Here is a 90,732-nt window from a genome sequence, read left to right as displayed (position 1 = left end):
GTGTGCGCCGAAGATCCTGCGAAAGCAGTGATCAAGTACAACCTCCCACCAGATGTTGTCGAACTGATTGCTGAGTCAGGCCCGGACTTTTATTTGAAGGTTCAACCGCTGGCGGACAAGTTCATGTTCGATATGTCGCGCAACTCTGACACCCTTCGACGCGCATTGAAGTCGGACAACACACTACAGAGTCGTTTTTTCCAGGTGGCCCGGATGTACTCTGCAGACATCTCTGACCAAGAGACAGGAAACGTGGCATAGGGAGCGCTCGCACATGAATGCACGTCATGCTCTATTACGCCTCTCGGCAAGGCGTATGTTACTGATGGGTTTTCCCAATACTGTTGTTGAGGACTGCGCCAATATCGGCAGTTCGCAGCGGCGCACGCTTCGCCATGAAATTAAGATGCAGGGAGGTTTGCAGCCTCCAGAGATGCGAGGCCCTGTGAGACAGGTTAAAAGTCTCACTGCCAAGGGTGCTGACCATCTCCATGCGTCACTCGTTATGGCGATCTATTGCAGTATCCATTCTAAAGCGAGAAGCCGGGTTGATATCGATGCCGTAATTGAGGCCTTCAAGATCTATAAGAAGGAACTTGGCGCAATCGAAGCGGCTGAACCTCGCGCAAAGCAAATGACACCTTTGGATATGGCTTCAACTCATGCCCTGGCGGTAGCTCTCCGTTCGCATGAAGACAGCAACTCGGCTGAGATGCGCAAGTGTAAAAGCTGTTTTTCGCACTATTATGTGGTGTATGAGCAGGAAGCCAGTCTTAGATGCCCATATTGCGAATGGCGAGTTCGTGGTGTGAAGCCATAATCCAGTATTAGCTCATTGAATGTCACGAAACCGCTTGATTCATGTGAATTTGGCGGTTTTTTTTGTTCCAGATATCTTTGGTGGGTATGGCAGGGAAGGGGTTGCGTTTTTTCAGGTCGCGATACACTGGTTGTAGATATAGGATGAGCGGCATGAAAAGTGTGAATATGACAATCGTAACGATTACGGTGTATGGCCTGAGCGTGTTGTTGGTCTTGGCGTTTTCAGTCGCTGGTCAGCTGGGCTCTTTGAGCCTCTTCAGTGGGAATGGCTGGTTTATCGTTGGTTGGCTTGCCGGGTACCTGACGATAGCGGTGCTTCTTGTTGGGGGTACTGCACACTGGGTGTTTACAGAGGCTATGCCATTGATTCGCAAACAGTTGAAGAGGAGTTTGAGTGATGAAAAAGGTTCTTAAATTCGTAGGTTACACTGCTCTTGTTCTACTTGTGATTCCAGTTGTTATGGTTGTTGTGGGTATTGCTGGCAATCTGCTTGGAGAGAACGACTTCTCGAAAGTGGGCGCGTTTGCGATTGTGGGAATGATGGTCATTTTTGTTTTGATGGTGGTCCGATTGGCGAAGTCTCGACCGAACCCGAGCGGATCAGTAGATGACGACAACCCGCACGCACGGCCAGAGCTTAAATGTTATTTTCAGAAAGGGTTCGAGCCTTCAATTGACGGAACTGGTCTTCGAGTGGACGGGCTTCCTGAATAAATTGATAAGCTTTTCTTGAAATAATCATGGCATAAAAAAGGGGCTAACCGGTTAGCCCCTTTTTTTGTTCACTTAGACACGTTTACCTGCCTTCGCGTTGATCCATTGCATATTCAATATTATCCATCAATTCCTCCATGCTGATACCGCCAGCCTCGTTGAACGCGGTGACGGTGTTGACACTGGCTCCTGAGAACCCGACATTCCCGCCGCCGTTGACCAAAAGGTCGGCCATATTGTTAGCGTTTTGAGCGCCGATTTCCGGGGTATAGGCGTCGATCAAATTTTGACGCGCTGTATCGAAGGAATCCCCAGCAAAATGCTGGCCGAACATAGCAACTTGGGACTCCGCCAGAAGGTTTGCTTGAAGGCTGTTCAGGCCAGCCGTAGACATGGCTTCTTGTGCAATAGCACTTACCATCTCGCCCCGACTCGCGTTAAAGGTCTCGATCCCTGCTTCCAGCCCTCCGGAAAAAGCATCCCCGACACCCTGCATGATGGCTCCTGCGTCAGAACCATAGTTATTGGACATGGACGTGAAAAATTCTCCTAAGCCTTCTGACGCATCCCAACGGTTGGAAACATTGTCTATTTGGTCTCCAAATGTTCCCTTTACTCCATCCCACCAGCTAGAGGCAGCCTCAACAGCGCTATCACCAGCGGCCATCGCATTAGTGCCTGCTCGCACGTCGGCCCCAAACATATCCAAGGCTGTCGGGAGCTCAGAGAGGTGATTGGCGCGCTCCTGCATGCCGTCAAGAGCAAGCTGACCCTGGTCGGAGGCCATTGCCGCCATCCATGCGCCCGATTGGGCATCAACCTCGTTTCTGGCTCCTTTAAAGAAGTCTTCAGGGCTGATGCCACCGGAAAATGTCATCCCACTCTTAACCGCGTCAAGTTGAGCACCGGCGATGGCCGCATCAACGCCACCTGCCGCGTTCCCGGAGGGTGCGCTGATGTCACCGACTCCCATTGGAAGTCCCAATGCACTGGCGGAGGCAGCGGTAGCCGCTGCAATGGCATCTGCGTTACCTGAAGCAGAGGCAGCCATAAGCATTCCAACGGTGTCTGAATGCTCCATATCCAAATTCGCAAGCGTTTCTTGATAGCCGCTTGCGTCCACACCGGCAGCTGCAAGGCCCTGCGAAAGTGCCTTCTTATCAGCATCGGACATCAGACTTGCCAGGTAGCGGTTGTCGACACTACCGCTGGAGCCCAGAGCACTCTGTAAAGTCTGAGCTTGAGTCAACGATTCTTGAGAGGATTGAACTTCCTCAGAGGCGTTGGTCAATTGCTTGGTTTGGGCACTGGTCGCCCCTTCGGAGTAGTTCTTCTCTACCGCTTCACTGAAGCCAGAGTTCACTTGCTGCGAATAATCTGCCCGTTCAGTTTCCGAGAACCTGGAGCCACTGACGTTTCCGAATGCTTCAGCGAATGCGGCTGCGAGCGTGGTCGAATCCGAATTCTCAGCGGTCATCTGTCCGTTAATCCCAGCTTGGGCCAACAGTCCCTTTGGACTGGACACGCCACCGCTTGCTCCTGCCGCCAGCGCACCTTTTATTGCGTCAGCCTGGGTATCCGTGAGATTAAACTGTTTGTCGAGACTTTTAGCTTGTTCTGAGACGGCTGTCGCGACGGTCCCTGATGCACCCGTGGTGCTCTGACCATAGGTTTCCAGTAGCTTCGAGGCCTCACCACTGCTGGATGAGTTCGTCAGTGCCGTGCCGAATGATTCGTTGAACCTGCTATTACTTGCACTCAGCTCCTGTTGTGCAGACTGAACGCTCGCAGCAGCTCCACCTGACAGGTTGAATGAGCCTGCCATGCCCTCCGCGCCGGTTCGTGTCGTGCCGGTCAGGGCGTTAGCTGAACCGCCTGGACTGATCTGCATCAACGAGCCCATATTAAAGGCATCGGGCTGAACCGAGTCAGCAGCTTGCTCCGCACCTTTTGCCGTCGATGCGGAGATTGAGTTGGCTAGACTCGCCGCGCCATACATCGATCCAGAAACCAAGAAAAGAGCGATCATCGGCACTGACGTTGCCATGTAGCTACCGGTACCAATCCACGTTTTAGCAGTATCGTAAGCGGCATTCATGAAATAGATACTGTTCACCGACGCTCCGGACGCGCTACCCGCCATCAAAAGCTCATTCGATGCTCCTTCGGTGATAAACATATCCACAATACTCAGCAACGGAAGCCATAGCTGTATCCAGATCACGAGCATGAAATATTTCAGGCCCAGCTTGATACCAAAGGCACCCATGACCATCAGGAAAGCAATAAATGGGGTAATGGCGAAGCTCATACCTTCGAAGAAGGTGAGCATTGGATACATTGTTTCTTGAAAGAACGATCGTTGAGCTGCCCACGCGATGTTTCGCTTCTCGATTGCATTGGTCATTGCAATCGCAAGATTCTCATCTTGCCAGCTGTCATAAAGCCCTTGTGCGGCTTCGAGCATGATGGGTTCTACCAATGTGGTCAGGGCCATATCCTGTGCAGAGAGGCCGCCTCCGCCGAGGCCCGCCAGGACCTCAGATGAGGAGTTCTGCAGTTTGTCTTCCCAGGTTAGATTTGATTGGCCACGCAGCGCCTTGTTGAGTGTGTCTTTGACACCATCTGCCGTGAAAATCGTATCAAAGGTATCAGAAAGCTCTGTCCAGGCGCTGTTGCATGTAAGATCTTGGGGCCCGGTTGGCCCATAATACTCGGTATAGTAGATTTCGCTCTGGAATTGGATCGCGTCTTTAATTGCAAGCATGGAGAGGTCGGACTGTGGGGCAAATCCGAGCTCATACTTCGGCATCGTGCATTCTTTGATGTAATTGTAGAGACTTTTCCGAAAATCGGATTGGCCACCCAACTTCTGATTGGCCTCATCAAAGAGTTTTTCAGAATAGGCTCTTTCCCTCAGGTCGACTAAAGCCTGAAGTGAGTCGGCATAAGTTCCCCCAGCTGTCATTGAGTTCTGGTTTGTCGTGCTGACGGAGGAATAGACGGTTTCAAAACCCTCCGAAATGTTGAACCCGATGTTCGAAATCAGGTACGTGGGAATAGCGACACCCGCTGGTACATGGTCAACAGTTCGATACGCACCGGTCGTGCGATCTTCCATGTTGACGGTCACTGTGAGTGAGCCAAAAAGCAGGATGTAGGCTCCGATACCTACGAAAATAGAGGCAATGTCAATTTCTCTGCCATTTTTCATGATGCTCTGAATTGCCGTTGCAAATACACCCAATAGGGCTGCAGTGGCCACGGTCACAGCGAAAGAGTCCTGACCTGTATATATCGCAACCGCATTGAGCACTCGCTCAATGAATGCAGAATCGCCGAGAGGGTAAATTGTTAGATCCATGGGTATGCTCCGTTACTTCATTCCGGAAACTTTCAGTACATCTTCGGCGGTGGTGTTTCGCATGATGGTTTCGTAGGTGTTTGCCAATTTCTCGGGGTTGCCAATGTGGTTTTCCCGAAGATCCCAGTATTGATCTGTAATAATCGTCCGGCGTGTCTCAAGTTTCTCAATGGCTTCTTTTACCCGCGCTCCCTTGATCGAATTCAGACCATCGATGGTTGCATCAATCGCTTTCTGAGCAGTTCGAAAGGCCATATCCAGAGCGAGGCCATAGGCCGCTTTCTTTGCGAATCCTTGAGCAGCTCCTGGTGCTTTAACGGCAACATTTCGGAGCCACGTACCTTGAGCCTCTGGTAATGAGATGAAAATCCCCTTTTCTTCAAGCGTGAACGTTCCTTGATTGGTAGTCATTTTGTTGATGATGCCCGGTGATGAGGCGCTACCTACAAGCGCTTTGAGAACCTTTTCCGCAAAGCCTTCAAAATCGGAGGTCTGAACAGTCGGTTCATCGCAATACTTTTCATCGTCAGCACTCGTACCGCATCGGAATACCTGGAGCGGTGCTGGGCTCCCTGTTGAGGATGCGATCGGTCCGGACCTGCCAAAGACAAAAGCTTCCAGGTCGAAGGTTGGGGAGACGTATTGGGAGATGTTTACTTTATCCCCGGTCTTACCTGCGAAGGCCGGGGAACTTTCATAGGTGCCATCCTGCGGCGTGAGAGGGACGATGACGGCACCCAGAAGGCTCATAAGATGCTCAGCCATGTCTTTGTCACCATCCGGAAAGATGCTCACAGCCCCACCTTCAATCATGGCTCGATAGACGAAGTTGCCGCGACTGTCTTCGTAGAACTGAGCTGTTTCAGGATTGGTTTGTGCATTTTGCGGAGTCCAGTTGTCACTCCATGACTGGAAAAAGTCCTCAGTTGCACCGCCGATCGTTGCCTCAGTACGACTCTGAGAGTTCTGTGCCAGGTCGAACGCTCCTGCAGTGTCATTCACGATGCCCTGAGCCAGCTGACATGAGTTGCCAAGGTACTCATTGAGTGACTGCATTTTTTTCTGAAAGGTTTCAATCCAAGCAGCACCTTCTGGATAGACCGCATCCAACGCTAGTTGAAACGCATAACCTTCAGCGTTTGCAGCCACTTTCTGAAGTGTGTTGACGATCTCCTGCCCATCGATGAAGGAAAATGACCCGCCTGACATATCAATGCCTCCACAGCCGCCGCTGGCACTGGGAGGAACCCAAGTAGCTATGTTCTGATCCACAATAGGCGTTCGGATAGATACGCCGCCAAACGTCATACCGCCGCGTGTCTTACTTTTGAACGCTGACGGGTCTGTAGCGTTGGCCATCTGTCCAAACATGCTTTCCATCTGATCTTGCATTCCTGCAGATGACGGTGCGGATACCAGAATCGAAGTGGCCGCAAGGGTTGCTCCGGCTAAAACGTTCAGCTTCGAAATACGCTTATTCACTTGTTAGTCTCCTGTCTGATAATCCGCAGTAATTCAGGGGCTGGTATAAACCCATCCTCATCCGTCTGATCTGGTTTAACGCTGGCATACGCATTAGGTGCGACGGCTCCAATGAGGTCTTCTTCTTTTTTCAACTGCTTCTGGGTGGCCATGTACTCTTCATCGGAGATCGCTCCATTCATTTGTGCAACGAGCAGAATTCGGTTTTCCATTAACGGGCGAGCAAACATGCCGACCCCGATGGGCTTGGTCGTGTTGTCATTGAACGCAACGAAGGTGGCAGGAACTTGCCTGACGCCCATGACCTGCGACTGTCCCTGATCCATTACAACCTTCGCCAGAGCGTCTTCGGGGAGAGTTGAACCATCCGTGGAGACGGCTAATACATCGATGCCGTAGAGCTGCTGTATCGCGTCGAGAGTGCGAGCCTGCTCCATGGAGTATTGCGATCCGTTGAAAAAGAAAATCAGGCCAACCTTGTCTTTCATTTTTGTCAGAAGGTCTTTGCGAGCGCTGTTGGCTTCAGCCTTGAGCCGTAGCGTTCCAGATGTAGTTGTAGGAGCAGTGGAGTTGGCGTCCAGCATGGGGTCGGTAGACACAACTTGCTTCCAGACATCCGCGAAATTCGCAGACCGGTTCATGGCCATCTTTTGGACGTAAAGGAATGCACTTACATTCTCTGGGGTTGGGTTCTCCCAGGCCTGGTCTTTGTATTTTTTGATGTTCTTCCGAAACCATTCAGCACTCATCGCTGCAGGCGGTGCAGGTGGTTGCGCGGTTACTGGCTCTGGTGTCGGCTCTGGCTTCTTTGGTTTAGCCAGGGTTTCCACGGACGGCTCGGGCGGTTTCACCTCGGGTTTCTTTTCCGGTTCTTCTTCCTCTGGTACGGGCTCATACCAGAACCAGCCTTCTTCACCTCGCTCAATAAATTGGCCATTGCGCTCGGGGTAGTCGAGCTGGGATGCAGAAGCGAGCCCTGAGGCCACCAGAAACAGCACGCTGATAAGAGTTTTGTTCATAGCTACACAAACACTTGTCCAATGTGAGATCCATTTTAAAAAGCTGTGAAGAATTCGAGCGGAGAGTGGGTGCGAAAAAACAGCTACTACTCGCTAGAAGCGGTTAAAAAACGCAGAGAGTTGGGGGTTGCGTTTCTGGAAGGCGTATTAGAGTGGGAATAGTTAAATGGGAAAAAGGAGCAGTCTTATGAATATGAAAGTCGCTATTGTCGTATCGGCTCTGTCAATCGGCCTGTTGGGCGGTTGTGCCTCCAACCAGAGTGCGCTGGATCTGGCCGAACAGCAGGCCGAGATTGAGGCTGAGCGTGCAGAAATGCTGGCTGAGCTGATGGAGCTAAAGAACGAGCAACTTGAAGAGAGTCTTTCAAATGTTCCTGACTGGGTGATTGAACCGCCGAAGCCTGATGTTGCCGGCATCTATGGGGTAGGTGTCGCCGAATCCAGCAATGTTGCAGTCGTGATGAAAAAAGCTCGGTTGCAGGCCGAGTATGAGCTGGCGGCCCAGATGAAACAGGAGATCAGTGGGCTCGATCAGCAGTTCATTGAAGATTCGTCTGGAAACGACGCAAACCTTCGCTTTCAGAGTGCTGTTGAGCGTTTTGTGAATTCTGTTGAGATTGCGGGTCAGGAAATCGTGGAGCAGGAGGTTGATGTCTCCAATGGGAAATACGATGGGTATGTACTGATGCGCCTCAGTTTCGACTCTATGGAGCGAATGCTCGAAGAACGCAACAATATGGAAGGTTACGACCGCATGAAAGCGGCGTTCAAGGAGCTTCGGGAGCGTGTTGAGGCCAGTAAGCAGTCCACCAGTGTCCTGGCTGATTCAGTGGAGACTACAGAGGGCGCGTAAGCGCTCTTTGTGGCGGGGGTGTCGAAATGCGTCATAGGGCTTCCAGAAGTGTGTTAACGCTGTGGTTGGTTGCAGCGATGGCTGCCGTAGTCGGCTTCTCATTTGCGACTACAGGGGATGTCTGGAGTCAGCGGATGTCTGTCAGTTTCCAAATGGGTGAGGCGGATTCGAGGATCACGGCCACTGAAGCGGCCAGGGACAAGTTAAGGCAGAAAGCGTTGAGTGAGGCTGGTGCTTATATTGAAACTGAGCAGGTGCTTCGTAACGGGAAGCTCTCGGAGACGCTGACTTTGCTCAAATCAGCGTTGGTTGCAATGGATGATGAGCATGTGAGGGTCGTTACCGACCCTGAAACGCAAGTCCAGATCCTCCACCTTGATGCCAATGTTTCGATTGATAGTCGGGTTCTGCGTGAACGTGTCAATGCGCTGAGCAATGACGCCGAATACCGGGCTAAATTGAATCGCCTAATGCTTGCGGAACAGAAGATCGAAAATACAGCGTCTCGATTACAGAATCAGGTTCGGGGAACGAGCCTGGCGCGTTCACTTGAGACGAGAGTTCGAGAGATCCTTGCCAGTGCAAAGGCCAGAACAATTGCCTTAGCAAGTGCTTTGAAGCCCGGAGTGAACAGTAGTCTGTTGGATCGAGCTCAATACGGATCTGAGCTTCTGGAGCTTGGCAAACTGGTTGCCATGGATAAGTACATTACTGAGATTATCATTCCCTATGGTGAACTGCTGGAAGCCCGTGCTGATGTGGTTGCGGTTACGCCTTCAGATCGAGCCAGTGATGGTGTTCAAGTTAGTGTCGACTTCGAGCTCAAGGCAAAGGTAGATGTCGGGAATATCGTCCATCTGCTCAGTGTTCTGGAAACGAAGTTGGAGGGTATTCGCGCTGGAGAATTCTGGCTGCCCAACCAGCAAAAGCGGATGAGTGATCTTCAGCTTGGGGCATTTGATGTCTGGGTTGATGAAGTCTTGGATAATACGCCGTTGGCTGTCTTGGTGTCCGTGGGTTCCCAAAAAGCCTTCTATCCAGCCCTTGGGATTCGTGAGAGCTTTATGGGCGACCGGGGATTCGATTACGGATTGAGACCAGTCAACGATCACATGGCTTTCTCTGAATTCCCAATGGAATTCACTAAGGATAGTGGCCGTCAGGATGAGCGGACAGTTACCCGCCACTATGTCTTCCATGTTCCAAATGCTGAGGCTGCAAAGCTCAAGGATGTGACGGTGGAGATCAGGCTGGTGCGGGTTGGGGAGCAAGACGAATAATCCCGCTCGAAATATGCGTCAAATAATCAGCAGCGCCCCGGTTACGGAGCGCTGTTTTTCTATCAGCGAAGACTTACGCCCACCACGATTAACACTATTACGAATATGACAAAGTATAGGAGGTGGTTCGGGTCGGTTATTAATTCGTTCTGCGGGACACCCTTTTCCTTTATGGCTTCGATCTCGTCGTTTAGTGCTTGTTGATTTTTTTCAGCCTCAGCTGGGTTCGCAGTGACGCGTTTTTCCTTTACCAAAGCCAGATCTGCCGAGAATCTGTGAATCGTGTACTTATAGTTGCTGTTTGATCCCGTGCCAGTTCGTTGGGACCGCTTAAGGTTTAGAACGGCATTGCAGCCCACACTGAGCGCCTTTTGCTTAAGTATGTCTACCGCCGTATCCGGCTCTTTATGTTCGACTACAACATTTCCGAGCGTGAATACCGGCTCATTGTCACGACCGCATGAATTGGACTTGCTGACAATGACATCACCTGGAAGTGACACGAAGACTGGGTGGCTTTCTGCGACCGCTACATCCCTTGCTGCCATGCCTTTGGGCGTCGGAACAGCATCAAACTGTACAGTTGCCCCTTTGACGACATTCTTGCGATGTTCGGACTTCACATCGTTCTGATGGAAAAAGTAACTTTCGCCGGTATTGTCTTTGAGAAATCCGTAACGCTTTTCAGTTGAATACGAGACGATCTGTCCTGAGTACAAGCTATTGCTCCTAATTTATCCTGGCGATCCACACTGTCGTGTTAGTCGAAGTCGTCGCCGGACGCTGAAAGTTGTTTTTGTGCCTCAAGCCAATGCTCCAGATGACCCGGCAGTATTAGCTCGTAGCGGGCCCTTGAAGCGCCAACGTAGATCATTGATAGAACGTGTGCTTGAAGCCCGGCTTTGTTTATTTTTCCCGGTTCAATCAAAAGGTCCGGTGCGAGCATTACGCAATCAAACTCAGTGTTCCGGGCATCTTCCGCCAGCCCCAGTATGATCTTTGCTTTATCGGGTGTAGTGACGACATCCATGGCTTTTGAGAAATCGTGCTGGCGGTCGGCTCCTCCTGAGAGCATTGCCTCAACGCGTTTGAAGGAGCCGCTTCTGCCTTTGTCCTCCCGCAACGCTTCCCATGTCGGGTATCGGAAAAGAAGAGACGACTGTGCCCGAATCCCTTGGAAATACAAGGAGACCAGGGACGCATTGAATGTGAAGAAGTTGTGGACAGAGCCGGGCAGTAGCGAGAATGATTCGCCTGATTCGCGCAGGCGGTGGAACCACTCGGTCATCTCGAACAGATCCGACACAAGGATAGTGCATTTCTGTTTTGGAACTCGCGAACGATCTGCGTCGTAATAGCTGATCCGAGTCCGCATGTGCCGGCTACCCTGAAGGGCGACATTTGTTTGCGCCGGATGTTTGTCGATCAGGGTGTTGAACAGGTCTTCTACCTGGTTGCTGGCACGAACTGTGAGCCCTATTTCAGAACGGCGAATCCGTTCCGACTGGCGAGGAACGAATCCGCGCAACCGTTGGTAGGGGTCACCCATTGTTTGAACAGACTGGGGGCTTCTATCCAATATCTGTTGTAGAGGCGTAGTTAGATCATGGGCTTCATCAATGATGAAATGGGTATAGCGTTCCGGGGCGTTATATCCTCGCAAAGCGCAATATTTGATGAGATGGTAAGCCCGAACAGGTAGTTGGGAGTCTGTGTCATTGGGCTCTACGGTTTCATTCCAGAGCGCTTGCGCATAGTTCACCAGCGCTGTTCGATCGATCGGGCTAAGGCGGTCGTGAATAGTGGGCAAATGCCATTCGCTAATGTGATCATGGCCGGATCGACAAAATCGTCGAACCGCTTTCATGGCGATATCGGCCACTGTGCCGGGAGCTAGTCGACTGACAGCATTGAACCGGAGCCTTCGAGCCGTCTCATCGGCTGACAGAAAATAGTTGGGATCTCTTCGATTGCCAGGTCGCCAGTGTACCGGCACGTTTTGGGCTGCCAGTATTTCCCCGGCCAACTGTCCAAACGTTCGAGCTTTTGTCTCCGGCGCATCCAGACGTTTCAGGAGTCCGTGAAGCTGCGTTTTTGTCAGTGCCAGAACGACAGGGTTGAACTCTTTGTATTGTTCAATGACACCCAACATCTCTTTGGCCATAAACGTCTTACCGCCACCGAAGAAAGACATCAAGTTCGCTGATTCGTCAGGCTCAGAGAGGAACTTATTGAAGAAGCGGGCCTGTGGATCTGTCATTTTTACAGCTTGGCCACTGGGCAAAGGCACATCACGCTTGAACGGATTGCGGCGGTTATGCTGGCGGTTTGTAAATTCGAAGTCCCAGTTCCCCTGATCATCCAGGAAGTCCGGCCCCGTCGAGGGAAATTGGTCCCTTGAAGTCATAAAACTCAGATCAATACCGCCACCTGAGGGGGAAGGCTCTGCTGTGCCATCCATCTCACTCTGCCGGAGAACATCAACGCCGTTGACTCCCAGTGATCGCGCTCCGTCCGACAGTTTCGCCAGATCCAGTTGCTGAGGCAGCGAATCGCGAAAAGCCTGCTCTTCAGCTTCACCTTTAACGGCTACCACTAACTGAGCCAGGATGTGTTCCAGCTTTGCTGCAACTGGTCGTTTCTGGCTAACAAGAGCGGGCACCTGTTGAATGAGAATTGCGCTAATCAGTTGCTCGATGGGAGCGTGGGCAGCCCAATCTTCGATCCTTTCAATCAGATTGTCGGGGTCGGGGTTCTTACGCCATTTGACCAGCATATTTATCTGGGCATCGGTGATCGGAAGTATCAGCTTTGGCGCGTCAGTCATTGGTGCCTTTTGCCTAATGGATTCATTCGTAGCCCTACTTTACCGCCAAAATTTGAGATGCAAGGTCGTCAAACGGTCAAACTCTGTTAAATCTGAATGCAGGATATGTTTGATTGCGTCCATAACTCGTAGGTTCTTATTTTGTATCTTGTTTTAGGACAGATTCCTGATAATGTCAAAAGGTCACGCAGTAGGTAGCTTGGTGTTCTTTCGATGCTTTTTGGGTGTCATTGAGCTGGATTCAGGTTGCTTTGTGAGAAGGTAATCAATAATAAGGAGCAGTAAATGTTGTACAGAATAAAAGCGGGCGCTCGGATCTCTTCACCATTGCTAATGGGGCTGGTTTTGGCCGCCTGTGGTGGTGGGGGTGGAGGCGGACTCTCATCAGAGACTCCAGACCAGCCGACAATTGAGCTTAAACCGGGTGGGTATGCGACAACCATAGCGTTTGACGATGGCAGCTCGGTTGATGCGGCAACCTTGCTAAGCCCTTCTGGTCGTTTCGTGGTTCTTGTCGACTTCGATGACATCACAAGTGGCATTCTGGAATACGGTTCCGGTGGGACAATTACAGGGATCGGCACAGACTACGTATTTGACGGTCTCTCCTGGCAGACCCAAAGCGGCACGATCTCTGGCGAAGCGGCTTCTTCCAGCAGCGCCACAATTACGGCCACTGCACCGGGATACGAGTCTACTTCGACCCTTGAGAGAGATGATCAGTACAGTGATCTCGGTGTGACACTGGCCACTCTGTCAGGCACGTACACAATGGATGTACCTGGTGTCACCCTGTCGTCTGTGACGATGACTTCAGACGGGATACTCACAGGAAGCGACGAAACTGGTTGTGTTTTCAATGGCAATGTTGCTATTCCAGACCCACGCTACAACGTTTATGAAGTCACTTATAGCGCCAACAATTGCGCTGACTCGCAACGTAATGGCGATTACTTTGGAATAGGGGCTTACGACCCTGATTTCGGTGAAGTTCAGTTTGCCGGCACAGGGAATCAGGTGGCCTCGTTTTTTATTGGTTCGAAGTAAGTAGACCCTCAGCCGGGGCAGGAAGAATGCCCCGGCACATGCCTCCCGCGACTCCTCCATCTCGATCCAGCAATCATTTATACACAATTCATTACATAAAAACATAGGCTTGCGTTTTTGTATGACGCAGTATGCTCCACATATTAGCCCTCACGAAACTTGGAGCAGATATGCGATTTATGAAACCTGGTATGGCGTCCTTCACCCCAGTTCTGGCCATTGGATTGCTCAGCGGCTGCGCATCTTCTGGTATTACAAAAGAGAACCCCGACCACAGCCGCGCATGGAATCTGACACACAGTGTTGCAATGACCGATCTTGACGACTCAACGGTACCGAGCGATCAGATACCCAGCGGCCTGAGATCGACCTTGGACATGGCGATTGATGTTTCCTACTTCGTGAACAGCGCTACGCTGGGAATGTCATTAGGTGACGCGTTTGGACTCGGGTTGGTTGGAGCCCTGCTCAACAGTAAAAAAAGTCACGGTGAGCGGAGTACGATGGTCGCGTGGATACCTGCGGATGACGTGGACAGTCGCGAAAGCGCTCATCTTTGGCTCGGAGACGCGGTGAAAGATGCCACTTTGCAGGCCATGGATACTCTCGGAATTGAGGGTGAGCCTGAATTTCACAACGAACTAACAGAATCTTTCTGGCACGGTACTTTCACGGAGACTCTAATTACAGGCGTGTCGGTCGATGGAACCGAGTGCGGAATGTACATGAAGCTGTACCCAGAAACCGTATCGGAGCTTCGCACGATCCCTGACTTTATTGCTCCGAATATCCAGGGTTACCAAGTTATTGCAGATGATGAATACACCTATCCCGTGCTCGCACCCTGGTGCGCTAGTGAGAAACTGGATCAGTACATCGAATTTGCGGGTGAAATCAGCAAGAATCTCCCGGAAACCGTGTTCTTCTATGTCCCCCAGGTTGAGTCGGATGAACAAACCGTGCCACCCATTGTTTTCGATCACGGCAAAGCTTTGCTGTTCCTTGTTGCTGAAGATTAAACGGTAATACGAAGAAACGCCGGGGTGACTCAACGCCGCCCCGGTCGCCTTCAACGTCACAGCTTCGAATCCCCTCCCTTTCTGCCCCCAAATCTTTTATTTGCCAGGACCGGTACCGGAAATTACAGGATAGATCGGTACCAGAGGGCTAATCGGCTCCTCGGATGTCTTTCGGCCTGCACGTTTAGCGCGTTTGCTTGCAGCATTCGCATCATAGACGCCAAGAGTTCCGATCTTCACGGGTATCGTTGGATTCAGAAGTATCAGCGGCGTGTGTGCTTCTCGCAGTGTGACGGGTTGATCGAATTTCTTTTCTTTTTGCCACTTCTGGCGACGAGCATCCCGCTCAGCAGGGGAGAGGTGTCGGCGAATGTTTACCATGGGCCTGACAAGCAGCTCCCGGCGTTGGCGTAGTTCAGTATGGGCCGGTAGCGACTTCACTCGATTCATCTCCTTTGCGACATTCCATTCCCACTGAGCCTTATCCATCGTATCTGGAGGGCTTTCAGTGAGCCGCTGCTTTATCCGCTCAACGGCTTCGTCAACACTGACTTTGAGGATCTGCGTTTTCACGCCCCAGGTAAAGCTCAGGCTCTGAAGCACCGGTTCCGGAGGCAACACTGTGAATTGCCGGACCAGTTGGAGGGTTACCAGCATCGGGTGGTGTGCGTGAAGCAGTTCGAAGCGGTCGTTGCGGGTGCCGAGTTTGGGAATCCGCTCCTTGATCTGATCTTTCAGGGTGTTTGCTTGTGCGACTCGACGCTGGATCATCGCGGCCAGTTCGTTTTCGCATTGAGCCACGATTGCGCCCGGTGTTCTGGCGACGAACTTTGTTGAGTGTTCACCATCGCCATACCAGTCGGTGAGAGCAAACAGGAGCCGATCAAACGCCTCTGTCCCGGTAAACAGTTCTGGTTCGATACGTTCGGGCAGTTCGGTTTCTTGCCCTTTTTTCGGGCGGGGCAGACAGGAAACCTTCGCTTGGGAAATGTCGCACTGGCGCAGATCGGACTTCAGGTCAGCGCATACACCTTCGAGCGCCTCAATTCGTTCGTTGATGTCGTTGATGGCTGCCAGCTGCGCTGCGTTGTACTGAGACATATCCGGTCTCCGGTCTGTGATGATACAACATAATATACCATCATGCCCTTACCGGAGCCACACCCATAGCAGCCTGAAACTCCCCACTATTCCTGCGATTCCGCGTTATTGAGAATGCAGTGGGAGAGATTTTTTCCGTATCGAGCCCCAGGAAGAAAGAGGAAGAAAAAGAGAGAGAGAAGAAGAAAAAGTAAGAAAGACGCTGGCGCGGCCTTGAAAAGGTGCGGGTATGCTGAGAGTTGGCGGGCCTCCCCTTCGGGGAGGTATGAGCATGATGGTATATTATATATTGATGAAAGGCCCTTCTCTGGTATGATCAGGGCTAATCAATTGAAGGGAAGCTCCTCTGTGCGTCTGGCAACATTGATCTTGGTTGTAATTGGTATGGCCTGCTACTGTGGGGTCGTAAAAAAGTTGGTAACTAAAAGTCGCTGTAGGGCACGTATCTTCGCCTTAACATCGACGTGACGAAAAATAAAGTTGGTAACTTTGAAGTTGATTCGAGTCCAGGATTATCAATCCATCGACGACCCCGACAACGCTCCATGACGCCATTTGGCGTTTCTCATCAGGCCTTCCACTATTCCTCCATGTCCCTTTGCCGCCCTTTGGCGTCGGTGTTATGAGCGCTCTTTAGTCAGGTTCCTGTCCATTTTTCTCACCTTCCCGGCGCTTTCGCCGTCACCGACTCTATAAACTCTCGCATATTCTAACTTTGGCGCGACTGAAAGCGCTTGCACTGGCGAGCGCAGGAGACCCTGTTTATGAAATTTTCGATCCGAAATCGCTTGATGATCATTGCGATTGTCCCTGTGATGCTGATGGCTGTTGTTTTGTTCATCGTCTTCAACGTCGCCAGTAAGCAAATGACCAAATCCCAGCTGGACATCGCTCACCAGGAAGTCACCGCCATCAAAAAAGCGGAACTGAAGCTTCTGATGGAGGCCGCCAGCAGTGCGATTAAACCCCTATATGAACGCGGTGCCCCGCTAGAAGAGGCCCTGCCGATGCTCAAATCTATCCAGTACGGCGAAAACGGGTACCTCTACGGCTATTCAACCGCTGGAAATCGCATGCTTTTAGGAAGCAGCGATCAAGGCCTTGGAGATAACTACTGGCACCTACAGGATAAGAAGGGCAACTACCTTGTACGTGAAATCGTTGATACAGCGGTCAATGGCGACGGCTACTTCACCTACTGGTTCCCAAAGCCAGGCCAATCTGAAGCCGAACCGAAAACGTCTTACAACGTTTACCTGCCTGATTGGGATCTCGTGATCGGTGCCGGGTTCTACTTTGACGAAGCTGAGGAAGTTGTAAGCCGCCTGGATGAGAGTGCCCAAAGAGAGTTGGCCGACGCTGGAATCAAGTTTGTCGCACTCGGGGCGATTACTCTTGCGATCGTGGTTGCAATTGCTCTGGCCATCCGAGCCACCGTCATGAAGCCCTTAACCGCTATTCAAGACTCCGTGCGCAACCTCAATGGTGGCGACGCCGACCTCACAGCCAGAGTCGAAGTAAAAGACAGGCACGAACTCGGGTCACTGGCGGGCGAAATCAATACTTTCATTGAACAACTGGAAACACTGATCGGTGACATGAAGGACCACGCCAAACTTCAGGGCTCAACGAGTAAAGAAATCTATGATCGGATGGGGCAAATGGTTGGCCTGCTTTCCGAGCAGAGCGATGAAACAACCCAGGTGGCAACCGCTGTCACCGAAATGACTGCTGCAGCTGAAGAAATTGCCACCAATGCGGCCAACGCTGCAAGCTACACCAACGAGTCTACCGACTCTATCAACCATGCCCAATCCAGCATTACCCAGGGCGCTGAGGTTCTTCAGGATCTCGCCGATGAAATTGAAGCCACCGCCGAGCAGGTGGAATCATTAGGAGCCGGCGTCTCTAATATCGACACGATCATTACGACTATCAACGGTATCGCCGATCAAACAAACCTGCTCGCTCTGAATGCCGCCATCGAAGCCGCTCGGGCAGGAGAGCAAGGTCGTGGTTTTGCCGTCGTCGCAGAAGAGGTCCGCAGCCTTGCTCAGAAGACTCAATCGAGCACCACAGAAATTTCCGACATGATCGAGGATCTGAAGTCCAAGACTAATTCAACTGTCGAATTTATGCGGTCTTCTCAGATCAAAAGTTCCAAGGCTGTTGAGACCAACAACGAAGCTGTTAACGACATGAACTCAGTCGTTGGATCAATGAAGCTGATCTCTGAACAGAGTGACCAAATCGCATCCGCAGCTGAAGAGCAGTCCAGTGTTTGCAACGACATATCAGAACGCTTAGAAAAAATCTCCGACCAGTCGGCTCGCTGCACGGAGCAGGGTAGAGAAACGTCGGAGGCCGCTGATCGAATGGAGCATGCTTCTGAGGATCTTGGCTCGATGGTGGAGAAACTGAAGACCGCCCCACGCGGAGAAACAACACTCTAATAGCAACCTGAAGTAAGGCTCGTTAATACACACAATAGGGCGCTGAGCAGCTTGAAGTTCTGATCTAACTCGCAGCAAGCTTACTCTTCGCCCAGGTAAACGAATCGTGAACGACTTGTACGACAAACCAGAGCGTAAGCGGCAGCAGGATCAGAGATAGGGGCTCCATGAGCCCCGCGTAAAAAGGATTCCAGTGGATCGGATACAGTGGCTGCATCTCTGCGTGCACTAACATATCCAGAAGGACATGAGTAACGCCCCCCACGTAAGCACCAATGACCCATTTGCGCGAGCGGAACCCAAGCAAGGCCAAAATGCTGGCCAGCACCAAAGCCGCCAGCATGCTGTGGGTCATCGGCCCGTGCACTTCAGGTCGGTCAAGCCCAAATCCATAGTAGAGAATGGCGTTACCATCCATCCAAAGGTTGATGAGCGTGAATGAAACCACGCTGACCTTCCCAGGAAAGAAATGGTTTACGGGTGCGAGGACTCCGAAATGGAGGGGCGTTATCGGCATTCTTACTGGTTCCTCAGTTCATCGATGGCGTCAAAGAACCGAAGACTTTCTGTGCCTTGCTTAAACATGCAGGGTCATTAAAGACGTTTGTCACGCCCGCACAAAACACTTTGTTGTAGGTTGCTCCATCGATCCCGTAAAGCATCAACGCGTAATCTTTGACTGTTCCGGACTGAGTTTTCGAGCGCGTGGTGAATACGCTGGTGCCAACTGTGATCGCGTTACCTCGCTCAATCACAGCGGTTTGATAGCTTATCTGCGGCAGGTGGTTGAGGTTGAAGCCGCCAGCTTTGTATTGCTGGCGATAGCTTTGCATCATGTTGGATTTTTGGTTCTCTGACAGCGCGTCCACGACTTCAAGAGTCATTTCGACACCACGAAACCCTTCGTCCCTCGTACTTGTGTGCATCACATGACCCGCGTCTGGTTCGGCGAGTACCTGCGCTGACATGCCGGCTACCAATGAAGCAAGCGCCACTGCGCCCATGCTGACTTTTTTATGCGAATCATCACGTTGTACTGCCCATACCAAAGTTCTCAGGTGACATCAGGTTAATGCGGCTACATTGGCAGGTGTTGGATCGTATTGCAATTCAATGCCTTCAGATCATGCTGGTGCTTCAGACGCAGACAGGAGATTTCTATATGGAGAGGGAGAGGAAGCGGAAATGGGACGCCGGAAGAAAAAAACGAATGAACGACAAATAGGTCAAGCCTACAATACAACAAGCGCCTGCAAACTGACCGTCACCGTTTGTGCAAAAAGCCGCACAAACGGTACCAGTAGCCTACGGCAGTTGAGGCGGGCTTTGGCGTAAAAAGAAATTCAACAATGGAGCAGTACGAATGATAAATGTAGCCGGTTCACTCACCATCGAAGTTGAGGAAGTTGAGGAAGACATCAAAGTTGAGGAAGAAGGCGGACAAAAAGAAGAGCAAGTCATACAAGGTTCGGAATTTAGCTTAGAAGAAGATGGCTGGCGCAGCCTGGGCGATGGCTACCGCCAGTATGAAGCTCTCTTCATCTATTTTGGCGATGACTTCGAGATATCCTTCCAAGTCACATGTAGAGGCGGTCACGTCACCCGCTCCCCGTACCGCATTGATGGTGCTGTTACAATTATTGAGGATAACATCACCGTCGCATACGCTGGCAGCGGAAATGACGATGATGATTGGAATGCCTTCCATTAATACGCTAACAATACGCAGCAGGTAAATGGACCTGGGTGGGGAGCCGTGCTTCCACGGTCTCCCCGAATAACGGCATACTTGCAGGTGGTGTAACCAAGTATGGCTACGAACGCAGATCCGGAATAAATGGTGTGGTCGGTACAACAGGCGTTGCCCGTGAAAAGCAACAATGGGGTCGGGGACTCGACAGTTTAACCTCTCTGATCTCGACGCGATGCAATCAGCACTTTGCTATAGGAAGATCAGACCACCTTGTCGTGTATGCGGGGGAGAGGTTCGCCCGGCGCATTTGCCAGCTAGTGTCCTTATGCACCTGCCGACCAAACCGGACGGTGTTCTTACCTGCAATGCTGTTGATCTTGTCCAGTGTGCGCATCAGCTCCTGATCGCGCTCATCATCCTCGATTCTGCTGAAGAAATCAGACTGGCACGTACCAGGTACCCGAAAATCGGACAGCACGATTCCCGCTTTGTTGTACCGGTACCCATCACGCCAAAGCACCTGCGCCAGGCTAACGGCATGACGACAGATCTCTCGGGTGTCAGAGGTAGGATAAGGCAGCGCAATACCCTTCTGATTTGCATAGTGATCACCTGAGCGGTACCGGCTTGTCGACATAAACGTAGCCAGATAGCCGCACTCGCGCTTTTCTTTGCGCAGTTTCTCTGCGGCTCGCGTGGCGTGGTGGGATACAGCTGAAAGCATCGCATCGAGATCTGTCACAGGAGAACCGAACGACTTCGAGCACAGGATCTGCTTCTTGGCAGGAGCCACTTCCAATATGTCCTCGTGGCATGGAACGCCGTTCAGCTCCCGCACCGTGCGCTCCACCACAACAGAGAAGTGCTTCCGAATCCACTTTGGGTCCGCGTCGGCCAGCTGGAGACCAGTATTGATCCCCATGGCCGCCAGCCTTTTACTCAGTTTTGAACCAATCCCCCAAATTTCACCTGCCGGTACGAGGTTGAGCAGTCGACGCTGCCGGTCCCGGTCGGTCAGGTCGACCACTCCATGGGTCGCTGGATACTTCTTGGCACCGTGGTTTGCCAGCTTCGATAGCGTGGGGCTGGGCGCAATGCCTACGCAAATCGGCAGTCCGGTCCACTGTTTCACCAGGTCTTTCACCTGATGCCCAAAGTCCTCATACGACACCACCGATTCGATACCGGTCAGATCCAGGAACGCTTCATCTATTGAATAAGGCATGATCCTCGGCGCACACTCCGCCAGCGCTGTCATAAATCTAAAGCTCATATCGCCGTAGAGCGCAAAGTTTGACGAGCAGACAACCAGACCGCTCTTCTCAACATGCTCTCGTAGCTCGAAGATAGGCTGCCCCATTTTGATCCCGAGTGCTTTGGCCTCTTTATTTCGGGCAACCGCACAACCGTCATTATTACTGGCCACGACGACGGGTTTACCCATCAGCGTAGGGTTAAAGACTGCTTCACACGCGGCGTACATCGCGTTGACATCGCACAGAGCAAAAACCTGCCTCATGGTCAGACAGAATGCACCACGGTTGTTACCACGCCGAAAATCTCAAGCTCTGATTCGTCTCTGAGCGTGATATCCGGATAGTCATTACTTTCGGCCCGAAGCACTGGCCTATCCCGGTTGCTAAGGTCCAGTCGCTTACACAGGAATTCCCCGTCCACCGTGGCTATGACCACTTTCCCATGGGTATGAGGAAGGCTGCGATCGACCACCAGCACATCCCCATCGTGGATTCCGGCCTTTTCCATAGAGGTTCCGGATGCCCGGACGAAGAACGTCGCCGCTGGAGTACGGATACACAGCTCATCCAGCGAAAGGGTCTTTTCAGTGTAATCCTGCGCCGGGGAGGGGAACCCTGCTTGCACGGTATCCCCAAATAACGGCATACCAGCTCTTCTGCGGCCTATCGCTGGGGAGAACACTTCTTTGATTTGCATGGTAGTCGGATTCCTTTGCACTGTGTTTATATACAGTATAATTTGGCATTCCGAGACTTTCGATACCTTTCGCATGAAATGCTCCACCAATACAGAGCGGCCTGATGATCCTGAAGCGGAGAGTAAACTGTGTTTTTAAGCCATACCCGCCTTATCGAGACGGCAATCTGGTCGGTGTTGTAACTGGTGCCAGCGAGCCCGACTTGGTGAAGTGGCTGGGTATTGTCGACCGGAAAGCTGCAAGACGGGTACAGGGCGGGAAGGAAGTTGCGCTGGACTTCGTGGCTTTCCAGGCGGACCTGCATTCGAAAACTTACTGGTTTCCCAAAGGCCAATACATGGTGGGCTGCCAGCTTGAAGAGGGGGCTCTGGCCGTGATGGACGGCTCGAAGCCCCTTCTGAAAAGACTCAAATACGAGCCTTCTCACGATCAATCGGCAGATCTTCTGGCTCCAACGTCAGGGGGAGAGCATCATCATAATGCTCGTAGGGGATGAATCCCAGGCGAGTTGCCAGCTGAACAATAGTCATTTCACGGCCAAACTTGCGGGCCACCGCTGCCGCACCGGAACATACTGACACGTCGACCGGACGATAATTGTCATTCTCATCGTGGTTACGCCGATCGGAGCGATACACTGTAGCGTGGCATGGGAACGTTTCGTGTTCTCCGGAGAGCAGTCCTTCCATGATGCCCTCACGGCGACCCGGCTGGAGCGGGATCGCATTGTCATCGTTCCGGAAAGGGCAGTTGGCACATGGCTTTTTCACGGCAAACTGGTTCTTCATCGCGATTATTCTCCGAGCAGCAGGGCTACCGTATCATTCGATAGATCGACGTTCTCGAAAGCAGCTGGATCATCAGCCAGGTTTGCCAGCAAGCGGCTGCCCATCGCATGAGGGACGAATCCAGAGTTCAGCCATCGATTGAGGCGTTGGACGGATTCAGCTCGCGGGTTGAGAGCTGAGCCTAGCATCCGCAGGCGGAGCTTTCTCTCAGAGCCCATCGGAATGTGCCAACCAAACTCTGCCGCCAGCATATCAATCTCACCGGTATGAAAGCGTTCTTCGATTTCACTCAGAAAGAAATGGCCAGGATGCTGATCCATGACCTGCATTTTGAAGGTCGAGGCCGCACTCCAGGCTTCAAATTTGGGCTGGTTCATTGTAAAAATTGCCACCAACGCGACCGAACCACACCCGAAAGCAACGCGCTTGGCCAATTCGATTTTAGGTGCGACGAACGCCGAGATGATCAACAAAATCATTGGCCCGAAAAAAATTGCTGAGTAAACGGCTCTCGAATCCGTCACTTCATAGAGATTGATGAACTGTGAATCTGACAGAACCATATTGGCGATGAAGAGCAATACTCCCACTGCTAGCTGAAGAGCGATCATCCATCGAAATATATGGGCCCTTGGCATCCTTGTTTCCTCCGGAATTGGAATGTTATGTAGGATCGTAATCACATGTTTATTCTAACTTAGCCCGATTCTCGATAACGCAAGCGGATTTCCCAAAGTAAGTGCAGTTATTTCGCATCCACTGATCCAGTTGCATTTTCGTGTGTCAGGATAATATGTGGGTAGTCGTCTAATTATCGACTAGAACCCAAGCTCAAAATGAGTACAGCCAAGAAGGAAGCACATAGCATGGAAAATAATACTGTTGCAGAAAACCAGACTCAGACAACACAAGCCCCAGCTGGTATCAATCAGTCGGAAAAGCAGTTTTCTCTGATCGTCTACATCCTGCAAGCCGTCAGTATTTTCGTCGGAATTACCAGTATCATTGGTGTGATAATGAACCACGTTAAAAGTGGCTCCCTCACCGATCCGGTAATCAAATCGCACAACAGCTGGCAGATTCGCACCTTTTGGTGGATGCTGCTTTGGGGTGTGCTCTGCATGATCCTGACCACCGTAACCATGGGCATTGGAGCCTTCGTATTCCTGGTTCCGCTCATCTGGTACATCTATCGCGTTGTGAAGGGCCTTCTCCGCCTGAATGACGGCAAAGCGATTTAAGATATCACTTGCCTGAAAAACCCGCGTCAGTCTGATGCGGGTTTTTTTTGTCTCAAACACCGGGGCAACGAGAAACGGCAATCGCTTCAGCACCATTGAGCGCCTCGACAGTATTGTGAGTAGGTTGATCGAGATAACCGTCGATCAACCTGCAATGGCAGATTTGAAGCGCTCTAACAAAGAAGGCTTCGCGAGCGTTTGCTCTTTCTCGATACCGTCAAACACGATCTTTCGCCCAGATACTCTGTATAGATCTTCCATGAGGCCTCGCATTTCCATAGGCAACTTATCCCACGCCCAGTCACCCAGGGACGGCGGAATTCCCCAGATATTCTCAGCCATTCCGCCAGCCATACAGGCGATAGTGTCAACATCACCTCCAATCTTCACAGCATTGATCATCGCGTCCTCGAAACACTTTGCTTCCAAGACGGCGGCAATAGCCTTCGGAACCGTGTCATTGCAACGAAGCTCGAACTTCTGATCGGCCTCATAGTCCTTGATGCTCTGATCAAGCCGGTAATAGTCAGTGGTTGCTACAGTGCGCAAAAAGGATAGGTCCGGTTTTACCATAGAGAACCAGGTCAGGACTGCGATCGCTTCGGCTCCATTGAGCGCCTCGGCGGTATTGTGAGTGGGCTTTGTGTATTCACGACAGATCTTAATGACCTGATCTTGACCTGTGCACATAATAGCGATGGGACTGACCCGCATCGCTCCGCCATTGCTCGTTGATTCGTTGGCCCGAGCCTCTGGATTTCGGGCCCACTGGCTGAAACAGGCTCCATACCCACGATTCGGGTATTTTGCCCACCAACGGCGATACGAATCGGATGGCTCATGACCACGCACCAGGCTTTCAGCAACGGCCATGGTGAGCACAGTGTCATCGGTGAAATCACACACTGGATTCTTAAGCTCTATCGGCTCTTGCTGGAAAAGGGAACCCTCGAAGCGCGAGCCAACAATATCGCCAACGATCGCCCCGATCATTCCAGCAGCTCCTTTCGGTTCTGACCGGCCATTTGGGTACGCATGTCGATGTCGACGTTGCCCATGAATCCTTGTTGCGCGTCTTGCATGGCTTGTTAGGCTCCTCTCTATTGTTCAATCAGCAATTAAACGTTTCGATTGCACAAATTGTGAGCCAAGGAATCAAAGAATAGGGCAGGGTAGAAGTGAATTTTGAGGTATTACTCTCGCAATGTTCTCAGTCTTCTTCGTCAGCTAGCTGAACTCAGGATTCATGCCAGAGGGCTCCACGCATATCTGGTACGGAATGGTTCTGCACTTAACCACTTCACTCACGTCCATGGCTATTCGTTAGCCTTAAATCCCCTAGATTCATGTTCATACCTTTCGTGTGAGTCCGCTCCGATACCTGTCTGATGCATCGGCGTGGATGTATATCGACTCAGTAAACGCTACCGAGTCGTGCCCAAGGTCTTCCGATACATGGCGTATCGGGCGACCGGCATCGATATCCATGCCGGCTCCCGTGTGACGAAGGTAGTGCGTATGGTCAGCGATTTGCGTCATTTCCTTCGCATCATCCTCAAGACCCTCAGCTTCCATTCGTTTAGCAGCGAGCAAAAAGGCCTCTTTGACGATCCTCTCAAGCGTTCGCTTTCCGACTTGGCCAGTGCCATTTTGACGGGGAATCATCGGGATCTGCTCACCTTTTTCTGGTAATGGCGGGAGAGCCCTCCAGCGACGAAAGCGCTTTACAAAATATAGATAGCCTGAGGGTAGAGGGATATACCGTTCCTTGGAGCCCTTGCCCAGGATTTTTAAATGCCAATAACGCTGGCCATCAATCACCTTGGGCCGAAAGGCACTCATCGTTGGTGCATAGGTTTCCCCGGTCAATTCATTTCGCTGCGGTGCTAACTCTGACACGCGAAGGTAGAGTGTCTTCATTGTCATCACAACAAAGAGATGGCGCTCGTACTTGTCGTCCTCTTCGCAGGCCGCCAGCAATGATTCCTTGAGGTACCCCCATTGATAGTCAGTGAGCCGTGGGGCCGTGTCTTCGCCATTATCGTCTTCAAAGTTCTTCCGGCTGGTTTTCTGGTCCGCTTTGCGGGCGGATACCATCGGGCTGCGATCCAGATAATTGCGGGTTACCAATGTCCTGAAAAAGACGTGAAGCGTCCGCCTTGCAGCATTGAGCGTTTCCTGGCGAATTGCGTACTCTCCTCTCAACACAAACGCTTCCGACACAAACGGTCGCCAGTTTTCTCTGGAAACACGGACGCCGGAGCCATCTGACTTAAAGCTGTGAATGGGTTCTCCTCCGATCCAACTGGGGTCCGGGTCTTTGAGAAACTGCATGTAGCTATTGATATCGTCAGACGTACATTCCGCCAGCGATCGCTCGGAAATGTTCCAGAGGTACAAAAGGAAACGTTGGATCTCGCCCCGAAACCGGCTGAAGGTGCCCGAGCTGGACGCATACTCAATGAGATAACGAGCCGTTATCTGCCAATCACTAAATGCTGGGACTGGTCGTGACTCAAGATACTGTCTGAGGGAAGGGTAGTCGTCGAGCGCTAATTGCGACTCAATCAGTCGCTTGGCTGTGTCGAACAGTGGGTGAAGATTCACCACGGCATTCTGATCATTCACCGGTCTATAACCCTTTACGCTTTTTGAAAAGAAACCGTTCGCGCCGGGCGGCCCGGTTTTGCGAATGGCTTAGCGTGTATTCCCTCTGACATTTAGCTTTGCGCTTGCCGGAATAAAGCATTCTGATAGGCATGGACTGTCCTATTACAGTGTTACCCTGGAGTTCCACGATCCGGTTTAAGCTCCAGCCTGTCCATTCTGGCCATTGCCGCTTTGGCGGTCAGCTCCGGGGGCAAATCTATACGCATCTGCACCAGTAGGACCACGGTTATTCCATCTTCAAGCAACTGGCGGACCGTCGAAACGATCGTATCTTGATTGGCTAAGCCAGCCTCATCCACAACGAGTGCAGAGGCTTTTCCAAGAATGCAATCAGACAGGTGAGGGCGGCTAGTATCGTCATGAGCTCGACCCACCAGAAGGTCTAGGTACATCACGTCATGTCCGTCCTTCGCCAGCGCTCGGGCGAAAAGCGACTTACCCGAACCAGATGCGCCATAGATCACAAACAACGGTGGCTTGCAGGTTTGAGCACGCTCTGTAAAAAGCTGGTTCATGACAGCAAGATTCTTTGTTTGCTCAGGGAATCCACGGTCCCCACAGGAATCTGAGGTTTTTCGAGCCGTATATTTCGCATTTTGTACCTCTGCATGAGATACGACCCGACCATCGAATGCGGCGGACCATCCCAAAACCTGCAGGATGATCGCAATCGCCAGCAGCAGCCCCGAGAGCATACGACTGCCATTATCGGAATATTCTTCTGGAACGCCGAGCTCAGTCAACGCAAATGCCAAGGTATCATCGCCAACGCCAAACGCGCCCAGCAAACAAAAGACAGCGAGCCCCAGGAAAACGGCTCCAGCCAGAAAGGTTTTATTCATGATCGTTTCCTCCTGTTCATCTTTTTGACACTGGCTGCAGCAGTTGGTCTATACTGATGTCACTGCAAGCCGTCTCCGGCGAATTTTCCTCTCAGTTTTCGACCAAACTCCGTTTTTAATTTTAGAAGGGCGTAACCGCCCCGAACCAAAACTATGTGCCTTAAAGTCATATACTCCCAAGTATACGACTATGAAAAAATTTTGCACGCAGGGCGCGGGCCTGGGCCCTGATTTCTCGGCAAAAACACCAACTGCTGACTTTTCCGACACCAGGCATTGAATTCACAGCACTAAGAAACTGGTTCCTGACCGAAAGGTATTTACCTTCCGTACAAAGCACTTAAAGATTGCCAGTCCCTCCCATAGCGTCCTGAATCTGAACTATCCACGATAAGTGCTAAACTCAGAGCTCTTGTAATACGAATTCAATTTTTTAATTGAAAGGGATTTCTATGACTGCCGATATCGCCAGGCCTAAATATTGGGATGATGACAAGCTTAAGCGCTTTGAACAGGCTCAGTTATTAAAGTCATTTCTTGCCGAACAGTACGAACGAGGCTTTAAATCAGAAGATGGAAATAGATCTTTTGTGCTAAACCTTGATGCTGAATCGGGTTACGGTAAGACATTCTTCCTGGATCGATTTTCAAAGGATCTGGAACAAGAACACTTTGTGCTTAGATATAATGCTTGGGCTAATGATTACGCAAAAGACCCCCTACTCTCTTTTATATCTCAGATCGCTCGCGAACTAAGCAATTATATAAGCGAGCATGGCAGCGATACTAATACGAACAAACTTATTACGCATGAATTATACCAAAACGCCCTTAAAGTGCTTAAAACAGCCGGAAAGGCTGCAGCCCCAAAATTGTTAACGGCAGGAATTAGCACTCTGGTTCTCGGAATGCCAATAATGGCAAATTTTACTTCTGATTCAGAGACTTCTGGCGTGACAGATCCACATTCAGCCATCTCTGACGATAACCAGGTACTCATCAAAGAGAGCATTTCTGCCAGTATCGAAGGCGCTATGGCCAGCACTTCATCCGCACTGTTTGACGAGGAAAACTCGCGGCGAGCTGCTATTGAATCTTTCCGAAAAACGCTTGCTCGCGTTGTGGAGATACTAACGACAAAAACAGCACTTTCATCAAAAAAGGCACCTATTTATATACTTATTGACGAGCTGGATCGGTGCAGACCTGACTTCACAATTGAACTTATAGAATGCATTAAACATCTATTCTCAGTTGATGGCGTATACTTTATTTTCGCTACCGATGGGGCGCAACTACAACACGCACTTAGTGGGCTTTATGGCGAACGCTTTAACGCTGAAATATATTTCAACAGAATTTTCAACAGAGAAATTGGCCTTCATGTTCCTGACTCCAAATCCCTCGCAGAATCGTTAATTGATGAGTATGGGTTATCGGACACCGAGATATTAAATAATGCCTTCGTGTATTCATTTGAGAATGCAGATTGTAAAGCGACGAACATTTATGAGTATTTCACGATTATTTCAGATTATTTTTCATTAGATCTAAGATCTCAGAAACGGGTATTGTCAGCATTCAGCACCCTTCTTTTGGCCAGATCACATCGAGGTGAGATGACCCATACTATTCCTGCACTATTTCTAATTGTTTTATGGCAGCGCAAGAAATCTCTGTTTCGCTTTTTACATAAAGCCCCGGATCAGAAATCTCACAAAAGTCCAACTAGATTGCACGACTTAATGGATAGGTTTTCCTCTGTATCAGAGCATACACGATCGGACATTAACCTTAGCATCGAACTGAACAGTTCAGACAATGGTGGTCGCACAACAACCTCAATTGTCAGTGTGTTGAATGAGTTTTTAAGGATTCTTTCATACTCACCACAGCGTTTTAGAGTTAAATTCGAAAAAAATCATTCAAATCTCAATCATTCCAGTCCCAAAGAGCGCTATATATACGTGTTAGAAAGACAGGTTTATGAAGCCGGAATCAACGGGAAACGAAACCCATTGATTCTGTATTTTGAAGAAATAACTATGGTTTCATAAAACAGTAGCAAAGTTGAATATCAGAATACTTGCAATAATTGCGCACTGCCCTGCTGCTGACCGGGGCCGAACTCGACCTCATCATCGCTACGAGTCGTCATGTAATAGCGTCCTGAATTGCACTCCAATCATTCCCGGTGCATTCAACTTCTTTCTGGCGTGCCTGGGATTCCTCTTTTCCAGCGCTAACGTCCGCCACGAGGGTTACCAACTTTATTGCCACGCAACAAATCAAAGCGGAGTAAGTGGCAATATTTAGCATCCACTCCCCTCCTTTGCCGCCGCCTTGATGGCATGCTGTCTCAGTATCTTTCGGTATTGGGATTTTCGATGTGAATAGCATACCCTTAGACTTCACGAATAGTATCAACGGCTCGCCTCAACGCGAACCGAACCCCATAGGAGCAGGCATGGATTCAGTGGATCTTGCCGAGATCTTCAACCGTCAATTTGAGGAAACGACGAAGATTGATCAAGCTTTTGTAGAGCTCGCGATCGAGGTTTGTTTCTCGGTTCTTGTCCGGGATTTCGACGTATCAATCCCCTCCTCCTACCCAGTCGCCGATCTTGACCATGACTCACTGCTATCCAGGTTTTCTACCGGGAAATTCCGGCTTTTGAAGGACTACATCGAGAATCTTGACGACAAGTCTGCCAGAAATGCCATAGCCAGTGAGGCGCTTGGCCCTCCAGAAAAGAGCAACCTCCTCCCTACCCGCTGCATCGTTGGGGTAGAGGCTCACAAACTGGGTCGCCGGATTGTGCTCGAAGCAGAGCAGTTTTGTCTGGATACGGATGATCTGCCCATTACCCACATCCTGGCAACCGAACTACAATCTATTGCCGCCGAGCTGTGGCACACACCAATTCCGCGCTTCTGCGTTATCGATTCAAAGTACGGAGAGCTTCGCGGGTCCGGTATATTCAGCGCATCCCACGCGCTTGCTCAGCAGGAATTTATCGAGCCGGCCAGAGGCCTCCTCCAAGGTCTCTGGCAAGAAAATCCCCGCCAAATACTCACTATTTGAACTTTAAAGGTCCAGTATAAAGGCAAGGCGTTTACTCTAATTGTGGCTAAATTGCTCAACTAGGCCTTAACCCTTTGTATTGGGCCGAACTCCCCGACTCAGAATCAATACAATGTTATTGGATGTCGCTCTTTTCGAGCTTATGGAAGAGGTAGGCAAGAGGAGCCAGAATCACAACGATCACGGCGAACCACAGCATCTGGCTCTCAATATGCGACATGATCTGGGACGGTTCATCCTGATGGGGCCACCAAACCAGAGTGGAATACCCCAATGCGATGACACTCAAAGCCACCGCCCTCCCAGGGAACCCCTTACGCCAGGCGACCCAAGGGGTTCCAAGTAAGAGCAGTGTTGTAACCGCTTTTATCAGCCCAATCACTATGAAGAATGTGATATCCATACACTTCAAACTTTCCGCGAAGTATTATCTGCTGACTCTATTGCAACCTCACAGCGACTATTCTGGTTCATGCCCACAAGCGGGACATTGATCGTAGAAGTCTCTTGGGTTGTCATTGCTGCCACAGGCCGGGCAGATGTAATCGATCTCAATATGAGGTTCGTCATTCATCAACTCTGATCCGGGTTCTGTAAAGAGTTATCTGTGCGCGGGTATCGTCTCTTAGCCCAGCATCCAAACGCGAATGCAGCGACCGCAACCAATGAGCTACCCGCAAAATGTCGTGCTTCAAGTGGTTCGCCTGAAATGAGCGCTCCGATTAACGGCCCCAAAATGGCTACCATCATCAGACTAACGATGGCTTTTGGCCATGGCCCAGTATAGGTTTCCACTAATTCTGTCATAAAACGACTTTTCATCTTTCCCATTCCCGTGTCGACACAATGATGGATAGCCCTCCAGAACAACTATCCCTCGCTCTGCGCACGATTCTGAGCATTCGCCGCATCAACCAACTGCTGGACAGCATCCATTACACGGTTCGCCGGGACCGCACCTTTCAACTGAAGGACCTGATTTGTCCTGTTGTGAATTACATAGGTGGCCGGTGTACCTGTCACTCCAGCCTCTTGGCCAAAGTTGTAGTCTTCCTGTACAGCCAATTTTGCTTCACGCCCGTTAAGACATTCTTGGTAGGCTTGCTGGTCGAGCGGAAGCATGCCTCCAAGATCAGCCGGCTTGATACCTCTGCTTCCACCTTCATCAAAAATCAGCTGTGTAGCGATCCAGAAAAGTTTGTTATTTTGCCGAGCTACGCATTCTGTTGCTTCGTGAAGAGGACGTGCCGATGCATGCACAGGAAAGTGCTTCCAAACCCAGTTCACGCGGCCACCAGACTGATCAACCACATCCTTGGGCGTTTCGTGGAACCGTTTACAGTAGGGGCAATCAAAATCAGAGAATTCAACAATACTTACCTCAGCGCTTTCTGAACCGTAGATTTCAGATCCAGGCTCTACGTTCTGAAGCTCTTCTTTCGCATTAGCAAATGAACCTGCAATTGCCTTAAACGGACGAAGCATTTCTTCACGCCGTGCCTCTTCCATTTCAGAGCGGATAGTGTCCACCAGTTCTTGTGAGGATGCTGTGCCCTGCATCTGGGCCATCATTTCAGTTTGCTTCTCCAGGGCCGCTGTTACAGCTTTCATTTCGCCCTGATTCTGTTTTGCCGTGTTGAACGAGACAATGGACAACACGATCGCGGCGAAGACCCCTGCAACGATGACCGCCATCAACACCTTGTTCGGACTGCTCGGAGAAGTTGCTTTACTTGGATTCGACATTGTTACCTCTATGGTGGTTTGCGTCACTGGGGATAGCTTACTTGCACCCGACAAAACGCAACTTCCGAGAGGCTGTTAAAAATTACCGACTACTCGCCTTTTTTTGCTGTCAGAAGCGTGTCAGTCCTCACGAACACAGTGACCAGGACATAGGCATCAGCATTGCGAATAAAGCCGAAGTGGATCGGCTCAGTCGGATGTCGGTATAGATCCAGTACCCCGTCTTCCCCGTATTTGCGCATCTTTTGGTCCTGCACCTTCTCTGGAATCGCTACGGGAGACAGATCAGGGGATATGAGTCTGCGGACCAATGAATCAAAAGGCCGATCCTTACTGCGCTCCTCAACTCGCTCTAGCCATCGCTCATAAGCATGATCGGTTATCTGAACCTGCCCCAGCACGGGCGTCTCAATCGTTTCGTGTGGTTCGAGGTTCAGTTCAATCGTTCTAGTGACTGGGGTCTCAGCATCCGGGAGCATTGTCTGTTTCGGGTTCACTTCGAGGTCGATACCTTGCAGACGCCCATTTAGGAAGCGGCTGTATTTGATCATAGACGTAATTTTGCTCTTGCCTTTCATGGCCTTCTTGATCGCGCCCTTTGTTACAACAGCCCGGAACCCGTGACCCGATCTTGGGACTGGGTTGAAGAGGTTGCTATGAAGAATCAATTCGCGCAGTACCGCCAGCTCCGCCAAAGCTTCAACATTTGTTGCATCGAAAGGCATGGTCACCTCGATGGCTCCATTCTTCTCCTTTCCCACGTACCAGAGCACTTTGGCACTTCTCTCTCCAGCTCGAATGGCTTTAACATTAACAATGTTCATATATTCTCCAACGAGGGCTGCGACAAATCTCGCGACTCAAACGCAACGTGTGAAATTTGACAAGGATGATACCTCAAACCGAACTTTCGCAACCCACCTTATGAGTATTTATCTGGCCGCTTGATATCATAGACTAAATGAAATACCAGTCTTATCACTTCCTCCTTGCTTTGCGTGCGCTCACTATATTCATTAATATATTCTGTTCTGAATGGACTCCGAATATCTTAACGTTTAATTAATATTAAGTAAGGATCAATGATGTCCAAGATTAATGAGTATTACCAGAAAAAGAACCTAATTAACCAACTGACAGAAGAGCTAAATGCTCTTGAAAATGACGTTGAGTTAAAATCTGAGCTTGAACTCGAAAATTCAATTCGAGATTTAATGTCTGAATACGATAAAAGCCCAAAGGATATGTTCAAGGTTCTGTGTAGTATCGACCCATCGATCAATAACGCGGATAAATCCTCTGGCACTAATCCCAAGCGCCCAATGAAGACATATAAAAACCCTCATACCGGAGAAATAGTCAAAACCCGTGGCGGAAACCACAAAACGTTGAACGAATGGCGTGCTAAGTACGGAAAGAGCGCTGTTCAGAGTTGGGCATCCTAAGCCTGATTTGGGCGTCGAGCGCACGATCTACAGCGCGGGATGCAAATCCTTTCGACAACCCCCACGAAAAAACCCAACCCCGGAAATCCGGAGTTGGGTTTAATGATTAAGTAGGGCTTGGTCTCACAGTACAGATGCTATACCGAGAGCCGCACCGATGATTCCGAATACCAGGCCGCCAGCCCCCATGTGGGTTGCCAGTCGCAAGCCCCAATCTGGATGCTTCAGGTAATATTCGAGAACCGAGATGTATCCGGCCCGATACACGCCGATCTGAGCCTCTGCTCCAGGTGAGATACCCAGTGCATCGAACGCATCATAATCGGCTGCAATCGCAGTCGGTGAGCGGATGTCCATACTGCCGCTGCCTATGGCAAAACGGAGTGTATGAGCGCCAGTTTCCTCGTTAACGATACGAACTGGCTCCCGCCTTTCTAATTTTCCGCCTTTACGAGAGCTCACAGAGCCGATCCGCGAAGAGTGCACACGCACAATCGAGGATACAACTCCGGCATCTCGCGCCGGCAGTCTCAGAACCGTGTTGGCTACAAAGAGTGCTTTTGCCATTATGTTCTCCTTTGTTGATGATCTACAGCGCTCCTGAGAGCACTGCAGACCTTGGGGTTACCAGTACAGGCCTATATCGTCCTGTTCCCGCCATTGCTGTATCCGTTCCTCGATAGAGGGCTCCACGCACCCCTCAAATTCAGGAGCATGGGATGGATGGAACGACCGGTGCCAGGTGATCAAATCGTTATCTACATCGAGATAACCATGTTTTCCGGTAGACGGCTCAAAGATGTACTGCCAGCGTCTTCCATTAATCACCGAGATAGGCTCTGTACCTCCACATGCAGGTACCACGTCACTCATGCCGCCAGCCTCCGCTCTTCTACGCCGTAGAAGAAAATCATCTTCTCCAGCTTTCGAAGTGAGTATGAGCTCAAGGTTCTGAGCCCAAGCGTGACACTGAACCGTTCGTGAGTCTTGGTAATGACCAAGGCCCCAGGATAGATCAGTAATTCGGTTGGCGAATTTTTGCGGATCTCCGGGAAGGCAGATTCCAGCCCGTGGGTCCGAACAAATATGAGCGATTCCTCGCGTGTAAGATGTTGCGCACTGCTACGAAAGGTTTCGAAGTCCATGATGTTTCTCCAGTCTGGGGAAGCAGCCGGGCCCAGGGCCCGACTCAACTCCCGAGTTGATGATTTGCGCAGATCTGACTGATCCCAGTTCGACCATACGCTTTGTTTGAGTTTGGTTTATGCGGCCTTCGGAAAAGCCGCAGTTTCCTGTTCTGCCATAGCCGCCTTTTGCAGCCCCTCGCCAATAGCAAAGCCCGTGGCCTCAAAGACTGGGAAGACGACACTTTGGCCCAGCACTTCGTGCAGGGTTGTGGTGGCCATCCACTCAACCTCAACGAGGTCTTCGGGAATACCTTTGACGCGCAGGTGCTCTTGCACTGTTAGCAAGCGTGATAGCAATGGATCAGTGGGATGTTGGATGAATGGATCAGTGCTTCTGGCCTTGTTGTATTCACGGGTAACAGTTGCGATATGCCCCTCCTCACCAGTGAACAACTGCCGTCTAAAGCCTTTGCCAGCTTTAATATCTCGCTTTTCCTTCTCACGCAGGTAGTCATAGGGCTTCCAGCGTTCGTCATCAAGCGGGATATCTTCCAGCACATCACTGAGCTTTGCGGGCTTGGTCCGAAGCGGAACCACATTATCAAGGTCGATAAAGTCCTCCAGTCCTTCAGTCACCGCAACCACACAAAGACGGTCGCGATTTTCCAATGCACCAAACGTACATCCATTCATGATTTTTTCCTGCACTACATACCCGAGAGATGTGAGTACCGACCGGATCACAGCCATGCTGGCCGTGGACTGGTATGGCTTCACGTTCTCCAGGATTACCAACGCAGGATTGGTTTGCTCAATCCACCGTAAGGACTGAAAGAACAGCGCACCAGCAGAGTCATGTTCCTCTGGCAAATACGTCCGTTTTTCCCCTTTGGTGTCGCGCATCTTAGCTCGACCCGCAGTGGACGCCCCGGTACACGGGATGCCCATCACACAGATATCTGCCTCAATGGCACGATCAAGACAAATATCCTGAACGGGGGCCTCTATCAGCACCGATTCTTCTTCGAATAGATGCGAATTGCGTTCCAGCGACAGGTCGAGGTACTTACGCTCTTTTTCAACGGCTACCTGGACAAATGTGCCCACGCCAGCTCGTGCCAACCCAGAGTGGATTGCCCGGTCCAGAACCCCTCCACCATGGAAAATGCTATGGACCGCCAGCTTGCGCTTCTCTGCAACTTTTTTGCGGATTCGCTCAAGCCGTTCCTGTGCTGCTGCTTTGAGATAGTGCTTACGAATGACGATTCGACCTTTTCGGATCGTCACACGAAGCTTTTCATCCTCATCAAACCATTTCGCCAGTTTTTGCGCGTTAAGGTCGATCAGAGGCAGAGAACCGCCGTTCCGCTTCTTCATAGAAACGCTGCGTTTACCACCAGTGACTTTGATGAGAGTCAGTCGATCACTGTTTGAAGCATCCACGCTGTAGGTTTCGCCAACTCGGAAACCTTCACGTTCGAGTTTCCGGCCTTCCAACCAAATCCTCGGGGCGTTCTTGTTGGTACCAACTTTGGTAATGATTACTGCAGTCATTGTGTAACTCCTTCATAGGCTGAAGGGGCTCACACACTCCCCCCGACTGGGGAAATGCGAGAACCCCAGTACGGGTATTGAGAAAGGTTTAGAAGTACAGTCCGGGGCCGGTGTCGACTCCAACAAACTGACTCTTAGGTGGGATTTCCTGCCAGAGCTCAACGAGAGACATTGGCTCTGGATCACAGCTGGCATCGAAATCGATGGTATCGGGAAGCCTGGCGTTCATATCGAACGTCCGCGCTAAACGCAGCGCCGGCTCCCAATCCTCTATTCCCCCTTCACTGTTGATCACAAGCAGATCCGGGATGGAATGATTGACCAGAATTAGCATTGCGCATACGAGCAGGTCGTAAGGCATCCGATTCGTCTTACATGTTCTCATCCCAGGAGCGACTTCACGATCTGCCTCGGGGGATAGACAAGTTAAAACGAACGGTTCTGATCCCAAATCTCCCTTGCCGTCAAAGATGATGGCCGGGTGGCCACCCATTGTTTGAACGACATTGGGTTCTTTATGGTTGATATTGATCACCGTGTCCGTGAACTCATTGATCGAGGTTTTTTCACGTTCTACATAGGTTGCGATTGCTCCTCGGAGAGGATCGTTTACACAATACCCTCCGGCAGAGTTACTTCGCATAGGAGTATTCTCTATGAGATACACCGCGATGTTCTTAATGATCCTCCACTCGCTGGTGGAAGGGGCACGGTTTTTCGTGAAGTGATGGGAATAGCCCATAGCATCTTCTCCTTGTTTGTTCCGCTACACCAACCCGGAGGCTCGTGCGGCAGTATGTTGCTTAAGCTGCAAGACCAATCAGCAGATCAATGCGGCAATGGTGTGAGGGCTGACTCTTCAGGCTGCTCACGAAGTGCTGCCCAATCGCCACAACCAACAGACAGTTGGCCGTACACAAGGGGGAAGTGCTCACACAGCTTTTCGACAAGCTGCTCCGGATGATCTTGAATGATCCGGAGTGCTTTGCTGAGCTGGTTTGTCTCTTGGGCGTGGCTATAGACCACGGCCCATTCGGGACAAATGAGCGGGGAATCCCCAACGAAACCGAGTTCCTGATTACTACTCAGATTCCAGGCGGTGATGTTCTTAGACATGATATGTCTCCGGACTAAGCACGGAGCCACCCCATACAGGGAAGGCCCCGTATGGGTTTAGGTGGGATGCTGTGCTTGCAGTTACGCCAGGTCAGCTACCTGATTCGTGCCAGGGGCACAAAATTCGTTTTTGCCGGAACGCTCAGAGAACGCGGCGGCGAAAACAAACTCTCCTTATGCTACCCAGGATAGTGCATAACGCTTTTACCGGGTGCAGAGTGGCTGCGAAAAAAGTGATCATGCAGCTCGCCTGAGACCCACTAGGGCCCCAGACGATCCTGCTATACCAACTTCTTCTTCCGTTTCTAGTAGATGCCGGTTATAGGCCCGAAGGCCCATAACCGGTCACTGGCTGTTTATTGTGATGAGGCTTCCACCATCAACACAGGGCTGATCTCAACCCAGGAGCCGCATCCATCGCAGACCCAGATGTTTCCGGGATAGTACGGATACAGTTTGAAAACCTGCTCCACAGCTTGGTCACTGTTTTGAAGCCTGCCCTCAAAGCGCAACTCAGTTGCAGAATGCTTAGCAATTTCTCCAGCAAACACGTATTCGTTAGCCCGTGAACGCAGGGTCATCACAGCCTCTGATTCAGTGCCTTTCAATGACACTGACTGACTATTGCCAGGCATTAGCTCCAATTGCTCAAAGGCCACCGTTGAATCCGTGCAGCCATGAATCAATCCGGCGCTCAAGGCGACTGCGATTGAGAGTTTTGAGAGTTTTTCCATCATCATTTCCTCTGGTTGGTCCCGCGCAGGAGCCAGGAGGCTCCGAACGCGGTTGGGTTGAAGCGTGAAGAAATTCCCGCTTTTATGCCGCAGCCTCTGCAAACAGATCCAGATTGAACTGGTCGTCTACATTGGCTGCGATTTGACGCTGATGCTCTTCCATCAATTGGAAATGCTCAGCTTTGGAGATGGAGTGATCTCGGGCATAGTCCTGAATGTCCATCACATTCAAGTCCTGCCCCAGACGTATCCAGTGCTGTGCACGCCGGGCGATCTGATCGTAGGTAGCAATCTGCCCCTTCCCTACTTTGACCAGGCCTCGATCCAGCAGATATCGCACGCCGTCGTAGTTCTCCAGTGCCAGTGTTTCGAAGTAGATGTCTTCGAATTCGAGTAAAAACAGGTTCGCCTCTGCACCATCGATGCTCAGCTCATCTCTTTCCTCGAAATAGGCCACCCTTCGGGTTTCTCCGGTTTCCGGATCTCGATACGCGCCAAACGGCGGTCGATCGGGACGGCGAGCCGGGTTTTTCGCTTCGCCATAGGCGTTACGAAGACCATCGATCTTCCACGGGTGCTCGTAAGCGCCGATGTAGAAGTACCGTTTTTCCGGCACAGGAATGCGCAGGTACTCATCCTCCCCAACCTCCGGGATCTCATAGCGACGACCCAGATGGACTACTTCATACCACTCCCTGAGAGCTGGAAAGGCATGACTGAATTGACCGTAAATGCCCCAGGCGAAATCGATCGCCAGCAACATCTTCGGTGTAATCCATTCGAATTGGGGGTGCGCGAGACGCCGATTTACCGGTGTATCTGGTATGTCGCCTCGATGCAAAGCAGCGCTGTGCTCCTCCGCCCGCTCCTGCTCTCGAACATCGAGAGTGAGCATGTAACGAAGCAGATCACGCCGCATTCGGGATGAGTAATTGTCTGGACTGAGAGCAACGTAGCCAACATCAGAAATCCGACGCTGAAACCACTCGCGACGATCGAAATCGTGCTGTGTTCTAACGATGAAGTTCCTTAGTCGATTGATACCGTCCAAATACCCGAAGGTTTCCGGCTCGGACTCAATCATTGCACTCATACTGCGGTCCTTTTTCCCCGCGACGGTGCAAATTCCGCAGCCATGGCGCGAGCCACAAGCTGCCTTATTGCCACCGTCTCCAACTATCACAGCACAGGTACCTTCATTTGATGCTTTATACAGCGCCAGGGTGTGCTCGAAGTTCGGGACGTAGGTGGCGTAAACACCGTTACGTTCGCTGTCGCAAGCCATCAGAAGTTCCCAGATATCCGTCATTTCCCAATCCGCAATGCACGCATTGGAGTAGAGTGCCGTTTGGCCCTCCTCCGGTACCAGAGAGGTTGCTGAGTGACCCGCATTTTCCATTCGCTCGTTTCGCACAGCTGATTCCGCATTCCGGGTGCCCACCAGGACAACCAGATCTCGACCTTCGCCGGCTTGCTTACGAATGCGCTTAAGTGCCCTTTGCTGGGGTTTTACTTTCCAATCAACCGAACACTCACGAGCTTTAGAGTCGACAAATCGCGGCAACTTGCCACGTCCGACTGTCGCATACATGAATGAAGCCGAAAGGCTGGGTTCCGCCAGCACAACCTCCACGTCAAGATTGTGCTGCTCAATGAACCGATCAACAAACGACAACATTTCACCGGTATAGCTATCCATCGCTGGATTTTCGATACCGGTATTTGAATGAGAGATATAGCACCGGGGCAGCGAGATGCCTTGTGCCTTCGCTCGCTTCAACGCCTCAAAGAACAGAACCAGAACCACGGAGCTGTCTTTCCCGAAAGATGAGGCAGTTGAAAGTGCATATCCCCTTCTAAGAAGGTCGATTAGGTGATTGATCACCGGCTCGGCCTTCTGCTGGATACGTTCATATCTTGAGTTATGAATTTGAACGGTCATGACGTTCTCCTGTAGCTCAGGAGAGCACGCCAACCCACTGAGGGTTAGCGCACCCTCATGGGTTGTGAGAGTTGGGACTCTCAGGTTGATGTGTGACTTCGCCGGCTAGCGGTCACGATTATGGTTATGAAGGCCGTTATACTCAGCCGCTTCTGCTTCAAGGTCCAAGCCAAGCTTTACCTTGTGAAAAGCAGTATCGATTGCATTAACTGCATCGACGTGTGGGTAGAAAGGGAAGGAAGACCGAGGCTTCTCCCAATAGTCTCCAAAGTGGCTGAACAGATCTCGTATGGCCAAAGTGCTGCCGTACTTAAACGTCATCACAAACTGGCGAGAAAAATCAGTATCCTCGCTGGTTTTGAGTACCGCTTTCTCCAGCAGGTTTAACCCGTCCGTATGGCCTGTAGCCTTCAGATAGAACCGAAGGCCATTCAGCGTCCCGGTTAGGTTGTAGGGATTGTTGTGCCGAACATCGTCAGGATGGTTCATCATTGGTTTCTCCACGTTGGTTTCTCAACTACAGGTCCGCCAGCGTGGGCATAGGTTGCTCGATCGCAGGTTCAAAAGGTGCGTCACCCCGCTGGAAGCCTTTGCAGGGGTCGGGGGCGTCGCAGGCCGCCCCAAGGTAGTAATCAGTGATTACGCCTTTTGGATTGGCCGGGCCTTTCAGAAGCAGATCGAACAAGAGTCTGACATCCAGGTAAGATTCAACACCATCGATCTCGGGTTCATCCGAGACGTAGTAAATCTGTGCTTGGAAGTCATAGAACGAGGATTCCGGAATCGGGTCTACTTTCAGATCCCAGATCGGAAGCAAATAGCTCCGAGTCAGGACAACTGTCCGCAGGGCGGTTTCGAGCTTTTCCCGGACGTTCTTGGTGAGTTCGTTAGACGATTTCAGGTCTACGAATAGCATCATTGATGACATGGAAGGTCTCCTTGATTAGAGGAGCTCCTCGCCCCAACGGGGCAAAAGAGCCCCGATAGGGTTTGATTTGCTGTATTTGCTCAAAGGCCGGGGGCAGCTCCCCGTTTCGTGCCAGTGGCACAAAATTTATATCAAACAGTGTCGTTTGCACTGATCGCTTTATCCAGCGTGATACCGTCAAGAATTGTGGCGGGATCTTTCCCGCTCAACTCCGCCAGGTATGTCTCGACAGCGCAGGCCTGCAACTTCACATCCTGCTCGCGAAACAGTGCTTTCTGGGGATGAAACTCTAGCCCAATTCTGTATTGGCCTTCCCATTTAATGCGATATCGCACTGTCGCAGGCATTCCGTGGAGTTTCAGCTCTGTTTTATCCGATGCTCGAACGTATAGACAAACCTCATCGCCTTTTTCCCAGATTGGAACGGAGACCTTAAGGCCAGCACCACTTTGGTTGAAGTCGATGCATTCTACGGCCATTTGCTTCTTGGCTTTCCAGCGTGGAGTAATGAAGCCTTCAAGGGCAACTGCACTGTATCTGGGTGTGGCGCTTTTCTGCTGGTACCTTCGTTCGATTAAATCCTTGATCGAGGCGAGGTTAAACTGGAATGGCGGCATTGCGATTTCCTGCAGTCGAATTTGATACTGCCTATCTTACGACTCTGAAAAAACCTTTTTAGAAAGTGGCTGCTGTTTAAGTGACGAAAGCTCTTTTTTCTCGGTACAAAAAAAAATCCCAAGGTCATGAATGACCCTGGGACTTTTCTGGCCGATGTTGCCCAGCGCTGTCCAATAAAGGAACGCTGTACAAATTAATCGGCGGTAAAACCAGATCGGGCCAGTGGACCGAAGTCCCGGACCCTCTCTGTTCTGCTCTTTGCGCTCGATTCGACATAATACCTCCTCATGCGGCGGCGTTGATTGATTCAGCTTTGAGAGCTTCATAGACCTCTTTCGCTGCATCAGCGTAGGGACCAACAAATGCCGCCTTTTTACAGGCGACACCTGATGTTTCCCTATGTATCAACGCTAGCAATTGTTGGTACCGGTCACGTTTCTGCAGAAGCGCGTCCCGAATGCGTTTACGGTACGTGGCCTCGGACCCCTGCCACCCCGGAGGCGGGGCAAAGGGGGCCGGGACCACCCGGCTCCGTGCTAAGCGCATTGTAGTCAACCAAGTGCTGCGAACGTTTCACTGTAGGTTGATCAGCTGACATGCCGGTGACCTCCCTGTGGTTTTCTGCACAGGTTCATTAGGTACTCTTTGCGGGGAAACCCGAAAAGACCTTGGCTAATCAGCACGTCGTTCCAATCAACACCTTTGGCTCGAATCGGAATCGGAACAGCCGGAAGCATGGTCACCACTTTGATGCCCCGTGGTTCCAGCCGCTCCCGCAGAACAGCATCAGCGAGTTCGCCAGCTGCACTGCGATCCTTATCTGCCCAGTGAACAACAACCTTTGTACCGGCTGGAGGCTCAAACCCCTGAAGGATTGAGCACGAAACCAGCGACCAGACCATTTGGCCGGTTGCTCGGTAAACCGACAAAGCGGTCTCCAAGCCTTCTGCTACTCCAACAACACCATCCTGAGGTTCACCGAGGCGAATCGCTCCTCCAACTACGTCTTTCTCGTTGGGAACAGGCATCATTTTCTTAGCAGATGGTACTCGGGCTTTTTTGCCGTTTTTAGTGAGATAAGTACGATGCAGAGTTACCAGCTTTCCGTCCTTATCCCTGATGGCCGCAATAATTGCCGGATGATCACCCAGGTTATTGCCGTCTTCATCGCGGTACACCAGTTTCGGAACAAACCGCAGGGAGTGAGTCAGGTTCAAGCCTCGTATCGAGACTTGACGATTCCTCATGTACGCCCTTGCAGGCTCCGCGCCCGGTGAATCTAGCGTAAGCGCGTGGTCCCAGAGTTTCTCGATTCGCTCTACCAAGTGTGCCTGATAGAGTTCATCGCGCTTCCTCTGCTCCGCCAACTCCTCAGCTGTTGCCGCGAGCCATGGCTTAGCCTTGTAGATATCAGCGATCGTTACCGGAGGAGATTGCTGCTCTTCTACCGGCTGTTGCTGAGATTGCGGCTCTGGTGCCACTGCTGTGCTGACCTGTGCCAACTCCGGGCCTGATTTACTCAACTCCGTTGCCTCATTAACCGTTTCCGGTTGAGACTCTTGAGCCAAGCTACTTAGGTCCTCGTCGGCGAAGATTGCCATTGCTTCTTGCTCAATGGCGTGACCGTATTCAACGGCGCTTTGAGTCGGAGCTGGCTCCGTCTCTTCAGGTGCAGTTTGAGCAGCATGCTGGTTGTGCTTTTGTTCCCTTTCAGCTCGGGGGACAACCTTCTCCATCTGGAGGAATCTACCAATGTGCTCCTTCGTTTCTTCGAAGTCCCAACCGTGGTAGTCCATGAGGACGTTGAAGCCCTCGTTCCAGCTGTTGCATGTGCAGATTGCACCGCCTGTTTCGTTCACGTCCTTAAAGACCCGAAACTTCTTTCCCTTACTTACGTGACCGGGCATCGGGCATGTCACATGGCCACGACCCTGCTTTTGTAGCGCCGGCTCGATCTCAGGGATCATGGCTGCCAAGATGGCAACCCAGTTTCCTCGGGCTTTTTCTCGGACTTCTTTGGTGGGATAAAATCCAGACATAGTGTTTCTCCTGTTAGTTTGGGATTCCAGTCGAGGTATCCCAAAACTCCCCTGGCAGGGAGGCTTAGGGATACCCCGACCAGAGGTTTAACAGGGGAAACTATCCCCAGAAGGGGAATAGAACCCCCTGCTGGGTAGGAAACGTGAAATAGAGTTATCTCTAAGTCACATTAAAAGAGTTAGTGCTTAGGCTTGTTCTTCCTGATATCCAGGTAATAAACGGTTAGCCCTGTTCCGACGATCAGCACGACCAGGCCAGTAACGTGAACCCAATGCATCGTGATCTCCATAAACATAAAATTGCTCACTCTTTATTATGTGCATTCTCCGCCTCCAAGTACAACTTGATGGCGAACGAAATGAATCCGATATAGCCAGATACGATCGCTAACTCGACCGTATACTCAGTCTGAAAAGCACCGACGAATACGGACGCGCAGACGCTGAATACAGTAGGGAATGAGCGAAATGGCTCATCGGACGATTTGGAACGGACTGCAAAGTAGACCATTGCGAATCCGATCATTAGAAGTGGAACGCCAAAGGCGTTTGCAAGAAGCCACAGCTCAGCGCCTTTGATTAAGGCAAGTACGCCGCAGACCTCATTGATTGTGCTAATTGATGTGTGATTTGACTTATTTTCCATATATCTCCTTCTCCAGGTTGTTTTAACCACCTCGAAGGAGACATCTGCCCTGTCGAGGGCTAGAAGCCCTCGGGGCAGTGGTGAATTGCTGTGCTTGATCAAAGATCCAGGTCAGCTGCCTGATCGCTCCGCTGGGGAGTGAATCCGTTCGGGTTTGTCACCACAAACCGGAAGAGACTCGTAACATACATACTAAAAGCAGTCGGCCACTGATGTACCAAGGTTGCAGCGATTTTTTTGCTTAAAACCACGCATTCACCCTTGGAACTGGTGGAAGTTCCCCAGACGACCGAAGTCGTCCGGGGTTAAGGCTATACCACAATGCTCACGCTGGTTTCTGTCAACTTGACCTTGAACACTCGCTTACCCTTCTCCTTGGCCATGAGGTACCACTGATACGGAATCGTGACACTCCCATCGTCGCCTCCGAAAAGGGCCCTCTTATTCTCGTAGAAATCATCATCCTTTTTGGGGTCGCAGCCTTTGGCATACGCCACCGTGCCTCGCGAGACCGGTGATGACTTATCTTCGAACTTGGCATTGGTGATCAGGTAAACGCCCTGATCACCCACCAACTGAAGGCAGGGACCGATAGCCCCTTTACGAATGTTCTTATCAGATGGCCAGAAGAATCCGCCAGCCGTATTCACCTGTTCTTCAGTGCGGCCTTGGGCATCAAGAATCACCCCATCAATATGGTTCTCCGGGTCGAACAGAAGATCCATTGTTGGAGCGTATTCCGCAGCTTTCTCCAGCTCTTCAGCCAAAGGTTTCAGGTCGCGCATGTTGAACGTGATGATAGACATAGTATTTTCCTTTTGTAGGGCGAACTACCCAGCCCAGGGGCTAGATTGAACGCGAGGTTTGTGTAATCAGAACGAACGTCCCGTATGGACGCTCTTGGGTGGGTTATGATCGTTACGGATTTCGCTTTGGGATCATCAGCAGTAAACCGATGGCAAGCGGTGCGAATTGCACGAAGGCCCCAATAGCCTGCAAATCAAAATTCATAGTTCACCTGTAGTTGGCAGACACGAATGCCGGAGCATCGCAGATCTGGTGGGTTGGTAAGCAGTAGATTTACTTTTCCTGAAGCCCGAACGGTTGCCCATCCAGTCCCCAGTCAAAGGTGTATCCATGCTCGTTGGCAGCCGCCAGGAATTCCCGGCAAACCTCGTTGGGATCTCTTTCTTCGATCTCGATGCTGTAATGCTCAATGAGCGATTTCATCTCATCTGGCAGTAGCTCGGGACACTCGAAAAGATCCTCTTTGCGCTGTTGGCACATACCGAATAGCTCCAGTAAATGTTGGGGGGATGACCAGGTGCCGAATGGCACCCGGCAGAGGGGTTAAGTCGGGCCGTTGCTTTCACCAAAGGCTCCCGCTGGCAGTTCCCAGTTCTCCACAATGATGGGTTCCAGGTACTCCGTGCTGAGAGCCTGCTCGATGAGCAATGGATCAAGCGTGTCGTAAGGTTTGGCCTTTTCAACGCGCTGGCGAACCGATTCAGTTCTATGAATGGTTACCCCGAACTCTTCCTCGTAGGCAGCAATGCGCTCAAACCGATCTGGATCGATGGCTTTAACGCTTGCCCATTGGGCTGCAGATCCAAAAATGCAGGTCATACAGCTCAAGCGACCCCAGCCCAACTTGTAGGCCGGATGGGGGTTAATCCCATGCCGTTTGATGATGTCCCACACTTCCTGCTCAGACCACGAATGGACCGGGCGGTATGCATCCACATGCCGTTTGGATCGGCCGTGACGCCGGTCTGCACGGTGGGGTTCGAAGGTTTTATACTTCGAGCGGGCCGCACTTTCCTCGGCACGTTCCCCGGTTACAAACAGCGTTCGCTTATGGGCGAAACGGGTTTGGCTTTTTTTGACAATTTAATGCGTTCGGAAAACCGCTGAACACCATCTTGTATTCAGAGACGCGGCGAGCTGAGGAAACTTCCGCCTTGTCGACGGTTTTCCACTCTCACCACCGGCCTCAAAAGTACCATCAGGTGTTTGAAAGCTGGTTGGGCGAGTAAGAGAGTTCTCACGAAGCATCTCCCCCTCTAGTCCACCTTGCTTCCAGCTGAAGTACAGCGGGATTCCGAGCGCTTCTGCGAGTTTTTCACAGTAACTTTCGGTCACTGGCCAGTCGAAAAGCGGGTTGGCGTCCTCCCCCCGGCCATCGACCGAGTGGTGCCACATCTCAATTTTGGAGAGCGGAACGCCCGCCTCGATGAGATCCAACAAACTCGCCAGAGAATCCTTCCCGCCGCTCATCGCGACAATCACGATGTCATAAGAATCCAGATCCGGTTTCTCGATGACCTCCTCTTCGAAGTCCGTGAGATCGAAGAGCGCGATTTGATTGTTGAGCATAGGTGCCTCCTGAACAGGCAGGCACGACACACCCAGCGGGTGCATCGCACCCGCGTTGGGTTAGTGTTTTAGGCTTGGCAAATGGAGACAAACTCTACTGAGTCGTATCCCCAGTGGCTTTTGAGAAACCGGCTTTCCGCATCAAAGCAGTCACGCCAGTTTTCAAAGTCCTTGCGGACAATCACACGGCGCTCAATGTCCATGTGATACTTCCCGCGCCAGGCCCGGAACATGCACCAGGCATATCCCCAGACCCCGCCAGCATCCTCAATTTTGAGGCGCTGAGGGGTTATTGCAGCTTCATTGTCCATGTCGCTATTTCCTCACATGTTTTGGCCAATTTGGTCAACAGCAGATGTGAGCGCTGAGACAATCTTGGGATCATCCAAGTCGACACCAGCACAACCCATGGCAAGAAGCAGAGCTTCCAGCGCGTCAGCAGTGGCCTCGCCCTTCTCATCGATAAGGCCATCCTCAAGGCTGAACTGCTTAGCCAGCTCAGAGGACATTTGGCCAGCACCATCGCTGGATATTTGGAGATTCACGCCGAACGGCAGTGAATATGTTTTGGCTTCGTTAGTTTGTTCCTTGAATTCCCAGTAGCCGAGATAGGCGCAATGTTCATCGCCAATCACCGTGATACCAAGATCTCCTTCAGTCAAACCGCTAGAAACCATTGAGCTGATCACGTCCATTGAATAGTCAAAGAGCGAACCTTTGTCCGACTCATTGATCTGATCATTGGACTCATCGTTTGCCCACCAACGTATGGTGAGCTTTGTCTCGAATTGAGAGTTATTCATGTTGCGCTCCGTGTTCTTCGGGAGGCAACTTCCCCACCAGGGGAAGTCACCCCTGATGGGTTTTTGAATTGCTGGACTTACCAGTAGTAGGTCGGGTCAGCTACCCGTTTCGTGCCAGGGGCACAAAATCTCTCTTTCTGAAACCCACTTCTAAAATGGACTTGAGAAAGAGAGCGGCCCGAAGGCCAGCTCTCAGATTGCTTTCTGCAGAACGCCAGTTTCCTTTCGCTGACTGGAAATGATGTCTCTAATGGTCGGCTTCGCCCCAAACACTGTCCTTGCCGACATTTGCCGGCGAAAAGACTGTGCCCGAGTATTCGATGCTGTCCGAAAGAGCACCAACTCACCAAGGCCGTCACAGGAGATGACGATTTCGCTATAACGATACATATCGAATCTCCTATGCTGCTGACGATTGCGATTGAATCTGCCCTGCTCCCATGCGGAAGCTTTTTGAGAGATCCTTCGCCATCGGGTGATTCCACTCAATGAATGGATCATGGCTGTAACTCCGAAATTGCTGGCCAAGACGATAGGCGCGAACCTCAAGGGTGGTGCGCTTATCAGCCTCAGTCATCTCGTATCGCCGGAACTTAGACCGTATTCGATCTGAGTCGCGTTCGACCTTGAGAATCGCTGCACGACAGCGAATCCCGATTGTTTGAGTGACCAGATCCATCAGAACACCTCCATCTCAGATAGAGGGCTGGTAGAGTCATGGGCCATCGAGATTGCGATGCCTGCAGCGGCAACCAGGTAGCCTACTGCAAGAAAACCGAGCGCTGTCGCAGCGGCTCCCTGCTGATCAATATCGATTCCCAAAACGGAAAATATGAGCAGCAAACCAATTGCGACTAACACGTTGCTGAGATTTTTCATAAGTACCTCTGAAATCAGTCGAGGTACCTATGCCCCAGCGGGACAAGATACCCCGGTGGGTTAGTGAGAAGCAGCGCGGGTTACCCCACACCTTGAAGGTTAAATCCAGACAACGCCCTTCATGTATGCGGCGAAGGGGATATCATCATCCCAGTCTGGCTGCCCGGCTCCAGCTGCATGCGCTCCCGCGTTCTGAGGAGCTGCACTCTGCCGTTGCTGAGGAGGCTGATTGCTGTAGCCATCATTCCGACCGCCGCTTTGCTGTGCATTACCAGCATTGCTCTGGCCATCACTACGACTGTCCAGCATCTGCATCTGTCCGTTGATATCGACCACAACTTCCGTTGTGTAGACATCCTGACCTTCTTTGTTCTGCCATTTACGTGTCTGCAGCTTGCCTTCAATGTATACCTTCGAACCTTTGTGAAGATATTGGCCGGCAACTTCAGCCACTTTCCCGAAGATCACCACTCTGTGCCATTCGGTTTTGGGAACCATCTGACCAGTTTGACGATCCTTGTAGCTTTCATCAGTAGCCAGGTTGAGATTGACGACTGCGCTGCCACTCGGGGTGTAGCGTGTATCGGGTTCCTGACCGAGATTACCGATCAGAATGACTTTGTTAACGCCGCGAGACATAACGTATCTCCCTTAAATGTGTATGAGCGATCAAAACTTGCGTCCATTATCGCCCTGCTTGATTTGGTTTAAGTGCAAGTGAGTGTGAATTACTGCGCTCCATGAGGGTTTTAATCCCTTCGAGCAGAGTATTTCCGAACTAGGAAGCCGAACCCCATCGGGGAGATTCGGCCCCCAATGGGTTGTGACTTTAAGCGTTTGCGACCTTTTGCAATGCCTCAAGGTCAACCTTGACCGCCAGCTCCCGACGCGAAAGCGTCCGGTATAGCGAAACAAGGGCCTCTCGCATTTTCAGCGGGTCCAAATCTTCAGAATCGCAGCAAACACGAAAAGAGAACGGATGCACGTCATCGGAAAGAATCCAGTCCCAGGCTTGAGTGACCACTCTCTTGGAAGTTCGCCGGTCGGCGATTTCCCTGACAGTGGTCACGAGCAGCTTAGAACGAAGCCTCTCGATATTTGCATCAGTCCAGCAAGGAGGTCGTTTGATCTCCAGCCAATAATCCATCCCGAAGGATAGTTGTGCATTGTTTTCAACAACGCGGGTTTGTGCGCCCATAACGGACCTCCACAAGTAGAGAGGGCGCACTCCCCCTGCGGGGGAATACACCCCCACAGGGTTAAAGCCAGGATCAAGCTGCCAGTTTCTTCCGAAAAATATCGAATAACTGGTGCTTGAGATCGCTGACATTTCTAATGACGCAGTGATCTGAGATGTATTGACTAACGACTTCAGCGTTACTGCCGATGCCAATGCCAATCACCTCATAGCCACTGCGCTGCATGAGAGAAATAACGTGCCGTGTTTGATCCGGCAAAGACGGCAAGCCGTCCGTTATTACCATCACGATTTTCCGCTCCTCTCTGCGGCTGCAAAGATCACGGGCTGCGTGCCAAAGAGCTGGGGCCAACGGTGTGCCACCACCTGCTCCGACCGCAAATCGACCTGCGCATGCGCGAGCCGTTTCATTGTGTTTAAGCATTTCATGGACCCTCTGTTGAGGGGTTCCCTTGAATGCCGTGACTGCGACAGAAACCCGAGGAATTGCTTCCAGGGCTTGCGCAATAGCCAGTGATGCTTCATTGGCAATTTGGATACGGGTACCCTCCGACGGCGAAGCTCCTGCCATCCGATTCATACTTCCCGACGCATCGAGCAGAATATGAACGGCGGTATTCACTTTCGTCTTGCGCTTTTCCTTGCGGAAGACCCGATAGTCCCCCGCAGGCACACCAGACAACCGATTGCTTGCCACCTTTTGCCCTGAGTCCAGATATCGCTTCTGAACCTTGCCGCTTGATTCAACAAGAGCCATTAGCTGCTTTCTCAATGCGACCGTTGTGCGACGAGCCCGAGTTTCGAGTTCGTTCGCCTCAGCTGGCTCCAAGGAGCCAACAGGCACCGCATCCGGTGGCAACATTACATGCTTCTGGGGGTTACCCTTAGCAACGGTTTGAAGATCTTCTTTAATCTCAGCGAAGACATCAGTCGCCGCATGCTTTCCTGATCCTTCTTGAACCAGGGCTACATTTTGCGCCTTCTGATCTCCAGCTCCGGAGCCTCCAGGTCCGCCCGATTTTCCCGGTTGGTTGGAGGGATTCCCCTGACCATTTGATTTCTGGCCATCTTGGGAACCTTGTCCTTGTCCAGCTTCTTGCTGGCCATTCTGGTCGCCAGAGCTACCAGAGGACTTAGAATCGCCAGACTGCTCTCCCTCACCATTCTGATCAGCCCCACCGGAGGAGCCGGACTGATCATTCTCAGATTTGGAATCGCCGCCTGACGACCCGTCTTGGCCATTCTGATCCCCGTTTTCCTCTCCCTTCTGGTCCCCATTTGGACCAGTGGAATCGGATTTGGAGCCGTTCTGACCATCTCCAGAATCGCCGTTGCCGGATTCATCTTTGCTTTCACCCGGTTCACCGTCAGAGCTTGCATCCCCCTTCTCAGGCTTTTTGTCCTGTTCAGAGTTCTGCTCTTCGGGCTTCTGCTCGGGAGTCTCATCCTCAAAGAGCTTGAGAATTCGATCGACCATGCGTTTCACATCGCCGGTACTCCTAAGCATGGGTGCTTCAGCAAGAATGTTGTCTAATTTGCTAACCACATCCGCTGGGAATGTGGCCTGCATGGCGTTGGTGGCAGCAGCGTACTGTCCATCCAGGATGGATTGACCACGCCACTGATTTCGAACCCAATAAAGCACGTAGGCAGACAGGGTTTCTGCGGGATGTTCAGAGCCGTCAGGCTTCTGCATTTTGTCTTGGTGCACGAATAAACGGATCGCTTCGTCAAGCGTTTCTCTTGCACCCGGATATTCTCGGATGAAGTCCAGCTCAATGCGTCCATCTTCCAAACTATTCATCAACGAGTGATGGTAGTCATTTGGAGCATCCACACTGAAATCCGTGAAACGGACGTGTGAAGCTTCGTGTGCCAAAAATCCCCACAAGGCATCCTTGTAGGGGTAGTCTTCAGGAATGGAAGGCAGCTGAATATGTGTGCCGTCCGTGAATGCATCATCCCCACCGATACCAATCTTGATACCAAATTTTCTGGCATAAGCGGCTGCAACGATCGGGATAGTGCGGCTGATCGGATCTGATCCGGCTTTACGCATGACATTTCTCCGAGTGGAGGAGTCACGCGCCCCCAGAAGGGGCACGAGACCCCTTTTAGGGTTGTTTAGAAGAAGTAGTCTTCTTCCTCAGAATCACCATCATTCGCGGTGGTCGCTGGGGCTTCAACAGATTCGCTGGATGCAGAGGATTCCTCCTGCTGCTCCGGCTCTTCCTCTTCTTTCTTGTTACCAGACATCGAGCTCAGCAGGTTTTCCAGGCTGAGATCACCCGATGTATAGCGTTCGAGTTTATTTCGATCACTGAGGATCAGCGTAGCGGCGAGAATCCTATTGAAGTCTTCACCGGTTACGTGCTTTTTCCCCTGATGCTCTGCGTATCCCCGCAGCATCTCATTCAGCAGCTGCTCCATAGGGAGCAAATTGCCGTTCAAGAACGCCATGCCGGACACCTTGTCCCGCATGTTTTTCAGCGTGCGCCGAGTCTGTGTAGACACCTGCTCTGCACCAACAAGATACTTCTCGAAGAACTCATTGGCTCGATGGGCAATCTCATCGACCAGTGCATCACCCACGCCCTGAACCGACTTCTTCAGTCGCACTTGAGCTTCCGGAGAGTCAGTCGGCTGAACATTGATGATTTGAAAACCAAAGTTAAGCCTTTCAGCCACTTCTGCTCGGGTCAAAGCCCCAGCACGGATCGCTTCCGCGTAATCCGGGTTCTCGTTAATCCAGTCTTCAACTGCCTGATCATAGCGATTCAGGAATTGGCGCTTTGCCTCCAGGTACTCTTGCTCAATTAGGATCAACTGACCTTCGAGTTCCTGACTGCGGTCACTTGGATAGGCATAGCCACCCAAAAAAGGACGACCATGATCAGTGACAGCGCGATTGGCCCGAGTTTTGAGCTTTGAGAACACTTTCAGGTGCTCTTTATTACACAAACGCTTGGAACCGAGACTGGCTAGGCTTTCGGGGGGAAGATCTTCAACGGAAATTCGCTTCAGATCGGATGCTTGTAGCTTCGCTTGGCCGCTCCAGATATCGATATCCAGGTTAACCAATACCAGCTTGTCGAGGTTCTTAATCTCAGTTTTCATTGCGTGCTCCTCAAAGAGGAGGCACCAATCCCCATCGGGGGTTAGTGCCCCCAATGGGTTAGTTTTTGAATTGCTGTTCTTGCCGTAGGGCCAGGCCAGCTGCCTGATCGCTCCGCTAGGGAGGGAATCCTCTTTGGTTTGTCACTGCAAACCGAAAAGGACTCTTTAATAGAATGAGTGAATCACGCGCCAATTAATTGCAGGAGGCGGCGTTTTTTTTGCCTGAATTGGGGAAAATACTCAGCGGGGGGAAATCCCCCCGCTTAGTATTACCAGAACATACTTTGCTCGTGATTTTCCTTGAATTCCTCAACCTCTTCCCAGGCTGATTCATCACAGCTCCACGCAGGCAATGTATTGTCCGTTACAGTAATCCGGAAAACCTCTGAGCCTTTTTCCTTATAGGATTCAAGCTTCGAGATATCGGCATCCGGATGGTTATCGTTCAGAAATGCTTGGAGGTTAATTCTTCCCTCGCGGAAGTGACGATTGACGCGAACGCCGTTGTACTCCGCTGTATGGAAGTCACCCAAAAGATTTTTCAAAGTGTCCTCAGCCTCTTTTCGCTTGGCTTTGGCTGCTTCGATCTTCTTCTGGTACTCCTTGATGTCTGCATCGTAGAACTTCACCGTTTCGGACGCTTCCACCCACTTTTCGGCGGCGTCGCCGGTTGGGATAAGAATGTCACGCTCTGGATCTTTCTCAGGTGGCTTGCGACTTCTAACGCGTTCAAAGAACTCTTTCGCTTTCTTGACCAGCCGCTCAATGTAAATTTCATCGCGGCCAATCTGAAAGATCTGGAGATCTCGTTCGTCGTGGTAGAACACCAGGAACCCCTCAGAAGCGCCAGACACGTACATCTGGTGCTGAACCTGATGCCAATACAGCTTGTAAGCTGCGGAATCGGTTCCGTTCATGAGGATATCATCGAACGTCTTTGTTGCAGGGCACTTCAGTTCCACCGGCCTCCTCTGACTGATCACGCCGTCAAAGGAAGCACGCAAAACCGACTCTTCGTCTGATTCAGCGCATATTGGCAATGCCACTTCGCCTGGATAGCGATCTTCAAATGCCTGTCTAGCAACATCCTCATGCTCAATGCCGTATTGAACAAAGGGGTTTTTCGACAAGTCATCTGGTTCCGCCAGCCCGACTTTTTCCGCCCAAAGACGCCAAGGCGTCATATAGGGTGAGTCTTCCATAATGATCGCGGCTTCAGAGGCTGTGACACCTTGTTTTCGCCATAACAACCATTCATCGGTTCTTTGATCGAACGCGACTATTTTCATAGGAACCTCCAGTTAAGGAGACTCAGCCAACCCCAAAAGGGATCAACTGAACCTTGGTTTGGAGAAACGGCTTCCCCAAAGGGACGCAAGCCCCTCGGGATTCGGAGAGATGAGAGCCGCCATACGGCGGCATCTCGTGGTGGGCTTAGCCCATATCAAGTGATCCCTGCGGGCCAGCGTCAGCAGATGATTCTGCGTTGAACTGAGCTTCAGGATCTTCATCTACAGGCGGCTCTTCAGGTTTGTCAGCATGCGCTTCCTGCCCCTTCGTAGCGCCCTTTGCCGGCTTCTTCTTTTCTTCCTTGAAATCGGCTGCATTCAAAGCTTCAAACTCGGCGTCTGAGATCCGTTGTTTCGCTTCTTGCAAACGCGCCGGATTGTGCTGGAATCGTTCTTCCAGGAGTTGGTTAATGGAGGGCCAGCAACCTTCCGCTTTACCACGCTGAATGAGGGTTTCGATGAATCGTTTGTACTTTTCATCATCCATCTCAACAACACGGCGCTGCGTTTTCATCTGGACAACCTGCCCGGTGTCGTTATCGATAGTGTTACCGACTATGTTCTCCGCTTCGTCTTGATCATAGATCCCGACAAAACCAAAGCCGATTCGACCACCCTGAATAAACGCTTTGTGACGCAGAAAGCGCTTCGGATGAGACTGCCATGGGCCACTGCGGTTACTGGCGGCCTTGTAGCACTCATCCAAATATTCACGGACGACTATGGGGCGAGTTCGATCTTTGCGGTACATGACCGCTTCAATCCACTCTGGGGCGGAGCTATACGCACCCTGCATCTGAACCATGTTGTCGCTGTACCGGAACTCAACACCGTCAAATTGAGGATGTTGATTGATAATCCGGCTCCAACCATCAACCCCTACAACAGGCACGATACCGTTGTGTTTGTCAGGAAATGCGTAGATTTCCTTCGTAAAGGGATTTAGGCCGTACTGGTCAGCAACGACCATCAGCGCCATCATCTGTTCGTTGGTGGGCGCAGAGCCATCGCGCTGCTTAAATGCCGTGCTTTTGAGAGTGACCATGAACTTTTCAGCGTCAACGCCAAACTTTCCAGCCATCTTCGCGATAAGGGACTTGCCCTTCTCTTGTGTAGCAACGGTATTGGCAGTTTGTTCTGCAACTTGAGTCATTGTTCCTCCTAAGGAATGTTGGTTCCCGAAGAGGCTCAACCCCAGCAGGGGTTAAGACCCCTGTCGGGTTAGTTAGTTGGGGTTTAACTTAAGGCTATCACTGAGTCCGGAAGCGCAACTTTGCACTCTCGGACCCAACCATTTTGGCTATGTGACAACGCTACTGATCAGGACCAGAGATCACCAAAAACATCCTTACAGATGCGACTGACGGCCTCCCTTTCCTCTTTATCCGCCCTGCGAAGCAGAGCGATATCCAAGGCATAACCTGATGCGTTTTTAGCTCCTTTGAAATCCAGTGTCAGCATCGCCCAACGACGGAGGACCCGTGTGGACATTGTGATGCCGATTTGTGCCTCGGGGTTTTCACCCTTAAACAGCGTCCGGATTTCATTGGCGACCTTAACCATGCCATCGCGAAGCTCTGGATTAAGCTTCGGGGCAACCCGAGCCAAAATGTTCATTTCAACTTCAGGCTCAGGATAATCCACTTCGATCACGCGGTAGCGATCCATGGCAGCGAGGTTTTGTGTCTTCACTGCCTGGTAATGACCCATCTCATCGCCGGAGCCCGCGCTGTTGCCAGTAGCAAACAGTCGGAAATCAGGATGCGGATCGATCACTTCACCACCATTTTGAGCAATCATCAGTGGGCGACCATCGAGCAGATCATTGAGGCCGGCCAGTTCACCCGGCTCCATCAGATCCCACTCGTTAATGATCAATGCATGGCCATAGCGAGCAGCACGAGTCAGTGGACCATCGACCCACGTCATCTGAGGCACCTCGCCAGGGCTTTTAGCTTTCAACACAAACTGACCAAGTAGGTCAGTAAACCGCATATCTTCCATGCAGGTGACTTCCTCCGTGGGATAGTTCAACCGTGCCAGAAGTTGGTTAAAGCCGGAGCTCTTACCTGTGCCGGTGTGACCGAAGGCCAACATGGCATCGTTATGCGGCTTTTGGATGTAAGCCAAAACTTCCCGAACGAATTCCTTACGGAAAACGTAGTGCTCATCGCGCTTGGGAATGTGTAGGTTTTGATCATCTGCAAACTTTTCCGCAGTGACCTTTTTGGGAGCTTCGATGCCAAACAGATCAACTACAGGTGTAGCTTCGGTTTGACGAACGTTTTGGTTGGACATGAAATGTCTCCTGAAGTCGGGGGAGACACCACCCCCTGTAGGGAGATGATGCTCCCGTTTGGGGGGTTAAGATTTGCTGTGCTTGATCAAAGATCCAGGTCAGCTGCCTGATCGCTCCGCTGGGGAGTGAATACTTTTGAGTTTGGTACCCAAACCGAAAAGCACTCGGGCAATAAAAAAGGGGCCTCACGCTAATGAGGCCCCTCGATGATCACGCAGAGAAAGTTACCACTACGTCCTTCTCACCAATCAGGCCCGCTTTACGAGCTTTCTCAGTCAGCGGCTCCAGGAGTTCATCTGCTTGACGGCTAGATTTATCCCGAACCCGGACAACCTTTCCGCTATCAAGAAACAGGCAGGCTTTCTCGTGATCGTATGTGTGCATGGTACCCATGGTGTTTCCTCCGGTGGCTCTCATTTAGAAAAGGAGCACACCCGAGAGAGACGCAAACGGCCATTTCACGCCGATTGCACGCATACACAAAATGGGCTAATCAGCCAATTTTGCGCCTCTCCCGGTGTGCCTCCCGGAGATCCCTCAAAATTTCGCATGCGAAACTTCAGTAACAGGAACCTCGGGGAGACACACCAGGAAAGGCTGTGTCTCATCAATCAAAGGTGGGCAATTACTTGCACATCACCTCGATGTTGTTTTCGTAGCGCTTTTCACAAGCAGTTTCAGCTGCAGTCTCAGCTGCGTTATCGGCAGCGTCATTGAATGCGAACGTCATCTGAATGGTAAAAGCAGCAATAGCAACAATGATGATCTTTTTCATGGTAAGTACCTCATTAGGAAAGAGGAGGCACCTACCCCCTGCGGGAGTAGATACCCCCGTCAGGGTTTTAAAAAAGAATTGGTTTACGCGACCTGCTTCCTAAGGAAGGCAGGCTTCTCAAGATGTGAAACATCAGGAGAGCAAAACCATTGTCCCGCAACAGTGCGGGTTGGAAGTTCTGTAGCACCTGAAGCTGACTTTGCAGCAACAGATGTTCTCATCGTGTTTGACACTGGCTTGGCAGTGCCAAGCTTGTTTCCGAAGCCTTTTGCAAACTTATAGATCCTGACCATAACAGCCAGAAAGAGTGCAAAAAAAATCGCGGGAACACCGACGAAAATCAGAATACCAACAAAATTGGAAATCATATTGAACCTCATCAACGGAGGAGAGGCCCAATAACCCTGAGGTTAGAGAACCTCTCGGGTTTGTGTGATAGATCCAGTTCAGCGAGTGCTGCTGGATTGCCATCTATTTTAAGAGCAAGGCTAGCTCTATCATGCTCCTGCAAAGCATCTCCAGTCCGAAGACTGAATAGCTGTTCGCGCAGGGAGCGATGTCCTTAATTGAGTTCAATTTACCGAATTCTAAGGCGCGTTATCCAGAGGTGGCTGCGTTTTTTTTGACGTTTTAGCCACTTTTAAGCTGGGAAGGTCATGATAGGCTCATCACGAGCTTTTCGCTCCAAATCGCCTTCTTGCCAACCCAGCATCCAACTCTCCGCCAGCCAAAATCCCTCCGGATATGGATTATCCCCGGCATCAGCGCCCTTCACACCTGCGGCATACCCTTCCTGGAAGGTCACCGCACCTTCGATATACTCAGTCTCTGAAACACCCATGACTCAACTTCTCCAGCAAAAACACATTGAGGGCAAGTGTACTGGGGCAGTTCAGACCTTATAGCTAAGTGAATGCTATTTTTTTGACAGAGATGGCTACGAGGGTTCGAGACTGTTAAGCACTGGATACTCATTCTCCACCAGCTCAACCAGTCAGGTACTGGAAGGTACCCAGCCCGGCAAATAACATGCCGAATGCACTCAAATAGCCAGTCGGGAAAGCTCGGAATATGCTGAGTGGAATCGATAGCGTAACGATAAAAAGTGCGAACAGGACCGCGAGCAAAGGTTCTAAAATGGAAGCCACTATATTAGAAAGCATACTGAAGAAAGTGCAGCAGAAGGCGATGGTAAAGATACCGGACACGATAAACGCATTGACCCTTTCCATGTCCAAGGCTTCCAGAGCGAACCATAATGGCGAGCAGATCGCTACGCCCAGCCCAAGAGTCATGGCCATCTGTGATAACACCAATATTGAAACAAGGATTCGATCGAGCTGTTTACGAACAACGATGTTCCCGTGACCGCTTCTACGGAGCGACTTATTCGAGGTTAGCCGGCGTTTGATTGCGGGTTGCGCTGCTAATGAGGCCGGCAGCTTCATTACCCCTTGTTCATGGGCCACCATGATTGCTTGTATCGTTAACCAAGAGTCGTAAGCATTCATCCAAGCTCGTAATGGAGACTTCCGTTTTTTAATGGCTGTCGCTGTGATGGTAACGATCCTATCAATAAGCTCGTTGATCTCATTGCCATAGCCTGTAGAGTCCAGGATAGCAATGGTCAAACCGCCCCACACTAGCAGTGCCTCCAAAGTCATAAGTGACTCCTCCTTGAGAACTTAGGTCTGAGCCTACGGTGTTATATCTGAAAGCAAATTGAAGCTGATCAATATACATTCACTGCTACTGATCTTGAGGCCGAGGGTGTCGCAGCCGTTACGGTCGCATGCTTTGGTGCCCATAATGATTCACCTTTATGAACTTGTTCCGAATCCCAATGTTATTCAGAGTTGTTTTGCGAATCTCTCTCGATGAATCCTTTCGCCTTCATCTTCTCGATGGCCTTGGTATCACTTTCTCCAAATGACCATGTTTTCGTGTCTGAGTGGAAAATTCCCCCAGCCTCTTTCGCTACGTTTTTGTTTTCAAATCCAACATCGAAGTGGATTCTGGCCTCAGGTAGAGATAGATACCCGCGCTCGGCTGCTTTCGCCAATAGTTTTTCGTCAGCTTCAGGTATCCACCAGGCCTGAAGCAATTCCGACCACCTTGCCCCCATGGAGGAGGCTCTTTTGTTTTCTCCAAATGGGATGTAAAGCAGAACGCGCCCGTTGCTGGGATCAAAATCAGTTTCACCACTCCATTCCGGGGGCTGAACCCAGCGCCACGTTTTGTATGTGCCAGCTGTATCGATTATGAAATGCTCGTCTTTAACTTCGCCTGTGTTTATGTCGTAGACGATGGCAATAACCTCTGGATTTCCGTAATAAGGGGCTCTACCTGACAATTCACCTACGGAGATAATTTTTGCAATCGTGTTGCCCCAGGTCGTTCTGCGCACCCAGAACCCAGGTTGTCTCCAGTGTTCAACATACATCTGATAAATGTTCAAAGCTCAGACCTTTTAATTTTCCCGGTATGCTCGAATACCAATGCTATTTTTTACTGTCTCGTCGGTGTGATTTGAGCCAAGTGTTAATAAAGTGAAAACCAATTGAAACTGCCACCATAATCGGCGCACCCATAACTCCCAACATTATGTGATTATCGGGAGCATCTTGATGCTCATATATTTTGGTACTGGAATAGTCGCATGCAAAAGTGGGTTTGCAACCCGACCGGTCTCCAATCTGGATTTGAATTAGGCTTACCATTTCACGAACTTCAAAATACCTCACTAAACCTGCTGGGAAAGCGCATCAACTTCTGCAGCTAGCAAGCACCTGTGTTTGGCAATCAATTTATAGACTGATTTGTGAGAGCCATAAAAAAGCCGCCCGCAGGTTTTCCTGCAAGGCGGCTTAGTTGGCTCAGTCGTCCCGAGCTTCGATTTCTTGCTTTAGGCTGTCATAGGCGTCATCGTCGCCATAGAAGCCCCATACGGCGTCATCGTCCTGAAGTTCCGGCTCGCCTTCATCGTTCACCTCGAAGGTGGCGACGACAATACCGAATACCCGTCCATTGAGGTAGTCGTTGTAGAGCTCAACACAGTTCTGGGCGATTTCTTTTACTGCCCTTTCCCTGCCTCGAACTTGCAACGCAGCCCTCTCAGCCTTCTTCCTGGGCAGGCGCAATTTGTTGTGTGCGATGTGACTCTGTAGAGCCTCATAGGCTTCATACCAGGTCTCAAACCGCAGTGACTCCACTCCTCCATACTCTTCATCGAGCTTGAAAAAGAATGGTTTGCGGTTCCCACCAATCAGGCCAGAAACCTCAACAACTTGGCCAAAGGCGTACACCTCATCACCACGTCGATGAATCTCTTCACGGGCACTTTCATCTGGAACCCAGACGCCAGCTCCATTGGCCGTATCCCAGCGGCATTGCATCCCTCCGCCAGAAAGCGACCAGGCAACACCTGAATGCTCGTAGCAATCAAGGACAGCACGATCGGGATCGCCGATTTTGCCGGCCTCAAGAAGCTCTTTATAAGCAGCTTTTTCAGCAGTTCCCATCACGGCTTCGAAGTCCCAGACATCATCTGCGTTATACAGATAATTATCTGAACCACCTGTATCCCGCCAAAATCGGCGGGCTTTGTTCAGGTAGTACGAGGGGAGTTTCTCCGAATCTTCAGGAGGCCGTCCGTTCTCGTGACACCACTGCTGGAAATCGCTGTCCTCGGCAGCTGCTTTGACCCAATGGGTCTTCAGCACGTCCGGGAAGTCATGAGACAACTCATAATCTGGCTCCCAGTCGCTATCGAGCGCCAGCGCTTCCTGCATTTCGCCATGGGTTTGGCCAAAGCGATGTGCTGTGTAAACGCGACCTACTCCATCCCACTCTTCCAGCGGATTTTCAGCATCCTGATCGTCTGCCAGATACCCATACAGGTATTTCGTAGCGGAGATCTTTTTAACGATGCCGTCATGGTAGTTCATGATGGGAGAAGCGGAGATGTCCAGGCGCTCTTCCATCATGTCTTTCAGGTCACTGTCGTTGCTCTGTACAATTTGATTTTGCATTGCTCATTTCCTCTACTGTTTTGAGGAGGAACGAGCCACCCCCAGGACGGGGATAACTCGATCCCCCGTGGGGTTAATGCTTTTGAACTGGGCAGCCTATGAGACGTGTCCAATCAGGGTTTGTTTTGATTGAGCGAACCTCACAGCTTTGGCCATGAATTTCGCCATTACTTCGTTTTCCTTCGAGTCGAAGTACGCCTGCCATTTCTGCCAGGTGCCATACGCATCAATAGATTCAGGTGATTCGAACATCCCCCAAAGTCTCCGTTCACACCCCTGCGTCAAAACGGAATGCACTGCATCCACAAGTTCTTCGCTAGACATAGATGAGTGAAGGTTCCTTGGGGGCTGCCCAATCAGTTTTTCCGCCTCGGAATAAGTTGTCTGCGTGACCATCCCCTTTCGGGAATCAACCACGAAGCAAACGACTTTTTGGCCATGATTCGAATGCAGCCAATAGTTCACATACGTCGGGTGTACGCCAACTTGAAGCGGAACCAGAACGGTACCGGACGTTCGTAGCAACCAGAGCCATTTACCTTCCGTCGAATCAGACAAGGATTGGAGATCCTGCGTCATATCCTCGGGATAGTGCTCGGGCAAGCCCAGAGACTGGGAAATGCTCAGCATTGCCGCCTTAGTACGTTCAATGTTGTTCGTCATGGGATCTCTCCATTTAGTGAATGGAGCAAGCCCAGCCTTAAGTGGCGAGGACTCGCCCCTTAGGGTTTGTGGTTTCAGAGCAAAGCTACACGAGGAAGAGGACTTCCCCGTGAAGGTGTTTAGCCAATCTCTTGCAGCCGCATGTGCAATTCCTGAGTGCGACGACTCGGGATTTGGCCGATAACTGAGAGTTTGTTGGCGGATTCATTTTTGCAAAGATACTCAGCGCTAACCGGAATCCAGTATGTGGTTCCCAGGCAGAACTTAGTGTCTTTGGTAAGACCGTCAATTTCGTCGCTAGCAAAGGTGATTTCTCCTCGACCGTTGCGATCCGTTTTTTGGCTGGTGCCATACGCCAAACAGATTTGTCTGGCGTCCGGATCAACATCCACAACAAGTGTGGGACGGAATTTCGGGCCAGGCCGATGAGGATTTTCAGCCTCAGGCAGCCATGCATACAGAAAAGCCCCAAGAAGGGCTTTAAGGTCGCTCATAGTGACCTCCAGCCCTTTCAGGGGGATTGATTGGATTTTTTACTACTTCGGCTTCAGGACTCTGTTTTGCACAAAGAAGTCATCAAGTGACTCCCCCGGCAAGGCTGGGCCATCTTCCGTTTCGTAATCTTGCATACCTGTGCAGATAAAACGCTTTACCAATTGCTCAATAGTGATGTCGAGTTCCTTGGCGCGTTTCTCCAGCATGTCAGGCATAGTTTCCCGCTCATGAAAGCGGATTTTGATTTCTTTCATGTCGCTGTCCCGGTATTGCTCTACTGGGTAGCGTACCATGAAGGACTGATTTGCAAGCCGAAGCTCACTCATCCTCACCCTCCCCCGGAAAGAAGAACCCTTGGTATGGGCATTCTTCAGATGCAGGTACATCTTCATACACTGCACCCCGGCTGAAAGAAAACTTGAGGGGAAATCTAAGCCCAAGTTCCTCTCGTATTGCACGCGGCAACAAAACACCGCGCTCAATGAGGTTATTTGGGGTGTCCCCAAGTTCTGGTATCACTTCAGCAAAATTACCTTTGAAGTATTTGGCATCGAGGACGTGCCGGTAATCATGGAAAATGTGCCAGCGCTCACCAGTGTCGGCATGCACGTACACATTCCCTACTTCCAGAGCTATGCCCGCCAGCCGGCGCTCTTCGCAAGACAAGCTGTAGAAATCTATACCGAGATCTTCGGCATTCATTTCCAGCAAATACTCATGGGCGTCCTTATTGGCAAATCGTCCATAGCCCTCATAAGCAGGCTCCGCATACGGGGGATTCCCATTGGGAGACAGCATATAGACCGTTGGTGCCGGTCTGGCAGAATCGATATTGCCAATGGATTCGTTGGTGTCTGCGGTTTTCCAGGAAAAGTATCCCATTGCATTGCTCCTTCATCAGTCATGGAGGAGAGACACCTCCCCTACGGAGAGATGACTCCCCGCTGGGGTTTGCAGATATCTGGTGTCAGACTATTTCGTCGTTGGCCAGCTTATCCAGGTAGGTTTGTCGTAGGTGAGCTACATCCTCGTCCGTACCGGCAACAACCATAAGGTTATCGTCGTCTGGAGCATTGAGGCGCTGATCTACGTAGTTCCAGTCAATGGTTGAGATGCTGTGAGAACAAACGCATTCATCCTCAGTGTTTCGCAACTCTCCTGTGAACCAGAATTGTCCGGATGTAACGACCATCTCTGGGAGAACCAGAGTGTCGCCATCAATCATTTCAGTCTTCAGATCCACTTCACAACGAACCTCGGTGAGGTCGTAGTAATCAGGAAGATCGCGAAGCTCTTTCAAACGACTGATGAATTCCGGGGTGATCTGCACGGCCACGAAGCTTGGCGCTTGGACCTGCAACTTCCCTGCGTTGGTTTCAACAACTAGGGTCTTTGGCATGAAATGATTCCTTCTCAGTGGAGGCGGAACCATCCCCTAACGGAGAAAGCCCCGCCAGGGTTACGTGTCCTAATTAGGACTTTTGATGTGCTGTTCTCACCATTAAGGTCGGGTCAGCTGCCCGTTTCGTGCCTGAGGCACAAAAATCATCATGGGAATAGATGTCCATTCCGATGATGACTATAAAGGCCCAACCCCAGCGACCGAAGTCAACTGGGGTTAAGGCAAAGAGAGGTGGGGTGCTTTCACACCCCGATGAATTGCATTTAACCGCAAGAACCGATGTGGCCACAAGAAGTGCAGAAGTCACAGCCATCTTTTTTGATCATGGCGTGGTTCCCGCAATCGGGACACTCTTTCCCCGGTGTCACTGTCACAGCAGTTTTTGCCGCGTCTGCGACACCTTCGGCTTTAGCGGTGCTCATAACACCCATCTCCTCTTCCGGATATCCCTCATCGTTCAGGATTCCGAGGAGCTTGTATCGGTGGAGAATCAGCTTCGCCACATACGCGACGGTTGATGGCTGATTCAGCTGCTTTTCACTGCCAGGCTCGCGAGCGAGGAAGTCTTCCTGCGTCTCTTTGAACTTGGTCAGGGAGCGAAGTTTCTTGGCAATCCACGCTGGATCAATGATCCGCATATCAATGCTCAAGGACTTGCACAGCCCATCGAACGCCTCCGGGTACTTACCAGCCATCCAGACTGAGTAAGGACGGTGTGAGCCATCCGGCATTACCAGCTCTTTCATGAACAACACGAAATCATCGCCAGTTGCCGGGTTTTTCACGTCCACTGTCCAGGACAGTGTGCCGTCGGTACCGGATTTCGGCTCTTTCTTGCTGAACAACGCATCCACCATTGGGGATTCAGCGTCATCCAGGTTGTCGAAAGTGCCAAGCTCGTTGCAGCGGTACTTGATAAGACGCGATAACGCTGCCGTTGCGGACGGTACCAGACTCGCCTCGCCCTTCGGTGGAAATGCCATATCAAAGGCATCGCCAGAGGTGCGCGACAAAGCTTCCAGTTTCATCTGCAACCATTTGCGATCAAAAGAACGCATGTCAGTAGACAGGGTTTTTGCCAATGCCCCGATACCACGCGGCTGCTCCGCTCCATTTACCCAGACCTCGAATGGCTTCTGCTCGCCGTTTTCGAGATGGCCAATGAACACCGCGAACGGCGCATTTGGCTTATTGACTGTGTATGTCATGGACGGATTACCCGCAGGTGTCTCAGGACGGCTCGGCCAGCGCAGGCTTGCCAGAACAGGCTCAGGAGTCTTATCCAGCTGGATTCGACGATCAGGGTCATCCTGATCCAGATCCTGTTTCTCTTCTGACGCGCTGAGCACGGACCCAGTGACAAAGTTAGGACGGAACGTGGCCAGACCTTTCAAACCGCTCTTCCAAGCCTCCAAATAGAGGTTTTTAAAGGATTCGAATGGGTAGTCTGCCGGCACATTGACCGTCTTACTGAGAGAGCTATCCACGTAGGGCTGGATTACCGCCATCATCTTCATGTGATCAATCGCTTCGATTTGCAGCGCTGATACAAAAGACTCAGGGAGATTCTCCGCCAGGCGCTTTACACCCTCGTCGTCATCTTCTGCTACTCCCATGGTTTCGCGGTACACCCGGAACGCGTGGTCTTCTACGCGGTATATCTGGTGACCACCATCTGCCAAACGCTTCTTACGCTCATAGAACCAGCTAAATGCCGGCTCCAGACCATTTGACGCGTTGTCGGCGAATGCCAACGAGATCGTACCTGTCGGTGCAATACTCAGCAGGTGGCTGTTGCGAATACCATGTTTCTTGATTGCTGAACGGAGATCTTTCGGAAGGCGCTTCGCGAATCCAGATGCTAGGTACTTCTCAGCATCGAACAGCGGGAACGCTCCCTTCTCCTTGGCCAGCTCTACACTTGCACGATAGGCTTCATCACGCATAGTCCGAGTTATTTCCTCGGCCATGGCGCGACCCGCTTCGTCGTCATAGCGCAAACCCAGCATGATCAGCGCGTCCCCCAGTGCTGTATAGCCCAGGCCAACCCGGCGCTTGTTCATGGCTTCCTGGCGCTGTTCTTCGAGCGGCCAGTAAGTCAGTTCCAAAACGTTATCCAGGCTGCGGATTGCGATCCGAACGACTTTGGCAAACCTTCCGAAATCAAAGGTCGCCTTTCCACTGAATGGGGCTTCTACGAATGCCGCGAGGTTTACTGATGACAAGCAGCAGCAACCATAATTCGGCAAGGGCTGTTCACCGCAAGGGTTAGTCGCCTCGATCAGCTCGCAGTACCACAGATTGTTATCCCGATTCATGTTGGTGAGAAACACGATACCCGGCTCAGCCGCGTTATACGTGTTAACCATAATCTTGTCCCAAAGAACCTGGGAATCAATCGTGCGGTATACCCACATTCCATCTTCGCGCTCGTACACGCCCGGATTCGCCTCCTTATAAACTTCGGAAGGCTCGGCATCGTGGTAAAGCTCGAAGTTGTTGCCCTCAACCAGCGCTTGCATGAACTCTTCAGTAACACCGACAGAGATATTGAAGTTGGTTAGAGAGCCTTGAGTCTGCTTTGCGTCTACAAACTCTTCGATATCCGGGTGGTCGATTCTCAGAACACCCATTTGCGCACCACGGCGAGCACCAGCTGATTCAACGGTCTGGCAAGACTTGTCGAATACATGCATGTAGCTCACAGGGCCACTGGCGTTGGAGGCTGTGCCTTTGACGAACGCGCCACGAGGACGAATGTCACCAAACTGGTAGCCTACACCGCCGCCACGGCGCATGGTTTCAGCGGCCTGTCGCAAGGCATCATAGATACCCGGCTTCCCATTTGCGTCACCTTGAATCGCATCACCTACCGGCTGGACGAAACAATTGATGAGCGTTGCTTTAATGCCAGTGCCTGCTGCAGAAGCAACACGACCGGCTGGGATCAGTCCGTTGTTATAGGCCCAAACGAAGATTTCCTGAACGCCTTTCTGCTTGCTGGAATCCTCAACAGAAGCCAGAGCTTCCGCTGCACGCCCAAAGATCATCTCCTTGGTTTCAGCAACAGTGTTCTGGCTCTTTTCATCGCCTTTTGCGTATTTTTCCCGGATTACATCCAGGGAAATGGTTTGGTCAGTAAAGTTGTTCATTGCCTTAGCTCCTTAGATTACAAAGAGGGCCTAAGACACACCCCCAAACGGGATATATCTGTTGGCCCGTTTAGGGTTCGATTGAAGTGCTGTATTGCCTGAGTGGCCGGGTCAGCTGCCCGTTTCGTGCCATCGGCACAGAAATCGGAAGGGTGGCGCTCTCATTAACTGAACCCGGAGAGCATCACTGGAAGGTAATCGGTTTCGAGGCGAGCTTTCCCACCTCGATCGATGTCTACTTTAGTGGGGATTGGCGAGCATTATCGTAAAGAGGGTGCGGTTTTTTTGATCATCTAAGGGTTTTTGCCGAAATCGAATCTTCGAGAGTGCCTGATCAACCTGAAGACGACGAACCTGAGCAGTGGAATATTATGGTTTGTAGACATAAATCGGTTATCCGTTCCTTGATTGGCTGGCATGAGCAATTGTTCGAAGGCGGAATAGCCCAACCAAAGCACCGCACCCGGTGAATGCAGCACCCACTAAGAGAGTAGAAACTAACGCCCAGAATGCGCCAAGTAGGACCAGCCCATCTAACCCCGGCCACATATTAGTGTTGAGTAAATAATTAAGGAGCCCTGCATACTTACTGCCGATGAAATATGCCGTGTAACTGAGAAAGGGACATACTGCTATCAGAACTGCGAGTGCTTTAACGGCGACGAAGAAATCTTTCGCGTCTTTAGCAAGAGGTGCATTGTTATCAGAGCCCGCAGCAGCAATTAATGCTTCTGTATTTTTTCCTCGGCACAACCGCGATCTAACCAAAACCGGAAGAATTTCCAACGATATGACTACCACTAGAACCAGTGAGGATACGGGGAAAACCCACTCTTGTACGTCTGCACCATAGAGCTCAGCAGCTATTCCAGTTACTGAAAGTAGCGTTGCAATGATGAACGTTTCTTCTCTACTCATACCGAATTCCTATTACAGCGACGGACCAGGCGGCCGGCACTCGATATCATCATCTCCTGCTGGTCGAAGTTCGTATGGTTCGCCGGCAAGGTCATAGTCAAAGGTAAATCCAAGCTCTTCTACCTCTGATAGGAAATCACGGCAGAGGTGGTAGGGGTCGCCGTCACCGGTTGCCAGCTTTTCGCTGTATTTATCTGTAATACGTCGCAACTCATCGGGCTGTTGCTCTGGATGTTCAAACAAATCGACCTCAAGCTCGGCATCATCCATAGACATCTCCTTCATGTGTTCAGCTTCATTACGTATTCCAATGTTAAATCTTCGAATCAATCGTTATCTTTTGATGGTGCGAATCTATCAACAAGCAGTCCTTGTTTCGTTCCGTACCACACTACTGCCCCGAAAAGAGCTGTGAATAACGCGGCCCCGCCGAGGGCAAAATTGCTTGATATAGCCGGTGTAAAAAACGACACCACGAGAGCCAAAAGGCAGCCATAAGTTCCCAGGCGACCGGCCTGCCAAAGCCCGTAAAAGATTGTGCATTCTTTTTGCTTAGCCATGCGGTTTCCAATATCGCTACGCGATTGAATTAATCTGGAAGCCCATGCTTTCCAGTTCAGATTTGGCGTTTCTATCTGCTTGTGTCGCCGGAACTGCGGCCAGAGTACACTCAAACTTTTCCCAAGCATTCTCGGCAATCTTATACCCAGGGCGAACAGATAGAAGCTCACTATAGGCAGCGCTCATGCCAACGAGTCGAACGGCACCATGGAGCTTCAGCACATCTCCGCAATCTTCGATGAAGTAGCTTTTCAGCCATGTCCTTTCTGCCAAGTAACCGGCAGGCTTTAGAGCGACGACAGCGATCAAGATGCCGAAAAGGAGTGTTGCGATTGCTTTATTAGCAAAGCTGCCGAACGACATGTCCTGACTACTGAAAACGCCATAGGAGTATGCGGCGTAACAGGTTGCTGCAATAATGGACGCCGCTGAGACAGTCATGCAGGTTGCCCAAATTCTCTCTCGCTTCTCCAGTCTTGCACTGAACGCTTTAGCATTTTTGTTACTCAAGACAAGCCTCCCGGTTTCCTATTCTGCCACTTTTACGCGGCGATAAATGTCTCTGAACACCTTTTCCAGATCTTGGATCGCCGGGCGTGTCTTCCGGTCGATCGTCTCTTTCTGTTTGATTCCTGAGACTCGCATCAGATCCTTGTGGTGGCAGCCCGCTTCATACATAGCCTTCACCCATGAATCACGGAAAGTCGCTACCGTAGCGCCCTCGATGCCCGCCTTCTCAATGAAAGACTTTAGCTTGGCTGACATTGCCCTGGGCTGGTAGTCCGTCGATCCTTTCTTGCGTGGAGAGAGCTTGTAAGGCTCACCACGATCATTCAGAAAGAAGGCGCTTTTCGGGTCTGACCCTCGGTACCAGGCCTGATTGCTCAAGCAAAGTTCCTCCCCCAGCCTCCAGTCCATGTAGGCCTCGAAAAAGGGCAGAACGTGGTCTTCAGTGTGAAGCTCCCGAGCCTCGCCGTTATAGGCTGTGCTGTCCGGCAGGGTCCAGATCCGGAAGAAGTCACCGGACTGGTCCATCACATCCTCAAGACGGAGCAAACTGGCCTCGGAAGGCGTAAGCCCCCAGTAAAGCGCCCCCATGATCAACGCGGCGTTGCGCTTGCCGAATGGTGGTGCTGAATTCATGTCGATGAGGCGTTGCACATCGCTCTCGTTAAACAGTTTCTCAATGGGCATCTATGTTGCTCAAATCAGGTTATAACCGCATATGTGACAAACAATAGCACGCACACCTCATTTGTGCAATGCAGGTTATAGGCTGTTTTGTGACATTTGGAGCCGAGTGCTTCCCAAGAAATCGAACCCGCTGAGCAGGCTGGCACCCAATTCATGGGAATATTCAGTAGCAGTACGCATACGCCCAGCAGGATGAGTTACCAACTTTATTATGTTGTTACCGACTTTATTATCACGCCACAAAATAACCAAGTGGTGTGCATTTTTTAGCAGCTACTACGGCATTGTGTCGCCTAGCCCTCGGTAGAGTGATCGTGTGCATTTGCCACAAAACACCGGAGGAAATTATGGCACTCATGAAACAGGTCGACGGCGACCGCAAGGCAAAAAGTGCTCCAGTCATCAAACAGGAGCTTTCTCTCTCTTCCCTGTCCGCTCAGAAAGTCATGTCTCGCAGCTTTGAAAAGCTTGCAGAATCTCTCTTCCAGATATCTGTCATTCTTCGTGCAGTTGGAGAACGCGAGCACGTCGACAACGCTGAAGATATCATCAATGAGCATTTCGAAACGGCCAGCAAAGACATCGACGCGAAAATTGATCAGATGAAGCAGCTGGCTGAGCAGCACGGTGTCAGTATTAGCCCAGATTATACAAACCAGGTGAAATACGAGTTGGAAATCAACACTCCGCACTTAGCCCAGTTCATTGGTCTGGTAGGCCGAATGGATGACCTGGTGTCTATGATCGACTCTCTTTGGCTGCATTCAATTCTGGATAACCGCCAGGCATCCAACGCCCGCTTTGAGTGGAGCCGAAGAATGATCAACGTGGCCGGGCGCATTATTGGTTTGAGCCGTAAGGTTCGCAAAGAGGCCTATAACTCAGGACAAAAGGAACTTGTTGAGAAAGTCGCTGGCGAGGAAGTCGCCGATGTGGATATGGACCCTGAACTAAAAAAGGCCAGCGAGACAGAAGAAAAGGAAAAGAAGCTTAAAAAGAAAGCTGCCTGATTCAACGAAAGAGTAACCAAGAGCGCCGTTTTTCACGGCGCTTTTTTTGTCCATCAATCTGGATCGAAACTGAAGTTCTGCCTCTGATGTACCCGTGTATCGTCAGGAGATCCAGTGGACACACGATCTATGGTCCGCTGAACAGAATCATCTCGGTCACCCAGCATTTCAGGCATCGCAAAGGCACTTCCAGAACCGGTCAAAGCATCAAAGGTAAGATCCTCAGGCCCGGTCTTTAAAGCTCCCTCCAATGCTAGCAGTCCTGTCCATTCAGTGAGGTCTATCCGATCCCAGTCCAATTCGGCAAGATCGTCAAGCGGGATGCCGGCACAATATGGGTTTCTCGCCTCACCCATCCCTTTACTACCAGGTCTCCCTAGTTGAGGGCCTGCTTGCTCCATCACGATGCGCGACAAAGGAGAGTTGTAACAGCAATACGAATCACGCGTTTCTGCACAAGCCCATGCCGCACATCCAAAGCCGGTGGGCGCAACGCAAACCTCCTGTGCGCAATAGCTGCCGACTTTTGAGCATGATTTCAGTTCACGTTTCACCGCCAGCTCGATCTCATCTTCGGTACATTCGTAGATGATCTGCAGCGCTAAATAAGCCGCCATTACTGCAGTATATGCACCCATGATCGTGCCTAAAACATTACCGGCTGCCCCCAACATGTTTGCACCTTGCTGAGCGGAAGATTCGGTGATTCCTGAGCCCGCTGCACCTCCAGCCGTATTCCCGGCTCCCTGCAGCCCTTGTTCTGTAAAGAATTGCTGGAGCTGGTCTGCAAGTTTTTGCTTTAACTCATCCAGGAATGTACTCAGCGGCTCAGTAATATTGTCGACAACAGCATCCTTAATGGGCCCTGTAACACTCTCAACAGCCTTGGTAAATGGCTGGGTTACTTCTGTGAACGTGCTCGTCAATGGATCGCGGAGGGCCTGATAAGCACCCCGAGCACCGCTGAATGGCATGCTTGGGTCTATCATCGTGAATGCCGAATCCATCGCACCCATTTTCGACATCAAACCGATGTATTGACCGGGCCCAACATCAACAGGCTGATCGCAACAATTCACAGGCTCAATACCTAATTCCGGCAAGCCAACCATTTTGCATTCAGAGGCATCGCCACCGAAAACCGTACAGGTTCTGTTCTCGTTGATATCTAGTTCTGTACATTCGCCGTCCATTGCCATGAAATTCGCGGCCTGTAACATGGCTGCGGCCTTGTTGAATGATTCACTCTCCGTGTTCTCGACATCAGAACAGCTATCACCCTGGCAAAGAAATTCACCGTCACACTGAACGTTCTGAGTTGAGTCATAGTCATCAACATCGACCCATTCGCCACAATCCCAGGTTTCCGATTGGATATAGCAAGTACCGCTAACCTCACCTTCCGTGCCATCAACACACTCGGTTCCTACGTATGAGCATTGGTTATTGTCTTCAAATTCACGACAATCTGTTATCTCTCCGGTCTCGGCTGACTGTGGAACCTCCGTGCAAATCTCATTGCCACCGCGATCAACGTAGCAATGTTCGCCCGTATAGAACGTGTATTGAGCAGCAACGCTTACCTCTCGGCAACTCGGATTAAATTCTACTGGTACATCCTCAAAATCATCCGGGCATATCAGGACACCATAATCATTCTGGAAGCATCCATTGCTATCAACTGGAGGTCCGTCGAGACATTCAAGACCGCCCGAAATATAGTCATCCAGCGTTGAGTTCGCTGAGTCCAGACAAGTATCTGAAGATGGCACCCAGCCGTTATCTTCAATGGTTTTCGAGGTGTCATAGTCAATTTTAAGTCTGGCGTAGCCTTCACCCGCACCCGTTACTGATACCCGTATTTTGAAGTTTATGAGTCCGCCAGGCGCTGTATTCTTGAACTGCTGAGTAATATCCACATCCAGGTTTTCAGACCAGTTCACTCCCAGCTCACACTCCCCGCCTGTTTCCGGGGGGAAGTTTCCATCCGGGCCACTCCATACGCTCCGCTCACTGCCAGGTGCCCCTACGCGGATTTGCATGTAGTCATCCCACTTTGCGTAAACGATTGTTACCTTCTCGATCGCATCTGGATTTAGCACGCGGTACTGAGTCTGCTGCTCAAAGATGGAGCAGTCTCCATCCCAGTAGTTATCGCCTACCCTCCCGATCCAGCCAAGGAAGTAGTTACCAGCTCCACTCGTATAATGTGAAAGGTTCGCGTTGGTGCCGCTGGCAAGCTCAATCACCCCTGTCGTGGTGTAATCGTGCTCGATCGTGCATTCCTCCGAATTGTCTTGAATCCGGCGACAGGATTTGTACTCGGGGATTCGAACGCGATCAGAGGTTTCCTGAATTTGACGTGATATGGAGCAGTCCGAAAACTCATCGGTGAGAGATTCAACCTGATTGTATGTAGTCCGGGTTCTACTAAACACCGGATCATTTCTTAGATCAGGCTGAACCCTATTTGCATCATTGAGCAGGACTTTATAAGCACCGCCCATGACAGTCTGGGGCTCGTCACGATTCGCATCATTATATAAAGCCGACCGGAAAGCCGGAGAGTCCTCAGCCAAACTCTGGTGAGTGCCATTCTTTAGATCATCAATGTTCGGCTGTTGGCTGCCTGGAAACGCCACCGTTGACGGATCTTGTGCTCCCCCGCTGGTTCCGGAGAAAAATGATCCAGCGTCGGCCTCTCGATCAAAAACCATCCCCTCTTCATTGGTTGTTGTCCCTAAATTAATGTTGCCATTGGCATTGAAGGACGGCTGTACCGCGTTGGCCCCGATCGACTTCCCGATCTGCGTGCCGAAACGACCGGCTCTCATGCCTTGCTCTTTAGGTGATGCGTTGGGGTCGGTGGCAGCTTCACGGTAACTGGTTTGAGCCTCACTAATTTGAGCGGGAGGGAGTCGTGGATCATCCGCTGCAAACGCAAGAACCGGGGCGAAAAACATCAGCCATGCGAGAAATCCTGCCAAGAGGCGCTGGCCGATAGAGATAGGAGAAAGTGCGTCAAACATACCACGCTCATGCCATTAGTTGATTTGCACGAGTATATGGCTCTGTTAGGGCATTTTTGGGCGAAGTGGGTGCGAAAAAAAGGGCCGAACCATTATGTTCGACCCTTTTCGTTCATAGGGTGTTGCAGCAATCGTTCAACCGCCAGGTCAAATAGATTGGCGTTGACGCTGCACCCGGTATCGTGCGCCCCAATCCCCAGCGAACAACAGATTCACCCATCACATGAGCACGACTTGTTTCCGCCCTTGGGTACATCATGGAAAACTTGTACTGAGATTTAGGAAGCATGGGATGAATAGAGGGTTCGCAAAGTGCACCGTTGCCCATTGTCTTTCTCGCAAATCCTTTGCGATGCAGTGACGCGAGAATTCTACTCTTGAGCAAGCTTGTACTCCGGACCACGCCATGCGACCCGTAATTGTTGCCAGATAGGGGATAGAGAGATCCCCATGATCCGCTGCACCAGTAGAGGCTATCCAGTGGCCACCCTGCAGTAGCCGCCACCGCATCAGCAGGACAGGCCGCTCCAGCAATCGGATTCGCCACCATTGCACTCTCAGGGGTCAGGAAAAACGCTAATTCAGAATTATTCCAAGTGGGATCAACTTCGCTCAAGTACATCAGGTCAAGATCAAGATAGCCATCATGGCAAGAAGACGGAGAGAACAGCTGCATGATCATGAAAAGCGGAAAGCTGAAGTAGTGGTAGTGGTAGAAAGAGGACTCTATGGGGCCTTGGTCTTTTCCTCCAATGTAATTTGAATCTGCTCCTATCTGAACACCCCCTAATGTGGGCGAACATCCAGCCTGACGCGGGAATTCAACTAACCGGGCCGGCTCCCACATTGACATTACAATTCCCGGCTCCGGAATACCGTTATTGTCACAAGCACATATTTCAGCCGTAGCTCCACCTGGGGGGTTGCTACGATCACCTGGCACTAACGTGACACCCGCTATTTTCAGCGGAAACATACAATCCCAGCACACATCCGTGATTAAAGCAGTTCCAATGATTTCAGCGTCTTCACATAACTCAGCCTGAGCAATGGAAGCTATCGACAGGGACGCACATACAGACAGTGCGACGGTAAGCTTTTTAACAATATGACGTATCACGAAACCACTCCTTGCCAGGGCTAAGAGAGTGGTCCGCTCCAAAGGCAGCCCGTTTTCCCATAAACAGGTCCGACTGCCATTCCCGCGTAAAGCTGCTCAATCGTGATCAGTTCTGACCGATCATGGACATCGGTGATGAAACTACCGATGCCATCTCTGTGCAGGCCTGCCGTATAAACAGCAAACTGACTGAAGTCCGATCGACACTTTCCCAGGTCCAACTGAACAAGATCCCAAGGAAAGCGCCTCCTCCAGCACTTCGCATCTTCCATGTCGCCTCGCACATCGAGGCCTATTTTGACTTGGTTTTGACGAAGCTCTTCTAACTGGTCCGACGAGCGCTTAAACCACTCTATGTCTGCGCTTGATTGGACCATAACGGTTAACTGGCTAGTTGTGAGTGCTTGTGTTTTTTTGACATCAACTAACCAGTTTTCGAACTTTTTTGGTGAATCCAACGTCTCGCCAGAGACATAAATCAGAACATCAAGGCCTTTGTTCCATCCATGTTCCGAACTCTTTAAATACTCTAAGACGGCTCTATCTTCCAGATGAGTGCTATCCTCGCACGCGCTCAAATGAGCGGGTTGTTTCACGTCACTCTGAGCCGTCACAGCAATCGCAACAGTTCTCTGTTCCTTTATTCCGAACAGTGAGAACAGAGATATCGATATAGACATCAGATGATCCTGTTAGGTTTTACCTCTCCACCTTCACTTCTCGAACCTCAAAATGGTTACCAGAAGCGCGGACTACAGACATCGTATGCATAATCCTGAACCTCTGTTTTAGGTCGGGCGTTAGCATAAAAACGCGATGATTCAGTTTCCTAGCCACCTCATTGTACATATTCCATCCTTCCGTTTTGTCTATTTCGGACAAAACCGGAATAATTTTCGCTCCCTTTTGAGTGTAGGCCTTAATCATCTCTACCGCCGCAGCCAATTCACTTTCTCTCATCGGGTTAAAAACGATAACAATGGAATTAAAAGGTTGGATCTCTAATGGGTTAACCCTTTTCCCTGCCGGGACCAGGATATTGCCCTCTGCGTCTTTAATGTCTTGTAGAGCTTCGATCGTAGGATCAATTTTCACGATACGATCTTCAGGAGCTGGTGGTAGTGGATACATTTGCATGTTGTTCCAAACGTTGTCTACCGCTTGCTGCTTCTTCTTATCCCAGTCGATCTCCTTGATTCTTTGCGCAATAACACTCATGAGGTTTGGTTCTGATATCTCCTCAACAGGACCTCGCTGACCCAGGTCACCTTCGTCCAAGCGTTTGTTTAAATAACCAACCGATGTGATTCCTGCAATGCGCGTTCGGACTTCCTGATGACATTTTCGGTTTTGCCATTTCCCATCCGTAAGTGCCATTATTTCCGGCACCGCTGTAACTTCGTATTCTTGGAACAATAACGGATTCAAAGCGACCGAAGGCATCGGGTCATATTCACGCGCCAGTTGCTGGAGATCGACGAACGCCATAGGCATTTTCGACCCTTTGGGTATGCCCTGGAAAACGACGGTCGTTTCTGGATTGGCAGAGGCCTCCGCAAAGATTTCTCGCAAAGCCACTTCGCCCAACGAACGTGATGCGAAGATATAGTGAGTTCGTGACTCACATATTTGTGCGGCCCGCTTCTCAGCTTCATCCTTTGCGTCACCCTGCCCTATTGCGATCTCAGCAGCTTTGTCTGCTGTTTCATCAATCAATGCAGCACCACGGCTTTTCTGCTGATCTATCTGATTAAGCAGGGAACTAACATCCATATCATTTGACCGCTGCTTGGCCGCTTTAAAGATCGCCTTCTGCTGGTCGGTAAGTTCCGCGCTGACAGAGCCACTCAGAACCAGGCCAAGGACTACTGCAAGGCATTTAGATGAGCGGGTAGGCCCTTGCTTTGATCTGTTCATAACTCACTGATCCCCAATAACGGCTATCAAAACTTTGCGGTGTGGTTCCAAGAATCCAGTATTCGTCCGGCCCGAGAACTTTTTCCCCGTAAAATGCTTCCTCTTCTTGTCCAAGCTTCTCTGCATTTGGTAGCCCGGCGTCAGCTACTTTATTTCCATTGATGAAAACTCCGGACTCAGAAACCTTCACGGTGTCTCCCGGCAACCCGCGAAGAAACTTAACCAGTAGTGTGCCGTCATCAAACAAAGGCTCGATTCCTCGGCTTTCAACAATGAATATGCCGCCTCGTACCAGTTCCCGGTCATCCCGGTCACCAATAACGTAATCAACACCTGGTATGCATTTCACAATCTGTTCGTCGACTCCAAGAATGTAATTAGCTTTAAACCATTCCATGAAGCCAATCCCGATTGCAGCCACCAAAAGCATCTTGATGAGGATCTTTCTTCTGGATCGAAGGAAACCTTCAGCCATATCAATTGCCCTCATCACGAACGACGAGGCCTTTGGGAGCGGAGTAGACGTGTTCATGCCGTAAAACAACAAAGCCTCTGTCCGCCAGCGCTTGCGCCTGTGTCTTGAGGTTATCCAGCTTCCGTTTCATCACGCTGTCAGTCAGGCCCTCGGGGGGAGAATTTTGAGCGATAGAAAGAAAATCGACAGTTGCCACTGGAGTTACCTGATCCACCTTTGCTTTCAGCGCATCTATCCGTCCATCGAGCACGAAATAGGTCAGTGCCACCCCCAGGGTGGCTCCTAAAATTGAAGACAAGGCAATCTCAAAAATTTTCATCAGGCAGCCCCTTTACTTGAACGGTTCCTAAGGATGGTGTTGATCGCATCAACGGTGCTCATACCCTGTTTGGTATACCTCTCGATCTGCGCCACTTCCTCAGGATTGGTGGAATACAGGAGCTTCTGGAAATCATTTACAAACAGACGACCAACCCCGGCACCACGCTCAGTCTCAAGAAAAATCTCCGAGTACCACGGAGCGTTTGTATGGACCGTCTTGAGTAGTTGATAACCACCATCAGGCAGCGTCAGCTTTGCTTCACGCTTAAGCTTGTCGACCGCTTCGTCTTTGTGTGAAAACAACCCTTTGGTTGCAGAGTTTTCAACAATGGCCTCGCCAACTGGGGACTTGTACATGTCCTGTATTGATTGCGTTACCAGGAGTACAGATGCCCCATATTTCCTGAAGCGCCTGTAAGCATGCTCGATGAACCTCTGTACCTCAGGACCACCGTTCGCAAGCAAATCCCAGGCTTCATCGATGATGACCAGCTTGCGCTGAGATCGATCGCCCAGATAGACCGCCTGCTGAATCGTGTAGATCAGCTGCAGCAGGACGCATTTCTGAAGATGGGCACGACTTTTCAGCTCCTCCAACTCAAGAACAGTCAGTTGATTCTTAAAGTTCACGTTGTTGGGGCGTGTGAAATAGCGTCCATAGCTCCCCTGCGAGGTAAAGGCGTGCAGCCGCGTCGACAAATCGGAGACTCGACGGTCGTCGCTCTTCGCACACTCTTCAGCCACATCGTCAATGAGCATTTCACGGTCTTTTTCCAACCACTTTTTAGAGATGATGGTTCGAAGGGCATTCAGCTGAACATCGTCCAGCGGACTATTGATCGTGGCCATGGATACCAAAAGGCCCACAATGGCATCCTCTTCCCCATCATCTTGCTCTTCACCAGATTCAATGGCGTGGATTTCCTCTGGGGACAGCATCCGAGACCGTGTTTCTTTCTGACCGTCCATTGAGGCAATCATCGGAAATGGATTCAGAGAGATGTCGGAACCTGAACCGAAATGAATGAAGTCACCCCCCAGCGCCTCAGCCAACTTCAGGTACGAGCGACCTACATCGATAACCCATACCTGAGCGCCTTCGGACATGTAGGACAGAATAATGTCGTTGGTGAAAAAGGATTTACCACCACCCGAAGTCGCACAGATCAGCATGTTCTTGTTACTGCTCGTGTCATGCATGCTGAACGTCATGAGCTGGCCATTACGCGACAAAAGGTTCATGTGAGGCGTCCCGGTCCCCTTCCACTCGCCAAACATTGGAAGAATCACGGCAGCGTGTTCAGCCGTCAGGGTCTTGTACCGCCATAGATCCGCCACCGCATCCCGGTCTGCCATCATTGGCAAGCTGTTTATCAACAATGGGAACTGAACAAACCGGTCTTCAAGCAATGTAAACCGTTGTTCACGCCAGTAGGAACGAGCTTGAACACCCGCTTCGGTGATCTCATCTTCAGACTTACCAAACAACAGCATCGTGTAAGTCATTTTGATGATTCGGTTACCGTCATTCAGCGACTCATAAAGCGTGTCGAAGCCCCGCTTCTTCTCAGCCAAGATCGGAACCAGCGAAACCAAGGGGCCTTTAGCCTGGTTAAGCGCAATGGCTCGTGAGCGCTCCATGGAGTGTTTGGACTTGTCCGGGGACGGGTAATAGATATTGCAGACGATCGCGTAGTTATGTTTTATCGCAACATTTCCGCCTCTGAGATCCCCAACGTATTTGATCGCGTCACCAAAAAACATTGAATCAGGTAGCCGCTTTGCTGACAGGCTCTTGATATAGGTGTCGCCAATCTTTACGTGGCCATGCCCATACGTAATGTCGTTCTCGTAGTCCAGAATCTGTTCGCTCAAGGGGCGATATTCGTCATGCTCAACCGCATTCTGCCGCCAGCTTGAATCACCCGCCCAGTTGAGCGTTGAAGACAGAACTCTCAGCAGATCCTTGGCATGCATTGCCTGGGGCTCCATCTTAAGAGTCTCCAAAGACGCTCGCGCTTTTTTCCGGTATGAATCGATCGTGTACTGCTCTTCCTTATTCGGCCACTTGGCTTTAATCGGAATCTTCACGGAAATGCAGATTTTCAAATCGTGAACGCGCTGGTTGGTGTGCTGGTCGATCGGATGCAGGGTGCTGTGCTTGAAGAAATTCGCCCGCTCTGTCACGAAATTATTCAGCAACGGGTCTTTAATCTGCTTCTCCAGCCGCATCATCTGCATTTCAGCAACGGTCTTTAAGATATCGGGTGAGCGAAACCAGAATATCTGCATGATGGTTTCGTCTGGGAAGTCAGTGTTAATAAAACTCTTTAACCGCTCCTCCATGAGCTCCTCAGCCCCTTTCATGGGCTCACACATGTACGCGAAACCAGCCGTTTGGTCATCGTTGATAAACGTGTAGGTTTCATCATCAAAGGCAGCAATCGGAAAGACGTTGGCAGCCCTCATATCCTCGTGGATGTAGCGATTACTTTTCTTTTGCTTAACGGAAATCATTTCCATGAGAGTTCACCTTCAATTAATAGCGTTGCGCAGACGGTTGTTCAGGCTTTCCGATTCTTGTGAGCCACCAAGGGAAGCCTTGCCCTGAGCTTTCTGATCGTTTGTCGGTGCCTCGACTGTTTGCTGTGGCGGTAGGAAGGAGCTTGCTTTCTGTAGCCACCCGCCCAGATCTTTGGGGAGGCCTCGGTTGACGAGATCGTTTGGTCCAATCAAGAAAGGGACTTCTCGCACACGGATATAATCCGCAACCAGCAGGGCCTGTTTGTAGGCATCAAGATTGCAATTTTCAGGTGCGGGTAACTGATTTGCTGTTCCATTGAGCAGCGCTTGGGCAGCGGCATCCCGATCCGATTCACAGGCAATTCGCTTTGCCATGTCTTCGCTCATTCGTCCGAGAGCCGGCAACGCCAATATCTTGAACGTGTACTCATCAGTGAACTGATGCATCTGGTCACCCAGCTTTTTACATGCCGGGCATGCTGGGTCAGTAATGACATGAACCACTTTGTTACCTGTCCCGATCTCCAGGGCATCGAGTTGGTCAAAGTCTATGTTCATATTCTCAAGCGGAATGGACTCCGCTGAGCGACTCGCGTCTGTTCCCGTTTTTAGGACGGACCCATTCCATACATCTGATACTTGGCCACCGCTGAAAACATAGCGACCATCGCTCGACATGAAAAATAGGCCACCGTTCTCGGTTTCATAGGCGACAAGCCCGTCAATGGGGAGCTGGACGATAGATTTGGGGGTTAGGCCCATCTGTTTCAGTTTTTGTGGATTACTGGCTGACACTCCACAGGAGATCATCAGCAATGTGCCTACGACAGTGATTGCCTGGATAATTTTGGAAGGGTTCATCGAGACCTCTTAAGCTGAGTAGTTCTATAGGCTCAACTCTATGAGGTTCTGACTGGAGAAAGTTCAGGGTTGATGTCGAAAACAACACCCTACTTTCAAATAGAGGAGAATCCAGACCAGATCAGCAACGCTGATCCAGTCTGGATCATAAAAATTAACTTAGTTTACTCGGTCTCTTCTTCACCCTCCTCGCCTGCTTCTGGCTCTGGGGGAGGAGGGTTCGGCATGGTCACCGTAGTCTCAACAATTTCTGACTCAAGCCCGGAGTCATCGATCCCACGAGATTCCACCACCAGTTGGTCACCCGTCTCTTCCTTCGTAATCGATATTCTGTAACCGGTCAAAACCAGCGGCTCACCGTTCAACCACCACTCAAAGTCTGAGACATATCCGTCTGGATCATCGCAGCGATTACTGATCGTATACCTGAACGTCCCCTCATAGACATCTAGTTCACAGGTCGGCGGTTGGTTCTTGTAGACCGTGACGGTCTCTTCCACCGATCCTGACAGTCCAAACTCGCTGAGGATGTCCAGTCGGATTGTATGTTCACCCTCATCAAGAATGGCCTGACCATACCGCCCAACCAACTCCATTGGCACGCCATCAACGGTATAGTTGTACTCAACTACTTTGTCTCTTGGGTGACCTCCACGTATTCCAGGCCTCGCCAGAACCTCAAATGGTGCACGGTTGTAGGGGTTCGAACCGACTACTCGCATGGTCAGTTCGTATGGGTCAGGCTCCCCGACTTCGATCTCTTCTGTCACGCCGCCCTCATTGCCACGACGGTCTGTAACTTTGACACTTATTTCATAATTTCCAGGCTCTGGGAAAATAAGCTTCCGCGCTATAGGGTTCACATCCTCTATAATCTGGACCCCATCCGGTATGTCCCATTCGTACTCTGGGTCCTCCAGCTTACCGCTAAGGCCGATCGGCCTGGCGTATAGGGTAGCTTCTACTGGAGCAACCGAGGCGCTATATCTTCCGTAAATCGTGAAATCAGGGAACTTGTACTGCCAAATTCGCATGGCATGATCATCGGTAGAAATCGCCCCTTGCTCTTTCCAGCCTTTAATCCAGCCGGTGTATGTCATTTTGACGTAACCCTCTTCAAGGTCTTCGTCACTGGGGGTATAGATCACCTCATCACCCGGTACTTCGGTGCCATCCGGTAGTGTGAAATAGCCTTCGATGTCATATTCCATTTGCGAATACGGCAGGCCTTTATAGACCGTAAACTCGTATGACTCTCCGACCTCCGTCACTCTTGGACCAAGAATATAAAGCCGTGGTCCCCGAATACCTCGATAGCTGATTGAGCCATCTTCTATTGTCCATGCTTGAGGATCATCTGCTGGCGCTAACGGCGTTTTAACCCGCACGCCCCAACGCTCCCTTCGTGGTTCTTCTGGATCAGTGACCCTTTCGAATAAATGCTCAAGACCACCTTCTTCGAAAGTCTGGCCTCCATCATTCGACCATTCGATATCCACATCTGCTGCAGATACCACCTCTCCTTCAAGCATCACCTTTGCTTTGAGCTTCACCTCTTCACCGATAAATACGTCACCGAGCCATTCAACTTCGACTTCCGGCTTCCTGTAGGCAATTATCTCAATCGCAGGCGTCTCAGAAGCAATACCAGAGTTTCGGTTCCTCAGTTCTGCTTTGAGCAGGTGGCTACCAGGTTCCTCCAACGTAATATCGAAATACTGCATGTTCCGGGCGTTGTTCTCTTTCTCTACCCACGTAGCGCCACCATCACTGGACATTTTCCACACCACGTCCCCGATAGCTTGGAATAAGCCCTGATCATTCAAGTCCAGCTTAAACACGCCACGAAACGGAATGGGCCCAGATATTCTCTGACCGTCAATGTTGGCGTCAATTTCCCCACCGAAGAGAATCTTGAGGAAAACACCACGAGTCGATTTTTCGATACGCGAATACTCTGGGACAGGACTCTTCACCCTGGCTTGAGCATACATGCGCTCATAGCCTTCTGTTACGCCAAGATCAGCGATATCAACCTGTAGAGTGACTTCACCCTGTTCGTCATGATCTTTCCATTCCGTCAGAGGCTGGTAGGTGTCGTAGGATTCTTGCGTGACGATTCGGATCTGCCATTCACCCATTACTGAGGGGTCATACGGAATATCCGGCTGATACACATTTCCCATACGAACATTGAAGGTAACTACGTCATCATTTAGCACATAGTCAGCATCGCTAAACAGAATTGGCCCGATATCATCATCTGGGACGGCTAAAGACTCGATTGTGTCGACCCCCTCCAATGAGGGCATGTCAGTGTAAAGAGCCTTAACCTCGTGCGTGTCGCGCTGCCAGAGATGCTCAGCAGTGCTGTTGATACGCTGGTAAGTTGCAAAACTGCGACTCCAAACGGTCGCTTCGAAGGTGCGGCCCTCCAGAACTTCGCCATTAACTGAGTGTGCCAAGTAGATGTCAGCATTCTCACCTTTCACAAGCGCACTGGCGATACGGTCATTGTTCAAATAGCCTTCATAGAGACCATCAACAATTTCCTTCCCATCGATGAACTCAACTGACGGCTTGGGGGGATCGACCGCCTCAAAGGAAAGCCTTTGGTCCGCAATCAGAACAGGGACACCCAATGACGTGTATCCATAAACCTTTACACCAAGCTCATAGGTACCAGCACTGAACACCCTGCCTCGAAGATAGGGCGAAGACATCTCTGGCGACTGTTCCAGTGTGCCCGGCAAGTCATACCATTCCACATAGCAAAGACGACCTACGTATCCGTTTTGAGCATACTTAATGGCCAGGTCCTCATTGGCCGTCAAAGAACAGTTCGGGCCCATAATTTGTTTGAGCCCAGTATTAACATCGGCAATTGTGTGCGGCATATCCTCAAGAGCTTCCGAAAATGCAAATTCAAAAGCCCCGAAAGCCTTGACTACATCAACAGAACCTTGCGCTGAACCAATCGAATGCTTTGTTCCATCCGCACTCACCACGAACGCCTCATAGGCCATCATTTTCTGACCCTCATTGTCGGCTCGTCCGAATACGGTTGGTGGCTCATTGTTCCTCGACATTCCGGATGGAATCTCTTCCCATTCGATCAAACAATAAGGATCAGTAAGAACGGATTTAGCACTTGCCGCCCGTAATTGACCGGTCAAGCGGCAAGGTGTCTCTCCGTCAACCTCGGCACTGACACGGAGAAAATCGAAAATCTGCATGGGGTTTGTCATTTCAGTCTCGACCGACCCATCAAAGACCCATGCATCCACGCTTATCAGTGAGGCGAAGTCATTGTCATCACCAACTGAAATAATCAGCTCCGACGTTGAAGCTTCTGAAGACAACGGGTAGAGATCCAACTGAAGAACGCCTTTGGCGGCACTGAAGTCATAGCTGGATGTGACCTGCTTGTATTCACCTGGCGCAATATCAACACCGGCAACATTAAAGCCGGACTCAGCGGTTTCGCGTACACCCACAAACACAGGTCTGCTTTCAGAAAGCAAACCGAGATCCAGAACAATCGGTTCAGTCACGAGAGTGGCGGTACCATCCTGCCAGCGGAAGGGATACTGCACCGCTGGGACATTCAGATGGCTATTCCCATCGCGCAGCAACCCGGTCTCGGGCTTATACAGGAACTCGAAAGACCGCTCGGTCACCTGCCCCTGATCATTCTTTACAGATAGATCCAATGTATAAGAGCCGGGCCAGACTTTTGGAAAGGTCACAGATAGAAGATTGCTTTGATCGGCCTGAAACTCCTCTATCTTCATGCAATCTGATCCTGTGTCCTTATAGCCATCAGGACACACTCTGATCGGGTCGGTTATATCTACCTTCCAGCATGTATCGCCATCTTGCGTCCATTCATCTGACGGACTCGGACAAGATTTTGTCGGATTATATGAAACGTAACGCCAACACGTTGACCCGCTCCGGGTCCAGCCACTGCTGCATTTATAGTATTTGTTTCCATACGTTGTTTTCTGGCACATATTGTCGCCATTAAGGTACATATCGTCCGTACAAACGTACTGTGGCCAGGTCGTTGCGCCAGAGTTGTCAGTAGCTAGACAATCTTTAGGACCACTACGAAACGAGTAACCTGCAGGGCAAACATACGAGGGATAGATTATCCTTTCCTTCTTGCATGACGGGGGGGAGTACCCTGATTGGCAGTACGTTTGAACCGGTTTGGTGTCCTTCTGCTTCGTCCAACACCTCCCTTCATACAGCACTTCCCCATCGTTGCATGTATACGTTGGGTCTACGGTTTCGCTTGAGCTGCTATCGCCCTGGCCTGACTCCTCTGGGCTGCAAGAGGCACTGTCATCATTCAACGTCCACCCACTTGGGCAAGTCGGTGTCGCAGGCGTCGATGTCCCCTTATCGCATTGACTTCCATCTTCTCTCAGAAAGCTTCCTGAGGGGCACTGTGTCACCAATTCTCTTTCTTCTTCAATTCTGCAATATTGAACAGAATTCTCGAAAATAACCTCTGATCCGTCAGAACATGCATCCGCTTGAGCAACAACCACAACTTTTTGGCATTTCCCGTCCTGATTGATTTCAGCACCGTCTGGGCACCTAGCCCCCCAACTTGCTCTTAGGCCTTCAACTGGCTCACCTTCAGCATCAATAAGCTCAGCTCCAACCAATTCAGGTTCGGGATCGACAGGATCTACTGCTCGAAAGTCCTGGGGGGACAGCTTCTTGAAGACTTCTGGAAGCTCTGGTTCCGGGATTATGTCTGGTTCATCTGCGTTCGCATGCACTGCCAGAGAGGTAAGCGCCAAGAGGAGACTGATCGCAATGACTGTGTAACGTCGGTACATCATCTACACCCGATTGAATTGGTTTTTTCAGTTAGGTGTTAGTTTGCGACGTTAGAGGGAGGTCTTTTCCAAAGAGGCTGCTTTTTTTCATGCAAAACCTCCGGTTTTCTATCAACCAAAAAAAACCCCAAGCCAAAGCCGGGGGTTTTCCAAACAATCAAATACTGGACTCTTTAGAGGCCGTTGCTGATCACCATAACAGCGGTATTGACCTGACCAACATGTTCGATTGTAGCGGTCACAATGTTCTCCAGAACATCCGGAGTGTAGTACAGGCCGAACCCACCAAAAAGTCCAATCGCAAAAGCCATGAGACTTTGGCGGGCCACTCCCGCAATGATCCCAACCACAACGATAGCGGCTGCAATGATGCGACCGAGCGTGCCTTGCATCCACTCTTTCAGATCATTCCAAACGGGCTCAAAGGACGCGCCCCCCGTACCTGCAAACGCAGTATCTGGGGTTAGAACAAAGACGGCACTAGCCATCAATGCGAAGGCAAACATCGCGGTACTGTTCATTTTATTGCTACGGGTCATGATGTACTCCTGACTGACTCTGGTTTAGCGATTAACGGTTTGTGGTTTACTTGATGCCCATAGTAGTTTTCTAAAAAAGCTGACAATCCAAAGTTGCTGCTGTTTTTCTTACAAAATTGGCTTTTTACTGACTTCCATTAAATCCCTCTGGCAACCCTCCCTGAAAAGTCTCTCGTTTCTTCCTGTCCAGGCGGTGTCCCTGTTCTTCCTGAGGTTGCTGCATCATTTGAAGGGGCTGGATACCCTGACCAGTCGCAACCCCGCGCATGTCATACATCCACTTACGCTTCTCAATTTCGGTAAAGACATAGGAAGAAACCTTCAGGTTTTCATTCTTGTCCTCCCAGGGAGCGATCCAGACACGCATTACTTTGGCCGGCGTCCGGATTGGCACCGGCTTATTGGGTGTCCGGGGGGCTACGTAGCGATCTTCAATTGTTCGAACCACCTCTTCGATGCGAGTTGCCCCCTCCTCCCTAACCGATGTTTCAGTTGAGTACCCACCAGCCAGGCGCTCTTCTTTACTCATGAACGTTGCTTCTTGGGTGTTGCGCTCCCGTTCATGACTATGGCTTGCATGGCTCTGACTATAATCACGATCGTAGATCGACCCACCGTGCGCCGTGGCTTCATAAACTTCACGGGCGCTCATACAGTTCCGTGTATCGGGCAGACCAGAGCACGAGAATTCTGAGTCCCCTACGCCCAAGCTGGAACAACCGGAAAGAGCTGAAAGGCCTGCGACAATTACCAAATTACGAATTTTCTTCATTTCAAATAGCTCCTTTACTGCAGCTTCAGCTCTGCACCTTTAACCATGACAATATCCATCTGACGACCGGCATCCATTTGCAAAATTGGGTACATGGAATCCGCCATCTTCAACCAGAAATCAGCCACCTTCTCCAGGGCGTTACTCGCACCACCTACAATGCCGCCCTGTACTGCCTCGCCTGAGAAGGTGTCCAGGTATTGGATGCTTCCAGCCGTTCCCGACGTGTCGAGTGTCGGGACTGGGCTTACGTCGAAGGCTTGCGCAACACCGCCAAAGAAGCCTGCAACCAAACTTCGACCTACGAGAGATCCTTGCTTGGTCACCAAACGGGACCGAACTCCAGCTTTACCGTCCTCACCTACTGCGTAACCGCTCAGTCGAGCTTCGATACTCTTTCCGTCATCACGGATGCATGAAACACCCTCAGTCCTCAGGTAAACACGCTCTGAGGAGAGGTCGCCAAATCCCGAAAGAATCGCCATGCAGCCTTTTACATCTGCGCTGAAATCGTTCGGCAAGATCGCATCTTTCTGAAGCCTTACAACTACTGGGAACGGATCTCGGCGTGCACCCTGCCCTGTCGGTGCATCCAAACCAGTCATCAAAGTCCCAGAGAGAAGAGATCCTGAAGGGATATAAATGCCGGTACCGCCTTCCTGGTTCTGATCACTTTCATCCTCCGAGACGGGTGGCGCTTCCGAAACCGTAGTCATCTTCAGGTCACGTCGTGGTGATGCGTCCGCCTGAGAGGAGGTACCAGACTGGCCCGGCGAGCCATTCGGACTTTGATTTCGGTTATCACCAAATTGAGGAACAGGTGCACTCTGAAAGTAATCGTTGGGGTCGGCTTCACCGGTTCTGCTATCAGTCTGATAGTTGACGATGGGAGCATCCCCCTCGGTAACCTCTGACATGCCTTGATTGCCAGCGCTTGCATTACTCTCTTGAAGGCTTGGCATATCAAGGTTTCCTTCCTTGATACTGCGCTTGAGCTGCTCAAGATCCTGCTCGGTTTTAGTCTTTTCCTCTCGAATTCGTCCGACTTCTTCTTTCAATGAAGCCAACTGGCGCGCCACATCCTTTCCAACACCCACTGCAGAACGCGTTTCTTCGAGTTTTACCTGAGTGTCTTCCAGCTCTACCGTTTTCTCGCGAAGATTGTTCTCAACCTCCAGAAGCCGGGATGCCATGGCGTCAATCCCGATGTCCCGCGATGTTCGTTCGTTCAGAACATTGCGAACAACCTCGTCATCGCCGCCACCGCTATATCTGTCTTCGGCCTCACCAACGAACATGCTCACGACAAGAATCAGCCCGAGAATGGCCAGTGCAATGACTGCCCACTGTTTGTGTTTTGGGGCCATGTTCTCCCAATACTTAGTCATTATTGAGCTCCCCCAATTAGTGAACGACGACGTTGTAGCCGACTGTCCGGTCCTTGATCCTTGTCGACAACAAAGATCTCTGTCTTCTGGGTCGGCAGTAAATAAACTTCCGGCCAGGCTGATACCGACGCGACTTCACGAGAGGCGCAATTTGTTTCGACGAACTCAATGGGTTGTTGAGCAGCATTCACCGCTGTGCCGATATACACAGTGAAATCGTTCCCGGTGATGACCTGCCCATTACTGAACTCGAAGCGAAGGCCTCTCTGCTGGCAGAGTGGCGCTTCGTCGCTGGGGCGAAAATCTCGGACTCGGTAGCCGGACGGGACATCACCCTTTGCCAACGTTGTCATGAGATTCACAAGCGTCTTTTCGTATGGCTCGCTCTTTTCCCATTTCTCAGCTTTTTTGTTACGACCGGCAAAAGCGATTGCATCCGCCATTTCTTGGCGGGGAATTTTCACGATGATTTCGCGGGGAGGAATTTTTTGCGGCAACAATGTTAGGGAAATCGACTGAGCCTCATAACCTTCCTCACGAATATGAAGCGTCACTGGCGTCTTTGCGTCACTGGCGAAATAGATCACGTTCTGTTTCACCGAAACAATTGCGTCCTGATCAATCTTAAGGACGTTCGGCTGCATAAAAGGCGTCACTATTCGAGTGGGGTGACCCAGGGCTACATTGACCAACTCGGTTTGTCCAAAGCTTGTAACGACTTCTACTGGCTTGGTTTGGTACTGTGGCGCTTCTTTTTTCTCAGAAATTTTTTCAACATTATGGACCTTCTGGCCAACCGCCAGCGGTTTAGCGCTTGGCACGTTCTCTGACATCACCGATGCTGGGGCCGTCGGCATCGAAGATGCTGCAGGACCATTATTATCTGACGGGCTAAGCTCTGATCTTACTGGCCGACCGTACTCATCCAATTGTTCATTTGTGTCTTCACCAGTTTCGGTGGATTGCGATTGCAACATGTCAGCCGTTGCAACAACCGGAGAGGTCGGCATGTCATTCGCTTGTTGTGCCAACACTGCCGGTGCCGCAGCAGTAAGGCTTAACGCCAAGAGTTTCTGTTTCAGATTCATGAGTTATTACCTTCCGAGCGATTCATCATTCGCAGCATCTTCTGGGTCCGAGGCTTACCTTCGTAGGTGTTTATGCTTGTGATTTCGGGGGTGTACTTCCGAATACGGATCTTGAATTCATAGGTTCGCTCACTGCGCTGTTCTTCCTTTGCGCCAGAACCGGTTGCATACCGGTAGCCGTAGGCAAAGATCTTGTCGGTCTTCGGCTCGTAGTCCACGCTGCGAAGCTCGAATCGAAGCGCAATCCGGTTATCCCTCAGATCCTTGGCTTGAGCCTCGTAGGCTTGCATTGTCTCGGTGTAGATATCCGGCGCTAAGAGTGGCTCAAGCCTTTCTTTAATGAAGAGGAGTTTATTTGGGGTGATGTTCCCCATCAGCATGCCCAGGTATGCTCCCCACCCGGTCTTGTAACTCTCCGAGGCTGAGTTTTCTTCTACCCAGGCATCGTCGGTCAACGTCACAGGCGAGAGCACAACACGTTCCGTCTTAGTAGCCAGCGAGAATACGGCGATCAACAAGGCAACGATTGCAACGGCAAGCATCATTCTGGTCCAGTTCTGCCCCTCAACCAGTGACACATAGCTTTGTTTGAAATTGTTTAGATTCAAGGAAATAGCCTCCGGACAAAAACGTTGATCATGGTTTTGCTGCGAGTTAGCGGAATGCCCATCTTGTAGAGGGTGTGGAGAAGAATGCCGTCTGGTGAGTTCTCACGAATTCGTCGGTAAGCGTTGGTGGCCACCAGCCCGATAAGAAGACACAGGCCCAGGGCATCAAACAACATTCCGATAATCACTAGGAACATCAGCGGTGCCATCTCATCGAGCGACCACAGCAAAAAGTGCGGAAACTCATCTACACGCTGAGGAATCTTGGTTGGCTTGCGCATTGATTAACTCCCAAATGTTGATGGGAGCATTGTCTAGCCTTAAGCGGGTCAATAAGGGGAGAGTTGCTGCGTTTTTTAACCCACTACTCCGCCTTTACACGAGAAAACCCTGATTAGCAGCTCTGGGTTCTAAGGCCAAGTCATTCGGTATGTTCTACTGCTTCAAATCCGATCGACTTTCACGTCCAGGCCATGCGCCGTCTTCAGTTTCGATTGAAGCTCGTCCAGGTCGTCCGTTTTGTCTGAATTATTACTCGCACCAAACATCACGGCATCGAGAATCTGGATTTCATGCTGTCCGGACGGATTAAGAGAAGACAGGAATTTGCCAACTTTCAGGCTTTGGTCCCCATGAATCGAGTGCGCGTAGAAACCTGAAACGTATGACCCTATTTTTCGGATCTTACCAACCAGTACGCCTTCATAATCTGAGGGTGTTGCTTGCTTGAGTATCAGTTTATAGCGATTGTCCATCGGGGATAAAAGGCGTCTATTCACGATGTGATAGGTAGGCTCTTTGAGGACTACTTGGGCATTTACTGCCAGGTACTCCCATACATCTGAGCGTTCGTTTAGAAACTCACGCGGTGGCTTTGTCGTAGGCACAACAAGCCCTATTTCTTTTATTTCAATAAGAGGCGC

General features: G+C 50.8%; 94 protein-coding genes and 2 pseudogenes (1 of these 96 only partly in view). 15 read left to right on the top strand and 81 right to left on the bottom strand.

Annotated elements, in window-relative coordinates; all coding sequences use genetic code 11:
• The 4 genes from KO499_RS00805 to KO499_RS00790 all read left to right on the top strand — a co-directional run.
• Positions 1 to 261 (top strand): hypothetical protein (locus KO499_RS00805; protein WP_215981868.1); only part of this gene is annotated, 261 nt, incomplete at its 5' end.
• A 13-nt stretch (positions 262 to 274) separates the two neighbouring features.
• The gene (locus KO499_RS00800; protein WP_215981867.1) at positions 275 to 820 is read left to right on the top strand and encodes a FlhC family transcriptional regulator; all 546 of its coding nucleotides are present in this window, start codon (positions 275 to 277) and stop codon (positions 818 to 820) included.
• A gap of 152 nt (positions 821 to 972) precedes the next feature.
• Positions 973 to 1,236: a hypothetical protein gene (locus KO499_RS00795; RefSeq protein WP_215981866.1), complete on the top strand. Its 264-nt coding sequence runs from the start codon at positions 973 to 975 to the stop codon at positions 1,234 to 1,236.
• Positions 1,220 to 1,537, top strand: a complete 318-nt coding sequence (locus KO499_RS00790; RefSeq protein ID WP_215981865.1) for a hypothetical protein — start codon at positions 1,220 to 1,222, stop codon at positions 1,535 to 1,537. Before KO499_RS00795 ends, KO499_RS00790 begins: the two co-directional genes overlap by 17 nt.
• An 82-nt stretch (positions 1,538 to 1,619) precedes the next feature.
• Here KO499_RS00790 and KO499_RS00785 read toward each other — a convergent pair whose 3' ends face one another.
• Genes KO499_RS00785 through traF form a run of 3 tightly spaced genes read right to left on the bottom strand, consistent with a single transcriptional unit; the run spans position 1,620 to position 7,381 of the window.
• The gene (locus KO499_RS00785) at positions 1,620 to 4,901 is read right to left on the bottom strand and encodes a conjugal transfer protein TraG N-terminal domain-containing protein (RefSeq protein WP_215981864.1); all 3,282 of its coding nucleotides are present in this window, start codon (positions 4,899 to 4,901) and stop codon (positions 1,620 to 1,622) included.
• A 12-nt stretch (positions 4,902 to 4,913) separates the two neighbouring features.
• The gene (locus KO499_RS00780; protein WP_215981863.1) at positions 4,914 to 6,383 is read right to left on the bottom strand and encodes a conjugal transfer protein TraH; all 1,470 of its coding nucleotides are present in this window, start codon (positions 6,381 to 6,383) and stop codon (positions 4,914 to 4,916) included.
• Positions 6,380 to 7,381, bottom strand: coding sequence for a conjugal transfer protein TraF (gene traF / locus KO499_RS00775; protein WP_215981862.1), 1,002 nt, complete (start codon positions 7,379 to 7,381; stop codon positions 6,380 to 6,382). Before traF ends, KO499_RS00780 begins: the two co-directional genes overlap by 4 nt.
• Positions 7,382 to 7,589: 208 nt before the next feature.
• Here traF and KO499_RS00770 point away from each other — a divergent pair, with 208 nt between their 5' ends.
• Together KO499_RS00770 and KO499_RS00765 are read left to right on the top strand one after the other, a co-directional pair.
• The gene (locus KO499_RS00770) at positions 7,590 to 8,255 is read left to right on the top strand and encodes an LPP20 family lipoprotein (protein ID WP_215981861.1); all 666 of its coding nucleotides are present in this window, start codon (positions 7,590 to 7,592) and stop codon (positions 8,253 to 8,255) included.
• Between the two features lie 134 nt (positions 8,256 to 8,389).
• Positions 8,390 to 9,535 (top strand): hypothetical protein, encoded by a 1,146-nt coding sequence (locus tag KO499_RS00765; protein ID WP_215981860.1) that lies wholly within the window; start codon positions 8,390 to 8,392, stop codon positions 9,533 to 9,535.
• A gap of 62 nt (positions 9,536 to 9,597) precedes the next feature.
• On the opposite strand, the gene KO499_RS00760 is transcribed toward KO499_RS00765, so the two are convergent.
• Complete coding sequence (locus tag KO499_RS00760) at positions 9,598 to 10,254, bottom strand: cold-shock protein (protein ID WP_215981859.1); 657 nt, start codon at positions 10,252 to 10,254, stop codon at positions 9,598 to 9,600.
• 41 nt (positions 10,255 to 10,295) lie between these two features.
• Positions 10,296 to 12,362: a hypothetical protein gene (locus KO499_RS00755; protein ID WP_215981858.1), complete on the bottom strand. Its 2,067-nt coding sequence runs from the start codon at positions 12,360 to 12,362 to the stop codon at positions 10,296 to 10,298.
• 285 nt (positions 12,363 to 12,647) lie between these two features.
• On the opposite strand from KO499_RS00755, the gene KO499_RS00750 reads away from it, so the two are divergent.
• Positions 12,648 to 13,409 carry a hypothetical protein gene (locus tag KO499_RS00750; protein ID WP_215981857.1) on the top strand — a complete coding sequence of 254 codons (762 nt, stop codon included), beginning with the start codon at positions 12,648 to 12,650 and terminating at the stop codon, positions 13,407 to 13,409.
• 170 nt (positions 13,410 to 13,579) lie between these two features.
• The gene (locus tag KO499_RS00745; protein ID WP_215981856.1) at positions 13,580 to 14,428 is read left to right on the top strand and encodes a hypothetical protein; all 849 of its coding nucleotides are present in this window, start codon (positions 13,580 to 13,582) and stop codon (positions 14,426 to 14,428) included.
• A gap of 96 nt (positions 14,429 to 14,524) precedes the next feature.
• Here KO499_RS00745 and KO499_RS00740 read toward each other — a convergent pair whose 3' ends face one another.
• Positions 14,525 to 15,529 carry a DNA replication terminus site-binding protein gene (locus tag KO499_RS00740; protein WP_215981855.1) on the bottom strand — a complete coding sequence of 335 codons (1,005 nt, stop codon included), beginning with the start codon at positions 15,527 to 15,529 and terminating at the stop codon, positions 14,525 to 14,527.
• A gap of 764 nt (positions 15,530 to 16,293) precedes the next feature.
• Here KO499_RS00740 and KO499_RS00735 point away from each other — a divergent pair.
• On the top strand, positions 16,294 to 17,982 hold the full coding sequence (locus KO499_RS00735; protein ID WP_215981854.1) for a methyl-accepting chemotaxis protein: 1,689 nt from the start codon (positions 16,294 to 16,296) through the stop codon (positions 17,980 to 17,982).
• Between the two features lie 64 nt (positions 17,983 to 18,046).
• On the opposite strand, the gene KO499_RS00730 is transcribed toward KO499_RS00735, so the two are convergent.
• Together KO499_RS00730 and KO499_RS00725 are read right to left on the bottom strand one after the other, a co-directional pair.
• On the bottom strand, positions 18,047 to 18,499 hold the full coding sequence (locus KO499_RS00730) for a metal-dependent hydrolase (RefSeq protein ID WP_215981853.1): 453 nt from the start codon (positions 18,497 to 18,499) through the stop codon (positions 18,047 to 18,049).
• Between the two features lie 13 nt (positions 18,500 to 18,512).
• Entirely contained in the window at positions 18,513 to 18,986 is a 474-nt protein-coding gene (locus KO499_RS00725; protein WP_215981852.1) for a hypothetical protein, read from the bottom strand.
• A 359-nt stretch (positions 18,987 to 19,345) separates the two neighbouring features.
• Between KO499_RS00725 and KO499_RS00720 the strand changes: the two genes are divergently transcribed.
• Positions 19,346 to 19,693, top strand: a complete 348-nt coding sequence (locus tag KO499_RS00720) for a hypothetical protein (protein ID WP_215981851.1) — start codon at positions 19,346 to 19,348, stop codon at positions 19,691 to 19,693.
• Positions 19,694 to 19,913: 220 nt separating this feature from the next.
• Here KO499_RS00720 and umuC read toward each other — a convergent pair whose 3' ends face one another.
• The 4 genes from umuC to KO499_RS00700 all read right to left on the bottom strand — a co-directional run bounded on the left by umuC (position 19,914) and on the right by KO499_RS00700 (position 23,055).
• A complete protein-coding gene (gene umuC / locus KO499_RS00715) occupies positions 19,914 to 21,194 on the bottom strand; it encodes a translesion error-prone DNA polymerase V subunit UmuC (protein ID WP_215981850.1) in 1,281 nt (426 codons plus the stop codon).
• Positions 21,195 to 21,196: 2 nt separating this feature from the next.
• Positions 21,197 to 21,628 carry a translesion error-prone DNA polymerase V autoproteolytic subunit gene (gene umuD / locus KO499_RS00710; RefSeq protein ID WP_215981849.1) on the bottom strand — a complete coding sequence of 144 codons (432 nt, stop codon included), beginning with the start codon at positions 21,626 to 21,628 and terminating at the stop codon, positions 21,197 to 21,199.
• A gap of 408 nt (positions 21,629 to 22,036) precedes the next feature.
• Positions 22,037 to 22,417, bottom strand: a complete 381-nt coding sequence (locus tag KO499_RS00705) for a hypothetical protein (RefSeq protein WP_215981848.1) — start codon at positions 22,415 to 22,417, stop codon at positions 22,037 to 22,039.
• A 5-nt stretch (positions 22,418 to 22,422) separates the two neighbouring features.
• Complete coding sequence (locus KO499_RS00700; RefSeq protein ID WP_215981847.1) at positions 22,423 to 23,055, bottom strand: hypothetical protein; 633 nt, start codon at positions 23,053 to 23,055, stop codon at positions 22,423 to 22,425.
• Positions 23,056 to 23,283: 228 nt separating this feature from the next.
• Here KO499_RS00700 and KO499_RS00695 point away from each other — a divergent pair, with 228 nt between their 5' ends.
• On the top strand, positions 23,284 to 23,658 hold the full coding sequence (locus KO499_RS00695) for a DUF4870 family protein (RefSeq protein ID WP_228339703.1): 375 nt from the start codon (positions 23,284 to 23,286) through the stop codon (positions 23,656 to 23,658).
• Between the two features lie 144 nt (positions 23,659 to 23,802).
• Here KO499_RS00695 and KO499_RS00690 read toward each other — a convergent pair whose 3' ends face one another.
• From KO499_RS00690 to KO499_RS00680, 3 genes are all read right to left on the bottom strand, one after another.
• Positions 23,803 to 24,651: an ADP-ribosylglycohydrolase family protein gene (locus tag KO499_RS00690; protein ID WP_215981846.1), complete on the bottom strand. Its 849-nt coding sequence runs from the start codon at positions 24,649 to 24,651 to the stop codon at positions 23,803 to 23,805.
• A 357-nt stretch (positions 24,652 to 25,008) separates the two neighbouring features.
• Positions 25,009 to 26,286, bottom strand: a complete 1,278-nt coding sequence (locus tag KO499_RS19860; protein WP_215981845.1) for a tyrosine-type recombinase/integrase — start codon at positions 26,284 to 26,286, stop codon at positions 25,009 to 25,011.
• Between the two features lie 152 nt (positions 26,287 to 26,438).
• Positions 26,439 to 27,170: an ABC transporter ATP-binding protein gene (locus KO499_RS00680; protein ID WP_215981844.1), complete on the bottom strand. Its 732-nt coding sequence runs from the start codon at positions 27,168 to 27,170 to the stop codon at positions 26,439 to 26,441.
• Between the two features lie 452 nt (positions 27,171 to 27,622).
• On the opposite strand from KO499_RS00680, the gene KO499_RS00675 reads away from it, so the two are divergent.
• Positions 27,623 to 29,227, top strand: coding sequence for a KAP family P-loop NTPase fold protein (locus KO499_RS00675; RefSeq protein WP_215981843.1), 1,605 nt, complete (start codon positions 27,623 to 27,625; stop codon positions 29,225 to 29,227).
• A 410-nt stretch (positions 29,228 to 29,637) separates the two neighbouring features.
• The gene (locus KO499_RS00670) at positions 29,638 to 30,255 is read left to right on the top strand and encodes a hypothetical protein (RefSeq protein WP_215981842.1); all 618 of its coding nucleotides are present in this window, start codon (positions 29,638 to 29,640) and stop codon (positions 30,253 to 30,255) included.
• A 115-nt stretch (positions 30,256 to 30,370) separates the two neighbouring features.
• Here the strand turns inward: KO499_RS00670 and KO499_RS00665 are convergent, their stop codons facing one another.
• The 3 genes from KO499_RS00665 to KO499_RS00655 form a co-directional block, all read right to left on the bottom strand.
• Positions 30,371 to 30,658 carry a hypothetical protein gene (locus KO499_RS00665; protein WP_215981841.1) on the bottom strand — a complete coding sequence of 96 codons (288 nt, stop codon included), beginning with the start codon at positions 30,656 to 30,658 and terminating at the stop codon, positions 30,371 to 30,373.
• 467 nt (positions 30,659 to 31,125) lie between these two features.
• On the bottom strand, positions 31,126 to 32,001 hold the full coding sequence (locus KO499_RS00660; protein WP_215981840.1) for a DsbA family protein: 876 nt from the start codon (positions 31,999 to 32,001) through the stop codon (positions 31,126 to 31,128).
• 89 nt (positions 32,002 to 32,090) lie between these two features.
• On the bottom strand, positions 32,091 to 32,825 hold the full coding sequence (locus KO499_RS00655; protein ID WP_215981839.1) for a hypothetical protein: 735 nt from the start codon (positions 32,823 to 32,825) through the stop codon (positions 32,091 to 32,093).
• Positions 32,826 to 33,086: 261 nt separating this feature from the next.
• On the opposite strand from KO499_RS00655, the gene KO499_RS00650 reads away from it, so the two are divergent.
• Positions 33,087 to 33,446, top strand: coding sequence for a histone-like nucleoid-structuring protein, MvaT/MvaU family (locus KO499_RS00650; protein ID WP_215981838.1), 360 nt, complete (start codon positions 33,087 to 33,089; stop codon positions 33,444 to 33,446).
• 123 nt (positions 33,447 to 33,569) lie between these two features.
• Here the strand turns inward: KO499_RS00650 and KO499_RS00645 are convergent, their stop codons facing one another.
• The 47 genes and pseudogenes from KO499_RS00645 to KO499_RS00420 all read right to left on the bottom strand — a co-directional run bounded on the left by KO499_RS00645 (position 33,570) and on the right by KO499_RS00420 (position 69,302).
• Positions 33,570 to 34,013, bottom strand: a complete 444-nt coding sequence (locus KO499_RS00645) for a hypothetical protein (RefSeq protein ID WP_215981837.1) — start codon at positions 34,011 to 34,013, stop codon at positions 33,570 to 33,572.
• Between the two features lie 57 nt (positions 34,014 to 34,070).
• A complete protein-coding gene (locus tag KO499_RS00640; protein ID WP_215981836.1) occupies positions 34,071 to 34,319 on the bottom strand; it encodes a hypothetical protein in 249 nt (82 codons plus the stop codon).
• The gene (locus KO499_RS00635; RefSeq protein ID WP_215981835.1) at positions 34,316 to 34,591 is read right to left on the bottom strand and encodes a hypothetical protein; all 276 of its coding nucleotides are present in this window, start codon (positions 34,589 to 34,591) and stop codon (positions 34,316 to 34,318) included. Before KO499_RS00635 ends, KO499_RS00640 begins: the two co-directional genes overlap by 4 nt.
• A gap of 117 nt (positions 34,592 to 34,708) precedes the next feature.
• Positions 34,709 to 36,127 carry a DNA cytosine methyltransferase gene (locus KO499_RS00630; RefSeq protein WP_215981834.1) on the bottom strand — a complete coding sequence of 473 codons (1,419 nt, stop codon included), beginning with the start codon at positions 36,125 to 36,127 and terminating at the stop codon, positions 34,709 to 34,711.
• Between the two features lie 88 nt (positions 36,128 to 36,215).
• Positions 36,216 to 36,869, bottom strand: coding sequence for a hypothetical protein (locus KO499_RS00625; RefSeq protein ID WP_215981833.1), 654 nt, complete (start codon positions 36,867 to 36,869; stop codon positions 36,216 to 36,218).
• Between the two features lie 86 nt (positions 36,870 to 36,955).
• Positions 36,956 to 37,243, bottom strand: a complete 288-nt coding sequence (locus KO499_RS00620) for a hypothetical protein (protein WP_215981832.1) — start codon at positions 37,241 to 37,243, stop codon at positions 36,956 to 36,958.
• 356 nt (positions 37,244 to 37,599) lie between these two features.
• The gene (locus tag KO499_RS00615) at positions 37,600 to 37,983 is read right to left on the bottom strand and encodes a hypothetical protein (protein WP_215981831.1); all 384 of its coding nucleotides are present in this window, start codon (positions 37,981 to 37,983) and stop codon (positions 37,600 to 37,602) included.
• A gap of 76 nt (positions 37,984 to 38,059) precedes the next feature.
• The gene (locus KO499_RS00610; RefSeq protein ID WP_215981830.1) at positions 38,060 to 39,919 is read right to left on the bottom strand and encodes a phosphoadenosine phosphosulfate reductase family protein; all 1,860 of its coding nucleotides are present in this window, start codon (positions 39,917 to 39,919) and stop codon (positions 38,060 to 38,062) included.
• A gap of 105 nt (positions 39,920 to 40,024) precedes the next feature.
• Positions 40,025 to 40,411: a hypothetical protein gene (locus KO499_RS00605; protein ID WP_215981829.1), complete on the bottom strand. Its 387-nt coding sequence runs from the start codon at positions 40,409 to 40,411 to the stop codon at positions 40,025 to 40,027.
• A 25-nt stretch (positions 40,412 to 40,436) separates the two neighbouring features.
• Complete coding sequence (locus tag KO499_RS00600) at positions 40,437 to 40,847, bottom strand: hypothetical protein (RefSeq protein WP_215981828.1); 411 nt, start codon at positions 40,845 to 40,847, stop codon at positions 40,437 to 40,439.
• A gap of 131 nt (positions 40,848 to 40,978) precedes the next feature.
• Complete coding sequence (locus tag KO499_RS00595) at positions 40,979 to 41,464, bottom strand: PilZ domain-containing protein (RefSeq protein ID WP_215981827.1); 486 nt, start codon at positions 41,462 to 41,464, stop codon at positions 40,979 to 40,981.
• Positions 41,465 to 42,052: 588 nt separating this feature from the next.
• Positions 42,053 to 43,504 (bottom strand): toprim domain-containing protein, encoded by a 1,452-nt coding sequence (locus KO499_RS00590; RefSeq protein ID WP_215981826.1) that lies wholly within the window; start codon positions 43,502 to 43,504, stop codon positions 42,053 to 42,055.
• Positions 43,505 to 43,808: 304 nt separating this feature from the next.
• The gene (locus KO499_RS00585) at positions 43,809 to 44,150 is read right to left on the bottom strand and encodes a hypothetical protein (protein WP_215981825.1); all 342 of its coding nucleotides are present in this window, start codon (positions 44,148 to 44,150) and stop codon (positions 43,809 to 43,811) included.
• A gap of 311 nt (positions 44,151 to 44,461) precedes the next feature.
• Positions 44,462 to 44,956: a DUF3085 domain-containing protein gene (locus tag KO499_RS00580; protein ID WP_215981824.1), complete on the bottom strand. Its 495-nt coding sequence runs from the start codon at positions 44,954 to 44,956 to the stop codon at positions 44,462 to 44,464.
• A gap of 274 nt (positions 44,957 to 45,230) precedes the next feature.
• The gene (locus KO499_RS00575; protein WP_215981823.1) at positions 45,231 to 45,437 is read right to left on the bottom strand and encodes a hypothetical protein; all 207 of its coding nucleotides are present in this window, start codon (positions 45,435 to 45,437) and stop codon (positions 45,231 to 45,233) included.
• A gap of 63 nt (positions 45,438 to 45,500) precedes the next feature.
• Positions 45,501 to 45,776 (bottom strand): hypothetical protein, encoded by a 276-nt coding sequence (locus KO499_RS19780; protein ID WP_266100631.1) that lies wholly within the window; start codon positions 45,774 to 45,776, stop codon positions 45,501 to 45,503.
• 3 nt (positions 45,777 to 45,779) lie between these two features.
• Positions 45,780 to 45,998: pseudogene (locus KO499_RS19940) on the bottom strand (phosphoadenosine phosphosulfate reductase family protein); the annotation flags it as partial.
• 42 nt (positions 45,999 to 46,040) lie between these two features.
• Positions 46,041 to 46,526: a hypothetical protein gene (locus KO499_RS00565; RefSeq protein WP_215981822.1), complete on the bottom strand. Its 486-nt coding sequence runs from the start codon at positions 46,524 to 46,526 to the stop codon at positions 46,041 to 46,043.
• Between the two features lie 68 nt (positions 46,527 to 46,594).
• Positions 46,595 to 46,837 carry a hypothetical protein gene (locus tag KO499_RS00560; protein WP_215981821.1) on the bottom strand — a complete coding sequence of 81 codons (243 nt, stop codon included), beginning with the start codon at positions 46,835 to 46,837 and terminating at the stop codon, positions 46,595 to 46,597.
• A gap of 12 nt (positions 46,838 to 46,849) precedes the next feature.
• Positions 46,850 to 47,329: a hypothetical protein gene (locus KO499_RS00555; RefSeq protein WP_215981820.1), complete on the bottom strand. Its 480-nt coding sequence runs from the start codon at positions 47,327 to 47,329 to the stop codon at positions 46,850 to 46,852.
• Between the two features lie 400 nt (positions 47,330 to 47,729).
• Positions 47,730 to 47,906: a hypothetical protein gene (locus tag KO499_RS00550; protein WP_215981819.1), complete on the bottom strand. Its 177-nt coding sequence runs from the start codon at positions 47,904 to 47,906 to the stop codon at positions 47,730 to 47,732.
• Between the two features lie 101 nt (positions 47,907 to 48,007).
• Positions 48,008 to 48,208, bottom strand: coding sequence for a hypothetical protein (locus KO499_RS00545; RefSeq protein WP_215981818.1), 201 nt, complete (start codon positions 48,206 to 48,208; stop codon positions 48,008 to 48,010).
• Between the two features lie 99 nt (positions 48,209 to 48,307).
• Positions 48,308 to 48,847, bottom strand: coding sequence for a single-stranded DNA-binding protein (ssb, locus tag KO499_RS00540; RefSeq protein ID WP_215981817.1), 540 nt, complete (start codon positions 48,845 to 48,847; stop codon positions 48,308 to 48,310).
• A gap of 190 nt (positions 48,848 to 49,037) precedes the next feature.
• Entirely contained in the window at positions 49,038 to 49,406 is a 369-nt protein-coding gene (locus tag KO499_RS00535; protein WP_215981816.1) for a hypothetical protein, read from the bottom strand.
• A gap of 73 nt (positions 49,407 to 49,479) precedes the next feature.
• Positions 49,480 to 51,465, bottom strand: coding sequence for a cobaltochelatase CobT-related protein (locus KO499_RS00530; protein WP_215981815.1), 1,986 nt, complete (start codon positions 51,463 to 51,465; stop codon positions 49,480 to 49,482).
• A gap of 65 nt (positions 51,466 to 51,530) precedes the next feature.
• A complete protein-coding gene (locus KO499_RS00525; RefSeq protein WP_215981814.1) occupies positions 51,531 to 52,523 on the bottom strand; it encodes a DUF3150 domain-containing protein in 993 nt (330 codons plus the stop codon).
• A 269-nt stretch (positions 52,524 to 52,792) separates the two neighbouring features.
• Positions 52,793 to 53,812: a YqaJ viral recombinase family protein gene (locus KO499_RS00520; protein ID WP_215981813.1), complete on the bottom strand. Its 1,020-nt coding sequence runs from the start codon at positions 53,810 to 53,812 to the stop codon at positions 52,793 to 52,795.
• Positions 53,813 to 54,125: 313 nt separating this feature from the next.
• Positions 54,126 to 54,965: pseudogene (gene bet, locus KO499_RS19855) on the bottom strand (phage recombination protein Bet); the annotation flags it as partial.
• Between the two features lie 167 nt (positions 54,966 to 55,132).
• Positions 55,133 to 56,110: an AAA family ATPase gene (locus tag KO499_RS00510; RefSeq protein WP_215981811.1), complete on the bottom strand. Its 978-nt coding sequence runs from the start codon at positions 56,108 to 56,110 to the stop codon at positions 55,133 to 55,135.
• Between the two features lie 211 nt (positions 56,111 to 56,321).
• A complete protein-coding gene (locus KO499_RS00505; RefSeq protein ID WP_215981810.1) occupies positions 56,322 to 56,504 on the bottom strand; it encodes a hypothetical protein in 183 nt (60 codons plus the stop codon).
• Between the two features lie 232 nt (positions 56,505 to 56,736).
• Positions 56,737 to 56,886, bottom strand: a complete 150-nt coding sequence (locus tag KO499_RS00500; RefSeq protein ID WP_215981809.1) for a hypothetical protein — start codon at positions 56,884 to 56,886, stop codon at positions 56,737 to 56,739.
• 83 nt (positions 56,887 to 56,969) lie between these two features.
• Positions 56,970 to 57,254, bottom strand: coding sequence for a hypothetical protein (locus KO499_RS00495; protein ID WP_215981808.1), 285 nt, complete (start codon positions 57,252 to 57,254; stop codon positions 56,970 to 56,972).
• Between the two features lie 272 nt (positions 57,255 to 57,526).
• The gene (locus KO499_RS00490; protein WP_215981807.1) at positions 57,527 to 57,727 is read right to left on the bottom strand and encodes a hypothetical protein; all 201 of its coding nucleotides are present in this window, start codon (positions 57,725 to 57,727) and stop codon (positions 57,527 to 57,529) included.
• A 145-nt stretch (positions 57,728 to 57,872) separates the two neighbouring features.
• Entirely contained in the window at positions 57,873 to 58,550 is a 678-nt protein-coding gene (locus KO499_RS00485) for a hypothetical protein (RefSeq protein WP_215981806.1), read from the bottom strand.
• Positions 58,551 to 58,732: 182 nt separating this feature from the next.
• Positions 58,733 to 59,344 carry a hypothetical protein gene (locus tag KO499_RS00480; protein WP_215981805.1) on the bottom strand — a complete coding sequence of 204 codons (612 nt, stop codon included), beginning with the start codon at positions 59,342 to 59,344 and terminating at the stop codon, positions 58,733 to 58,735.
• A gap of 418 nt (positions 59,345 to 59,762) precedes the next feature.
• The gene (locus KO499_RS00475) at positions 59,763 to 60,917 is read right to left on the bottom strand and encodes a hypothetical protein (RefSeq protein ID WP_215981804.1); all 1,155 of its coding nucleotides are present in this window, start codon (positions 60,915 to 60,917) and stop codon (positions 59,763 to 59,765) included.
• Between the two features lie 96 nt (positions 60,918 to 61,013).
• Positions 61,014 to 61,580, bottom strand: coding sequence for a hypothetical protein (locus tag KO499_RS00470; RefSeq protein ID WP_215981803.1), 567 nt, complete (start codon positions 61,578 to 61,580; stop codon positions 61,014 to 61,016).
• 119 nt (positions 61,581 to 61,699) lie between these two features.
• A complete protein-coding gene (locus KO499_RS00465) occupies positions 61,700 to 62,074 on the bottom strand; it encodes a toxin of addiction system (RefSeq protein ID WP_215981802.1) in 375 nt (124 codons plus the stop codon).
• 42 nt (positions 62,075 to 62,116) lie between these two features.
• Positions 62,117 to 62,401 (bottom strand): hypothetical protein, encoded by a 285-nt coding sequence (locus KO499_RS00460; RefSeq protein ID WP_215981801.1) that lies wholly within the window; start codon positions 62,399 to 62,401, stop codon positions 62,117 to 62,119.
• Complete coding sequence (locus tag KO499_RS00455) at positions 62,394 to 62,957, bottom strand: hypothetical protein (RefSeq protein ID WP_215981800.1); 564 nt, start codon at positions 62,955 to 62,957, stop codon at positions 62,394 to 62,396. Before KO499_RS00455 ends, KO499_RS00460 begins: the two co-directional genes overlap by 8 nt.
• A gap of 85 nt (positions 62,958 to 63,042) precedes the next feature.
• Entirely contained in the window at positions 63,043 to 63,474 is a 432-nt protein-coding gene (locus KO499_RS00450) for a hypothetical protein (RefSeq protein ID WP_215981799.1), read from the bottom strand.
• Positions 63,475 to 63,740: 266 nt separating this feature from the next.
• Positions 63,741 to 66,629 (bottom strand): adenosylcobalamin-dependent ribonucleoside-diphosphate reductase, encoded by a 2,889-nt coding sequence (locus KO499_RS00445; protein WP_215981798.1) that lies wholly within the window; start codon positions 66,627 to 66,629, stop codon positions 63,741 to 63,743.
• Positions 66,630 to 67,022: 393 nt separating this feature from the next.
• On the bottom strand, positions 67,023 to 67,547 hold the full coding sequence (locus KO499_RS00440; RefSeq protein ID WP_215981797.1) for a hypothetical protein: 525 nt from the start codon (positions 67,545 to 67,547) through the stop codon (positions 67,023 to 67,025).
• 12 nt (positions 67,548 to 67,559) lie between these two features.
• Complete coding sequence (locus KO499_RS00435; RefSeq protein ID WP_215981796.1) at positions 67,560 to 67,817, bottom strand: hypothetical protein; 258 nt, start codon at positions 67,815 to 67,817, stop codon at positions 67,560 to 67,562.
• Positions 67,818 to 67,873: 56 nt separating this feature from the next.
• On the bottom strand, positions 67,874 to 68,107 hold the full coding sequence (locus KO499_RS00430) for a hypothetical protein (RefSeq protein WP_215981795.1): 234 nt from the start codon (positions 68,105 to 68,107) through the stop codon (positions 67,874 to 67,876).
• A 16-nt stretch (positions 68,108 to 68,123) separates the two neighbouring features.
• Positions 68,124 to 68,618 carry a hypothetical protein gene (locus tag KO499_RS00425; protein ID WP_215981794.1) on the bottom strand — a complete coding sequence of 165 codons (495 nt, stop codon included), beginning with the start codon at positions 68,616 to 68,618 and terminating at the stop codon, positions 68,124 to 68,126.
• An 18-nt stretch (positions 68,619 to 68,636) separates the two neighbouring features.
• A complete protein-coding gene (locus tag KO499_RS00420; RefSeq protein ID WP_215981793.1) occupies positions 68,637 to 69,302 on the bottom strand; it encodes a site-specific integrase in 666 nt (221 codons plus the stop codon).
• A 356-nt stretch (positions 69,303 to 69,658) separates the two neighbouring features.
• Here KO499_RS00420 and KO499_RS00415 point away from each other — a divergent pair, with 356 nt between their 5' ends.
• A complete protein-coding gene (locus tag KO499_RS00415; protein WP_215981792.1) occupies positions 69,659 to 70,312 on the top strand; it encodes a hypothetical protein in 654 nt (217 codons plus the stop codon).
• A 53-nt stretch (positions 70,313 to 70,365) separates the two neighbouring features.
• Here KO499_RS00415 and traN read toward each other — a convergent pair whose 3' ends face one another.
• The 16 genes from traN to KO499_RS00335 form a co-directional block, all read right to left on the bottom strand.
• Entirely contained in the window at positions 70,366 to 73,341 is a 2,976-nt protein-coding gene (gene traN / locus KO499_RS00410; protein WP_215981791.1) for a conjugal transfer mating pair stabilization protein TraN, read from the bottom strand.
• Positions 73,342 to 73,453: 112 nt separating this feature from the next.
• Positions 73,454 to 74,461 carry a TraU family protein gene (locus KO499_RS00405; RefSeq protein WP_323133297.1) on the bottom strand — a complete coding sequence of 336 codons (1,008 nt, stop codon included), beginning with the start codon at positions 74,459 to 74,461 and terminating at the stop codon, positions 73,454 to 73,456.
• 20 nt (positions 74,462 to 74,481) lie between these two features.
• Complete coding sequence (locus KO499_RS00400) at positions 74,482 to 75,141, bottom strand: hypothetical protein (protein ID WP_215981790.1); 660 nt, start codon at positions 75,139 to 75,141, stop codon at positions 74,482 to 74,484.
• Positions 75,142 to 75,160: 19 nt separating this feature from the next.
• A complete protein-coding gene (locus tag KO499_RS00395; RefSeq protein ID WP_215981789.1) occupies positions 75,161 to 76,378 on the bottom strand; it encodes a TrbC family F-type conjugative pilus assembly protein in 1,218 nt (405 codons plus the stop codon).
• A complete protein-coding gene (locus KO499_RS00390) occupies positions 76,341 to 76,853 on the bottom strand; it encodes a S26 family signal peptidase (protein WP_215981788.1) in 513 nt (170 codons plus the stop codon). The genes KO499_RS00395 and KO499_RS00390 overlap by 38 nt, the downstream gene beginning before the upstream one ends.
• A 1-nt stretch (position 76,854) precedes the next feature.
• On the bottom strand, positions 76,855 to 77,172 hold the full coding sequence (locus KO499_RS00385) for a hypothetical protein (protein WP_215981787.1): 318 nt from the start codon (positions 77,170 to 77,172) through the stop codon (positions 76,855 to 76,857).
• Positions 77,172 to 79,697: a type IV secretion system protein TraC gene (gene traC / locus KO499_RS00380; RefSeq protein ID WP_215981786.1), complete on the bottom strand. Its 2,526-nt coding sequence runs from the start codon at positions 79,695 to 79,697 to the stop codon at positions 77,172 to 77,174. The genes KO499_RS00385 and traC overlap by 1 nt, the downstream gene beginning before the upstream one ends.
• 12 nt (positions 79,698 to 79,709) lie before the next feature.
• Entirely contained in the window at positions 79,710 to 80,558 is an 849-nt protein-coding gene (locus tag KO499_RS00375) for a disulfide isomerase DsbC N-terminal domain-containing protein (RefSeq protein ID WP_215981785.1), read from the bottom strand.
• Between the two features lie 164 nt (positions 80,559 to 80,722).
• Complete coding sequence (locus tag KO499_RS00370) at positions 80,723 to 84,352, bottom strand: hypothetical protein (RefSeq protein ID WP_215981784.1); 3,630 nt, start codon at positions 84,350 to 84,352, stop codon at positions 80,723 to 80,725.
• 1,235 nt (positions 84,353 to 85,587) lie between these two features.
• Positions 85,588 to 85,953, bottom strand: a complete 366-nt coding sequence (traA, locus tag KO499_RS00365) for a TraA family conjugative transfer protein (protein ID WP_215981783.1) — start codon at positions 85,951 to 85,953, stop codon at positions 85,588 to 85,590.
• A 124-nt stretch (positions 85,954 to 86,077) separates the two neighbouring features.
• Positions 86,078 to 86,725 carry a type IV conjugative transfer system lipoprotein TraV gene (traV, locus tag KO499_RS00360; protein ID WP_215981782.1) on the bottom strand — a complete coding sequence of 216 codons (648 nt, stop codon included), beginning with the start codon at positions 86,723 to 86,725 and terminating at the stop codon, positions 86,078 to 86,080.
• A gap of 14 nt (positions 86,726 to 86,739) precedes the next feature.
• Complete coding sequence (locus KO499_RS00355; protein WP_215981781.1) at positions 86,740 to 88,113, bottom strand: TrbI/VirB10 family protein; 1,374 nt, start codon at positions 88,111 to 88,113, stop codon at positions 86,740 to 86,742.
• Entirely contained in the window at positions 88,113 to 89,201 is a 1,089-nt protein-coding gene (locus KO499_RS00350; protein ID WP_215981780.1) for a TraK domain-containing protein, read from the bottom strand. Before KO499_RS00350 ends, KO499_RS00355 begins: the two co-directional genes overlap by 1 nt.
• Complete coding sequence (locus KO499_RS00345; protein ID WP_215981779.1) at positions 89,198 to 89,809, bottom strand: type IV conjugative transfer system protein TraE; 612 nt, start codon at positions 89,807 to 89,809, stop codon at positions 89,198 to 89,200. The genes KO499_RS00350 and KO499_RS00345 overlap by 4 nt, the downstream gene beginning before the upstream one ends.
• Positions 89,806 to 90,090, bottom strand: a complete 285-nt coding sequence (gene traL / locus KO499_RS00340; RefSeq protein ID WP_215981778.1) for a type IV conjugative transfer system protein TraL — start codon at positions 90,088 to 90,090, stop codon at positions 89,806 to 89,808. Before traL ends, KO499_RS00345 begins: the two co-directional genes overlap by 4 nt.
• A gap of 162 nt (positions 90,091 to 90,252) precedes the next feature.
• Positions 90,253 to 90,732: the 3' portion of a hypothetical protein gene (locus tag KO499_RS00335; protein ID WP_215981777.1), read on the bottom strand. The gene runs 126 nt beyond the window's last position; the window shows 480 of its 606 coding nt (coding positions 127-606); its start codon lies beyond the right edge, outside the window — the gene reads right to left on this strand; its stop codon occupies positions 90,253 to 90,255.

The sequence above is a fragment of the Marinobacter sp. F3R08 genome, assembly GCF_018860425.1.
Classification (GTDB): domain Bacteria; phylum Pseudomonadota; class Gammaproteobacteria; order Pseudomonadales; family Oleiphilaceae; genus Marinobacter.
This window is presented reverse-complemented; position numbering and strand designations above follow the sequence as displayed.

Excerpts from the sequence above, each read along its gene's own strand:
- KO499_RS00795 (WP_215981866.1), top strand. The coding sequence starts at position 973 with ATGAAAAGTGTGAATATGACAATCGTAACGATTACGGTGTATGGCCTG.
- KO499_RS00655 (WP_215981839.1), bottom strand. The coding sequence starts at position 32,825 with ATGAACATTGTTAATGTTAAAGCCATTCGAGCTGGAGAGAGAAGTGCC.
- KO499_RS00465 (WP_215981802.1), bottom strand. The coding sequence starts at position 62,074 with ATGAGCGACCTTAAAGCCCTTCTTGGGGCTTTTCTGTATGCATGGCTG.
- KO499_RS00390 (WP_215981788.1), bottom strand. The coding sequence starts at position 76,853 with ATGGCTGAAGGTTTCCTTCGATCCAGAAGAAAGATCCTCATCAAGATG.
- KO499_RS00520 (WP_215981813.1), bottom strand. The coding sequence starts at position 53,812 with ATGAAAATAGTCGCGTTCGATCAAAGAACCGATGAATGGTTGTTATGG.
- KO499_RS00450 (WP_215981799.1), bottom strand. The coding sequence starts at position 63,474 with ATGCCAAAGACCCTAGTTGTTGAAACCAACGCAGGGAAGTTGCAGGTC.
- KO499_RS00560 (WP_215981821.1), bottom strand. The coding sequence starts at position 46,837 with ATGGACAATGAAGCTGCAATAACCCCTCAGCGCCTCAAAATTGAGGAT.
- traA (WP_215981783.1), bottom strand. The coding sequence starts at position 85,953 with ATGACCCGTAGCAATAAAATGAACAGTACCGCGATGTTTGCCTTCGCA.
- KO499_RS00535 (WP_215981816.1), bottom strand. The coding sequence starts at position 49,406 with ATGGGCGCACAAACCCGCGTTGTTGAAAACAATGCACAACTATCCTTC.
- KO499_RS00510 (WP_215981811.1), bottom strand. The coding sequence starts at position 56,110 with ATGTCCAACCAAAACGTTCGTCAAACCGAAGCTACACCTGTAGTTGAT.
- KO499_RS00785 (WP_215981864.1), bottom strand. The coding sequence starts at position 4,901 with ATGGATCTAACAATTTACCCTCTCGGCGATTCTGCATTCATTGAGCGA.
- KO499_RS00445 (WP_215981798.1), bottom strand. The coding sequence starts at position 66,629 with ATGAACAACTTTACTGACCAAACCATTTCCCTGGATGTAATCCGGGAA.
- KO499_RS00675 (WP_215981843.1), top strand. The coding sequence starts at position 27,623 with ATGACTGCCGATATCGCCAGGCCTAAATATTGGGATGATGACAAGCTT.
- KO499_RS00395 (WP_215981789.1), bottom strand. The coding sequence starts at position 76,378 with ATGAACAGATCAAAGCAAGGGCCTACCCGCTCATCTAAATGCCTTGCA.
- KO499_RS00665 (WP_215981841.1), bottom strand. The coding sequence starts at position 30,658 with ATGGATATCACATTCTTCATAGTGATTGGGCTGATAAAAGCGGTTACA.
- KO499_RS00555 (WP_215981820.1), bottom strand. The coding sequence starts at position 47,329 with ATGAATAACTCTCAATTCGAGACAAAGCTCACCATACGTTGGTGGGCA.
- KO499_RS00495 (WP_215981808.1), bottom strand. The coding sequence starts at position 57,254 with ATGATTTCCAATTTTGTTGGTATTCTGATTTTCGTCGGTGTTCCCGCG.
- KO499_RS00440 (WP_215981797.1), bottom strand. The coding sequence starts at position 67,547 with ATGAGTAGAGAAGAAACGTTCATCATTGCAACGCTACTTTCAGTAACT.
- KO499_RS00485 (WP_215981806.1), bottom strand. The coding sequence starts at position 58,550 with ATGACTTTGGAGGCACTGCTAGTGTGGGGCGGTTTGACCATTGCTATC.
- KO499_RS00735 (WP_215981854.1), top strand. The coding sequence starts at position 16,294 with ATGAAATTTTCGATCCGAAATCGCTTGATGATCATTGCGATTGTCCCT.
- KO499_RS00385 (WP_215981787.1), bottom strand. The coding sequence starts at position 77,172 with ATGAAAATTTTTGAGATTGCCTTGTCTTCAATTTTAGGAGCCACCCTG.
- KO499_RS00455 (WP_215981800.1), bottom strand. The coding sequence starts at position 62,957 with ATGGGATACTTTTCCTGGAAAACCGCAGACACCAACGAATCCATTGGC.
- KO499_RS00705 (WP_215981848.1), bottom strand. The coding sequence starts at position 22,417 with ATGAAGAACCAGTTTGCCGTGAAAAAGCCATGTGCCAACTGCCCTTTC.
- KO499_RS00615 (WP_215981831.1), bottom strand. The coding sequence starts at position 37,983 with ATGATGATGGAAAAACTCTCAAAACTCTCAATCGCAGTCGCCTTGAGC.
- KO499_RS00420 (WP_215981793.1), bottom strand. The coding sequence starts at position 69,302 with ATGCCCATTGAGAAACTGTTTAACGAGAGCGATGTGCAACGCCTCATC.
- KO499_RS00470 (WP_215981803.1), bottom strand. The coding sequence starts at position 61,580 with ATGACGAACAACATTGAACGTACTAAGGCGGCAATGCTGAGCATTTCC.
- KO499_RS00625 (WP_215981833.1), bottom strand. The coding sequence starts at position 36,869 with ATGGGCTATTCCCATCACTTCACGAAAAACCGTGCCCCTTCCACCAGC.
- KO499_RS00755 (WP_215981858.1), bottom strand. The coding sequence starts at position 12,362 with ATGACTGACGCGCCAAAGCTGATACTTCCGATCACCGATGCCCAGATA.
- KO499_RS00645 (WP_215981837.1), bottom strand. The coding sequence starts at position 34,013 with ATGGCAAAAGCACTCTTTGTAGCCAACACGGTTCTGAGACTGCCGGCG.
- KO499_RS00575 (WP_215981823.1), bottom strand. The coding sequence starts at position 45,437 with ATGTGCCAACAGCGCAAAGAGGATCTTTTCGAGTGTCCCGAGCTACTG.
- traL (WP_215981778.1), bottom strand. The coding sequence starts at position 90,090 with ATGCGCAAGCCAACCAAGATTCCTCAGCGTGTAGATGAGTTTCCGCAC.
- KO499_RS00375 (WP_215981785.1), bottom strand. The coding sequence starts at position 80,558 with ATGAACCCTTCCAAAATTATCCAGGCAATCACTGTCGTAGGCACATTG.
- KO499_RS00745 (WP_215981856.1), top strand. The coding sequence starts at position 13,580 with ATGCGATTTATGAAACCTGGTATGGCGTCCTTCACCCCAGTTCTGGCC.
- KO499_RS19780 (WP_266100631.1), bottom strand. The coding sequence starts at position 45,776 with ATGACCTGCATTTTTGGATCTGCAGCCCAATGGGCAAGCGTTAAAGCC.
- KO499_RS00415 (WP_215981792.1), top strand. The coding sequence starts at position 69,659 with ATGAAACAGGTCGACGGCGACCGCAAGGCAAAAAGTGCTCCAGTCATC.
- KO499_RS00695 (WP_228339703.1), top strand. The coding sequence starts at position 23,284 with ATGGAAAATAATACTGTTGCAGAAAACCAGACTCAGACAACACAAGCC.
- KO499_RS00530 (WP_215981815.1), bottom strand. The coding sequence starts at position 51,465 with ATGCGTAAAGCCGGATCAGATCCGATCAGCCGCACTATCCCGATCGTT.
- KO499_RS00350 (WP_215981780.1), bottom strand. The coding sequence starts at position 89,201 with ATGAATCTGAAACAGAAACTCTTGGCGTTAAGCCTTACTGCTGCGGCA.
- KO499_RS00590 (WP_215981826.1), bottom strand. The coding sequence starts at position 43,504 with ATGTCTGGATTTTATCCCACCAAAGAAGTCCGAGAAAAAGCCCGAGGA.
- KO499_RS00370 (WP_215981784.1), bottom strand. The coding sequence starts at position 84,352 with ATGAAGATAGAGGAGTTTCAGGCCGATCAAAGCAATCTTCTATCTGTG.
- KO499_RS00730 (WP_215981853.1), bottom strand. The coding sequence starts at position 18,499 with ATGCCGATAACGCCCCTCCATTTCGGAGTCCTCGCACCCGTAAACCAT.
- KO499_RS00630 (WP_215981834.1), bottom strand. The coding sequence starts at position 36,127 with ATGACTGCAGTAATCATTACCAAAGTTGGTACCAACAAGAACGCCCCG.
- KO499_RS00680 (WP_215981844.1), bottom strand. The coding sequence starts at position 27,170 with ATGAATAAAACCTTTCTGGCTGGAGCCGTTTTCCTGGGGCTCGCTGTC.
- KO499_RS00490 (WP_215981807.1), bottom strand. The coding sequence starts at position 57,727 with ATGGGTGTTTCAGAGACTGAGTATATCGAAGGTGCGGTGACCTTCCAG.
- KO499_RS00400 (WP_215981790.1), bottom strand. The coding sequence starts at position 75,141 with ATGTCTATATCGATATCTCTGTTCTCACTGTTCGGAATAAAGGAACAG.
- KO499_RS00660 (WP_215981840.1), bottom strand. The coding sequence starts at position 32,001 with ATGTCGAATCCAAGTAAAGCAACTTCTCCGAGCAGTCCGAACAAGGTG.
- KO499_RS00620 (WP_215981832.1), bottom strand. The coding sequence starts at position 37,243 with ATGTCTAAGAACATCACCGCCTGGAATCTGAGTAGTAATCAGGAACTC.
- KO499_RS00600 (WP_215981828.1), bottom strand. The coding sequence starts at position 40,847 with ATGTCATCAATGATGCTATTCGTAGACCTGAAATCGTCTAACGAACTC.
- umuC (WP_215981850.1), bottom strand. The coding sequence starts at position 21,194 with ATGAGGCAGGTTTTTGCTCTGTGCGATGTCAACGCGATGTACGCCGCG.
- KO499_RS00545 (WP_215981818.1), bottom strand. The coding sequence starts at position 48,208 with ATGAAAAATCTCAGCAACGTGTTAGTCGCAATTGGTTTGCTGCTCATA.
- KO499_RS00690 (WP_215981846.1), bottom strand. The coding sequence starts at position 24,651 with ATGATCGGGGCGATCGTTGGCGATATTGTTGGCTCGCGCTTCGAGGGT.
- KO499_RS00460 (WP_215981801.1), bottom strand. The coding sequence starts at position 62,401 with ATGAGTGAGCTTCGGCTTGCAAATCAGTCCTTCATGGTACGCTACCCA.
- KO499_RS00355 (WP_215981781.1), bottom strand. The coding sequence starts at position 88,113 with ATGACTAAGTATTGGGAGAACATGGCCCCAAAACACAAACAGTGGGCA.
- ssb (WP_215981817.1), bottom strand. The coding sequence starts at position 48,847 with ATGTCTCGCGGCGTTAACAAAGTCATTCTGATCGGTAATCTCGGTCAG.
- traN (WP_215981791.1), bottom strand. The coding sequence starts at position 73,341 with ATGTTTGACGCACTTTCTCCTATCTCTATCGGCCAGCGCCTCTTGGCA.
- KO499_RS00580 (WP_215981824.1), bottom strand. The coding sequence starts at position 44,956 with ATGTCTATCATCACGTTCAACATGCGCGACCTGAAACCTTTGGCTGAA.
- KO499_RS00725 (WP_215981852.1), bottom strand. The coding sequence starts at position 18,986 with ATGGGCGCAGTGGCGCTTGCTTCATTGGTAGCCGGCATGTCAGCGCAG.
- KO499_RS00640 (WP_215981836.1), bottom strand. The coding sequence starts at position 34,319 with ATGAGTGACGTGGTACCTGCATGTGGAGGTACAGAGCCTATCTCGGTG.
- KO499_RS00500 (WP_215981809.1), bottom strand. The coding sequence starts at position 56,886 with ATGAAAAAGATCATCATTGTTGCTATTGCTGCTTTTACCATTCAGATG.
- KO499_RS00550 (WP_215981819.1), bottom strand. The coding sequence starts at position 47,906 with ATGACTGAGGCTGATAAGCGCACCACCCTTGAGGTTCGCGCCTATCGT.
- KO499_RS00605 (WP_215981829.1), bottom strand. The coding sequence starts at position 40,411 with ATGATGAACCATCCTGACGATGTTCGGCACAACAATCCCTACAACCTA.
- KO499_RS00430 (WP_215981795.1), bottom strand. The coding sequence starts at position 68,107 with ATGGCTAAGCAAAAAGAATGCACAATCTTTTACGGGCTTTGGCAGGCC.
- KO499_RS00585 (WP_215981825.1), bottom strand. The coding sequence starts at position 44,150 with ATGGAAAATAAGTCAAATCACACATCAATTAGCACAATCAATGAGGTC.
- KO499_RS00670 (WP_215981842.1), top strand. The coding sequence starts at position 29,638 with ATGGATTCAGTGGATCTTGCCGAGATCTTCAACCGTCAATTTGAGGAA.
- KO499_RS00595 (WP_215981827.1), bottom strand. The coding sequence starts at position 41,464 with ATGCCGCCATTCCAGTTTAACCTCGCCTCGATCAAGGATTTAATCGAA.
- KO499_RS00525 (WP_215981814.1), bottom strand. The coding sequence starts at position 52,523 with ATGAAAACTGAGATTAAGAACCTCGACAAGCTGGTATTGGTTAACCTG.
- KO499_RS00700 (WP_215981847.1), bottom strand. The coding sequence starts at position 23,055 with ATGCCAAGGGCCCATATATTTCGATGGATGATCGCTCTTCAGCTAGCA.
- umuD (WP_215981849.1), bottom strand. The coding sequence starts at position 21,628 with ATGCAAATCAAAGAAGTGTTCTCCCCAGCGATAGGCCGCAGAAGAGCT.
- KO499_RS00770 (WP_215981861.1), top strand. The coding sequence starts at position 7,590 with ATGAATATGAAAGTCGCTATTGTCGTATCGGCTCTGTCAATCGGCCTG.
- KO499_RS00635 (WP_215981835.1), bottom strand. The coding sequence starts at position 34,591 with ATGGACTTCGAAACCTTTCGTAGCAGTGCGCAACATCTTACACGCGAG.
- KO499_RS00505 (WP_215981810.1), bottom strand. The coding sequence starts at position 56,504 with ATGGGTACCATGCACACATACGATCACGAGAAAGCCTGCCTGTTTCTT.
- KO499_RS00750 (WP_215981857.1), top strand. The coding sequence starts at position 12,648 with ATGTTGTACAGAATAAAAGCGGGCGCTCGGATCTCTTCACCATTGCTA.
- KO499_RS00740 (WP_215981855.1), bottom strand. The coding sequence starts at position 15,529 with ATGTCTCAGTACAACGCAGCGCAGCTGGCAGCCATCAACGACATCAAC.
- KO499_RS00435 (WP_215981796.1), bottom strand. The coding sequence starts at position 67,817 with ATGGATGATGCCGAGCTTGAGGTCGATTTGTTTGAACATCCAGAGCAA.
- KO499_RS00720 (WP_215981851.1), top strand. The coding sequence starts at position 19,346 with ATGATAAATGTAGCCGGTTCACTCACCATCGAAGTTGAGGAAGTTGAG.
- traV (WP_215981782.1), bottom strand. The coding sequence starts at position 86,725 with ATGAAGAAAATTCGTAATTTGGTAATTGTCGCAGGCCTTTCAGCTCTT.
- KO499_RS00610 (WP_215981830.1), bottom strand. The coding sequence starts at position 39,919 with ATGACCGTTCAAATTCATAACTCAAGATATGAACGTATCCAGCAGAAG.
- KO499_RS00800 (WP_215981867.1), top strand. The coding sequence starts at position 275 with ATGAATGCACGTCATGCTCTATTACGCCTCTCGGCAAGGCGTATGTTA.
- KO499_RS00790 (WP_215981865.1), top strand. The coding sequence starts at position 1,220 with ATGAAAAAGGTTCTTAAATTCGTAGGTTACACTGCTCTTGTTCTACTT.
- traC (WP_215981786.1), bottom strand. The coding sequence starts at position 79,697 with ATGGAAATGATTTCCGTTAAGCAAAAGAAAAGTAATCGCTACATCCAC.
- KO499_RS00475 (WP_215981804.1), bottom strand. The coding sequence starts at position 60,917 with ATGCAAAATCAAATTGTACAGAGCAACGACAGTGACCTGAAAGACATG.
- KO499_RS00650 (WP_215981838.1), top strand. The coding sequence starts at position 33,087 with ATGTCCAAGATTAATGAGTATTACCAGAAAAAGAACCTAATTAACCAA.
- KO499_RS00565 (WP_215981822.1), bottom strand. The coding sequence starts at position 46,526 with ATGCTCAACAATCAAATCGCGCTCTTCGATCTCACGGACTTCGAAGAG.
- KO499_RS00765 (WP_215981860.1), top strand. The coding sequence starts at position 8,390 with ATGTCTGTCAGTTTCCAAATGGGTGAGGCGGATTCGAGGATCACGGCC.